Source organism: Geodermatophilus bullaregiensis (assembly GCF_016907675.1).
Classification (GTDB): Bacteria; Actinomycetota; Actinomycetes; order Mycobacteriales; family Geodermatophilaceae; genus Geodermatophilus; species Geodermatophilus bullaregiensis.
The window spans coordinates 3,598,972-3,711,263 of sequence record NZ_JAFBCJ010000001.1 but is presented as its reverse complement, the minus strand read 5'-3'; the positions used below and the strand labels follow the sequence as shown (position 1 = coordinate 3,711,263).

Genomic DNA, 112,292 nt, shown 5'->3' with positions numbered 1-112,292 from the left:
CACAGCGGAGTCGAAGGACCTCCCGCCCCCCGCCACTCGCAGGCTCGCGCCGGGGCCCTGCAGGGAGGCCACCACGGTCGGGGCTAGGCGGAGAGGTCCTTCGGACTGGGACTGGGAGGTTCGCTGCGCACGGCGCTCGCCCTCCCTCCCGTCAGCGGTGGCCGGCGTCGTCCCGCGGGCCGTCGTCCATCGTGACACGCGCGCGCCGACCCGGCCGGTCCGGAGGGATGACTTCCCTCTCCGTTCACCCCCCGGTCAGACGTCGAGGACGAGGCCGACCATCGCCGGGAGCAGCACGACGATCAGCAGCGCGCCGAGGACGTCGAAGGAGATGCCCGAGCGGATCATCTTGGTGATCGGCACGACGCCGGAGCCGTAGACGATCGCGTTCTGCGGCGTCGACACCGGCAGCATGAACCCGAAGGAGGCCGCGAAGGTCGCCGCGAGTGCCGGCACGAACGGGTTGATCCCCGCGGCCACCGCCACCGGGATGACGATCGGCACCACGACGGCGGCCGAGGCGGTGTTGCTCGTGGTCTCGGAGATGATGATCGCGAGGATCACCGCGAAGATCGTGATCGCGAAGGTGCTCGTCAGCCCGAGGGTGTCGGCCGAGGCGTTGCCGATGGTCTCGGCCAGGCCGGTGTCGGCCAGCAGCGAGCCGAAGATGATCCCGGTGCCGAACAGCAGGATCGTGCCCCAGTCGATCTTCGCGGCGTCCGACCAGTTGAGGGTGAACTCCCGGCGCTTCCAGTCGGTGGGCAGCAGGAACAGCAGCGAGGCCCCGAGGACGGCGACGATGCCCTCGTCGATCCGGTCGCTGATCGTCGTGTAGAGGTCGGACTCGGTCCCGGCGGTCAGCGCGATGACGCCGGGGAAGATCCACAGCGCCACGGTGACGCCGAAGGCGACCAGGGTGTTCTTCTCCGCCCGCGAGACGGGGCCCAACTCGGCGCGCTCGGCCCGCACGTACTCGTGCACGCCCTCGATGCGCTTGATCTCCGGCCGGTTGAGCAGCAGGAGGACGGCGGCCAGCGCCACGAACATCAGCGCGCAGATCGGCAGCGCCATCAGCATCCACTGGAGGAACCCGATCCGCTCCCCGGTCGCCTCCTCGATCAGCCCGCGGCCGATGAGGTTGGGCGGCGTGCCCACCGGGGTGATCAGCCCGCCCACGCTCGCGCCGTAGGCCAGCATCAGCATCAGCGCGACGCCCACCCGCAGCCGCAGCGGGTCGAAGTCCGGCGCGACCAGCTCCTTGTCCTGCAGCAGCTTGGCGATCACCGACAGGATGCCGATCGCGGTGGGCAGCAGCATCGCGACGGTGGCGGTGTTGGAGACGAACGCCGAGAGCAGGCAGGTGATCAGCCCGAACGCGATGACCACCCGCGCGGTCGAGCCGCCGACCCAGCGCAGCGACAGGATCGCCATGGCGAAGCGCCGGGCCACGCCGTGCTTGAGCATGGCCGCGGCCAGGATGAAGGCGCCGATGAAGGTGAACACCGTCGTCGAGCCGAGCGGGCCGACCGCGTCGTCGGCCGGCACGACGCCGAGCACGGCGATGGCGCCGACGCCGATCAGCCCGCCGATCGGGATCGGCACCGGCTCGGTGATCCACAGGACGATGACGCCCAGCAGGACCGCGGCCAGCAGGTGCTGGTCGCGCGGCAGGTCCAGCGGCAGCAGGGCGAAGACGATCGTCACGACGGGCGCGAGGAACAGCCCGACCGTGCGGCGTCCCTTCTCGAAGCGCTCCTCCGCGGGGCTGAGCTGCTGCTCGCCGAGGCTGCGGTAGGTGGCCGAGCCGCGGAACGCGGCGTCGACGTCGGTGCGCTGCCCGGATCCGGGCCGGCGGTCGGTCGTGGTCATGTCGCCTCCCCTGGACTGTGATCCAGACCATAAGGAGGAACGGGTCAGCCGGGAACCTCCCCGTCCGACGGCGGGACGTCGAGGGCGACGAGGAACCGGGACACCATCGCGTAGCCGCCGACCAGCACGGCGAGCTCCACGACCTGCCGCTCGTCGAGGTGCGGGCGCAGCGCGGCGAACACCGCGTCGGGGACGGCGACGCTGCGGGTCGAGGCGTCGGTGAAGGCGAGGACGGCGGCCCGCACCGGCGACCAGACCGGCTCGGCGAGGGCGTCGTCGCTCCGGAGCACCCGCAGGTGCAGGTCGGTGAGCCCGGCGCGGCGGGCGATCGGCGCGTGCGAGGTCCACTCGAACTCGGCCCGGTTGAGGACGGCGATCCGCAGCACCACCAGCTCGCGCAGGTCGGCCGGCAGCGTCGTGGCGCCGCGCAGGGCGCCGAGCAGCGCGTTCCAGCCCTCGGCCACCGGCGGGCTGTGCAGCAGCAGCCGGTCGAGCGTGGTCAGGACGCCGCCCCGGCGGGCGCGCAGCAGGTCGGCGGCCGGCCCGTCGTCGGGGGCCTCGGGCAGGCGGGCGCTCACCGGCCGGCGAAGACCCCGGCGGGGTAGGCGCCGGCCGCGACGACCGTGCCCGACAGCTGCTTGCCGAGCTCGACCACGCGCGCCGTCCGCTCGGGCCCGAGGTGCACCCAGGGCGCGGTGGACAGCGCGTCGGTCTCCGCCTCGAGGTCGGCCCGCAGCGTCTGCCCCGCCTCGGTGAGGGTGCGTTCGGCGACCAGGCCGCGCTCGGCCAGCCGCGCCCAGCCGGCGGCCCACTCCTCGTCGGTCCACCCGCGCAGCGTCTGCGCGACCGGCTCGAGAAAGGCCCGGCCGGTGGCGACGTGGGTCTGCAGCGCCTCCATCCCCGACAGCCCGTGCCGGACCAGGACGGCGACGTGCGCGTCACCGCGCCACTCCCGCAGCAGGGTGGCGCCGTGCCACAGCCGGCCGACCGGGTCCTCGGGCCAGGGCAGGTCGGCGTGCCCGGCGTAGAGCGGGCGGCCCTCGGCGGTCAGCACCGTGCACGCCTCGGCGAGCAGGCCGCCCAGCTCGGCGACCTCCGGCGCGGCCGCGGCCTCCTCGCCGCCGAGCAGCCGGGTGAGCGACGCGCGCGCGGCCGCGAGGCGCGCGGTCACCACCTGCTCGGGCGAGGCCAGGGTCCACGCCCGCGGGACGTGCCGGGCCACGACCGCCGGCGAGAAGTTGGCGAACGTCGCCGTCACCACGCCCGGGCCGACCGCGCCCATCGCGGCCGACCGGCCGGCGAAGTAGACCATCCGACCCGGCCGCAGCCCGGCCGCCGTGAGGTGCTGCTCGGTCTCCGGCACGAAGTACACGTGGTTGTGCAGCGGCTCGACGGCGCGGTGCGCGCGGCCGACGGCGGCGGGGTCCGGGGACGCGGGCTGATCGACGCTGACCATGCCCCGCACCCTAGCCAGCGGCCGCGTCAGCCGAGCGGCGCCAGCGGGTACGCCCACGCCGTCCGGGTGCGCACGGGCCGGAAGCCGACCCGCTCGTAGAGCCCGAGGGCCCCGGTGGTGTTGCCCGTGTCGACGTCGAGGGCGGCCCGCCCGCAGCCGGCCTCCGCCGCGGCGGACAGCGCTGCCGCGATGGCCGCCGTCGCCACGCCCCTCCCCCGGGCCGGCGGCAGCACGCCGATCTGGCCGAGGTGCGTGGTGGCGACGCCGGTGGCGCGGGTGTCGGCCTCGTAGACGTAGGCCAGCACGTAACCGGCGACGGCGCCGTCGACGAGGGCGAGCACCGACAGCTCGGGCCGGAACGACCGCTGGCCGGTGAACCAGCTGCGCCAGGCCACCTCGTCGCGCTCGGTGGAGCCGTGGTGGGCGGTGAACGAGGCGTTGTGCGCGCGCCGGACCTCGTCGTCGCGGTCCCAGGTGAACGGCACCAGCTCCACGCCGGGCGCCGGGCGCCCCTCCGGCACGTCGGCCAGGTCGCGCTCCATCGTGTGGTACCAGCGCTCGGCGGTGAACCCCGCACGCTCGAACACCCGCGCGGCCGAGGCCATCGCCGGGTACGCCGACGCGACGAGCCGGCCGGGCAACCCGGGCGGGGCGTGCTCGGCGTGCTGCTCGGTGCCGCGGCGCACCTGCCAGGCAACCAGCGCCCGGCCGATCCCGCGGCCGCGCGCCTCCGGGTGCACCCGACCCTCCGACCAGATGCGCAGGGCGTCGCGGCCGCCGCGCGGGGCGATCGACGTCGCCCAGGCCACGAGCCGGCCCTCGCCGGCCAGCACCGCCACGCCGTCGCGGGGCAGGTCGACCAGCTCGCGACCCCACCACTCGGTCAGGTCGGCGGCGTCCTCGTGCTCGCCGGTGTCGTCGACGGCCTCGGCGGCCGCGAGCAGCGCGGCGGCGGCGTCCGCGTCGGCGAGGGTGAGCCGGCGGGCGATTAGCCCGTCGGGGAGACCGGGGACGTCGAGAGCGAGCACGGACCGCAGGGTAGGGACGCCGGACCCGCAGGGCGACCGGGTTCCGGGACCGGGCCCGCGTCGTCAGCCGGGCCCGGCGACCGGGGTGCGGCTCGTGCTGGTCACCCGCTCGAGGAACGGGAGGACGGTCGCCTCCAGGCCGACGGGGTCGTCGAGCATCGGCCAGTGCCCGCTGCCGTCGAGCACGACCACCTCCGCCCGCGGGAACGTCTCGCGCTGCCGTTCGGCGTAGGCCACCGGCAGGTAGGGGTCGCGCCGTCCCCACACCGCGAGCACCGGCCGGTCGCTGCCCTGCAGCCGCTTGTGCAGGTCCTCGGCGACCGCGGCCATGTCGGTGGCCCGGTACAGCCGGAGGACGGCGCGCTGCGTGCCGGGGTCCCGGAAGCCCCGGCCCAGCCGCTCGACCGCGTCGTCCGGCAGGCCGGGCGGGCTGCCGCGCCGCGCCAGCCACCGCGGCGCCGGCAGGGAACTGGCGCGGAAGAACGCCTCGCCGACGCCCGAGGTGCGCCAGATCCGCGCCAGGGAGTGCCAGCGGTAACCGCGCAGCACGCCGATGCCCACGAGGGTGGCGCTGGCGAACCGGTCGGGGTGGTCGGCCGCCCACCACAGTCCCCAGGCCCCACCGAAGTCGTGCAGCACCAGGTGCGCGCGGCGGATGCCGAGCCCGTCGAGGACGCCGGCGAGGTGCCGGGCGTAGCCGTCGACCGTGTAGACGAACGAGTCGGGCTTGTCCGCGCCGCCGAAGCCGGGCATGTCCGGGGCGACGGCCCGCGCGAAGGCGCCGGTGCGGGCGAGGAGGCGCCGCCAGTCCTCGGCCGGGCCCGGGTTGCCGTGCACGAACACGACGGCCTCGTCGGCGTCGGCCGGGCCGGCGTGCAGGTACGGCGAGCGGACGCCGGCGACGGTGACCTCGCCCTCCTCGACGGCGACGAGCCGGTCGGGCCGGGTGTCGGCGGGTGTGTCGGTCATGTCCGGTCCTCCCCGGCGGGGCAGCGGGTCGGCTCGGAGCCCACACCGGGACGGGCCGCAGGACCAGGGACCTAGTGCCCCTGCGGCGGCCTGGCTGCAGGTGGGTCGGGCGTACCCGGGACGGCGGCGGTGAGCGTGCCGTGCGGCATCAGCCCTCGATCCCGAACAGGCGGGCGCCGTTGGCCCACAGCACCGACCGCAGCCACTCGTCGCCGAGGTCGAGCCGGGCCAGCGCGGCCAGCTGCTCGGCGTAGGGGTACGGGATCGACGGGAAGTCGCTGCCGAGCAGCACCTTCTCGCGCAGCGCGGCCAGCCGCGGCCGGTCGGCGGGGTCGAAGGGCATGAGCCGCTCGGTGAAGTCGGTGGCGAACATCGTGGTGTCCAGGTGCACCCGCTCGTACCGCCCGGCCAGGTCGAGGAAGGCCCGGTACTCCGGCATGCCGAGGTGGGCGATGACCAGCTGCAGCCGCGGGTGGCGCTCGAGCAGGCCGGTCATCGGGGCGGGGCCGGTGTGCTCACCGCGCAGCGGGCCCGACCCGCAGTGGATGACCACCGGCGTGCCGGTCTCCTCCAGCCGCGCCCACACCGGCTCGAGCAGCCGGTCGCGCGGGTCGAAGGCGCCCACCTGCACGTGCACCTTGAACACCCGCACGCCGCGGTCGAGCGCCTCGGCGACGTAGTGCGGCGCCTCCGGCTCGGGGAAGAACGTCGCCGAGGGCAGCACCTGCGGGTGCGCGGCGGCGAAGCCGGCCGACCAGTCGTTGAGCCAGCCGGCCATCCCGGCCTTGTGCGGGTACGGCAGCGTGGGGAACGCGCGGACGCCGAGCCGCTCCAGGACGGCCAGCCGCTCCTCCTCCGGCAGCGGGTAGTGCACCGGCCAGGCCGCGCCGTAGTGCGTCTGCGCCGCCTCGAAGTAGGCCCACACCTTGGCCTGCACCCGCTCGGGCAGGAAGTGCACGTGCACGTCGACCAGGCCCGGCAGACCCAGCTCCCGCCAGAACCGCGGGACGTCGTCGTCGTCGACCGGCGGGGGCGTGCTCACCGGACCGTGACCCTGCCCCCGGTCACGAGCGCAGCGTGACGACGACCTTGCCGCGGACGTGGCCCCCGCCGACCAGGTCCTGTGCCTCGGCGATCCGCTCCAGCGGGAACGCCCGGGCCACCGGCACCCGCAGCTGCCCGGCGTCGGCCATGCGGGCGAGCTCCTCGAGGTGCTCGTGCTCGGGCCGGACGAACACGTAGCGCCCGCCCGTCTCCCTCACCGACGGGTCGACGACGCTGGCGACGCGGGCGGGGTCGCGCACCTGCTTCGGCGCGTCGGCCAGGGTGTCGCCGCCGACGAGGTCGAGGACGGCGTCGACCGGCTCGGACAGCTGCCCGCTGATCGGGCCGGCGGAGTAGTCGAGCACCTCGGCGACCCCGGCGTCGGTGAGGAAGCCGTGGTTGCGCGGACCGGCGGTGCCGACGACGTGCGCGCCGAGCGCGACGGCGATCTGGACGGCGAAGAACCCGACGCCACCGGCCGCGCGGTGCACCAGCACCCGGTCGCCCTCGCCGACCTCGAGCGCCTCGGTCAGCGCCTGGTAGGCGGTGAGCCCGGCCAGCGGCACCCCGGCGGCCTCGGCGAACGACAGCGACGAGGGTTTGTGCGCCAGGCAGCGCTGGGGCGCGGGCACGAGCTCGGCCGCCGTACCCCACTGGACGTCGTCGCGGCGGACGTAGCCGTACACCTCGTCCCCGGCGGCGAAGCCGGCGACCGCCGGGCCGGCCGCCTCGACCACCCCGGAGACGTCCCAGCCCGGGACGATCGGGAAGTGGTGCGGGAAGGCGCCGGCCAGCCCGCCCTGCCGGATCAGCAGGTCGACCGGGTTGACCGCGCTGGCGTGCACCCGCACCAGCACGGTGTCGGGACCGACCGGTGGGTCGGGCAGGTCGTCGCGCAGGGTCAGGACCTCGGGGCCGCCGAACTCGTCGTAGGCGACTGCGCGCACTACCGCCGTCCCTTCACGTAGCGGCCGAAGGCCTTCTGGATCTCCCGGCGCGAGTCCCGCTCGGCGAGGTCGTGCCGCTTGTCGTAGGACTTCTTGCCCTTGGCCAGCGCGAGCGTGGCCTTGACCTTGCCGTCCTTGAAGTACATGTCGAGCGGCACGAGCGTCAGGCCGCCCTCGCGGGTCTTGCCGATCAGCTTGTCGATCTCCTCGCGGTGCATGAGCACCTTGCGCTTGCGGCGCGGGGCGTGGTTGGTCCAGGTGCCCTGCGTGTACTCCGGGATGTGCACGTGCTGCAGCCACACCTCGCCGTCGTCGACGGTGGCGAAGCCGTCGACCAGCGAGGCGCGCCCGGCGCGCAGGCTCTTCACCTCGGTGCCGGTGAGCACCAGGCCGACCTCGTAGGTGTCGAGGATCGAGTAGTCGTGCCGCGCCTTCTTGTTCTGGGCGATGAGCTTGCGCCCGGTCTCTCGCGGCATGCCGCCAGGTTACTGCCGGGTCAGGACGACGCGACCTCGCGCCGGAGCTGGGCGTAGGTGGGCGCCTGCACGGGGAGGAACGCCGCCTCGCGGACCCGGCGGGCGGTGGCGGTGCCGGCGCGGTACCCGCCCGCACCGGTGACCGCCGTCTCCAGCCGGACGGCGTCCGCGGCGACCTCCAGGCCGGCCAGCCGCAGCCGGGCCAGGCCCCCGGGGCCGACCCCCACCCGGTCGGCGGCGAGGTCGTCCATCCGGCGGCCGACGTCGTCGCGGGCGGCGGCCACGTCGTCGTACTCGGTGCGCAGGACGCCGCCGACGTGCCGCGCGGCGGCGGCCAGGGCGGCGTCGGCCAGCCCCACCGCGAGCGAGGTCTGCAGGAGCAGCTTGGTCGGCCGGCACATCGCGATGAACGACGTGAGGTCCTCGCTGAGCACCTGCTCGGGCGACACGCGGACGTCGTCGAGGTGCAGCCCGGCGGTGCCGGTGCCGTTGAGCCCGAACAGCCGGTGCGGCTCGGTGGGCGTGACGCCGTCGTCGGTGCGCCGGAACCGGACCACCAGCCGGCCCTCGTCGGGCGCCCGCGCGGGGACGACGACGACCGCGTCGTCGAAGAGGTTGGACGCCCAGCCGACCGTCCCGGACAGCCGCCAGCCGTCGCCGTCCGGCCGCGCGGACACGGGCAGCTCGCCGCGGCCGGTGGGGTCGGCCACCGCCGGGGCGAGCGCGGTCGCCCCGGTCACCTCCCCGGCCCGCAGCTGCCGCACCAGGGCGGCCGCCGACTCCGGCGGCGGGCAGAAGCGCAGGTACTCCAGCACCATCCGCTGCGACCAGATGGAGAAGGCCGTGGCCAGGGAGACCGCCGCCACCTGGCGGACCAGCCGCACCGAGGACACCAGCGCCCTGGTCGGGTCGTCGCCCTCGGCGCCGAGGGCCCCGACGGCGCCGAGCCGGCGCAGGGCCGGCCGGACGTCGGCGCGCCCGACGTCCACGTCCTCCGCACCGGCCGCCGCGTGCTCCTGCACCCCGCTGACGTCCACCGCGCTCATGCCCGACACTTACCCGCTCCCGGCCCCTGACGCGCGGGATCGCGTGCGGTCAGAGCCGGACGTAGAGGCGCAGCGTCACGTAGGCGGCGACGGCGGCCAGGCCCACGCCGGCCGCGGTGATGATCGGGCTGATCGTGGCGATCGCGCCCCAGTCGACCGGCGGGATGATCCCGGCCTTGATCGGCCCGGCCAGCGTCTTGTCCACGAACAGCACCTTGGTCAGCACCAGCCCGCCGACGGCCAGCAGCGCGCCGATCAGGCCGGCGAGCGCCGCCTCCAGGATGAACGGCAGCTGGGTGTACCAGCGGGAGGCGCCGACCAGCCGCATGATGTTGGTCTCGTTGCGCCGGTTGAACGCCGCCAGCTGGATGGTGTTGGAGATCAGCAGCAGGGCCGCCAGCGCCTGCACCACCGCGACGGCGATCGTCGCGTTGCGGGCGCCGTTGAGCAGGCTGAACAGGCGGTCGAGGAAGTCGCCCTCGTCGCGCACCTGGTCGACGCCGTTCTGCCCGTTGGGGAACTCCGCCGCGACGACCGCGTAGCGCTCGGGGTTGACCAGCTCGACCCGGAAGCTCTCCGGCAGCGCGTCCGGCGGGGTGTTCTCGACCAGCTCGGGCTGCTGGGAGAACTGCTGCCGGAAGCGCTCGTAGGCCTCCTCCTTGGACTCGTAGATGTAGTTGGCGACCTCGGGCGAGTCGGCCAGCTGGGTCTCGATCGCCGACCGCTGCTCGTCGGTGACGCCGTCGGCCAGGAAGATGGAGACCTGCACCTTGTCGTAGTAGATCTCCTTCATGTCGGAGATCATCCCGGCGATGAGCAGGCCGGTGCCCATGAGGCCGAGCGAGATGGCCGTGGTCAGGATCATCGCGACCGTCATGGTCAGGTTGCGACGCAGCCCGGTGGCCACCTCGGAGAGGACGAAGTTGACGCGCATGGGTTCCCTGTCGTGAGGCGCAGGTCGGGGAGGGGTGGCCGGGTCTAGCGGCCGACGCCGTAGACGCCGCGCGACTGGTCGCGGGTGATCTGGCCGCCGTTGAGCTCGATCACGCGGCGGCGCATGGAGTCGACGATGTGGTAGTCGTGCGTCGCCATGATCACCGTGGTGCCGGTGCGGTTGATCCGCTCCAGCAGCAGCATGATCCCCTCGCTGGTCTCCGGGTCGAGGTTGCCGGTGGGCTCGTCGGCGAGCAGGACCAGCGGCCGGTTGACGAACGCGCGGGCGATCGCGACCCGCTGCTGCTCACCACCGGAGAGCTCGTGCGGCAGGCGGTTGGCCTTGCCGTCGAGGCCGACCATCTCCAGCACCTCGGGGACGACCCGCTTGATGGTGCGGTGCGGCTTGTTGATGACCTCGAGGGCGAAGGCGACGTTCTCGGCCACGGTCCGGTTGCGCAGCAGCCGGAAGTCCTGGAAGACGCAGCCCATCGTGCGGCGGAGCTTGGGCACCTGCCACTTGCTCATGCCGTTGAGGGTCTTGCCGTTGACGGTGACCGTGCCGCGCGTGGGGTCGTCCTCCTTGAGCAGCAGCCGCAGGAAGGTCGACTTGCCCGAGCCGGAGGAGCCGATGAGGAAGACGAACTCGCCCTTGTCGATCTCGGTCGACACGTCATCGAGGGCCGGCCGGTTGCTGGCCGGGTAGAGCTTGGTGACGTGTTGCAGTTCGATCACGAGTGGCCACGGTACCTGCCCCGGGCGCCAGGATGACCGGTTCGGCCCGGAACGCGCGGGCCGGTTCCCGCGGGGAGTGACCGGCAGCCACTCCCACCCCAGGAGGACGGCCGGCCGACGCCGCCCGGCGCCGTCCTCCCTCAGCTCGCGGCGACCGACTCCTGCTGACGGCGCCAGCGGATGCCGGCCTCGATGAAGCCGTCGATGTCACCGTCGAGGACCGCGCCGGTGTTGCCGGTCTCCTGCTCGGTCCGCAGGTCCTTGACCATCTGGTACGGGTGCAGGACGTAGGAGCGCATCTGGTTGCCCCAGCTGCTGCCGCCCTCGCCCTTCAGCGCGTCCATCTCCGCGCGCTGCTCCTCCTGCCGCTTGGCCAGCAGCCGGGCCTGGAGCACGCGCATGGCGGCCGCCCGGTTCTGGATCTGGCTCTTCTCGTTCTGGCAGGAGACGACGATGCCGGTGGGCAGGTGGGTGATCCGGACGGCGGAGTCGGTGGTGTTCACGCTCTGCCCGCCCGGGCCGCTGGACCGGAAGACGTCGATGCGGATCTCGTTCTCCGGGATGTCGACGTGGTCGGTCTGCTCGACGACCGGCAGCACCTCGACCCCGGCGAAGGAGGTCTGCCGGCGGCCCTGGTTGTCGAACGGCGAGATGCGCACCAGCCGGTGGGTGCCCTGCTCGACCGAGAGCGTGCCGTAGGCGTAGGGCTGCTTGACCGCGAAGGTGGCCGACTTGATGCCGGCCTCCTCCGCGTAGGAGATGTCGTAGACCTCGACCGGGTAGCGGTGCCGCTCGGCGTAGCGCAGGTACATCCGCATGAGCATCTCGGCGAAGTCGGCGGCGTCGACCCCGCCGGCCTCCGACCGGATGGTCACCAGCGCCTCGCGGGAGTCGTACTCGCCGTTGAGGAGGGTGCGGACCTCGAGCTCGTCGATCGCCTTGCGCAGGCTCTCCAGCTCCCGCTCCGCCTCGGCGGTGACCGCGGCGTCGTCCTCCTCGGCGGCCATCTCGTGCAGCAGCCCGACGTCGTCGAGCCGGCTGCGCAGCTCCTCGACCCGGCGCAGGTCCCCCTGCAGGTAGGACAGCTTGGAGGTCAGGGCCTGGGCGGCCTCGACGTCGTTCCAGAGGTCGGGCGCGGCGGCCTGCTGCTCGAGGTCGGCCACCTCGCGGCGGAGGCGGTCCACGTCGAGGACGGCCTCGATGGACTTCAGGGTCGTGTCGAGCTCGTCCAGGACGACGGCGAAGTCTGCGGCCACGTCGATCCAGGGTAGTGCGCTGCGGCCCGGCGCCGGGCGGCGCGGTCGGCGGCCGTTCCCGTGGACCGCCGGGCCGGGTGACCGCGGCCCCGGCCGGGTACCGGGCGGGCATGAGCGAACCCCGGCGCAGGCCGACCCGTGACGAGTACGCCAGGGGTCTGCCCGACCACCACGACCCGACGGCGGGTCTCCTCGGCGCGCCCCCGGCGCAGTCGGCGCTGACGCTGCGGCTGGTGCTGGCCGGCTTCGGCCTCGTCGTCTGCGTCGTCTTCGGGGTCCTGTGGCTGCGCACCGAGCTGCCCACCTGGCCGGCGGTGCTGCTGTTCGTCTTCGGCGCGGTCGCGCTGGTCGACCTGGTCGTGGTGGCCAGGCGCAAGCTCCGCGGTGAGCCGGGCTGACGGGGCGACGCGGAGCGGGCCCGGCTGACGGCGGGAACGCGCGGACGGTGACCGCGGTTGCAGCGACCGTCGTCCCGTCGTCCCGCCGTCGCAGAGGAGCCGCAGGTGCGCGCCGTCGTCTACACGCAGTACGGGGAGCCCGACGTCCTGTCCGTCGGGGAGGTCGAGGAGCCGCACGCCGGGCGGGGGCAGGTCCGGATCGCCGTCCGGGCGGCCAGCGTCAACCCGCTGGACTGGAAGCAGGTCAGCGGGATGATGGCCGGCGGCCGGGCGCCGGACGGGCCGACCGTGCCCGGCTACGACGCCGCGGGGGTCGTCGACGAGGTCGGGGACGGCACGACCGGCGTGCAGGTCGGGGACCCGGTCTTCGGGCTCACCTCGGGTGCCGCGGCCGCCGAGTACGCCGTGCTCACCGCCTGGGCGCCCAAGCCGCCGAACGTCTCCTTCGAGGTGGCCGCCGGGCTGGGCGTGACCGGCGAGACCGCCGTCCGCGTGCTCGACCTGCTGGGGCTGGCGCCGGGGCGGACCGTCGTCGTCGACGGGGCCAGCGGCGGGGTGGGGACCGTCACCGTGCAGGTCGCGGTCAGCCGGGGTCTCGGCGTCATCGGGACCTCGAGCCCGGCCAACGCCGACTTCGTCCGCTCGCTCGGCGCGCTGCCGACCACCTACGGCGAGGGGCTGGTCGACCGGGTGCGGGAGATCGCACCCGACGGCGTGCACGGCGGGATCGACACCGCCGGCAAGGGCTCGGTGCGCGACCTGGTCGCACTCACCGGGGACCCGGGGAAGGTCGTGACCATCGCCGACTTCGGTGCCGCCGAGCTCGGCGTGCAGGTGACCACGAGCAACGCCGGCGCCGCCCCGCGGCTGGCGGAGGTGGCCGCCCTGGTCACGCAGGGCCGCCTCGAGCTCCCGGTCGCCGGCACGTACCCGTTCGAGCAGGCGGCCGAGGCGTACCGGGTCAGCCGGGAGGGGCACGTGCGCGGCAAGCTCGTGCTCACCCCCTAGGGAGCGCGGGTCTCGGCGACCACCCAGCGCAGGTAGTCGGGGCTGCCACCGGCCAGCGGCAGCGCGATGACGCAGGGGACGTCGTAGGGGTGCAGCTCGGCGGTGCGGGCCACGACCGCCGGCACCAGCGAGCGGCGGGTGTGCAGGGCGACGCGGGCCTCGGGGTCGTCGTGCACCCGCCCCTCCCACCGGTACACCGACCGGATCGCGGCGAGCTGGTGACCGCAGGCGGCCAGCCGCTCCCCGACCAGCGTCCGCGTGTACCCGGCCAGCCACTCGGCGTCCGGACCGGTGACGACCACCTCGACGACGTCCTCGCTGTCCACGCCGGCCATCCTGCGCGGCGCGTGCCGCGGTCCGCGCGGGGTAGGGCCTGCCCATGAGCGACGACCTGACACTCGACATCGACGGTGAGCACTACGTCATCCGCAAGGGCGACGCCGGCCTGCGGGTGGGCCGCCGCAACGGCGAGGACGTGGCCTGGCTCGACGAGGTCGACCCCGCGCTGCTGCCCGAGGACGCGCGCGCCGCGCTCGCCGAGGGCGACGGCTCCAGCGAGGCGCTGCGGCTGGCGGTCGGCGGCATCGTCCAGGCCGAGGTGAAGCGCGGCGGCTGACCCCGACGTCTCCCGGTCTCCAGGGTCGCGCCGTGGCCGAGGCCCGGGAGGACGAGACCCTGCGCGGCGAGGACCGGTACGCCGAGGACCTGTCCGGCCGGTCGTTCCTGCGCTGCACGTTCGTCGACGTGGACCTCAGCGAGACCGAGTCGGTGGGCGCCACGTTCGAGGACTGCACCTTCACCGACTGCCGCCTGTCCGCCGGCCGGCACGAGGCCTCGGCGTTCCGGAGCTGCCGCTTCACCGCCTGCTCGTTCACCACCGCCGAGTTCACCGACTGCACGTTCCTGGGCAGCGCCTTCGCCGACTGCTCGCTGCGGCCGCTGCGGGTGACCGGCGGGGACTGGTCGTTCACCACCCTGGTCGACGCCGACCTGCGCGGCGCCGTCTTCACCGGCGTGCGGCTGCGCGAGGTGGACCTGCGCGGCGCCGACCTCACCGGCGCCACGGTCACCGACGCCGACCTGTCGGCCGCGGCGCTGGAGGGCAGCCGCTGGGCAGGGGCCGACCTGCGCGGCAGCGACCTGACCGCCTTCGACCCGCGCGCCACCCCGCTGGACGGCGCCCGCATCCGCGCCGAGCAGGCCGTCGTGCTGGCCCAGCTGCTGGGGCTGCGGGTCGGCTGAGCGCCCTCAGAGCAGGGCGAACACGACGAGGAGCACGACGGCCACGGCGAGGACGACGGCCGCCACGGCCCACGGCCACGTCCGCCGCGGCGGCGTCGTCCCGGTCGCACCGGGGGACCACGCCGACGCACCGGGCGGCAGGGTCGGCGGGTCCAGCGGCCGGGGCGTCGCCGGCGGCGGCCGCCGGGACGGCGGGACCTGCGGCAGGACCACCGTCCCCCTCGGCTGCCACGGTGGTGGCGGCGGGTCCAGCGCGCGCTTCGCGGCCGCGGCCAGCTCCCCGCAGGTGCGGAACCGGTCGGCCGGGTCGGGGGCCATGGCCCGCCGGACGACCTCGGCCAGGCCGGGCGGCAGGTCGGGGCGGCGGGCACGCAGGTCGGGCACCTCGCCGCGGACCTTCGCCGCGTAGACGGCCTCGAGCGACAGGCCGGCGTACGGGCGCACACCGGTGAGCAGCTCGTGGAGGACGGCGCCGAGCGCGTACAGGTCGGTGCGCCCGTCGACCCCGCGGCTCTCCAGCTGCTCGAGCGGCGCGTAGGCCATCGTGGCGACGAAGGAGCCGGCCACGGTCAGCGTCGGGCCGCCGGTCACCGCGGCGATGCCGAAGTCGGTGAGCATGACGCGCTCGGGGCCGGTGGACGTGCGCGAGAGCAGGATGTTGTCGGGCTTGACGTCGCGGTGCACCAGGCCGTGGGTGTGCGCGTGGTCGAGGGCGTCGCCGACGGCGCCGACGACCGCGAGGGCGCGCCGCGGCGACAGCGGCCCGGTGCTGCGCAGCACGGCGCCGAGGTCGGTGCCCTGCACGTACTGCATGGCGATCCACAGCTGGCCGTCCTCCATCCCGCGGTCGTGCACGGCGACGACCGAGGGGTGGTCCAGCCGGCAGGCGACGTCGGCCTCGCGCTGGAAGCGGGTGACGTAGGCCGGGTGCCGGCTCAGGGCCCGGTGCAGCACCTTGAGCGCGTCCTGGCGCGGCAGCCGCGGGTGGGCGGCGAGGTAGACCGCGCCGGAGCCGCCCTCCCCGATGACGCCCTGGATGCGGTAGCCGGCGAAGACGTCGCCCGGCCTCAGCACGGCCGCCTCCTCCGCCCGCTGGTCATGACCGCGCCGGGTCCAGCGCCCGCACGGTGCCGATCCCGCCCGGGCCGGTCCCCGCACCGCTCCCCCGGCGCGCCGGCACGGGCGCACGGCGCGGCCACGGAGGGGCGGTGGCTCGGGTCAGGTGCACGGTGCCCCCCGGACGGTGCGGCGCGAGGAGGCGAAGGTAGCCCCGTCCGGCCGCGGGCGGCGGTCCCCAGGACCCGCGGTCGGGTCCGGGGACCGCCGGGGTCACCAGGGAGCGGCGTAGTACCAGGCCGCGTCGAGGTCGGCGATGGTGTGACCGGACCACTCGACGTAGATCTCCATCAGCCGCCGGTCGGGCTCGGTCAGGCCCCACGCCTCCCACGCCAGCCCCTCACCGGGCGGGCTCTGCCGGTACCACCCGCCCTGCTCCGTGCCCTGCGGCCCCGCGGGGTCGGCGATGGTGTCGAGCTGGGCGATCCGCTGGTCGACGGCGGCCTGGTCCGGGTACTGGATGTACTCGACGTAGATCCCCGACGGGAGGGTGCAGCCGATCCCCGCGACGGCCGGGGACGTGCGCACCGGGTCGAAGGCGGTGCACGTGGAGTCCCCCCACCCGCCGGGACCCGGCACGTCGGGCAGCAGGTCGTCGAAGGCCGCCGCGAGGTCGGCGGCCGCCAGCCACGGGCTGACCTCCAGGACGAACGACGCGGTGGACGAGGGAGCCCCGCCGTCCTCGTCGACGGCCGTGACCGAGTAGTCGTGGGTGCCCGCGGGCGGGGCCTCGTCGAGCAGGGACGAGCCGGCGGTCCGCGTCTCCAGCACCTCCTCGCCACGGCGGACCTCGTAGTGCTCGGCGTTGTCGACCGGGGTCCAGGACAGGGACACGCCGGACACGAGGACCTCGGCGGTGAGGTCGCCCGGGGGGCGCAGGGCGCTGACCACCGTCTCCGCCGTCGTCAGGTCCGAGCGCTCGCCGTCCCCGGCGACGGCGGCCACCGAGTACGTCGCGCGGACACCGCTGCCCACCTCGGCGTCGAGGTACGTCGTCGAGTCCGAGCGGCCGACGAGGACGCCGTCGCGGTGCACCTGGTACTCCGAGGCACCCTCCACCGGCTCCCAGCGGACCTCGACGCCCTCGGCCTGCGCGTCCACCTGCACCGCGGCCGGGCCCTGCAGCGCCCACGGACGCCAGAGCACGACGCCGGTCGCCGCCGCGGCGAGCAGCAGCAGGACGGCGAGCAGCCACGGCCAGCGACGGCGTGGCCGCGAGCCGGTCCCGACGGCGTGCGACCCGCCGGGAGGTGACCCACCGGGGTACGGACCACCCGGGTAGGTCCCGCCGGTGGGCGGACCGCCGGGGTACGTCCCGCCGGTGGGCGGACCGCCGGGGTACGTCCCGCCGGTGGGCGGACCGCCGGGGTACGTCCCGCCGGACCCGCCCCCCGGCCCGGCCGGCGCACCGGGGTACGGCGCACCGGCGTACGGCGCCTCGGGCGCCGCCCACTGCCCAGCGGGAGCGGCCGGGGGCTGGATGACGGTCTGCGGCGGCCACGAGGAGGGTCCCGCGGGCGGGGCCGGCCAGGAGCCGGGAGCGGACGGCTCCGAGAAGGCCGCGGCCCGGGCGGGGACCGGTGCGACGCTGGTGGCGGGCACCGGCGCGAGCGTGTCCCGGACGGCGGCGGCGAGGGCGTTGCAGGTGGGGTGGCGGTCGGCCGGGTCCGCCGCCAGGGCGCGCTGGAGCACCTCGCGCAGGGCCGTGCGGCCGGGCGGCAGCGCCTCCCACGTCTCCGGCCGCGGCCCGGCGAGGACGGCGCCCATCAGGACCAGCGGCGAGTCCTGGCCGAACACCCGGCGCCCGGTGAGCAGCTCGAACACCACGCAGCCCAGCGCGTAGACGTCGACGGCCCCGGTGATGGGGCGGTCGAGCAGCTGCTCGGGGGCCGCGTACGGGAGGCTGGCGAGCAGGGCGCCGGTGTCGGTCAGCCGCCGCGTCGACCCGCTGGTGTGGGCGATGCCGAAGTCGCCGAGGAAGGCCCGTTCCTCGTTCGTGCCGTCCTTCGACAGCAGGATGTTGGCGGGCTTGACGTCGCGGTGCACCAGGCCCGTCTCGTGCGCGTGGTCGAGCCCGTCGGCGACCGCCTCGAGGATGCGCACCACGCGGGGAGGCGCCATGGGACCGTCCCGGCGGAGCACCTGGTCGGCGTCGGAACCGTCGATGAACTGCATGGTCAGCCACAGCCGGCCCTCGTCGCAGCCGCGGTCGTGGACCCGCACGAGCGCCGGGTGGTCGAGCGTGCAGGCCAGCTCGGCCTCGCGCTCGAAGCGCTTGGCGAAGGCGGCGTCGGAGGACAGGTGCGGGTGGATGATCTTCATCGCGTCCTGCCGTGGCAGGCGCGGGTGCTGCACGAGGTAGACCGACCCCATGCCTCCGGTCCCGAGCTGCCGCACCACGCGGTAACCCGCGAAGACGGCTCCGGCCGTGAGCTCCATCCCCGCTCCCCGATGCTGCCTGTCCCCGATGCTGCCTGTCCCGGCCGCCGGCGTCCCCGCTCGGGGAGGCGGCCCCGTGCGGCGGCACCGTAGTTCGGCCCCGCGACCCGGCCGGGGTCGGTCGTCCTGCCCGGGTCCTGCCGGGCTGCCGTCCCTGCGCGGCGTGACCGTGCTCGCCGTCTCCGACGCGCTCCGTGACCGGGCGGCCGTGGGCGGGTCCGCACCGGGTGCCCCGCTCCTGCGCCGGGAGCGGGGGTGAGAGGGACTTCCGACCCCTCCGGCGGGCGCCCCGTCGCCCTAGCGTGGCGACCGGGCGCCGAGCCGCCGGCGCCCGGTCGCCGGTCCCCACGGCCGGCTTCCCCAGGGAGTCGTCATGAGCGTGCCCGTCGACCGACCGCCCCGTGCCGCCGAGGACTCCGCGCCGGCCCTCGAGGTGCCGGACTCCCCCGCCGCCCTCACGCCCGACGCAGCCGAGCCCCCGAAGCGCGGCCTCGAGGAGCGCGGCTGGCTGCTGTTCGCGGTCGTGGTGGCCTTCATCGTCCTGGCCTTCACCGGCATGGTCGTGCTGACCGCCCTCGGTGGCGGCTTCTCCTACGAGCCCTGACGGGTCCGGCGCTCCCGTCGCGGAGCCAGGTCCAGCGTGCCGCCGTCAGCTCGGTCTGCCGGAGGTCGTCCACACGTCGAGCGGGACCGGTCCGCGGCGAGGTCTCCGGGGCGTCCTGCACCGCGGTCGTCGGCCACGCCCCACGCAGCAGACCACCGATTCGACGCGCGTTCCGATCGAGTACCGGCCGCTGGTGCCGTTGTCCAGGGGACAGCTCTGCCGCACGGACGCGGCGGGGTCGCACACCGCGGAGGCACCGGATGGGACTGAGGGTCACCACGAACGTGGCGGCACTGAACACCCACCGCGTGCTGGCGAGGACCGACCAGGCCACGACCGCGTCGCTGCGGCGCCTGTCGTCGGGACTGCGCATCACCAGCGCGGCCGACGACGCGGCTGGGTTGGCGATCTCCGAGGGCCTGCGCGCGCAGGTCCGTGGGATGACCGTGGCCGTCCGCAACACCCAGGACGGCATCGGCGTCGTCCGGACCGCCGACGGTGCGCTCGGTGAGGTCTCGGCCGTCCTCCAGCGGATGCGCGACCTGTCGGTCCAGGCAGCCGGCACCGGAGTGGTGGACGCGCGCGCGACGGAGGCCGTCGGCACGGAGATCGAGCAGCTCAAGCGGGAGCTCGACCGCATCGCGCACACCACCGCCTTCAACGGCATCCCCCTGCTGGACGGCAGCTACGACCGTCTCTTCCAGGTGGGGGCGAACGTCGCCGAGACCGTCCGCGTGGTCATCCCCCCGACCGGTCGCGGCCTGGACACCGCCGGCCTCGGGCTCGCCGCGGTCGGCGTCGGCAGCGGGGGCAGCGTCCCGGCCACGGTGGTGCCGGCCGTCTCCGCCGCAGAGGGCACGCCGTCTCCGGGTCGCCTCTCGTTGGCCGGTGACTACGTCTCCGCGGGGACGGTCGCCGCCAGCTACCGGGCGCTGACCGGCACGGTGTCCTACGGCGGGCGGTCCTTCGACCTCGCGTCGGTCGACTACACCGGCGCCGTCACGGCGCAGGACCACATCGACCGGCTCGACTCCGCGGCCCTGGCCGCACTGCAGACCACCTTCATCCCGTTCGTCGCCACCGCCACCGAGCTCGTCTTCACCGGGCAGACCCCGGGTCCCGGCTCGACCGCCGCCGACGCGGCTGCGATGACCCCCACCTACAGCGGGCGGAGCGGGAGCGCCGACGCGATCCGCCTCCTCGACGAGGCCATCGGCCTCGTGTCGTCGGCGCGGGCGTACCTGGGCGCCGTCGAGAACCGCTTCGCGCACACCGTCGACCGGCTCACCACGTCGATCGAGAACACCGCGGCGTCGGAGTCGCGGATCCGCGACGCCGACGTGGCCGCGGAGACGGTCGTGCTGACCCGCAGCCAGATCCTCGGCCAGGCCGGGACGGCGATGCTGGCCCAGGCCACCCGTGCTCCGGAGCTCGTCCTCACCCTGCTGCGGTGACCACGACGCACCTCGCCGCAGGCGTCCCCGCAACCCCACGTGGCGGGCGTACGCGCCGGACGTGCGGGCCGGCTCGGCAGCACGACGGCTGGTGCAGGGGCGCGCCGGCCGCCGTCAGCGGTGTGCGCTCACGGCCTCCTCCGAGCGGGGAACGCGCCGCGGACGCACGTCACCCGGCGCGGCGGACGGTGAGGTGCGGTGGCCGGGCCAGCGTCTGGGCCACCACGCAGTACCGCTCGGTCAGCTGCCCGAGCCTGGCCAGGGTGTCGTCGTCGGCGTCGGTGTCCAGCTCGGCGTCCACGGTGACGGTCCCGAGCCCGACCGGCGTCTCCTTGGAGACGCCGAGCGTGCCGCGGGCATCCAGGTCCCCGCGGGCGGTCAGCCGGGCCGAGCGGATGTCGATCCCCATCGCCGTCGCCACGCTGCGCATGGGCACGCCGGCGCAGGCCAGCAGTGCCTGCAGCAGCATGTCGCCGGAGCAGGCGTCGCTGCCGTCACCGCCGGTGGAGGGGTGCAGCCCGGCGCGGACCGGCCCCGCCCAGGTCTGCACGGTCGCGGTGATGCCGGGGTCGGAGAAGTCCGCCTCGGCCGACATCTGCGCGCAGGCCGACGCCGGCTCCTCGCGGTAGCGCTGCTTGAGCGGTGCCTGCAGTCCACGCAGCTGGACGGCGTCCATCCCGGCCTCCTGGTCGTCGCGACACCCCCATGGTCACGACCGGCGTGCCCACTGCGCGACCGGGCGGGGCCGGGACGTGGGCGGGTCACACCGGCCGGGCCCCGCGTCAGCCGCCGACGTAGCGGTCGGTCTCGACGACGAACTGGCCGGTGGCGGTGTTGGTGTCGACGAACTCCGGCAGCAGCGGGACCCGCACGGTGACGGTGGCGCACACGGAGAACTCCTCGCCCGGCAGCAGGGCCGGGGTGTAGCCGCCGGCGGTGTCGCACCCGGCACCGGCCGGCGCGTAGGCCACCCGCACGTCGGTCGCGTCCACCGACTGGTCGGCCACGGCCAGCTGCGCGGCCCGCTCCGCCCGCGCCAGGCCGGTGCCGACGTCGGGTGCGGTGGCCAGCGCCCGGCCGGCCTCCCGTGCGGCCGCGGTCGAGGCGAACACCCCGCGCTGCACCGCGGAGAACCCGGCCACCACGTAGACCAGCGGCACGAACACCACCAGCGCCACGAACACGAACTCCACCATCGCCGACCCCCGCTCACCGCTGCCCAGGCGCTGCCGCAGCCAGCTCACGGCGCCTCCTCCACCGCCCGGCCGGTGACCGCCAGCGGCAGCAGGTCCCCCAGCCCGGCCAGCAGCGTGGGCACCGCCCCCGAGCAGCGCACCGTCACCAGCGTCAACCCGGTGCCGTCGACCTCCTCGCCCGCCGTGCACACCAGCCCCTGCGCCGTGTCCACCGACGTCGCCCGGGCGACCACGGCCAGCGTCCGCCCGGCGGCCGCGCTCGTGGGCACGTCGGCGTTGGCCGCGTACCGCGCGCCGGCCTGCGCGCCGGCGGTCACCACGTTGCGCAGGTGCACGTAGACGGCCACCTGCAGCACCGCCAGCAGCAGCACCACGATCAGCACCGACACCAGCACGAAGTCCACGACGGCACTCCCCCGCTCACTGGCGACCCGGTGGAACGGCCTCGCCGCACGGGCCCGCGCCGAGCGTGGGGGGCGGCGAGGTCCTTCACCCACCGGTGGTGACGGAGGCCAGCGCATTCGTCACCGCGGCGACGATCGCCTCGCGGAACGGGATGAGGATGGCCAGCACCAGCGCCGCCGTCATCACCGTGATCATCACCCAGCCGGGCACGTCGCCCCGCTCGGGATCGCTGCTCCGCAGCCGCGCGGCGAGCACCGCTCCGATCGCCACCAGCCAGGCCCAGGCCCGCATCCGTCGTCCTCCTCCGTGGTCCACGGCGCTCACCGCGCCAGCGAGACGATGCTGATCAGCCCCGGGAACAGGGCGAACAGGACGGTGACCGGCAGCACCAGGAACACGACCGGCACCATCATCTGGATCTCCTTGCGGCCGCCGGCCTCCAGCAGCCGGCGCTTGCCGGCCTCCCGGACGTCGGCGGCCTGCGCCCGCAGCACCTCGGCCAGCGGCGTGCCGCGCTCGATCGCCACGAGCAGGCCGTCGACGAAGCGGGCCAGCGCGTCGACCGACGTGCGGTCGGCCACCTGCTGCAGTGCCTCCGTCAACGGCACCCCGGCCCGCGCCCGACCCAGCGCGCTCCCCAGCTCGCGGGCCAGCTCACCGCCGGACAGACGGGTCACCCGGGCGATCGCCGCGGTCGGGCTCTCCCCCGCCGTCACGGCCAGCGCCAGCAGCTCGGCCACCACCGGGAACTCCGCGAGCAGCAGCTCCTCCCGGCGGTGCACCTGCCGGGTCAACCACCAGTCGCGGCCGAGCACACCGCCGAGCAGGCCGGCCACGCACAGCAGCACCACCGACAGCACGTTGACGCTCCCGGCCAGCAGCGACCCGGCCGTCGCGAGCAGCGCGGCGCCGAGCAGGCCGAGGCCGCCCCACACGACCTGCTCGACGCGCACGTCCTCCACCGTCTGGTCGGATCCGAGGGCGTCGAGCCGCCGGCGGACGGCGGAGCGGCCGCCGAGCACCCGGTCGACGAGGCGGGCGCCGTCGGCCACCACCGGGCCGAACACCCGCCGGGCGGCGGTGAGCAGCCCGGGCTCGGTCGCCGTCCCGAGCAGCCGGGACGGCGGCGGGGTGTCGTGCACGTAGGGCGCCAGCCGGTCGACCAGCCGCACCGCGCGGAACGGCGGCGCGAACGCGACCACGAGCAGCAGCCCGGCCGCCGCGGCCAGCCCCAGCAGCACGCCGGCCAGCGCGGCACTCACTGGAGCACCCGGACGTCCTGCGGCAGCCGCCCGATGCGCAGCATCAGCCGGTACGCGACCAGGCAGACCGCGCCGCCGCCGAGCAGCAGCGCCGTCCCGAGCGGGGAGTCGTAGGCGACCAGCGTGGTCGACTGGGTGGCCAGCAGCAGCAGGACGACCCACGGTGCCCCGACGGCCAGCCGCGCGGCCTGCACCACCCAGCCCTGGCGGGTCTCGAGCTCCGCGCGGGCGCGGGCGTCCTCGCGCAGGAAGCCGGCCAGCGTCCGCAGCACCCGGCCGAGGTCGCTGCCGCCGACCTCCCGGGCCACCCGCAGCGTCTCGACGATCCGGTCGCCCACCGGGTCGGCGAGGTCGGTCTTGAGCCGGTCGAGGCTCTCGCCGAACCGGCCGCTGGAGCGGTGGTCGGCGGCGAAGCGCAGGAAGGGGGGCCGCAACACCTCGGGACCGCGGGTGCCCAGCGCCGACAGCGCCTCGGGCAGCGACAGCCCGGCCCGGACGGCGGAGGCGAGGTTGTCGACCACCTCCGGCCACACCTCGCGCAGGTCGGCGCGGCGGCGGGTGGCCAGCCGGCGCACCTGCACGTGCGGCAGCACGAACCCGAAGACGCCGAAGGCCAGGCTCACGGTGACCGTGCCGGTGGTCAGCAGGACGACGACCAGCGCCAGCGCCCCGAGCCCGATCTGCAGCGCGGCGAGCTGGGCCGGGTTGGTACCGGTCAGGCCGGCCGCGGCGAGCAGCTGCGCGCGGCGTCCCGGTGGGCGCGGACCGGTCCTGCGCCGCGGCGCCCGCGGACCGCTGCGCCACACCAGCAGCAGTCCCGTCCCGAGCAGCAGCCCGAGCAGCGCCCCGGTCAGCTCCACGTCGGCACCTCGAGCAGCGCGGCCAGGTCGAACCCGGCCGCGGCGAAGCGCTCCGGGTGCGGCGGGAAGCCCTCCGCGCGGACCAGTCGCCCGTCCCGGGTGGTGAAGACGTCGGCCAGCTCCACGACGCCGTCCTCGGCGCGGCCCGGCACGGCCACGACCTCGCGCACCCGCCGCTGCCCCGAGGGCTCGGTGGCTACGTGCACGACCAGGTCGACGCTTGCCGCCACCGTCGGGACGACGAAGGCGTGGCCGATGTTGTCACCGGCCAGCAGCGGCAGCGTGCACATCTTCACCACGGCCTCGCGGGCGCTGTTGGCGTGCAGCGTGCACATGCCGGGCAGGCCGCTGTTGAGCGCGATGAGCAGGTCGAGGCACTCCTCCTGGCGCACCTCGCCGACGACGATCCGCGAGGGCCGCATCCGCAGCGCCTCCTTGACCAGCCGGCGCAGCGGGATCTCACCGGCGCCCTCGAGGTTGGGCTGGCGGGTCTGCATCGCGACGACGTCGGGGAGCGGCACCCGCAGCTCGAAGACCTCCTCGCAGGTGACCACCCGCTCCCGCGCCGGGATCGCCGCGCACAGGCAGTTCAGCAGGGTCGTCTTGCCCGCCTGGGTACGACCCGGTAGTTACCGGAAACGTTCGCTCCCGGCCAGGCCCTCCCTACTGCATGAGGTCAAGGATGCGCTCGGCGAAGCTCGCCAGTGCGTCCAGCTCCCCGATAACCGCGACAGCCACAACGGTTCCGGCAGCGAGCTTCTTGGCGTAACGCCGGAGCGCCGTCACGTGCTCTGGTGTCAGTGGCGGTGCCTGGCCAATGGCCGTGCCCGTGAAGCTCCACGTCCCAGATGCAGTAGCAATCGCAGTAGCAGTGCCAGCAGTGGTGTGGACCTCGCCAATCGCCGACGCCGCGCCGAGCGTCTTCGCCACGAGCTCGTTGACCAGGCCCTGAAGTGCGAGCAGCGCCTCGGCTACGTCCGGCGGCACTGTTCCTTCGGCTTCAGTCACAGCGGCGAGCCTGGCAGAAGCCCTGTCCTAGCGCCCGCTCTGCCGCAGTGCTCCACTTGATCCGCTCTTGTCGCAGCGTGGTGCCTACCCCCTAGCCCCCTCCGTGACCGTGGCTACTCTCTAACTACGCTAAGTTACAGGGCCCGCCGTACACAAGGAGGTTCTTCCCCGGATCACCCATCGGCATTGAGGCAGATTAAGGCTTGACAAGGCGCTGCAGACGGGCGGAACCTCTACACTCCCAGGGGGCGACGACCGCCGGACTCCTTCGATCTCCGAGGCGAGGACCATGAAGACGGCACAGATTACTCGCATTCTGATTGGCCTAGCCCTTGTTCTCGCAGTCTCAATGGTCATTCCAATGCCACCAGCGCATGCAGCCTCGCGCAATGGTGCGTGCGACTCTGGCGAGTTTTGCTACTACTACAATAGCAACAATGCCGGCTCAATCTCGGACTTCCCGGCCGAACTTCTGTCCCTCGCGAACTACGGTACTGACCCAGCCACATGCTATGTCTTCATGACCAAGGGCCGCAGCGGGTACAACCAGTGCATCAAAAATAGCGCTGCGTCCGTCTGGAACCGCACCAGCGAGACGGTCATCGTCTACTACAACTCGAATTACGATGCATCAGTCGCCTCTCAGGCAGTCGCACCGGGATTCAAGGGCAATTTAAGTAGCCAGTTGAAGAACAACAATGCTTCCCACCGCGCACAGTCGACGGGGGAGCCACCAGCGCACCCTGGGCCATACCCTCCGGTGGTTCGAACTCTGCATCAGGAATGGGCGGGGGAAGGGAAGTGCCTGGACAGCGATTACACCGGCGAGGTGTACATGATCGACTGCAACGGCGGGAACTACCAGAAGTGGATCATGTACAAGCGCGTGGGCGTCGGGGGCGAGGACCCGATGGTTATTCAAAATGTACAGACAGGCCTCTGCCTAGACGCCCGTGATCGTGATTGGAATACGACTGAGGACGTCTACACCCACCCATGCAACGGTGGGGAGCGCCAACTTTGGCATGACCTTGGTGCCGGTCTTGATCTCCGGGAGCCAGGCGTTCGTGCCCGGCTCATGAACGACTACTACAACAACTGCATGAACGCCCTATCAAGGGGGACGGACGGGGTCAAGTGGTGGCCGTACTTGGGGGACACCTGCGCACCCGACGGATGGGGACTTCAGTGGTGGAGCAGAAGAGTTTGAGTGCCAAACGCTAACTGGCGCGACGCCGCCTGGGCGGCCATCGAGGGCTGAGCCCCCAAACACACACAACCGCCCCTGTCGAGCAACAGTCGGTGGGGGCGGTGTGCGTCGAGGCGGGCCACCGCCCCCTGGATTGGAAGGAGGAACGGTCTAGGGGGCAGGGCCCTCGCGCCCGCCCCCGGTGCCAAGTCCACGGGGGCGGTGCCTTCGCCCCTCACCTGGTTCCGTCAGGTGGGGGGCGGAGTTGTGTTCACCCCGGCCGGAGCGAGTCGAACCCAGCTCAGTCAGGCCCGGTCGTGATCTTGACCAGGGCGGCCAGGTGGTTGAACCCGAAGCCGACCCGCATGACGGCCTTGACGGCCACGCGGTCCGAGGTGAAGAAGACCGACGAGTCCGTCTCGACGGTGGCGTCCTCGCGGACCACCACGACCGCCCGGTCCTGCGGGATGCCGTAGATGGTCCCCGCCGGGACGGAGGGCGACGTGAGCAGGGGCACGCCGTTGATGGAGCGCTGGCCGCCCAGCAGGGTCTGGTTCGAGCCGGTGCTGACCTTCAGGGTGGTGAGGGCCAGCGCGTCCACGGGGTTCGCCACGAAGGAGGTCAGCAGCGCGCCGACACCCTCCGCGAGCGACTGCGCCTCGGCGAAGGGGTCGAGGGAGGCGAAGGCGGCACCGGCGTCCACGGCCTGCACGTTGCCTGCACCGACGGCGAGGCTGCCCAGACCGGCCGGGGCCGGGGAGGCCAGATTGCCGAAGAACGCGGCGTCGACCTTGCGGGCGATGTCGCGGGCCAGGCCAGCGCCGACGGTGGCAGCGGCCTCCGGCGAGGAGTCCTCGGCCAGCTCCCTCGTCACGATCGTCAACCCGGCCACCTTGCTCGGGTGCACGTCCTCCTCGGACAGGACGGCGTCGCTCGGGGCAATTTCATCCCCCTCGGACACCCACGCCGCCTGCGGATCTGCGGTCACGAGGGGGATCCGGTAGACGCTGCTGCCGGTGTTCACGACGGTGGCCACCTGCATCGCGACCGACTCGGCGCCGACCGGCTGCACCAGCAGCTCGGCGACCTGGGCAGGGGTGAGGATGACGGCGCCGTTGGCGCGGGTCATGGTCATGGTGATGTGCTCCTTCAGGAGGGCGAGGGGATGTGGTGGAGGTCAGCGCCACGGGCGCTTCCTCGGTGCCCTCCTGGGGCAGTCGCCGGACCGGGGCTGCCACCTGGGCGAGCCGACCGGTCCGGCGACAAGGTTACCTCGGACCTCAGCGACCACCGATGACGTCAGCCCAGCTGGTGCCTCCGCCGACCGTCCCACCGCGCTGCCCCTGGCCCATGTCGCGGGGCACGCGGGGGCCCTGGGGCTTCCAGTGAGGCCGGGCCTCCAGGACCGTGTCCACGGCGGCGTCGACCTTCGCCGGGTCCACCGTGCCGTCGTCGGCCAGCAGGTCCTCCAGCTTGGCGCCAGCCACCCACAGGTCGGCGGGCGACAGCAGGCGGGAGCCGACCAGGGCCTCGGCGTCGCGCCGCTGGTAGGTGGTCACCGCCGAGGCCAGCCGGTCGCGCTCGGCCTCGGCGTCACGGAGCTTCCGCCGGTAGGCAGCGGCCTCTCGGTTCCCCTCTCCCGTCTCGACCGGCGGGTCGGTGCCCTCGGGCGCGTGGGTGCCCTTCGGGTCCGTCTCGGCCGTCTGAGCCGGCTCGACGGTGGTGTTCGGGGCGGGGTTGGTCACGGTGGTCTCCTTCGGGTTGGTGCTGGTGGTGGTCGGGGCGGTCACAGTGCGGTCCTCTCGGTGCGGCGGCGCTGGGCCTCGGCCCAGACCTGTCGGGAAGTCAGGTCGGGGGCGTGCTTGGCGAGCCAGCGGCGGCGCAGGTCGGCCGCTGCGCCGTCGTTGCTGATGCGGACCCACCACTCCTCGGGGAAGCAGAAGGCAGGGTCCATGGGCGGGATGGGCGGCATGAGCTCCTCCGGCGGAGGGGCGAGCCGGAGCACCCAGTCGGGGATCGAGGCCAGGGCCGTCTCGACGGCGACCTCCTTGCGCTTCACTTGACGGCTCCGCGGATGCCGTAGGAGCCGCGAGCCCCACCCCGCCGCTGCGGCCGGGCCCCGGTCTCCTCGTTGGGCAGGCGGAGTGCCGCGATCAGGCGGGCCAGCGTGATGCGCTGCTGACGGGCCTCCACCGCCGCCGGGTGGACCTTGGGCCCCTGGTCGGTGGACACCAGCGGGCCGTCCCGCCTCACCGCCGCGTCGAGCTGGGTCAGGAGGTCGACGGTGCGCGCGGCCTCCAGGAGGATGGCCGACTCGTGCTCGTCGAGGTCGTACTCGTCGGCGACGGACGCCCAGAGCCGCTTGCCGGCGGCCCTGAGATTCGTGGGGTTCGTGGTCATTTCGGGGTCCTTCCAGGGGGTTGAGGGTCGAAGCGGTTCAGGGGTCGCGTCTTGGAAAGACCAGACCGGCCCGCCAGAGACACAGCCCCCGGGGAGGGATGGCCCCCCACCCCTCCTGCCGGTGCGGAGGTCTCCACGGAAACCACGGCGCGTCCGGTCACGCCGCGTCGGGCGACACGGTGGCGTCCGTCGTCGTCGACTCGGGCGTCGGCTCCGTCGTCGTGACGGGCTCCGTCGTCGTGACGGGCTCCGTCGGCTCGGGCGAGGCCACCACCACCGTTGCGGCGGGCCACCGGCGACGGCGCACGGCGGTGGTCAGCCAGTCCACGACCGTCACCGCGTCAGCAGGCAGCTCGTAGCCCGCAGCCGCGAGCAGCGTCCGCTCCGTGTTCGTCGTCGGGCGCGCGAACGGCCAGCCGCGAACGCCTGCCAGCGACTGGTCCGCGATGACTCGCGAGTCCTCGGCGTCCTGCAGCGAGCAGCCGCGCACGGTGCAGTGCGCGAACACCAGCAGCCCTGCCGGATGGTTGAGCAACTGCGCCCCGCCGCACTCCGGGCAAATGGCTGCGCGCGTTGCCGGCTGCTGCTGCGTCGCGTCGGCCGCGTCGGTGAAGGCCACGGTCAGGTCGTCAGGCATGGGAGCTCCTTGGGGGTCCGCGGGTGGGGCGGTCTGTGGGGGTGGGGTGGCAGCGGGGGTGGGCCGTGAGCCTGGGAGGGGCCCTCTCCCAGCCCCGGGGCCGGCTGTGGCTGTAACGGGGTGGGGGCCCCATCCGCGACCGGGAGGGGGGACGCTCGTGAGTCGGCCACCAGGCAGGGGGTCACCACCACCCCGCTGCGAATGGAAGGGCCGCTCGGCCCCGCTCTGGGGCCACCACCACCACCCGCCCCGCTTCTGAAGCGGGGCAGCGGGGTGGGTGGGGTGAACCCCGCTGACCCAGCTGCCAGCGGGGGTCCAGCGGGGTCAGCGGGGTAGCCATCTACGCGGCCTCCTCGGCGAAGTCGGAGGCTCCGTTGTCGCCCAGGTAGTGCTTCTTGGCCCTGCCTGGACCGCCGTCCACCGCCCGCAGGAGCCGCGCCGCGATGAGGTTGGTGCGCGCCTGCCGGATGGCGTTGTTGTCGCCCTGGACGCCCCGCTCGATGTCCCCGCCGGAGCACCCCGGGTTGTCCTGCACGAAGGCGAACACCGCCGCCTCGACCGCACTACCTCGCGACTCGCGGCGGGAGCCTCCGCACAGCGACAGCCGCCTGGTGTCGGCGTCGTAGGCCAGCTGCGACTCCGGCTGGTTCACGTCACGCCCGTAGGCGCTGAAGAACCGGGCAGAGCTGTGGTCCTCGGCGTCGGCCTTGACCACCTTCCAGATGGCGTCCGGCCAGTCGAGGATGCGGCTGTCGCCCCGGGACCGCTCGTTGCTGTGCCCCATGTGGTGAACGACGAAGAGCTCGCCGATCCCGGCCTCGGCCACCAGCGCGTCGAGGGCCACCAGGAACCGTCCGGCGTCCTTGTCCTCGCTGAGCCCAAGGGCGTCGAGGGCAGGGCGCAGGCAGTCGAACACCATGAAGTCGGCCGGGCCGATACGGGCTGCCCACTCGGCCCGCACCACCGGATCGAGGATGTTGAAGCCGGACAGCTTGCCCCGCAGCGCCAGCACCTCGACAGCCTTGGTGCTCTCGATGGACTGGTCGCGCATCCAGGACCGGATCATGCGGCGGTCCAGCTCGTTGTCCAGCAGCACCACGCGCTGGGCGGGCTCCACCTTGAACCGGCCCAGGAAGTCGCCCCCGTCCACCAGGCAGCGCACGAGGTTGGCGATCATGGTGGTCTTGCCGGCCTTGTGAGGCGCGGCGAGCACCACCCGACCGCCAGTGGGCATCAGGCCGTCCACCCGGTAGCGGGCTTCCTCGTCCGGCTCCTCCAGGAGTTCGGCCAGGCTGGTGAGCTCCGGGAGCTCGACCTCCTCCCGCTCCTCCCGGGCGAGGAGCTCCTGCGCGGCCTTCCGGACACGCATGGCGTGCGCGTGCCTGGCGACCTCCTCCGCGAAGGTGTCCACCGGCTCCACCCGGGCCACCACGTCGAAGTCGTCGGCAGGGTCGCTGGCGCCGTACTCCTCCGCCCGAGCCAGGGTGGCGGCGGGGTCAGCCGCCTTGGCCTGAGCGACCGCCCACGACAGCAGCCCTTCCCACTCCTGGGCTGCCTTCTCGGAGCTGCGAGCCGCCCCCTGGCTGGGACCGTCACCATCGACGGCGACCGCCTTGGAGAAGGCGTCTCCGAGGGCTCGCACCGCCTCGTGCGCGGGGTACAGCCCGGCCGCAGCCTCCTTCATCGCGCCGGTCAGGTGGCCCGACATGGTGTCGTGCCTGGACTCCCCCGCCTCGACCTTGGCGAGCCAGCCGGCCACCAGCCGGTCGAGCAGACCAAGGCGGTCGCCGCTGTCGTGTTCGGCGATGAACGCCTCCACGTCGGCGCTCGTCGCGGCCTCGGCACTGTCTAGGTAGTCGGGCAGCTCCTGGGCGACGTAGTCGGGCAGCTCCGGCACTGGGCCGACGTGGCCCCAGGCGTACAGGCCGTCCGGGTCCGCATGCTCCGACGGGGCCACGACAATGACGCCGTTGCGGCCTCGCACCTCGCCCCAGGTGCCGCCGAGGGAGCCGGTGCTGTTGCCGAGCACACGACCCCCGGGCATCCGGAACAGGTAGTGCCTGCGGTCAGCCTGAGCGGGCCGCGTGTTCTGCCAGGGAGGGCTGCACTCCGTCACCGCGAGATCCAGCAGCTCGTGCAGGTTCTCCGGCTTGTCCACGTCGAGCACGACCAGACCCGACCGACCGCAGTGGAGGAAGACCCCCCGGTCCGTGCCCTCGGGGAACCACCTGCGGATGACGGCCGGGGCGCGGCTCGTCAGCGTGGGCCAGCCGTCGCCCAGGATCGACCCGGGGTGCTTGCTCCGGTGCTTCAGCGGGCCGACGTACAGGCCCGCCTCGGCGTAGGCGAGCGCCGCATCGAGCACGCTCATCCCAGCGACGTCAGGGACGCTGGGGGTATCGTTGATCTTGGTCTCCGCTCGCCTGGCAGCAGCACGGACCTCGGACGGGCTCTCCTTGTGGGGGCCCGTTTCCGTGTCACTCATGGGCCCGGCCCCGATGCAGCTCGACCAGGGCGTGACGGAGCTGGCACCGGCCGCCCGCGCCCTGAGCGTGCATCGTCCGCAGGGCTGCCCGCGCCTGCTCCTCGGTCGGGTGCAGCAGGACGGTGGTGGCGCCGCAGTTCCGCACGGTGGCGAATCGACCCTCACCGAGGACCCAGCTCGCGCCGGGCCAGACGTCGCGGGCGAGGTCGTTCCAGGTGCGCGTCAGGACGGCGTTCACCGGGCACCGCCCTGGAACACGTACGCAGTCCGGCCGTCGGCCCGCGACATGGACATGGCGCCCTTGGGAGCCGTGCCCCACCGCGAGATCGCCTCGGTGTCAGCCACCACGGCGATTGAGCGTGGCCGGGAGGCGCAGCAGCCGTCGGCGCAGATCAGCATCTCGTCCTGCGCGGTCTGGCCGACCAGCACGACCATGCTGTTGTTGTGCAGGGCCATCTGCGCCGCCATGAGGCAGCAGCGCTCCCGCAGCTCCAGCGGCAGGTCGAGCGTCGGCGTGACGACGGGGACCTTGCTGCACGCGGCGGTCACTTCGATCCACCGCCCACGATCAGCACCGCGAGGCGGGCCCGCTGCTCGGCGGTGAGGGGCGGGGCGACGTCGAGCGCCTTCTGGATGGCTCGCTCGGCGTTTGCGCAGTTCAGCTCGCGCTTGGCCTCGAGGATGGCAGCAGGGGTGGCGCCGGGGCGGCTCATCAGACCGGCGAGGCGGCCACGAGCGGACAGGACAGGATCGGCCACTGGGGGTACTCCCAAGTGCACCGGCCAGGCAACTAGCCCGGCCTCGTCTTGGTTTCCCTCGGGCGTCTGCCCCCAAGCCTCACGCGTAAGCCGCTCAGCGCTTTAGCCAACTACGAGCATACGCTACGTGTGTCTGAATCCCGCTTCTGACCAGCCGTTATACCCCATCGACCGGGCCGAGATCCTCGGGCACCTTCCAGTCGATCGTCAACCGGGCGAGCACCTGCGCGGGTGTGCGTCGGCCCGTGCCGCCACGCCGGACCCAGATGCGCTCCATGGCGTCGTCGAGCACCGCTCGCTGGGCCTCGACGTCCTCCCCCGCGCTCGCCCAGGCGTCCTCGAACCACCCGGCGTCCTCGTAGCGGAGCGATACGTTCGGGGCTTCCTCGCGCTTGGCGTCCCGCAGGTCCAGGAGGTCGGCCTGCTGCTGTTGAAGCTCGCGCCGCACCTCGCGGTCGGTGGCCTGCCGGATAAGCTGGTCGAGCTCGTCGAGCCGGTGCTCGATCTCGGGGAGAAGCGCCGCGCCGCCCTCGTGCACTTCCTCGACGCGCGTCCAGCGCACCCGCTCACCCTTCTGCCGCAGGAACTCCGCCACCACGAGGTGCTCGAAGTTCGAGATCACCTGCGAGCACTCGGGGCAGGTGTACCCGTGGCGACCGTTCACCGTGCACCGGTGCATCCGGATTCCATCGCCGCCATGCTCGCCGCACCACAGCAGGCCCGACAGGAGCGCGGAAGTCTTGGACCGGAGCGCGCGGGGCCTGGACTGCGCGCTGTCGTTGTCGTCCAACTTCGCCACGAGCGCGCGCCAGTCGGCCACCGGCAGGATCGCCACCGACTCGTCGACCACAGGCAGGCCGTCGCCGTCGCGCAGGACGTTGCTGCCGCGCTCCTTGGTCGTGCTGCCGGGGTTGAAGGGAGTCATGCCGGCGAGGATCGGGTGCCGCAGGATACGCTCCACGGTGCCGTAGACCCACGAGCCGCGCCCGGTCGGCGTCGGTGCGCCGACCTCGTCCAGCCACTGGACGACGCTGTAGATCGAGTTGCCGCGCAGCACCCGCTCGGCCATGCCCCGCACGTAGTCGATGCGGTCCGGGTCGTGGGCGAGCACCAGCCCTGGGCCGTCGGGGTTGGGGACGCTGCGCCAGCCGAAAGGCACCTTGCCGCCGACCACGCGCCTGTCCTTCAGGAGCTTGACGCGAGCGTCCGCCACTCGTGCACGGATCGAGTCCGCCTCCATCTGCCCGAACACCGCCAGGATTTGCGCGAAGGCGCGGCCCTGGGGAGTCGTCATGTCGATCGGGTCTTCGACGCCGACCAGGCCCGCCTTCCGCGCCTGCAACGACTCGTCGGCGTGGAGGAAGTCCAGCAGCTTGCGCGACAGCCGGTCGATCTTCCAGATGATGACGGCGTCGTACTTCTGGGGAGCTTCCAGCAGCTCTCGCCACCCGGCCCGATCCTCCGGCCTCTTCTCGCTGGCGGACACGCCGTCGTCCTTGAAGGTGCCGACCACCTGCCACCCCCGGGCAGAGGCGTACTGCTGCGCCGCCTCTACCTGGCGGTCGATGCTGACCGACGCCTCTTGAGCGACGCTGATACGGGCATAGATGGCTGCACGGCGGGTGGGCATGGATCTCTAACGTACCGGTTCCACCCCTGCCCGGGTGCCGCCGGAGACCAGCACGTTGAGCCCGGAGGCGACAGCGGCCTCCAGGAACCGCGCGGCCTGCACGGTCAGCGTGCCGGTGGCCACCAGCTCGTCGAGGCCGTGCGCCTGCAGCACGAACTTGCGGATGTTGACCGCCATGTGCCGCCGGGTGATGTCGGGGATCACCACGTGCAGCCGCGACCCGTCGGGCAGCACCGCGTCGACGAAGGGCTGGCTCATGTCGATCCGCCGCCCCGACGTGCGCAGCATCCGCTCGACCAGGTCGGCCAGCTGCCCGGCACCCAGGATCGTCGTGGTCAGCTCGCTGCGCCCACGGCGGGCGACGAACACCCGGCCGGGCTCGTTGACCCAGATCTCCTCGACCTCGGGGTCGTCCAGGTGCCGCTGCAGCGGCCCGAAGCCGGCCACCCGGTCGAGCACGTCGCGCACCACCGAGTCGGCATCGGGAATCGGCGGCAGCGCCGAGGTCAGCGATCGCTCGGCGTAGTCGGCGACCACGTCACGGACCAGCACCCGCACCGGCGCCGGGTCGGTGAACGGATCGAGCCCGCGGCGCCGGATCAGCTCGCGCACCTCGCCGTCGACGACGTCGAGCGCGCTCGTCGCAGTCGGCACCGCACCCCCGTCGACCAGCCGTTCCGGATCCAGGACGACGGGACTGTAGGTGCGCCCCGGCAGCCCACGGGGCCACCGTCAGCCGATCTGTGGACAGCACGCACCCCACCTCGCACGCCGTCCACCTGACCGGGTGACCGGCGAGGGTGGTATCAGCGGGGCCGCTCCGCCCTCTCCCTGACGGCAGCACGACTCCTCGTGGACGGCTGCCACCTCTCGAACCGCACCCAGGCGGAGGACACGGTGGCCGATCGAGACACCCAGTCGACCCCTCCCGGCACGACGGCGGAGTGCACCCCGCCACGCGCCTCGACGATGCTGCCGACCGCTCAGGAGGGAGGACGGATCCCGCGTACGGCCGCCGTCCTCCTCGCCGTCGTCGCGGTCGCCGTCGCGGGAGCCGGGTGGGCGACCTACCAGCACCTCGCTCCGCCGCTCCCCGGCCTCGTGCGCATCGAGCTGGGACTCGAGCGGCCCGACGACGCGGCGCTCCTGCGCGACACGCTCGGGCCGGACGCCTCGCTGGTCGTGGGCTACGGGTGCGCCCTCGTCGTCCTGGGCTGGCTCGCCCGGATGATGACCTGGAGCAGGACGTCCCGGCGGGTCGCCGGTCTCGGACTCCTCTGCGCCGCCGCCACTTTGGTCGCCGACGTCGCGGAGAACGTCTTCCTCCACTCCGCCGAGCGCGCCGAGTGGCTCTACACCGCCGCCGGGGCGGCCGCGACGGTGAAGTGGTCGGCCGCGGTCCCGGCCGCGGTCACCGCGCTCGTCGGTCTCGTGCTGACGTTCGCCCGGGCGATCGGCAACAACCGGCACCGGCTGGCGAGGATCGCCCGGACCGGCAACCGCGGCATGACGCCTCCGCCCCCGCGGGAACCGCCTCCGGCGGGCAACGTCCCCTGCGCGACGTCCCCTGAGATGCTCGACTCCACCCGGTGGCGGAACGCCTACCATGTGCCTCCGGACCCGCGGCCGATCGCGAGCCCGGCCGCGGACGGCGGACCGGTGGCGATCTGCCTCTCCGGCGGGGGCGTGCGCTCGGCCAGCGTCGCGCTCGGCGCCCTGCAGGCGCTGCGGCCGGTGGTCCGGGAGGCCGACTACGTCGTCTCCGTGTCCGGCGGCGGCTACACCGCCGGCGCGCTGGTGCAGGCCCTGACCCGTGGCGGCTCGGACGGACACGACGGCGTCGACCGGGACCCGGACAACGCCCTGGCACCGGGCGGTGTCGTCGAGGACCACCTCCGGCGGCACTCTAGCTACCTGGCCAGCACGGCGGGCAAGCTGGTCCTGGCCCTGGCGCTGCTCGCCCGCGGGCTGATCGGGAGCCTGTTCATCCTGTTCAGCGGGGCCGTCGTCGTCGGTGTGCTGGTCGGCGTCTTCTACGCCGCCGTCCCGCTCACGGAACTCGGCCAGGTCGCGGTCCCGCAGAACGGCTCGTCGGTCGAGTACCCGGCACCGCACGTCGCTGCCCTCTGGGGCCTGGGGGTCCTCGCAGGGGCGGCGTTCCTGTCCTGGACGGCCGGCATGGTCCTCGCCAGCTGGTGGGAGTGGGACGCGCTCGTCTGCCGGGGGCTCCGGCTCATCACGCAGGCGGCCGGTGCCCTCGCCGCGGTCGTGGCCACGTTCGTCCTGGTGATCCCTGCGGTCACCTTCGCCAGCTGCTGGCTCTACGCGCAGACCGGGCGGAGCGGCGCCGTCACCGTCGGCGGCCCGCTCGTCACCGTCCTGCTCAGCTACCTCGCCGCAGTCGCGGCCACCTGCGCGAAGAAGCCCGGCCGCATCCCGGCTCTCCTCAAGCGGGCCAGGCCCGCGGCGACGTCGACGCCCGCCTCGGTGCTGCGGCTGCTGCTCGTCGCGGTCGTGCTCGTCCTGCTGGGCGCCGTCTGGCTGCTGGTCCTCGGCGCCGCCGTCTCCACCCGGGCGGAACCGACGGCGCTGTGGACCGCCCTGGTCGTCGGCGTGCTCTGGCTGCTCGTCGGGGGCCTCGTCGACGAGACGGCCCTGAGCCTGCACCCCTTCTACCGTGCCCGACTCGCGGAGGCCTTCGCCGTCCGCGCGAAGAGGGGCGTGGCGGTGCCCTACGAGCCGACGGAGGCGACCACCCTGAGCAGCCACGGCCGCGTGGAGGACGACGACTGGGGATCGCCGGCACCCCGGTTCCTCTTCGCCGCCGCCGCCAACCTCGTCGACGACGACCGGACCGCGCCCGGGCTCCGGGCCGTCTCCTACGTGATGAGCAGCGACCACATCGGCGGACCGGACGTCGGCTGGGTCCCGACGTCCGTGGCGGTCGACGCCTGCCCGAGGCAGCTGGGGAGGGACCTGACCGTCCAGGCGGCCGTGGCCATCAGCGGTGCGGCCTTCGCCTCGGCGATGGGCCGGGCCTCGTCCTGGTACGGGAGCCTGCTGGCCGTCTCGGGCGCCCGGCTCGGGTCGTGGCTGCCGCACCCGGACTTCCTGCTGCTGCGCCAGGACCTCGCGGCGCGGGACCACTGGACCCTGCCGGGACTGCCGCGCGTGCGCCGCTTCCCCTACCTGCTGCGGGAGGTCCTGGGCGTCCACCCGTACTCCCAGCGACTGCTGCACGTCTCCGACGGCGGCCACTACGAGAACCTGGGCCTGGTCGAGGCGCTGCGGCGCGGCTGCCGCAGGATCTACGTCATCGACGCCAGCGGCGACGCGCCCCCGACCGCCGGCACGTTCGGTGCGGCCCTGCGCCTGGCGCACGACGAGCTCGGGGTACGGATCGAGCCGGAGAAGGGGTTCGACCTGTTCGACCTGGTCCCGGGCAGCGGGAAGCCGTTCGAGCCGAAGGACCCGTTGGCGGCGCTCAACGCCCGGCTGTGCGAGCGGGGCGTCGTCAGGGCGCGGATCACCTACCCGGAGGAGAGCGGGCTCCCCCTGGACCAGCGCACCGGCGTGCTCGTGCTCGCCAAGGCGGTGCTGTGGCCGGAGCTGCCCTACGAGGTCCTCGCGTACGCCGCGGCCAACCCCGTGTTCCCGCACGACAGCACCGCCGACCAGTGGTTCGACGAGGGGAAGTTCTCCTCGTACAAGCGGCTGGGGTACGAGCTCGGTCAGCGCTGCCTCTCCCCCGCCGAGGACGTCCGCGAACGGCCCGATGGCACGGACGGCGCCGCGGTGCGGGAGCCGACTCCTCCGCTGCCGCCGCACGGGGACGGAGGGGCCGCGGCGTCCGCGGTGTCCGTCGTGGCCCCGTCCGTCGCTGTCCGGGGCCGGCCGGCGCCGCACGCGGATCCCGCCGGCGTCGGCCGGCGCGGGAACGGGAGACGGCACGCCGGCCGGTCGAACGGGCGGTCGCGCTAGGGCCTGCGGGTCGCGACCTCCGGGTTGAGGAACAGGCCGGGTACCAGCATGTGGACCGCGCCGACCAGGACGTTGTCCCCGGACGACAGCGCCGCGGCCGACCCCGTCACCCGAGCGCGCAGCCGGGCTCCCTCCGCGGCGGCGTGGAAGACCTCCGCGACGTCGTGCCAGGTGTACTCCGGGCGCAGCTGCAGGCCGAACCGGCAGGCGAGCCGCTCGTAGGTGGCGGTCCAGTAGGCGATCCACTGCTCGTGCTGGGCCTTGAGGAAGGTCTGCACCAGCGGGTGGTTCGGCAGGGCGACCCATACGACCGTCCGGAGGCTCCACAGCTGGTCGTTCAGGGTCACGGTCATCACCCGGTCGACCAGCCGCCGGACGAGCTCCCCGAAGGGCAGGTCCTCGGGGAGTCCCCTCGCCGCCTCGGTCACGTCGTGGATGGCGTGCTCCACCAGGGCCGGTCGCATCAGGTAGGCGATGAGGTCCTCGGTGTAGCGGCTCTTGTACCGCCAGCGGTCCCGGAACATCCCGACGGTCAGCATCCGAGGGTGGTCCCGGTGGGCGTCCTCGTGCTCCGCGCGCTCGATCAACCGGGCCTGGGACAGCCCGGCGAACAGGCGGGTCCCGGCGTCGTGGTCGTCCATCAGGTCGGGACCCCGGTGGTCGAGCAGGTCGTCGCAGAGCAGCAGCAGCCCGACGTCGAGGAAGGCGCGGGTCTCCGTGCTGTTCGCGATCTTCGCCCGGGTCGCCGGGCGGGCGTCGGCCGCGACGTTCGTCAACACCACCGACAGGTCGTCCTCGGGCATCGGCTTCCCCCGGGTGCCACGTGAGCTGGACCTCCAGCGTAGGACCTCCAGCGCTGGAGGTGTCGCGGCCGTACCCCGGGAGGTGCGTGCCCGGTCCGGCGGCTGGGGGTGTGTCCGCGGTCACTGATGGGCTTGGACCTGCCGTGCCGGTCCGCTCGACAGTCGTCCCACCAGCGAACGGCCGCCACGGAGGACCACATGACCGCGCTCGACGCCAGCCGCGACGCGCTCCACCCGGACGACGCCGCCCCCGGCGCACGCCCGTGCACCCCCGGCCCGGACACGTGCAGCCAGCCCGATCTGGCGACGCTCGTCGACGCCGCCCGGCGCGGCGAGCCCGCCGCCTGGCAGGGGCTCGTGCAGCGGTTCGCCCCGCTCGTGCGCACGATCACCGGCAGGTACCGGCTCAGCGAGCACGACGCCGAGGACGTCGGCCAGGTGACCTGGCTGCGTCTGGTGGAGCACCTCTCCCGTCTCCGCGAGCCGCTGGCCCTGCCCGGCTGGATCGCGACGACGGCGCGCCACGAGAGCCTGCGTCTGGCCCGGGCCCACGGCCGGACCCTCCCGGTCGACCCGCTGGACGGCTCGGCTCCCGAGTTCACGGGCACCGACCCCGAGGTCGACGCCGACCTGCTGCACGCCGAGGAGGTCGAGGCCGTGCGCGAGGGCCTCGCCGCGCTGCCCCCGGCGCAGCGCGACCTGCTGCTCCTGCTCGCGGCCGACCCCCCGCTCAGCTACCGCGAGATCAGCACGAGGCTGGGGATGCCGATCGGCAGCATCGGCCCGACCCGGGCCCGCACCCTGGCCCGCCTGGGCGCGACGCCGGCCGTGAGCCGGTACCTGGGGTCGGGCCGGCGCAGGACCGCCCGTCGGACGTGTGCGGCGTGAGGCGTGCGGGATCGGCAGGTCAACCCCACGGGGCGAACGCGGCCTTGCCGGTCCCGACGACCCCGGCCAGCTGCGGGCAGTGCCTGCGCACCACCGCGGCCATGCTCCCGCGCTCGACCCAGTCCATCCCGAGTGGGGTGTACACCTCGGGCCGGAAGTCCACGGTGAGGAACCGGTCGCTCTGCAGCCGGCGGGAGGCCATCAGCAGGAAGACGCGGAACGCGGTGTCGCTGAACCCGAAGCCGGCGGGCGGCTCCTCGGCGAGCAGGCCGACCACGGTGTCGACCTCGTCGACCGACCGGTACAGCCGCTTCAGCGCGGCGAGGCTGTCGGGGTCGGTCGTGAGGTCCTCGAAGCGGCCGACCCGGGGCATGTGCAGCCCGGCCCGGAAGTCGTTGTAGCGCGGCACGCCCCGCCTGCGGGTGCGCACGACGTCGACGACCGCGAGGTCGACGATCTCGCCGTCCCGCTCGAAGTGCCGCAGTGCGTCCGGGAAGTTGTGCAGCGTGATCGCGCCCGGGTGGGCGATGCCCAGCGAGTACAGCGAGTTGGCCAGCCCGACGTCGCGGAACCTCGGCTCGGTCCTCTCCCCCGAGATCTCGTCGAAGTCGACCTTCTCCGCCTCGCCCGTGGCGAGGTCGACGAGGACGTAGTCGTCGGGGATGAGGGGGTGCATCCGGTACACCGTCACGAACTCCTCGGTGAGGGAGAACGGGACGCCGGCGTGGTCGGGCCGGGTGCGCGGGATGCCGCGGACGGCGTGCGGGTCCAGCAGCCGGAGGCCGAGGCGGGTGAGCCACTGGTCCGGCGCACCCCGCCAGTTGACCGACATCGCTGTGTCGAGGGTCTTCGTGCCGAGGATCGCCGGCGTCCACTCCACCGTGTGGATCTTCGCGATCAGCGCGGACACGACCAGCCGCGCGGTCTGGTACGTCCGCTCGTCGCCGAGGTCCGGGTACTCGCCCTGGAGTGCGTCGCACACCGCGTTGTGCTCCCGGGCGAACAGGGTCTGCAGCGCGCTGAGGCCCAGCCACCAGCTGTCGGAGAACCCGGTCATCGCCACCCCGTCCGCGAAGGGCAGGTGGCCGTCCTCGAGGCGGAGCCGCGCGCCGCGCCCGCCGTCCTCGCGCAGCGAGCGCGCCGTCTTCGCGTCGCTGCCGTAGACCTCCGAGCCGTCCCACCAGTGCGAGACCAGGTTGCGGTCGTCGCGGTCCTCGGCGATGCGCATGACCTGCTCGGGGCGGCCGTCGCTCGTGCTGCGCCACTCGCGTCCGTCGGGCAGCGGGAGGTCGATGCTGCGCTCCCTCACCGGGTGGCGGTCGTGCTGCACCCAGTCGTGCACCTGGAACTGGATCCAGGCCGCGGCGAGGACGTTGAGCGACGGGGCGGGGATGAACTCCTTCCGCGCCAGCAGCTCGTCGGCGACCCGGACCGGGTCGGGGAGGTCCGACGGGCAGGTGTCGACCGGCATGTTGCGGCCGAACCGGGCGTCGACGGCACCCATGCGGGGGGACGACAGGTCGTTCCAGGAGCCGTCGGCGGTCCGGTGCGCCACCGCCTCCGGAGGGGGCGTGGGCCCGGGGCGCCGCACCTCCACCCGCTCCGGCCGGTCGGGGTCGACCAGGTTGTGGCGGCGCAGCTGCCGGCGCAGGACGGCCAGGTTCAGCAGGGCCAGCCGGGACGGCAGGCGGTGCCACGGCCACCGCCGGTTGACGCGGGCGAACACCCGGCCGACCAGCCCGTTGAGCAGGACCGTCCGCCGGGGCTCCTCGGTCACGAAGCGCTGGTGCAGGCGGTGGGCGCTGCTGGCCTCGTAGGCCGCCCGCCGCGCCCGGTTCAGGTTGCCGAGCGGCCGGAACTCGTCGGTGGTGTTCCAGGGGTTGAAGGCCAGCCGGTCGACGCGGTGCTCGGCGAGACGGGCCCGTGCGGTGTCCAGGTCCTGGCGGGGCAGCACCAGGCGGGCCACGGACACGGAGCCGCCGCGCCACTTCCGGGACGTGTTCTCGACCGGCGTCCGCCGCTCCGAGACGTAGCGCTGCACCTGGAGGTCGAACTCGACGTCGCCGGCCGCCAGCCGGCGCGCGAGGTCGGCGCGCAGCCCGTCCGGACCGGTGCTCGGCGGGACGTCCGGTGCGGACACCGGGTGCAGGCGGTAGCGGACCGGGCCGGCCTGCCCCCACAGGATCGCCCCGCGGCTGTAGTAGCTCTCACGGGCGAGGCTGGCGGACCGACGGGTGGACCGGACGAGGTTGAGGATGATCCGGACGGCCGCCCGCGGCCCGACCCTGCGGGGCAGCCGCAGTGCCAGGGACAGCAGCTTCGACGGCGTCGACGTCCGTCCCGCCACAGCCGAGGCCATCGCGACGAACTCCCGGGCATCGGCCGCCGGGGACACCGGGTAGTTGGTCATCAGCAGGTCGTGCACGGTGTCCCCGCCGGCGTGGACCCGCAGGGCGACACCGCGCATGTCCTTGGCGGTGTCGGCGTGGGGCGTGCCGTTCGCGTTGGAGAAGCGGACGGTGACGGGGAGCTCGGCGCCGGGCCGGAAGCACCCCTGGCGCAGGTCCTCCGGCAGGTCCTGCCGCACCCGCAGGCAGGCGTCCTCCACGGCCAGCACGGTCTTCGCGTGGAAGGCGCGGTCCACGGCCGCCGCGCCGCTCGCCGCGCGGTTGCGCTCCTGGACGAGCATGAGCTCCCGGGCGAGCTCCTCGAAGACGAGCAGTTCGGCCTGCTCGCTGCCGCCCTCGTACGTCTCGTACTCCTGGTGTCCCACCGGCGTCGTCCCCTCCGTGGTCGGCGAGCCGTGACCCGCATCGGGCCACTCCTCCAGGAGGCGGACGGAGCCGGAGCTGATACGGCTCTCGCCCGGCGGTGTCCCGTCGTGCCGCACCGGGCCGATCCGCACCTCCTCGTCCCCGCAGCCGCCCCCGGGTGCACCATGTCGCGGCCGGTGGACGCCCACCAGGGTCGAAGGCTCGTGGCGGAACCCGTCCCCGCCGTGCCCGCGGGACGTCGAGGCCGCGGTCGGCGTCAGGGGTCGACGCAGCGGTCGGTCCCGACGACGAACTGGCCGGTGGCGGTGAGGGCGGGTCGACCCGAGTCAGACCTCGGTGGCGTGCGGGACCGCCGTCAGCCGGTCTCCGGACGGCGCGGCCACCACCTCGCGCGCCGTCGACCTGACCGGGTGACCCGCGAGGGTGGCTCAGGACGGGGCGGCCTCCCGGGCCGCGTCGGGCAGGAACGGGGTCGGCCGGGCCGGCAGGGGCACCGGCATCCCGTCGGCCACGTCCTTGCTGGGCAGGCCGTCGAGCAGGGTCTGGGCGCGCTGGTCGAGCAACCGGGTGAGCAGCTGCTGTGCGAAGCCGAAGACCAGCGCGTAGGCGAGGATCTGCACCTGGGAGTCGAGCGCGGACAGGCCCGGGACGAAGTCGCCACGGATCGCGATCAGCCCGAGGACCGCGGTGAGGGCGCCCAGCGGGACCTTGAGCGTCGCCACCGCCACCGGCACGTCGTAGGGCGACGTCGTCCCCTTGAGGTTGCGGATCGACGCGGCGGCGGCCAGCGCCCCGCCGAGCAGCCCCAGGAAGGCGACGACGAGGACGTCCGCGTTCTGCGGACCCGTGACCGCCGACCGCGTCGGGCAGTTGACGCCGGCCTCCCTGGCCACCGCCGCGCCGGTGCTCGTGTCCACCACCTCGCGCGGGAAGCACAGCGGCAGCACGGACGGGTACATGGCGACGACGGCGACGGTGACGGCCATGAGCACGGAGACGAGCAGCGCCGACATCAGCAGGATGTTGCGGAAGCTGCGCAGCTGGGCGTGCCGGCCGTCGAGCACGGCGAAGCTGTCGCGCATGGTGGCGCTCAGCCGCGGCCGGAGCTGGGCCACGGTCGCGTACTGGCGGAAGTCGTCCACCGTGCGCTGCCGGAGGTCCTCCCGGTTGAGGGCCGCGTTCGCCCGCGCGACCGCGGGGCGGATCTCCGCCCGCAGCTCCTCCAGGCCGGCGACCTCCACCAGCTGGACCTCGGCCGCGTGCATGTGCCGGTACGCCGTCTCCACCAGCGTCCCGCGCCACCAGTTGGTCAGCCGCCGCGGCAGCGGATCGCGGCGGTAGGCGGCGTTCCCGGCCTTGTCCAGGTGCCTGCGCACGCCCGCGAGCAGCGCCCGCCCCGCGTCGTCGAGCCCGCCGCGGGCCTCGGCCACGTCCGCGCGGACCCGCAGCGCCTCGACGTCGACCGCCACCTGCGGGACCCACACCCGCCGCACCGGCCCGCCGGCGTCCTCCGTGCGTCTCACCGTCCACCTCCTGCTCAGCGGGGGCCGACGCTAGGAGCCGCAACGTCACGGTGGCGTCACCGTCACCGGAGGCGACGGCGCGCACGGCCCCGGCACGACGGCGGCGCCCCTCAGACCGGGCGGGTCAGCACCCGCGGCGCCCGCGGCACCGGCACGGCCGCCGCGGCGGCGTCCCGCGCCACCTGCTCGAGCAGCACCGCCTCGGCGTCGGTGCGCTCCAGCGGCCGGGCGAACAGGTAGCCCTGCGCCGAGTCGCAGTTGCCCTCTGCCAGCAGCCGCGCCTGCTGCTCGTGCTCCACGCCCTCGGCGAGCACCTCCAGGCCCAGCGTGCGGCCCAGGTCGATGGTGCCGCGCACGATCGCCGGCATCGGCTCGCCCTCGGCCATCGTGCTGACGAACGAGCGGTCGATCTTGAGCACGTCCACGGTGAACTGCTGCAGGTGCGCCAGCGAGGAGTAGCCGGTGCCGAAGTCGTCCAGCGCCAGCCGGACGCCGAGCGCCCGCAGCGCCGCCAGGCAGGCCGCCGCGTGCTCCGGGTCGCCGACGAGCGCGGTCTCGGTCACCTCCACCACCAGCGATCCCGCGGGCAGGCCGCTCTCGGCCAGCGCGGCGGCGATGGAGCCGACCAGGTCCGGGGAGGCCAGCTGAGCGGCCGACACGTTGACCGCCATCGTCATGTCGCCGGCGCCCGGGTGGTCGCGCCGCCACGCGGCCGCGGTCGCGCACGCCTCCTGCAGCACCCACGCGCCGATCTCGTCGATCAGGCCCGCGGCCTCCGCGGCCGGCACGAACCGGTCCGGGCCCACCGGGCCCAGCCGCGGCGAGGTCCACCGCAGCAGCGCCTCGAAGCCGGTCACCCGGCGGTCGGCCAGGGTGACGACCGGCTGGTACACCAGCCGGAACTCCCCCGCGGCCAGCGCGCCGCGCAGCTCGTGCTCCAGCTCGCGGGCGGCCTGCACCGCCGCGCGCATCCCGGGGTCGTAGACCTCCACCCGGTTGCGGCCGCCCGTCCGGGCCGCCTGCAGCGCCAGGTCGGCGTCGGCGATGAGCGACCCGCTGGTCACGTTCCCGCGGCCCACGGCGACGCCGACGGCGGCGGTCACGGTCACCGGCCGGCCCTCGAGCTCGACCGGGCGGGCGAGCACCTCGAGCACGCGGGTCGCCGTCGCCAGCGCCGCGTCGTCGCCGTCACCGGCCTGCTCGACCAGCACGGCGAACTCGTCGCCACCCAGCCGGGCCACGGTGTCGTCGGCGCGGACGGCGGCGCTCAGCCGGCCCGCCACCTCGAACAGCAGCGCGTCGCCGGCGTCGTGCCCGAGGGTGTCGTTGACCGCCTTGAAGCCGTCGAGGTCGATCGTGACCACCGCGGCCGAGCCGCCGCCGCGCACGGTGCGCAGCAGCGCCTGGCCGACGCGGTCGGTGAACAGCGTGCGGTTGGCCAGGCCGGTGAGCCCGTCGTGCAGGGTCACGTGGGCCAGCGCGCGGTCGGCGCGGCGCCGGCTGGTCACGTCGGTCAGGTGGACGACGACGCCGCCGATGTCCGGGTCGTCGCCGAGGTCGACCAGCCGGACGCCGTACCAGCGGTCCTCGCCCATGCGCCGGGCCGGCACCTCGACGTCCACGACCTGCCCGCCGGCGGCCACGCCCTGCCCGAAGACGTCCAGGGCGACGTCGGGGTCGATCCCCGCCGCCCGGACGACGTCCTGCGTGCTCCCGAGCTCGGCCGGCGCGGTACCCAGCAGCCCGGCCAGCGGCGCCGGGTCGCTGAGCAGCCGGTGGTCGCGGCCGACCACCATCACCGCGTCGGCGGACCAGGCGGCCAGCTTGGTGGCGTACCGCTCCTGCGAGCGCAGCCGCGCCCGGGCCGCGGCCTCGCCCTTCAGCAGCAGCGAGGCGCGCAGGAAGACCAGCAGGGTGAGCACCAGCGTGCTGGCGAAGACGGTGCTGACGGCGTCCCCGTGGCCGGTGGCGTCGGTGACGAGCTCGACGCTCGGCGGGACCATGAGCGCGCCGAGGCAGACGGCGAGGCGGCCCAGGCCGGAGGCGGTGGCCACCCCGTCGCGCGCCGGGCGGGCCGGGGCGGCCAGCCGCCGCGAGGTCGCCGCGGTCAGCAGGAGGCTGCCCAGCAGCCAGCCGGAGTCCAGCCAGGAGCCGAAGCCCTCGATCCGGTCCTGCACCAGGAAGGCGACGTCCGAGACCAGCCAGCAGGCGCACGCGGCGGCCACGGCCAGACCCGCCCACTCGCCCCGCCGCCGGCTGGTGAGCAGGCGGCAGACCAGCCCCAGCAGCACGGCGTCCGCGACCGGGTAGGTGACCAGGACGGCCTGGGCGACCAGCGGGAGCGACCGGTCGGACACCGTGGCCTGGATCGACAGCTCCCACACGACCAGGAGCGCGGCCACCGTCACGCACAGCGCGTCGATCGCCCCGGCCACCCGCTGCCGGCGCGAGCGCTCGCCGGCACCGGCCATCAGCCACACCCCGGTGCCGACGGCCGCGTAGGAGCCCACGTACAGCACGTCGACGGCGGAGACGTCGGCCGCCGTGCCGGCGATGAGCGCCTGCGCCTGCCACAGCGCGTCGCCCAGGCCCGACAGCGTGACGCCCACGGCGAGGCAGTACGGCGCCGCACCGCGGGACGAGGCCAGGGCGCCGGCCCAGGCGCCGGCCACGGCGACCGCGACGACGGCGAAGTACAGGGCCGTGCCGGCCTCCGTGCCGGGGAGCATCCCCTGGGCCACGACCATCGCCAGCACGGGCAGCACCGACAACACGGTCCAGGGGGCACCGGAGAGCGGCCCCCGCACGGGCGTGCGGGAGCCGTCTCCTGTCGTCATCGGGGACACACCGACCACATCGGCCCCCGGCGCCGGACACTGGAACGGATCCGTCCGGCGTTCCCCCTGGGGGGTGAGGCGGTCAGCCGGCCGGGCGCAGCACCGCCTGCACCAGGTGCGGACCCGGCTCGGCCAGCGCGGTGCGGACCTGGTCGGCCAGCTCTTCGGCGGTCTCGGCCCGGGTGGCCGGCACGCCCATGCCGGTGGCCAGGGACACGAAGTCCAGCGCCGGCCCGCCGAGCTCGAGCAACTGGCCCGCGCGCTCCCCGCCGCGGGTGGCGCCGACCCGCGACAGCTCCCCCTGCAGGATCGCGTACGAGCCGTTGTCGTAGAGGACGACGGTGACGTCGAGCTGCTCGCGGGCCATCGTCCACAGCGCCTGCACCGTGTACATCGCGCTGCCGTCGGCCTGGAGGACCAGCACCGGCCGGTCGGGGCAGGCCACCGCCGCGCCGACCGCCATGGGCAGGCCGTCGCCGATCGCCCCGCCGGTGAGCGCCAGCCAGTCGTGCCGCGGCGCGCCCGAGGTCAGCTCGGCGATCCCGACGCCGGAGGTGATCGCCTCGTCGACGACGACCGCCCGCTCGGGCAGCAGGGCGCCGACCACCGCCGAGACTGCCCGCGGGGTCAGGCGCCCGGTGGGCAGCTCGGGGCGGGAGGCCTCCAGCAGCTGCGGCTCGGCGTCGGCGGCCACCGCGGTGGCGAGCGCCTCGAGCGCCGCGACGCCGTCCTCGCCCGGGCGGGAGAGCACGTGCACCGCGCAGTCCTCGGGCACCGGGGTGCCGGGGACGCCCGGGTAGCCGAAGAAGTGCACCGGCGAGGTCGCCCCCGCGAGCACCAGGTGCCGGGTGCCGGCCAGGGCCTTGATCGCCACCTCCGGCGGATAGGGCAGCTTGCCGACGTCGGGCAGCCCGGCGCCGCGCACCATCCGCGCGGGGAAGGTCTCGGCCAGCAGCCGGGCGCCGGTGCCGGCGGCCACCCGCGCGGCGGCGAGCAGCCCGGCCTCCGAGGCCACGACGTCCCCGCCGACGAACAGCACGGTCGGCTCGCCCGCGCCCACCACGGCGGCGACGTCGTCGACGACCGGCGGGGCCACGCGCGGCCGGGGCCGCACCGGGGGCGGGTCGGCCACCGCGGCGCCGTCCTCCCAGGAGACGTCGGCCGGGAGCACCAGCGTGGCGATCTGCCCCCGGGTGGCCGCGGCGACGGCGTCCGCGGCGTCGGCGGCGACGTCGGCCGGCGACAGCGACCGGCGCACCCAGCCCGAGACCGTGCCGGCGAGGGCGTCGATGTCGCTCTCCAGCGGCGCGTCGAGCCGCTTGTGCGAGCGGGCGTGGTCACCGACCACGTTGACCATCGGCGCGCGCCCGCGGCGGGCGTTGTGCAGGTTGGCCAGGCCGTTGCCCAGGCCCGGCCCCAGGTGCAGCAGCGTCGCGGCTGGCCGGCCGGTCATGCGCGCCCAGCCGTCGGCGGCGCCGGTCGCCACGCCCTCGAAGAGGGTCAGCACCCCGCGCATCCCCGGGACGTCGTCCAGCGCGGCGACGAAGTGCATCTCCGACGTGCCGGGGTTGGCGAAGCAGACGTCGACCCCGGCGTCGACGAGCGTGCGGATGAGTGCCTGGGCGCCGTTCACCGGGAGACGTGGACCTCGGTGACCTCGTGGTGCGTCATGGTCGCCCCGCCGGTGGCGAAGTTCGCGACGTCCCCGGCCGCGGCCTTCCCCTCCTCGGACGCGAACGCCGCGCCCATGGCCTGCTCGGAGTCGAAGTCGAGCTCGGCGACCAGGTAGGGCGCGGGCTGGGAGGGGTCCATGGCCTGCGGGTGACCGGTGGTCAGCCGGACCAGCCCGGGCATCCTCGTCGCCAGCGGGGTGTGCGTGTCGCGGTAGTACGCGTCGAACGCCCCCGGGTCCGCCGGCTGCCCGTAGCTGACGACGAGCCTGTGCACCATCTGCCGCACCTCCATCGCACGCCGGGCCCCGCTGCCCGGCACCGCCCCCACCCTGTCAGGCGGGCCGGGCCGTGCGCGACCGCACCTCAGAAGGTGACGACCAGGCGGCCGCGGACGCCGCCGGCGGCGAGCACGCGGTGGGCCTCGGGCGCCTCCTCCGGCGCGAACGTGCGCGCCACGCGGAGCGTCACCGCACCCTGCTCGACCTGCTCGCGCAACCGGTCGAGCGCCGCGGCGTTCTCCGCGTACCGGCGCACCAGCGTGGGCAGGACCTCGACCCGGCCGGAGCCGTCGCCGCGGTAGCCGCGCACGGTGGTCACCTTCCCGCCGTCGCGCACCGCGGGCAGCACGAGCGCGTCCTGCACCGACCCGTCGGCCAGCCCGTCGACGCCGTCGGGGTACTCGGCGCGGATCCGCTCGGCCACGTCGTCGCCCCGCCGCACGACGACGTCGGCACCGAGGTCGCGCACCAGCTGCTCGTCGGCCTCCGCCGCGTCGGCGACGACGGTGAGCCCGTCGGCCTTCGCCAGTTGTACGACGTAGCCGCCGAACGCCCCGGCCGCGCCGGTCACCGCGAGCACCGAGCCAGGGGGCAGGGCCATCCGGTCGAGCGCGAGGCGGGCGGTGAGGCCGTTCATCGGCAGGGTCGACGCGGCGACGGCGTCGGCCCCGGCCGGCACCCGGGCGACCGAGGCGGCCGGCAGCACGAGGTCCTCCCGGTAGCCGCCGTGCGCGCCGGTGGGGACGACGATCCCCATGACCGCGTCCCCGACCGCGACCCGGTCGACGCCCTCGCCCACCTCGACCACCTCACCGGCGGCGTCCATACCGGGCACCCACGGCGGCGTCGTCACGGGGTCCCGGCCGGCGTAGGCGCCGCTGCGCAGGTGGGTGTCGGTCGGGTTGACCGCCGCGGCCCGCACCCGGACCCGCACCCGCCCGGGCCCCAGGGGCTCGTCGGGCACGTCGACGACGGTGAGGGCCTCGGGCCCGCCGAACTCGATCACTCCCACGGCTCGCACGCCTCGACCCTAGGCCGAGACCCGGTGTGATCCCGATCACAGCCGAGTGCCAGCGAGCGCACGGGGTGACTCCAGGGTCGGCCGTCACCGTCCCGGTCATGCCACCGCTCCCGTTCGGCAGCGACCACCGCGCCGCTGTCACCGGCCGTGGACGCCCCCTCCTCGACGTCGTCGTCCCGGTGCACGACGAGGAGACCGACCTCGAGCCGTGCCTGCGCCGTCTGCACGCCCACCTGACCGAGTCGCTGCCCTACCCCTTCCGGATCACCGTCGCGGAGAACGGCAGCACCGACCGCACCCTGGAGGTGGCGCGCCGGGTGGCCGCCGAGCTGCCCGGCACCGAGGTGCTCACCCTGACCCGACCGGGCCGGGGGCGGGCGCTGCGCACCGCCTGGTTGCGCTCGGACGCGCCGGTCCTGGCCTACACCGACGTCGACCTGTCCACCGACCTCGCCGCTCTCCTGCCGCTGGTGGCCCCGCTGATCAGCGGTCACTCCGACCTGGCGGTCGGTACCCGGCTCGCGCCCTCGTCACGGGTCGCCCGCGGACTCGGGCGCGAGGTGGTCTCCCGCTGCTACAACCTGCTGCTGCGGCGCACGCTCGCGACCTCGCTGTCGGACGCGCAGTGCGGCTTCAAGGCCATCCGCGCCGACGTCGCCGCCGAGTTGCTGCCGCTGGTCGAGGACACCGGCTGGTTCTTCGACACCGAGCTGCTGGTGCTCGCCGAGCGGGCAGGACTGCGCATCCACGAGGTGCCCGTCGACTGGGTCGACGACCCCGACAGCCGTGTCGACCTGGTGCGGACGGCGAGGGCCGACGTCGCGGGCATCGTCCGGGTGCTCCGCGCGCTGTCGACCGGCCGGCTCCCGCTGGACCGGCTGCGGGCCACCATCGGACGTGGGCCGCTGCCGGACCCGCCGCCGGGTGTCCCGGGCTCCCTGGTCGGCCAGCTGCTGCGGTTCGCCGCGATCGGGGTCGTCTCGACCGTCGCCCACCTGGTGCTCTTCGTGCTGCTGCGCGGGGTCGCGGCCGCCCAGGTGGCCAACCTGGTGGCACTGCTGGTGACGGCGGTGGCCAACACCGCGGCCAACCGACGGGTGACCTTCGGCATCCGCGGGACGGACGGCGCCGGCCGGGACCACCTGCGGGGCCTGGCCGTCCTCGCGCTCACGCTGACCCTGACCAGTGGCTCGCTGGGCCTGCTCCACGCCGTGGTCGCCGCACCGTCGCGCGCTGCCGAGCTGACGCTCCTCGTGGCCGCCAACGCCGCCGCCGTGCTGCTGCGCTTCCTCCTGCTGCGCGGCTGGGTGTTCCGCCGGCACCGCCCGGCACCCGCCGGCGACCCGACCGGCCCTCCACGACCTCCCACCCGACCCGGACCGGAGGACGCCCGATGACCGCCACCGTGCCGCCACCCGCCGCGCCCACCCCGCCCCCGGCAGCGTCGCGGGCGAGGTGGCTCCCCCGCCTGCTGCGAGGCCGCGACACCGACCCCCGCTGGGTCCGGCCGGCCCTGCTCGGCCTGCTGGCGGCCACCGGCGTCCTGTACCTGTGGGACCTGTCGGCCTCCGGCTGGGCCAACGCCTACTACTCGGCCGCCGCCCAGGCCGGCTCGGAGAGCTGGAAGGCCTTCTTCTACGGCTCCTCGGACGCGGCCAACTCGATCACCGTGGACAAGCCGCCGGCCTCGCTGTGGGTCATGGCGCTGTCGGTGCGGCTGTTCGGTCTGTCGTCCTGGTCGCTCCTGGTGCCGCAGGCGCTCATGGGCGTGGGCACCGTGGGACTGCTGTACCTGGCCGTGCGGCGGGTGGCCGGCCCCGGTGCCGGGCTGCTGGCCGGGACCGCGATGGCGGTGACCCCGGTCGCCGTGCTGGTGTCCCGCTTCAACAACCCCGACGCCCTGCTCGTGCTCCTGCTGACCGCGGCGGCGTACGCGCTGACGCGTGCGGTCGAGCGGGCCAGCGGGAGGGCCCTGGCACTCGTCGGGGTGCTGGTCGGCCTGGCCTTCCTCACCAAGATGCTGCAGGCGCTGCTGGTCGTGCCGGCGTTCGCGCTGGCCTACCTGGTCGCCGCCCCGACGACCGTGGGCCGGCGCATCCGGCACCTGCTCGGCGCCGGACTGGCGCTCGTCGCGACCGCCGGGTGGTGGGTGGCGGTCGTCGGGCTGGTGCCGGAGTCGGCGCGGCCGTACGTCGGGGGCTCGCAGACGAACTCCGTGTGGGAGCTGATCTGGGGCTACAACGGCCTGGGCCGGCTGACCGGCGAGGAGATCGGCGGCGTCGGCGCCGCGCCGGGCTGGGGGGACGCCGGTCTCGGCCGGCTGTTCGGCCCCGCGGTCGGCGGCCAGGTGGCCTGGCTGCTGCCGGCCGCACTGCTGCTGCTCGTCACGGGCCTCACCATCAGCCGGGCGCCGCGCACCGACCCGACCCGGGCCGCGCTGCTGACCTGGGGGACCTGGCTGGGCGTCACCGCGCTGACCTTCGGCCTGATGGCCGGCATCTTCCACGAGTACTACACGGTGGCCCTCGCCCCGGCGATCGCCGCGCTGGTCGCGATCGGCGGCACGCTCCTGTGGCAGCGGCGGGGGTGGGCACGCGCGCGGCTGGTCCTGGCGGTCGCGCTGGCCGGCACCGCGCTGTGGGCCTGGGTCCTGCTGGGCCGCTCTGCGGAGTTCCTGCCCTGGCTGCGCTGGGCGGTGCCGGCCCTCGGCCTGGCCGCCGCGGTCGTACTGCTCGCCGTCCACCGGCTCGGCCGCGCCGTCGCGGCGACGGTGCTGGCCGCCGGCGTCCTCGCCGGGCTCGGTGGTCCGGCCGTCTACGCGGCACATACGGCCACGACACCCCACACCGGCGCCATCCCGACCGCGGGGCCGGCGGTGTCCGGTGACACCGGCTTCGGCCCGGGTGTCGTCGTCCAGCCGGGTACCGGGGGTCCGCCGTCCGGCGCGGCCGGGGACGAGCTGCCCGGTCCGGCGGAGACGCCCGGTGGGGGTGACGCGACCACGGTCGTCCCGCCCGGCGGCGGGGACGGCGGACAGGGCGACCGGGGACGTCCGCTCGACGCCGGCGAGGTCAGCGACGAGGTGGCCGACCTCCTCGCCGAGGACGCGGACTCCCACACCTGGGCGGCGGCCACGGTGGGCTCCTACCGCGCCGCCGTCCACCAGCTGGCGACGGGCCTGCCGGTCATGGCGATCGGCGGCTTCAGCGGCAGCGACCCCTCCCCCACGCTCGAGCAGTTCCAGCGGTACGTCGCCGAGGGCCGGGTCCACTGGTTCATCGGTGAAGGGCCGGGGGCGGACAGCACCACGGGCGGCGACGACGGGAGCACCGCGGCCTGGGTGGCGGAGCACTTCGAGGGGCGGACCGTGGACGGCGTCACCCTCTACGACCTGAGCCGGCCGGCGAGTTGATCCGTACGGCGGATCTCAGCGCCGGAGGCCGTACTCCTTGAGCAGGCCGCGGCTGATGATCGTCTTCTGGATCTCGCTAGTGCCCTCGCCGATGAGCAGGAACGGCGCCTCGCGCATGAGCCGCTCGATCTCGTACTCCTTGGAGTAGCCGTAGCCGCCGTGGATGCGGAAGGACTGGGTGGTCACCTCGGCGCAGTACTCGCTGGCCAGCAGCTTGGCCATGCCGGCCTCGACGTCGTTGCGCCTGCCGGCGTCCTTGAGGCGCGCGGCGTTGACCATCATCAGGTGCGCGGCCTCGACCTTGGTGGCCATCTCGGCGAGCTGGAAGGCGATCGCCTGGTGCTGCACGATCGGCTTGCCGAAGGTCTCCCGCTGCTGGGCGTACTCGACGGCCAGCTCGAAGGCGCGGATGGCGATGCCGCAGGCGCGGGCGGCGACGTTGACGCGGCCCACCTCGACGCCGTCCATCATCTGCGCGAAGCCCCGGCCGGGCTCCCCGCCCAGGACCATGTCCGCGCCGATGCGGTAGCCGTCGAACACCAGCTCGGTGGTGTCGACGCCCTTGTAGCCCATCTTGTCGATCTTGCCGGGGATGGTGAGACCGGGGGCGACGGTGCCGAAACCGGCCGGCTTCTCGACCAGGAACGTCGTGAGGTTCTGGTGGGCCTTGTCCGCGCCGAGGTCGGTGCGGACCAGCGCGGCGACGAGCGTGGAGGAGCCGCCGTTGGTCAGCCACATCTTCTGGCCGTCGACGACGTAGTCGTCGCCGTCCTTCACCGCCTTGGTGCGGATGCCGGCGACGTCGGAGCCCAGCCCCGGCTCGGACATGGAGAACGCCCCGCGCACCTCGCCGGTGGCCATGCGCGGCAGGAAGTGCTCCTTCTGCTCCTGCGTGCCGTGCTGGCGGATCATGTAGGCGACGATGAAGTGGGTGTTGATGACGCCCGAGACGCTCATCCAGCCGCGGGCGATCTCCTCGACCACCAGCGCGTAGGTCAGCAGCGACTCCCCGAGGCCGCCGTACTCCTCGGGGATCATCAGCCCGAAGATGCCGAGCTCCTTGAGCCCGTCGACGATCTCCTGCGGGTACTCGTCGGCGTGCTCGAGCTCCTGGGCGTGCGGGATGATCTCCTTGTCCACGAAGCTCCTGACCGTCGACAGGATCTCCTGCTGGACGTCGGTCAGGTCGGCGGTCTGCGCCAGTCGGGCCACGCTCACTCCTCGGGGACGCCGGTGTCCGGGTTACCGGCGAGTATGGGCCACCTCCCCCTGCCCGTCGCCGTGTCCTGGGTCACCGCCGCCCGCTCGGGGTGCCGGGCGCCTACGGTGCCGCGGACGGCATCGAGGAGGACGCGATGAGCAGCACCCCGGACCCGTACGGGCCGCCGCCGGGGTGGCCGCCCCTGCGCCGGCCGACCAACACCCTGGCGGTCCTGGCGCTGGTGCTGGCCTTCGTCCTCGCCCCCGCCGGGCTCGTCCTCGGCGTCGTCGCTCGCCGGCAGATCCGCGAGACGGGCGAGCAGGGCGACGGCCTGGCGCTCGCCGGGATCGTCGTCGGCGCGATCGGGACGGCCCTCGCCGTCCTCGGGATCCTGCTCGCGTTCCTGGCCCTCGCGACCGTCGCCGGCAGCTTCGCCCCCTGAGGGAGCCCCTCCCCGGCACCGGGAGGGGCTCCGCCCTCAGCCCTCCGGCGGGGTGAACGACGAGGTGCGGCTCATGCCGGCGGCGCGGCCCTTGCCCGCGATGACCAGGGCCATCTTGCGGCTGGCCTCGTCGATCATCTCGTCGCCGAGCATCGCCGAGCCCTTCTTCCCGCCGGCCTCGGAGGTCGCCCAGTCGTAGGCGTCGAGGATGAGCTCGGCGTGGTCGTAGTCCTCCTGCGACGGCGAGTAGATCTCGTTGGCCGCGTCCACCTGGCCGGGGTGCAGCACCCACTTGCCGTCGAAGCCGAGGACGGCCGAGCGCTTGGCGACCTCGCGGAACGCGTCGACGTCGCGCACCTGCAGGAACGGGCCGTCGATGGCCTGCACACCGCGGGCGCGGGCGGCCATGAGGATCTGCATGAGGATGTAGTGGAACGGGTCGCCGGCGTAGTCCGGGTGCAGGGCACCGACCACCAGCGACTTCATGTTGATGCTGGCCATGAAGTCGGCCGGGCCGAAGATGATCGTCTCGATCCGCGGGCTGGCGAACGCGATCTGGTTGACGTTGATCAGGCCCTGCGCGGTCTCGATCTGCGCCTCGATGCCGATCCGCCCGACCTGCAGGCCGTTGGCCTTCTCGACCTGGGTCAGCAGCATGTCCAGCGCCTGCACCTGACCGGCGTCGGCGACCTTCGGCAGCATGATGCAGTCGAGCTCGGCCCCCGCGCCGCCGACGACCTCGATCACGTCGGTGAACGTCCACTCCGTCGTCCAGTCGTTGACCCGGACGGTGCGGATCTTCTCCCCCCAGCCGCCCTCGTTGAGCGCCGCGACGATGTTCTTGCGCGCGCCGGGCTTGGCCAGCGGCGCGCAGGCGTCCTCCAGGTCCAGGAACACCTGGTCGGCCGGCAGACCCTTCGCCTTCTCGAGGAAGCGCGGGTTGCTGCCCGGCACGGCCAGGTTGGAACGGCGGGATCGGAGCTCGGCCACGGTGCCTCCGCTGGGGTGGTGGGTGGGCAGACGACGCTGCGCCGGGGGAAGGGCTACCGGAGGGTAACCGCGGCCCCGGGCGGCGCCCCCGGACGGGTGGCGGCGCCGGTCCGGGCCCCGTCGGACCCCGCCGGCCACCCCGCACCGGCGCGGACGACGCCGATCCGGACCGCCGCCGCGCGCAGGACCGCCAGCGCGCCAAGGGTCTCCCCCGCCTCCTCCGCGTGGTGGGCCAGCACGTACGCCGGGCCGGTCGAGGCGTCGGCCAGCAGCAGTCCCTGCACGAGCTCCCCGCCCAGACCCGAGAGCAGCAGGCCCAGGCCGGCGCCCATCCACCGCCGGGTCGAGCGGGGCGCCGAGCGCGGCAGGGCGCCCACGACGAGCAGCAGGAGCGCGCCGACCACGGCGCCGGGCACCAGCCGGAGGAAGGGGAGCCCGCCGTCGCCCTCGAGCCCGACCAGCCGGTGCAGCCGCTCGTGCAACCCGGCCACCACCGCGCAGCAGGCCGCCGCCAGCACGAGCACCGTCGTCGCCCACCACGTGGGCAGGTCGTCCTCCTCGATGACGTCGAGGTGGAGCCGCAGCTCACCGGTCCCCGTGGTCAGCCCCGACGACGTCACCGCGGGCAGCCCCGCGCTGACCGCGCCGAGGCCGAGCGTCAGGCCGCCCGCCGCCGGCAGCCACCGGTCGACGCCTCGTCGCACCCGCACGGCGGGCAGCGTGGACCACGCGGATGAGAGACCGGTGAGAACCGCTCAGGTGACCGGCTCGACCGGCGTCGGCGGTCGGCCCGCCCGCACCACGAGCGCCACCCCGGCGATGACGGCGACCATGCCGGGCAGCGCCAGCAGCGGCGGCGTCTGCCCCAGCAGGACGAGCGCGACAAGGAGGGCGCCGGGCACCTCGAGCAGCACGGCCAGCCCGACGACGGTCGGCCCGACGCTGGAGAGCACGAGGTTGAGCAGGGTGTGCCCGAACAGCTGCGCGCAGACGGTGATCGCCGCGATCAGCCACCAGTCGCGGGCGCTGAACCCGGCCAGCGCCGTCCCGGTGACCAGCGCGGCGAGGGCCAGCGCGACCGCGCAGGTCGAGTAGCAGACGACGGAGTAGGCCGACGTCGCCAGCCGGGTGCGCGCCCGCGCCCCCGCCAGCATGTAGCCGCCGGCGCAGACCGCGCCCAGCAGCGCCAGCCCGTCGCCGGCCAGCGCCTCCAGGCTGACCGTGACGTCGACCCCGGCGATCAGCGCGACCCCGACCACCGCCAGCGCCAGCCCCCACCAGACCTGCGCGGGCAGCCGCACGCCGGACACGCGGGCGGCCAGCGCCGTCCAGATCGGGGTGGTGGTGACCAGCGCGGTCGACGCGGCGACCGTGGTCATCGACAGGCTCGGCAGCCACGCGGCGAAGTGGGCGGCGAGGAACAGCCCGGCCACCACCGAGCTGCCCAGCTGCCGCGGCCGCAGCCCGGTCAGGGTGGCCCGCTCGCGGCCCAGCAGCACCGGCACGAGCAGGGCGGCGCCGGCGGCGGTGCGCCAGAAGGCGATGGCCAGGAACGACGTCGTCACCAGGGCGGTGAGCGGTCCGGAGAACGAGACGCCGACGACGGCGATGCCCATGAGGACGACGTCGCGGCCGCCCGGCCGGTGCACCGCCCACGGCGACCGCGCCGCGGTGACCCGGCCTCCCTGCAGGGTCCCGCCGCGAGCGTGCGAGCGGTGGGGGGCAGGGAGGTCCTTCACCATCCCGGGACCCGGATGCGGCCGGCCGCCACGGGCACCACCGCGCCGGCCACCGTGGCGCCGGTCGCCCGCCCCCCGGCCGCGGCGACCGTGCAGGACAGCACCGAGGGCCGGCCCATCGCCTCGCCCTGGCGCACCGTGTAGGACGACGTCGTCCCCGGCGCGAGCAGCCCGGTCGCGACCAGCCAGACGCCGGCGCCCAGCGCGGCCGACCCGGTGGCCGGGTCCTCGCCCCAGCGGATGTCCCGGGCGAACACGCGGGCGCGCGCGGTCGACGTCGCGGCGTCCCAGGACAGGATCGACACCCCCTCCCCCACGCCCAGCGTGTCGAGGGCCGCGGGGCCGGGCGCGGCGCGGTCGACGACGTCCGGGTGCACGGCGAGGAACGCGAACGGCAGGCCGCAGCCGGCCACGTGCGCGGGCAGCCCGACGACGTCGGCTCCGCCGAGGCCCACGGCCGCGGCCAGCGCCGCTGGGTCGGGACCGCCCTCGAGCGTCGGCCGCCCGCCGGTCAGGGTGGCGCCCTCCTCGGTGACCTCGATCGGCAGCACCCCGGCGCCGCACTCCTGGCGCAGCGTGCCGGCGGGCAGCCGGCCGGTGCGGACCAGCGTGTGCGCCGCCCCGACGCTCGGGTGCCCGGCGAAGGGCAGCTCGGCGTAGGGCGTGAAGATGCGCACCCGGTAGGAGGCGCCGGGCTCGGTGGGCGCGGAGAGGAACGACGTCTCCGACAGCGCGAACTCGTTGGCCAGCGCCTGGCACTGCTCCGTCGTCAGGTCGTCGGCGTCGAGGACGACGGCCAGCGGGTTGCCCGCGAAGGCCCGCGGCGCGAAGACGTCGACGACCTCGTACGCCACGGAGGCGGGGGCGGCCACGCACCGACGGTAGCCTCAGCGATCGTGACCACGGTGACCAGGGCGTACGTCTCCCGGCTCGCCGGACTGCCCGTCTTCGACCCCAACGGCGACCGCGTGGGCCGGGTGCGCGACGTCGTCGTGGCGCTGCGGGTGGGCACCGCCACCCCCCGCGTGCTGGGCCTGGTCGTGGAGGTCGTGGCCCGCCGCCGCATCTTCGTGCCGATGGGCCGGGTCACCTCCGTCGACCCGGGCGCGGTGGTGCTCGGGTCGGGCACGCTCAACCTCAAGCGCTTCGAGCAGCGGCGCGGCGAGACGCTCGTCCTCGGCGAGCTGCTCGACCGCACGGTCACCATCCGCGAGTCCGGCCGGCCGGGCACCGTCGTCGACGCCGGCATGGAGCAGACCCGCACCGGCGAGTGGCAGATCACCCGCCTCGCCGTCCAGGAGCCCGGCCGGATCGGCCGCCGGGGCCAGCTGCACCAGCTGGCCTGGGACGAGGTCTCCGGCCTGGCGCTGCCCGAGACCGGGCAGGGCGCCGAGACGCTGATCGCCACCTACCGCGAGCTCAACGCCGCCGACCTCGCCCACGCGCTGCAGGACCTGCCGATCAAGCGGCGGCACGAGGTGGCCGAGGCCCTCGACGACCAGCGGCTGGCCGACGTCCTCGGCGAGCTGCCGGAGGCCGAGCAGATCACCATCCTCGGCACGCTGGAGGAGGCGCGGGCCGCCGACGTCCTCGAGGAGATGGACCCCGACGACGCCGCGGACCTGCTCGCGGAGCTGTCCAACGTCGACCGCAACCGGCTGCTCGAGCTCATGGAGCCCGGCGAGGCCGAGCCGGTGCGCCAGCTGCTGCAGTACACCGAGGACACCGCCGGCGGTCTCATGACCAGCGAGCCGGTGATCCTCACCCCGGACGCCACCATCGCCGAGGCCCTGGCGCGGGTGCGCGAGCCCGAGCTGACCCCGGCGCTGGCCAGCCAGGTGTACGTGTGCCGGCCGCCGTCGGCCACGCCCACCGGGCGCTACCTGGGCCTGGCGCACATCCAGCGGCTGCTGCGCGAACCGCCGTCCACGCTGGTCAGCGGCATCCTCGACGACCTCGAGCCGCTGCGGCCGGGGACACCCCTGGCGGAGGTGACCCACTACTTCGCCACCTACAACCTGGTGGCCGCCCCGGTCGTCGACGAGCAGGGCCGGCTGGTGGGCGCGGTGAGCGTCGACGACGTCCTGGACCACCTGCTCCCCGAGGACTGGCGGGAGCGGGCCCGCCGTGGCTGACGGCCGGCGGCTCGACGTCCCGCGCGGCTCGCCGCGCGGCCTGGGCAGCTACCTGCGGCTGGACCCGGACGCGGTCGGCCGGTTCGCCGAGGGGATCGCGCGCTTCCTCGGCACCGGCCGCTTCCTCGCCGTCCAGACGCTCATCGTGATCGTCTGGATCGCGCTCAACGTCTTCGCCGTCCGGCTGCGCTGGGACCCCTACCCCTTCATCCTGCTCAACCTGGCCTTCTCCACCCAGGCCGCCTACGCCGCGCCGCTGATCCTCCTGGCGCAGAACCGCCAGGCCGACCGCGACCGCGTGCAGGCCGAGGAGGACCGCGCCCGGGCCGCCTCGACCCGCGCCGACACCGAGTACCTGGCCCGCGAGCTCGCCGCGCTGCGCGTGGCAGTGGGCGAGCTGGCCACCCGCGACTTCATCCGCGGCGAGCTGACCCGGCTGTCCGGGGAGGAGGGCGACGACGCCGAGAAGCGGGAGCGCAAGCGCCGCAAGCAGGCGGAGCGGGCCGAGCGGGAGCGGCGCGAGTCGGTCGGCTGACGGGCGTCAGCCGGGGTGGCGGTCACGTGGTGAGGAGGTGCACCAGCGCGCCGGTGGCGCCGGCGAGCACGAGCACCACGATGAACGGGGCGCGCAGGGCCAGCGCCAGCGCGGCGACGGCGAGCCCGGCCAGCCGGCCGTCGACCACGAGGCCCTGGCCGGAGGTCAGCGTCTGCACCGCGACCAGCGCCGCGAGCAGCGCGGCGGGGACGAAGGTGACCACGCGGGTGACCCACGGCCGCTCCACCCAGGCCGCCGGCACCGACAGCCCGGCCAGCTTGAGCAGGTAGCACCCCAGCGAGCCGACGACGACCACCGCCCACAGCGTCCCGCTGCTCACGCCGCCTCCCGCCGGTCCGGACGCGGCCGGCCGGCCAGCGCGACCGCGACGACGGCGGCCACCACCTGCACGCCCGCGGGCACGAACGGGGTCAGCGCGAGCGCCACGGCCGCGCCGCCGAGCGCGACCCGGCGGGCGACGGCCGGCTCCTCGGCGCCGGCCCGCAGCCGTGGCCACAGCAGGGCCAGGAAGGCGGCGGGGACGACGGCGTCCAGCGCGGCCTGCGCGGTCTCCCCCAGCGCCGCGGCACCGAGCGCGCCGACCAGCGTGGTGGCGTTCCAGACCGCGTAGATCGTCGCCCCGCCGGCGAGGAACCCCAGCCGGGCCAGCCCGCGGTCGGGCGCGGCCACGGCCAGCGCCGTCGTCTCGTCGATGACCCACTGCGCCAGGCCGAGCCGGCGCAGCAGGCCCCGCGGGGCGAGCAGCGGCGCCAGGCGGACCCCGTAGACGGTGTTGCGGGTGCCCAGCAGCAGCGCGCTGCCGATCGCGGCCGGTCCGCTGCCGCCGGCGCCGAGGACGCCGACCATCGCGAACTGCGAGGCGCCGGTGAACATCAGCAGCGAGGTCGCCAGCGCCTGCCAGGGGTCCAGGCCCGCCGCGTCGGCGGCCGCGCCGAAGGCGACGCCGTAGAGACCGACGGCCACCCCGAGCCCGATCGCGTCGCGCAGGACGACGGCACGGGCGGAGCGGGACACGGCGTCCGACGCTACCGACCGGTCCCGGGTGCGCCGCCGACCCGGGGAGGCGACGAGCACACCGCGGCACCGACCAGCACGGCAGCGCCGCCCGTCGTGCGCAACACGTCACCCCCGCGGCCGGCGGCACCCGGTGCCGATCGCCGTACAGTGGCAGGTGGCCCGGGTAGCAGGACGCCGCCGCGTGCGGCGGGTCGCAGGCCGGGTCCCCCCGTCGAAGGAGACACACGCACCCATGTCCGACACGCTGACCGGCTCGCCGGCGCTCGACGCCGTCAACGCCGCTCTGGCCACCGTCCAGGACCCGGAGATCAACCGTCCGCTGACCGACCTCGGCATGGTCAAGGACGTGCAGATCGGCGTCGAGGGCGACCCGGGCGCCGTGCGCGTCGAGGTCTACCTCACCGTGGCCGGCTGCCCCATGCGCGAGACGATCACCAACCGCGTCACCCAGGCGGTCTCGGCCGTCCCCGGCGTCACCTCGGTGCAGGTCGGCCTGGACGTGATGAGCGACGAGCAGCGCACCGAGCTGCGCAAGACCGTGCGCGGCAGCGACACCGCCGAGCCGGTCATCCCGTTCGCCCAGCCCGGCTCGCTGACCCGCGTGTACGCCGTCGCCTCCGGCAAGGGCGGCGTCGGCAAGTCCAGCGTGACGGTCAACCTGGCCGCCGCGCTGGCGAAGAAGGGCCTGTCGGTCGGTGTCGTGGACGCCGACATCTACGGCCACTCGGTGCCGCGCATGCTGGGCGTCGAGGACAAGCCGACCCAGGTCGACAACATGATCATGCCGCCGCAGTCGATGGGCGTGAAGGTCATCTCGATCGGGATGTTCACCCCGGGCAACACCCCGGTCGTGTGGCGCGGGCCGATGCTGCACCGCGCGCTGCAGCAGTTCCTCGCCGATGTGTGGTGGGGCGACCTCGACGTCCTGCTGCTGGACCTGCCGCCCGGCACCGGCGACGTGGCGATCTCGATCGCCCAGCTGCTGCCCAACGCCGAGATCCTCGTGGTGACCACGCCGCAGCTGGCCGCCGCCGAGGTGGCCGAGCGCGCCGGCGCGATCGCCACGCAGACCCACCAGCAGGTGGTCGGCGTCATCGAGAACATGTCGTGGATGGAGCTGCCCGACGGCAGCCGCATGGAGGTCTTCGGCTCCGGCGGCGGTCAGACGGTCTCCGACGCGCTGACCCGGACGCTGGGCGCGCGGGTGCCGCTGCTGGGCCAGATCCCGCTCGACACCCGGCTGCGCGAGGCCGGCGACGCCGGTGCGCCGATCGTGCTGGCCGAGCCGGAGTCCGCCGCGGCGAAGGCGCTGTCGGCGATCGCCGACTCCCTCGCCGTCCGCCAGCGCGGGCTGTCCGGGATGTCGCTGGGGCTCACCCCCGTCCGCCGCTGACGCACCGACGCACCGACGCACCGACGCACCGAGGCCCGGTCCCCGCGAGGGGGCCGGGCCTCGCTGCTGTCGCGGCCGGCTCCCCGGGGTGCTCCTCGCGCTCCCCGCTACGTCGCGTCGACGTCGAAGGGCGGTGGGGTCGCGCGGTCGCGCGGTCGGGCGACGTCGCGGCTCGGCTCGACCAGCCCTGCCGCGGTGGCCCCGGTCGCGGCCCCGGCGACCAGCCCCGGCGTGCCGGTGGCGCTGCCGCGGCGCACCGGCGGCGCGTCGTCGTCGGCGAGCAGCTGCTCGCGGATGAAGGTCCTCGGGTGGTACCGGCGCAGGTCGAGGTCGCGCAGCCCGGCCAGCTCGTCACCGAGGGACTCGTCGACCTGCGCCCGCACGCCGGTGATCGCCGCGCGGACCCGCTTGAGCCCGGCGGCGGCGTCCCTGGCGAGGGTCGGCAACCGCTCGGGGCCGAAGATGAACAGCGCGGCGAGCGCGAGGACGACGATCTCGCCCCAGCCGATCGAGTCGAACACGCGCTGCTCCCGCCCTCCTGCCGCCTGCGGCGGCCGCCGTCCCAGACTAGTTCGGCGGGAGCCGGCGACTAGGCCTGGTCGAGCGTGGCCTGCACCGTGGTGGACGCCCCGTCGCGGATCAGCTCGAGGGTGACGACGTCGCCGGGCCGGTGGGAGTCGACGGCGACGACGAGCTCCTCGGAGCTGCCGACGGGCAGGTCGTCGACGGCGATGACGACGTCGCGCTCCCGGATCCCCGCGGCGGCCGCGGCGCTGTCCGGCTCGACGTTGAGGACCAGCGCGCCGTCGCGGGTGCCGTCGGTGACCGACCGGGTGTTGACGCCGAGCGAGGCGTGCACCGCGGCGCCGGTGGCGATGAGCTGCTCGGCGACCTCGCGGGCGGTGTCGATCGGGATGGCGAAGCCGAGGCCGACGCTGCCGCCGCCGAGGGAGGCGATCGCGGTGTTGATGCCGATGACCGCCCCGGTGGCGTCGACCAGCGCACCGCCGGAGTTGCCCGGGTTGATCGGCGCGTCGGTCTGCACGGCGCTGATCACCGCGTTGGTGTCGCTGCCCTCGCCCGCCAGCCGGACCGGCCGGTCGAGGGCGCTGACGATGCCGCTGGTGACCGTGCCGGCCAGGCCGAGCGGCGAGCCGATGGCCACCACCGGGTCGCCGACGACGAGGTCGTCGACGCTGCCGAGCGAGGCGGTGACCAGGCCGGGCCGCTCCACCTTGACGACGGCGATGTCGCTGGCCGGGTCGCGGCCGACGATGCGGGCCTCCGAGCCGGTGCCGTCGCTGAAGACCGCGCGGATGCCGGCACCCTCGACGCCGTCGGCGCCGGACACCACGTGGTTGTTGGTGACGATGTAGCCGTTCTCGCCGTCGACGACGACGCCGGACCCGGTGGCCCCGACCTCGCCGACCCGGACCTCGATCGACACGACCGCCGGGGTGACCGCGCCGGCGATGTCGGACACCGACCCCGGCTCACGGGTGACGCCCTCGTCGGTCTGCGACAGCGTCGTCCCCGGGGCCAGCAGCGGTGTCTCCGCGGCCTCGCGGGTGAGCAGGTAACCCACCCCGCCGCCGAGGGCGCCGGCGAGCAGGACGGCGAGCACGACGAGCGCGGCCACCCGCACCGACAGGTCGCGCAGCCGCAGCTTCCTGCGGCCCCGGCGGTCGACGACGACCGGGCCCTCCTGCTCGGACTCCTCGGCGAACACCGCCGGTCCGGTGAGCCCGGCCGGGGCGTGCGGGTCGCGCCACGGGTCGCTGCGCGCGTCGGGCTTCCACCACGGGCCGGCCGAGGTGCGGCGGCGCCCGGGGCGCCCGCCGGGGGGCTCCTGCAGCCCGGCCTGCCCGGCCGGCGCGCGGAAGGCGCGCAGCACCGCCTCCGGCGGTGGGGGGAGCGCCGGGCGCGGCGGCGGGGTCGGGCGGTCGCCGGCGAAGCTGCCGGGGACGGCGGCCGGTCGGCCGAACGCGGCCTGCTGCGCCGGGCTGGGCGACGGCGGCGCCGGGACGGCGGGACCGGTGCGCCGGGGCGGGTCGAACGGGCCGGTGGCGCCCGCGGGACGGGCGAAGACCGCGCCGTCGACGTCGGCCGGGGTGTCGCCGGCGACGGCTTCGACGGTGCGCTCGCCGTCGGCGGCCCCGGGCTCCCGGGGGTCGGGTGACGTCACGGGTACAGCGTCCTCCACGGACCTGACGGGAGAGGGCGCGGCTCGCTGGTCAGGGCGTCGCGCCCGGCGCCACGGCACCGGTGCCCGCGCCGCCGGTCAGCGTCCGCACCACCGGGGGCACGACCTCGGTGCGCTCGTCCGGCGACGACGGCCCGGCCACCGACGCGGGCGGGACGCCCGGGGTGGTGGCGCCGCCGTCGGGCAGGTTGACCGCCAGGACGGCGACGCCGATGCCCAGGCCGGCCAGCGTCCCGGCCACGCCGCGGCGCAGCCAGCGGGCCTGGTGCGGCGCGGACGGGGTCTGCGGCGGGTCGTCGAGCGTGACGGTCCAGCGGCCGGAGGAGTCGGTGACGGTCAGCTGCCCCGGGCCCGCGGTCAGCGACCCGAGCCCGCCCCCGCCGGGGACGTCGGCGGTGAAGGGGATGGCGCACAGCCGGGAGAGCAGGTCCCCGGGGACGGCGACGTCGGCCGCGGCGTGCAGCGCGTCCTTCGCCTCCCGCTGCGCCTGCACGGCCATGCGGCACTCGAGGCAGCCGCCCAGGTGGCGGGCGGCGCGGGCGGCCGGGCCGCTGGCGAGCTCGCCGTCGACCAGCGCGGCGATCGCCTCCTGGGCCAGGTGGCTCTCCGGCAGGCTCATGCGCCGGCCCCCGGGTCCGTGGCTCCCGCCGACGTGGCCGCGCGCGGGGCCAGGTGGGCGAGGGCGGTGCGCAGCTGCACGCGGCCGCGGTGGATGCGGCTGCGCACGGTGCCGAGCTTGATGCCGAGGGTCGCCGCGATCTCCTCGTAGGTCAGGCCCTCGATGTCGCAGAGGACGACGGCGACGCGGAACTCCGGCGACAGCGCGTCGAGGGCGGCCTGCACCTGGGGGTCGAGGTGGGTGTCGGCGTAGACCTGCTCGGGGCTCGGCGCGGTGCCCGGCAACCGCTCGGTGTCCTCGGGCAGCGCATCGAAGCGGATCCGCTGGCGGCGGCGGACCATGTCGAGGAACAGGTTGGTGGTGATCCGGTGCAGCCAGCCCTCGAAGGTGCCCGGTGAGAAGTCGGCCAGCGAGCGGAACACCCGGACGAAGGTCTCCTGGGTGAGGTCCTCGGCGTCCTGGGCGTTGCCGGAGAGGCGGTAGGCCAGCCGGTAGACGCGGGCGGAGTGGTCGCGCACGACCTGCTCCCAGGTCGGGGCCACCCACACCTCTCCGGCGCCGGACGCGGCCGGCTGCTCGTCGGTGGGCGGGGGGGCGGCGGCCTCGGACACGGCTCCAGGATCGCAGACGCGCACGCTTCCGACCTCCCCCGGAGCAGTGGCGGGGGAGGCGGCGGCACGCTGGGGTGTCACGCCGGGTCCAACGGCCGGTGGACGGCCCGGTGTTCCCGTTCACAGGCTCCTCACAGGCTCGGCTCCCGGCTCCGGACGGTCACCCCCAGTAACCTCACCCGGTGACGATCGCCGGCGAACCGCGTACGGGCGGCACCGGCGGTGCCGCGTGGGCCGACCGCTACGCCGCCGAGGACCCCGTCCTGGCCGCCGCCCGCTCCCGGGCCACCGCGCTGGGCGGCCCGCCGCCGGTGGAGCCGGCGGTCGGGGCCACGCTGGCGGTCCTCGCCGCGGGTGCCGGGGCCCGGGCGGTCGTGTCGATCGGCAGCGGCGGCGGCGTGCACGGGCTCTGGCTGCTGCGCGGGATGCGGCCCGACGGCGTCCTCACCGTCCTCGACACCGACGCGGCCCAACTGCGGGCCGCCCGGCAGGCCCTCGCCGACGCCGGCGTCGCCCCGGGCCGGACCCGCCTGATCTTCGGCACGCCCGCCGAGGTCCTGCCACGGCTGTCCCCCGGCGCCTACGACCTGGTCGCCTGCGCGGGCCGCCCGGCCGAGTACGCCGCGCACCTGGCCGCGCTGGTCGGCCTGGTCCGCCCCGGCGGGACGCTCACCTGCCACGGCCTGCTGGCCGGCGACCGGATCGGTGACCGCGCGGCCCGCGACCCCGAGACGGTCACCTGGCGGGACCTCGCCCGTGCCGTCCGCGAGGACGAGGACCTCACCTCCGCCGTCCTGCCGATCGGCACCGGCCTGCTGGTGGCGACCCGCCGCGCCTGAGGAGAGGTCAGCGGAACGGGTGTTCGGCCAGCGGCTCCCACGGGCCGCCGAGGTAGCGCCACAGCCCCAGCCCCCGGGCCGGCACCGCGTGCGGGGTGAACCCGGCCTCGAGCCGGTCGCGCAGCGCGCGGGCCTGCGCCGGTGCCACCTTGTTCTGCACCGTGACGTGCGCCGACAGCCGCTGCCGGTCCTGCCGGGTGAGCCACGGGTCGAACTCCGCGGCCAGCCGGGCGTGCAGGGCGGAGAGCTCCGGCGCGGCCAGCCGGTAGGCCACGCCGCGGCCGAGCAGCTGCAGGCCGGCCACGGCGACGTCGAACGGCGGCCGCGCCGCGGCCCGCGCCAGCGCGGCGTCGACCGCGGGCCGCTCCTCCCCCGGCAGCGCGTGGAACAGCGTGACGTGCGCCGCCAGGTGGTTGCGCTCCGCCGGGAAGTGCTCGGCGCGCAGCCGGTCGAACCGCGCCTGCGCCTCCGCCTCGAGGAGCAGGGTGACGACCAGCGGCTCGCTCACACGTGCGCGCGGACGCCCTTGCCGAGGACCGCGACCCCGCCGGCGCTGACGTGGTAGTGCTCCTCGTCCGCGCTGGAGTCCACGCCGATGCGCGCCCACGACGGGACGACGACGTTCTTGTCGAGGATGGCGCGGCGGACGTAGGCGCCCTCACCGACGACGACGCCGTCCATGAGCACGCTGTCCTCGACCCGCGCGCCGCGGTCCACCCGCACGCCGGGCGAGATCACCGAGTTGTGCACCGACCCGCCGCCGATGATCGCGCCGGCGCTGACCATCGACTCCTCGGCCCGCCCGCCGAGCACGAACTTCGCCGGCGGCTGCTGCGGCGGCAGGGTGAGGATCGGCCAGCGGTCGTTGTAGAGGTTGAACACCGGCGTGACCGACACCAGGTCCATGTGCGCGTCGAAGTAGGAGTCGATCGTCCCCACGTCGCGCCAGTAGCCGTGGTCGCGCTCGCTGGCGCCGGGGACGACGTTGGTCGAGAAGTCGTAGACGTAGGCCGCCCCGGCATCGGCCAGCATCGGCATGATCGAGCCGCCCATGTCGTGCGCCGAGTCGGCGTCCTCGGCGTCGGTCCGTAGGGCCTCCAGCAGCGCGTCCGTGGTGAACACGTAGTTGCCCATGGAGGCGAAGGACTCCTCCGGGGAGTCCGGCAGCCCCGGCGGGTCGGCCGGCTTCTCGAGGAAGCCGCGCACCCTGCCCTCGGCGTCGGCGTCGATGACGCCGAACTCGGTGGCCTCGCGCCGGGACACCCGCAGGCCGGCGATGGTCACGCCGGCCCCGGTCTGCAGGTGCTGGTCGATCATCTGGCCCGGGTCCATCCGGTACACGTGGTCGGCGCCGAAGACGACCACGATGTCGGGCCGCGCGTCGTAGATGAGGTTGAGGCTCTGCAGGATGGCGTCGGCGCTGCCGGTGTACCAGCGCGGGCCGAGCCGCTGCTGCGCCGGCACCGGGGTGACGTAGTTGCCGAGCAGGTTCGACATCCGCCACGTCGTGGTGATGTGCCGGTCGAGGCTGTGGCTCTTGTACTGCGTCAGCACGGCGATCTGCCGGATCTCGGCGTTCACCAGGTTGGACAGCACGAAGTCGATGAGCCGGTAGTTGCCGCCGAAGGGCACCGCCGGTTTGGCCCGGTCCTGGGTCAGGGGGGCCAGTCGCTTGCCCTCTCCACCAGCCAGGACGATGCCGAGCACCCGAGGACCGCCACGCATGGAGCGAACGTAGCCGCTACGGGCTTCCCGCGTGACCTGACCCGTTCCCGTCGTGCCCCTAGGGTGACCGGCGTGCGCATCGGCATCGTCACCCGTGAGTGGCCACCAGACGTCTACGGCGGAGCCGGCGTGCACGTCGAACACCTCGTGGCGGCGCTGCGGTCGCTGCCCGCCGGGCCCGACCTCGACGTCCACTGCTTCGGCGCCCCGCGCCCCGACGCCGTCGGCTGGGCCGTGCCGCCCGGCCTGGCCTCCGCCAACGGCGCGCTGCAGGCGCTGGGCACCGACGTGGAGATCGCCGCGGCGCTCTCCGACGTCGACCTGGTGCACAGCCACACCTGGTACGCCAACGGCGCGGGGATGCTGGCCGCGCTGGTGCACGGGGTGCCGCACGTGGTGACCGCGCACTCGCTGGAGCCGCGGCGGCCGTGGAAGGCCGACCAGCTCGGCGGCGGCTACCGGCTCTCGTCGTGGGTGGAGCGCACCGCCTACCTGGCCGCGGACGGCGTGATCGCGGTGAGCAACGGCATGCGCGCCGACGTCCTCGACGCCTATCCCGACCTCGACCCGGCCCGGGTGCACGTCGTCGGCAACGGGGTGGACGCCGAGGCCTACCGGCCCACGCCCGCGCCCGACGTCGTCCGCTCGCTCGGTGTGGACCCCGACCGGCCCTACGCGCTGTTCGTCGGGCGGATCACCCGGCAGAAGGGCGTGGTCCACCTGCTGAGGGCCGCCGAGCAGCTGCCGGCCGACACCGGGCTGGTGCTGTGCGCCGGCGCCGCCGACACCCCGGCCGAGCGGCAGCAGGTCGCCGACGCCGTCGCCGCGCTGCAGGCCCGCCGCTCCGGCGTCGTCTGGATCGAGGCGATGGTGCCCCGCGAGCAGCTGGTGCCGCTGATCACCGGCGCGACGGTGTTCGTCGTCCCCTCGGTGTACGAGCCGCTCGGCATCGTCAACCTCGAGGCCGCCGCGTGCGGCACCGCGGTGGTCGCCAGCGCCGTCGGCGGCATCCCCGAGGTCGTCGCCGACGGGCAGACCGGCCTGCTGGTCCCCTACGACCCCGACGACGTCGCCGGCTTCGAGGCCGGTCTCGCCGAGCGCGTCACCGAGCTGCTCCGGGACCCCGACCGGGCCGCGCGCATGGGCGCCGCCGGCCGCGAGCGGGTGCTGTCGGAGTTCGGCTGGCCGGCCATCGCCCAGCAGACCGTGGCGGTCTACACCGAGGTGCTCGCCGCCCGCGGCTGAGCGGCGGCGGTGCCCGCCCGGGGCAGGGGTGCGAGGCTGTCCCGCCGTGGGCACTGCGACGCCGTCCTCCGAGGACCCGATCCGGGCGCTGCTGCGCGCGGCCCACCACCTGCCCGCGACCGGGCTGGGCGCCGTCGTCACCGGGCAGGCGCGGCGGCTGGGCGCCCGGGAGGCGGTCGTCTACCTGGCCGATTACGCGCAGCACGTCCTGGTGCCCGTCCCGGGCGAGGGCGTCCCCGGTCGCCAGGAGCTGACCATCGACGGCTCGGTGGCCGGTCGCGCCTTCCGCCGGGTCGACACGGTGCAGGCGCCCGCGCAGGACGGCCTGGTAACCCTGTGGGTGCCCCTGCTCGACGGCGCCGAGCGGGTGGGGGTCCTGGAGTTCGTCGTCCCGGGGGAGGTGCCACCGGAACTGGACGACGACGCGCGCACCTTCGCCTCGCTGGTCGCCGAGGTCGTGGTGACCCGCGACGCCTACAGCGACTTCTTCTCCCAGTTGCGCCGGCGGCGGACCCTATCGCTCGCGGCCGAGATCCAGTGGGACCTGCTGCCGCCGCTCACCTACGCCAGCGACCGCGTCGTCGTCACCGGGGCGCTGGAGCCGGCCTACGAGATCGGCGGCGACACCTTCGACTACGCCGTGAACGGCTCGCTGGTCGACCTGATGGTCCTCGACGCCGTGGGTCACGGCCTGCCCGCCGCCCTGCTCAGCAGCGCCGCCGTCGGCGGTTACCGGCACGCGCGGCGCAGGGGGCTGGACCTGCCCGGCATCGCGGCCGCGGTCGACGCCGTCGTCGCCGGTCAGTTCTCCGGCAGCCGGTTCGCCACCGCCGCGATCGCCCGCCTCGACCTCGACACCGGCGTGCTGCACTGGGTCAACTGCGGGCACCCCGACCCGCTGCTGGTGCGCGACGGCACGCTCGTCCGCCCGCCGGCGTGCCGCCCGGGCCGTCCCCTGGGGCTGCAGTCGGCCGAGCCCGACGTCTGCCAGGTGCAGCTGCGGCCCGGGGACCGTGTGCTCCTCTACACCGACGGGGTGGTCGAGGCCCGCTCCCCCGGCGGGGAGTTCTTCGGCGAGGAGCGGCTGGCCGACCTCGTCGTGCGCGCCGAGCTGGCCGGCGACCCGCCGCCGGAGACGATGCGCCGGCTCATGGGCAGCGTCATGAACCACCAGGCCGGGCAGCTCCAGGACGACGCCAGCATCGTCATGGTCGAGTGGCGGACCGGCCGCGAGGAGCAGTTGCAGCCGTGAGCGAGGCCCCCGCGGAGCGCGACGACGTGCCGGGCGCCTCCGCGGCCGCCCCCGACGTCGTCCTCGGACCGGTCGCCGCTCCCGGTGCGGCGGCCGAGGTGGCCGGCGACCTCGCCGCCGGCCTGGCGCCGGCGCTGCACGAGCAGCACCCCGACGTCGTGTGGGACGTGCGGTGGTGGGGGACGGGCTGGTGCGGCCGCCGGTCGGTGCGCTGCTGCTGGTGCCCTCCGGGCTGTTCGCCGAGGGCTCGGGCACCGCGCGACGCTGGCCGACCACCCGGAGCTGGCCTGGCTGACCGGTTCGCCGGCCACGGTCGGGGGGCGCGCTGGGAGCCGGCCTGGAGTCCGACGAGGCCGTGCGGGGGGCGGCGTACACGCACCGGCCCGACCGGGCGGCGTAAACCCGCCAACCCGCGGCCGCGGGGCTTAGGCGCGGGTATGGACCAGGCATGACCATCGCCACCCGGTTCGCCTCCGCGCTCGACCAGGAGTCCGCGCAGGGGCCCACCGAGGCCGAGTTCCTGCCGGTGCGGCTGGCGCGGGCCGCCGTCCGCACGCTCGGGGTGGACGGCGCCGGGTTGTCGGTGGTCGACGCAGCCGGGCGGCGGATCCCGCTGGGGGCGAGCAGCCCCGACGCGTCCTGCGCGGAGCGGTTGCAGTTCACCGTGGGGAGCGGCCCCTGCATGGCCGCGCAGGAGACCCGGCAGCCGGTGTTCGCCGTCCTCGCCGACCTGCGCCGCCGGTGGGCGCCCTACGCCGACCTGCTCACCGCGCAGACGCCGTTCCGCGCGGCGGTCGCCCTCCCCCTGCGGGAGGACCTCGCCGGCGCCGGCGCGCTGGACCTCTACTTCACCGACGAGGCGGCGGTCCTCGACCTCGACGTCTTCGCGGCCGTGGCGGTGGGCGAGATGGTGACCGCCGTCCTCACCGAGGCGGCCGTGTGGTCGGACTGGCCGGCTGAGAGCGGGCCCGACTGGCTGCACGGGCCGGAGGCGGTCCGCCGCGCCGCGGTGCTGCGCGCGGCCGGTCGCGCGAGCCTGGCGCTCAACACGGACGCGGCCACCGCGCTGGTCCTGCTGCGCGGCGCGGCCTACGCCGCCGGGCGCTCGGTCGAGGAGGTCGCCGAGGACCTCGAGGCCGGCCGGCTGGACCTCGACGACGTCGTGCCCCCCGGACGCGGCTGACGCCTCGCGTGTGACCGTCCCCGCAGGTCAGGGCGGGAATCGGCCGGTCGGCGGTGACGCTGGAACAGGACGTGGCAGCCGCTCCCCCGCCGTCCGCCGTCCCCACTGTGCCCGGATCCCCGCCGCCTCCCGCGCCGGCCCCGGTGCCCTCCCCCACCCGCCTGCTCGACGTGCGCACCGTGTTCGCCGAGCCGGCCGCCCTCGACTCCGCCCGTGGCCGCGACGTGCTCGCCCGGTTCCCCGGCGTCGAGATCGTCGAGGTGCCCTCGCACTGGCAGATCCCCGAGCTCAACGGCAACGAGGGCAACGTCGAGCGCTGGGTGCGGGTGAAGACCGAGACGCTGGTCCTCGGGGTCAAGAAGTCGCTGTCGGCCCGGCCCAACAGCCGCTCGTCGAACTGGATCGCGCCCTCGACCGCCAACGGCTGCGCGATGGCCTGCGCCTACTGCTACGTGCCGCGGCGCAAGGGCTTCGCCAACCCGATCACCGTCTTCACCAACATCGAGCAGATCACCGGCTACGTGCGCCGGCACGTCGCGCGGCAGGGCGTCAAGAGCGAGCCCGACCAGTGCGACCCGGTCAGCTGGGTGTACGACATCGGCGAGAACAGCGACTGCTCGGTCGACGCGCTGGTCAGCGACAACGTCGCCGACCTCGTCGCGACGTTCCGCCAGCTGCCCACGGCCAAGGCCTCCTTCGCCACCAAGTACGTCAACCGGCAGCTGCTCGACCTCGACCCGCAGGGCCGCACCCGCATCCGCTTCTCGCTCATGCCCGACGCCGACTCGAAGGTGATCGACGTGCGCACCAGCCGGATCGCCGAGCGGGTCGCCGCCGTCGACGACTTCGTCGAGGCCGGGTACGAGGTGCACCTGAACCTCTCTCCGGTCGTGCTGCGCGAGGGCTGGGAGGCCGACTGGGCGCAGCTGCTCGGCCAGCTCGACGACGTCCTCTCCCCCGCGGCGAAGGCCCAGGCGGCCGCCGAGGTGATCATGCTGACGCACAATCGGGACCTGCACGAGGTCAACCTCGGCTGGCACCCCAAGGCCGAGGACCTGCTGTGGCGGCCGGAGATCCAGCAGCCCAAGCGCAGCCAGAACGGCCAGTGGAACGTGCGCTACCGCAACGACGTGAAGCGGGCCGGGGTCGAGCGGCTGCAGGAGCTCATCGCCCACCACGCCCCCTGGCTGCGCGTCCGCTACGCGTTCTGACGGCCTCCCGGCGGGGGCCCGTCGCGAGCCTGCGAGCGGCAGGGGGCAGGGAGACCCCTCGACTACCGTGTGGTCGTGGCGCGGGTGGTGGTCGTCGGAGCGGGGCTCGGCGGCCTGGCCGCCGCCGCACGGCTGGCCGCCCTCGGGCACCGGGTCACCGTCCTCGAGCAGTCCGGCGGCATCGGCGGCAAGCTCGGCTGGTACGCCCGCGACGGGCACGCCTTCGACACCGGCCCGAGCCTGGTCACGCTGCCGCAGGTGCACCGCGACCTCTTCGACGCCACCGGCGGCCCGCTGGAGGACGCGGTCGACCTCGAGCGCCTCGACCCGGCCGTCGACTACCGGTTCGCCGACGGCACCCGGCTGGCGATGCCCGGGCACCTCGAGCAGGTGCCCGCCGCGCTCGACGGCGCGCTGGGCGACGGTGCCGGCGGGCAGTGGCGGGAGCTGCTCGACCGCGCCGAGGCGATGTGGGCGATCACCGAGCAGCCCTTCCTCCGCTCGCCGCTGCGCGGGGCGGCCACGCTGGCCCGGCTGGCCCGCGACCCGGCCGACGTCGGCACCGTGGCGCCCTGGCAGACGCTGCGCGGCCTGGGCGGGCGCTACCTGCGCGATCCCCGGCTGCAGGTGCTGCTCGACCGCTACGCCACCTACTCCGGCTCCGACCCGCGGCGCGCCCCGGCGGTGCTGGCCACCGTCCCCTACGTCGAGCAGGCCTTCGGCTCCTGGTACGTGCGCGGCGGGCTGCACCGGCTGGCGGAGGCGGTGGCCGAGCGGGCCCGCGACCGGGGCGCGGAGATCCGGACCGGCACCCCGGTGCGCCGGGTGCTGCGCGACGGCGGGCGGGTGTCGGGCGTGGAGCTGGCCGACGGCGGGGAGATGACCGCCGACGTGGTCGTCTCGGGCGCCGACGCGACCGCGCTGTACGCCGACCTGCTGCCCCCGGACCGCCGCACGCGGGCGGTGCGGCGCGGGCTGACCCGGGCCACGCCGTCGCTGTCGGGGTTCGTCCTGCTGCTCGCGCTGCGCGGGCGGACGCCGGGCCTGGCCCACCACACCGTGCTGTTCCCCGCGGACTACGACGCCGAGTTCGACGCCGTCTTCGGCACCGGCCGGCACCGCGGCGTGCCCTGCCCGGTGCCCGACCCGACCGTGTACGTCAGCGCGCCCGACGACCCGGCCACCCGGCCCGGCGACGACAGCGAGTCGTGGTTCGTGCTGGTCAACGCACCGCGGCACGACCCCGACAGCGGCGTCGACTGGGACGCGCCGGGCCTGGCCGACCGCTACGCCACCCGGGTCCTCGAGGTCATGGCCGCGCGCGGACTCGACGTCCGCGACCGGGTGCGCTGGTGCGTGGCCCGCAGCCCGGCCGACCTCGCCCGGGAGACCGGCAGCGTCGGCGGCTCCATCTACGGCACCTCCAGCAACGGCGCCCGCGCGGCGTTCCTCCGGCCGGGCAACGCCGCACCGGTGCGCGGGCTCTACCTGGTCGGCGGGTCCTCGCACCCCGGTGGCGGGTTGCCGCTGGTCGCCCTGTCGGCCGAGATCGTCGCCGGGCTGGTCGGCTCCGCCTGAGCGGCCGAGGGGACCGGCTTCGTCCGAGCGCGAGCGAGCCGACGCCCGTCCCGTCAGAAGGGTGGCGGGTCGTCGTCCGGCGGTACCGGCGGTCGGGCTGCGGCGGTGGTCCGGTGTCGACGGCGGGGGGTGGTCGCAGGCCCGGTGGTCTCGTGGTCCTCGTGATGCCCGAGGGTGTGGTGACGGTGAGGACGCCGTCGGCGTCCATCTGGAAGCGCCAGCCGCGGGCGAGGGTCTTGAGCCGGTGGTGGCTGCGGCACAGGCAGCACAGGTTGGCGCAGTCGGTGGCGCCGCCGCAGGCGTGCGGGACGACGTGGTCGGCGTCGGCCCACCCGACGCGTTGCCCGCAGGTGGGGAAGCGGCAGGTGCGGTCGCGGGTGTGCACGAAGGTCTGCTGGTCGTCGCTGGGGTCGTACCGGTCGATCTCGGCCGGGCGGTCGAGCACCGCGCACCCGCAGTCGCCCTCGCCGGGGTGGTCGGGGCAGCCGCGGCGGGCCAGCCGGCGCAGCCGGTCGAGGCTGGCCGCGGCCCGCAGGACGCCGGCCTCGTCGGCCAGCCCGAGCACCAGCTCGGCCTTGTACGCGGCCGTGCGCGCCTCCAGCGCAGCCACCTGCTGCAACTCCGCGGCCTTCTGCTCCCGCGACAGCAGCCCGACCGGCAGCCGGCGGAACGGCGCAGGCCGCTCGACCAGCCACCCGGCGAGCGCACGCTCCACCGACGACCGGTACTCCACGACCTCCTGCACGACCCGGACCTACGACCCGCCTTCGACACCTCCGGACCCCGAACCCGCCCCTGAGCACGCCCTTCGCGCGCGAGAGGCGGAACGGGGAGGGTCTCGGCAGCGCCGCGTGCGAGGGTCGGCGGGTGCGCACCGACCCGCCGGAGTCCGCCTCCGAGACCGCCCAGCTGACCGGCTTCCTCGACCACCAGCGCGAGACCCTGCTGCTGAAGACGGAGGGGCTGACCCGCGAGCAGCTGGCGCGGCAGCACGCGCCGTCGTCGATGACGCTCGCCGGGCTGCTGTACCACCTGGCCTACGTCGAGGAGTCCTGGTCGGTGGAGGACTTCTCGGGGCAGCCGCTGCCCGAGCCGTGGCCGGGCGTGGACTGGTCGGCCGACCGGGACTGGGAGTGGCACGTCGCCGTCGACCTCGAGCCCGACGAGCTGCGCCGCCGGTACGAGGAGGCCTGCCGGCGCACCGACGCGGTGGTCGCGGCCGCCGGCGACCTCGACGCGCTGTCGGCCGGCTCGCTGCGCAACGGCAACCGCTTCAGCCTCCGGTGGATGCTGCTGCACCTGCTCGAGGAGACCGCCCGGCACAACGGGCACGCCGACCTGCTGCGGGAGGCGGTCGACGGCGTCGTCGGGGAGTGACCCGGGGCCCCTCAGCCCCGCGCCGCCCCGAGGCCCAGCACCGCGGCCAGCCCCAGCGCGCTGCGCGGGGCGTAGGCCGTGCGCCACAGCCCGCCGTGCACGGCGGCGTGCGCCTCGTCCTGCCACGGGTGCTCGTGCCGCGGCCCGCCGCCCGTGTGCAGGTCGTGCACCATCAGCGCCGCCATGAGCACGTTCGACGTCGCCGGCTCGAACACCTCGACGCCGAAGCGGTGCGCCCCGGCGTACGCGGCGGCCAGCGCGCGGTTCTTCACCACCGACCGGGTGCGGGTCGGCGGCGCGACGTTCATCGACACCGTGGTCCCGGCCGCCCGCGCCACCGTGGCCCGCCACCGCTGCAGCCGCTTGGCCAGCGCGTAGTTCGGCCCCTGCTGGGCGACCAGGTCGTCGCTGATGCCGGGGTCGGCGCCGGGCACGTAGGCCCGCTGCAGCAGCCGCCCGGCCGAGAGGGTCCGCAGCGGACGGCCGACCAGCTTGCCGAACCGCGACCGGCCGGCGTAGTTGCGCACCGACTGCGCGACGGCCTCCCCCGGGACGGCGAAGACGTCGGTGGGGGTGGCGAGGAAGGCCAGCGCCGCCTCCGGCCGCGCGGCCTGCAGCCGCTGGGTGAGCGCGTCGACGGCGGCCGACACCCGCACGTTCGTGGCGCCGTCGGCGTAGACGTAGTTCCCGAGGACCAGCTCGCCGGGCAGCCCGGTCAGCCAGTCGCCGACGGCGGGCACCTCGCGCACCAGGTCGGCCCCCGCGGCGGCGGGCAGGTCCGCGTCGCCCGCGGTCGGCACCAGCAGCGTGCCGGCGCCGCGGCGGGCGGTGTCGAGGACCCGCCGCCACAGGTCCGGCCGCGGCAGGTCGACGCCGGCCACGGTGGCGCCCCACCGCAGCAGCGCGGTCAGCGGCCCCATCTCCGCGCCGGCACCGAGCACCGCCACCGTGCGCCCGGGCAGCGCCAGCCACTCCGGGTGCGCGACCACGGTGCGCACCGCCTCGGCCGCCGAGGGCTCCATGACGCCGCGCTCGACCCAGGTGTCCAGCCGTCGCAGCAGGTCGTCCCCGCGCAGCCGCCGGCCGGAGAAGGGCAGCGTGAACTCGCGCTCGGGCTCGGCCTGCCCGGTCACCTCGCGGGTCCCCAGCGAGCGCCCCGCGGGTGCGGTGAGCAGCGCGCGCAGGGGCTGCTCGCCGTCGTCGCCGGCCACCCGCATCCGGCCGGAGACGGCGTCGAGCCCGGTGCCGGCGACGGTCAGCGCCGCCTGCGGGGAGGCCAGCCCCGCCTCGACCAGCCGGCGGAAGTGCACCAGGTACCCGGCCCGCCAGTTGGTCTCCTGCTCGGCGGCGCGGGCGCCGACCGGGTCGACCGGGCGGAGCGCATCGGCGACCACCGCCCGCCCGACCGCCGCGGTGCTGCGCCGCCCGTCGGGACCGGCGGGGAAGACGACGCCGGTGTCGTCGGTGCTCACGGGGCTCCTCGGTCGATCGGTAGGTCAGTCGACGGTGGTGGGCGGCGGGTCGACCGGCGCGCCGGCCTCCAGCCAGCGCAGCAGCGTGCGGGCGCCGAAGCCGGTGCCGCCCTTGACCACCTCGGCGTCGTCGGAGCCGGCCCGCGCCGGACCGGCGACGTCGAGGTGCGCCCAGGGCAGGTCGCCGGCGAAGGGCCGCAGGAACAGCGCGGCGGTGGTGCCGCCGGGGTTGCCCGGGGCGTTGTTGGCGTCGGCGACCGCGCTGTCGAGCAGGTCGGCGTACTCCTCGGCCAGCGGCATCCGCCACACCCGCTCGCCGGCGTGCAGGGCGGCGGTGGACAGCGCGGTGGCCAGCCCGTCGGTGGTGGCGTACAGCCCCGCCGTCCGCGTGCCGAGCGCGACCTTCATCGCGCCGGTCAGCGTGGCGACGTCGACCAGCACCGTGGCGCCCAGCTCCAGCCGCCCCCACGCCAGGCCGTCGGCGAGCACCATGCGGCCCTCGGCGTCGGTGTTCTGCACCTCGGTGGTGCGCCCGCCGACGTGCCGGACGACGTCGGCCGGCCGGTAGGACGACCCCGACACCGCGTTCTCCGCGGCCGGGACGACGGCGGTCACCGCGACCGGCAGCTCCAGCCGCGCCGCGGCGTCGACGGCGGCGAGCACCGCGGCCCCGCCGGCCATGTCGGTCTTCATCTCGCGCATGCCGGCGTTGGGCTTGATCGAGAGGCCACCGGTGTCGAACGTGATGCCCTTGCCCACCAGCACCGGCCGGGCCGGGCCGGCACCGGGCGGCTCGTAGGCGACGACGACGACCCGCGGCGGGCACGCCGAGCCGCCGCCCACGGCGAGCACGCCGCCGAAGCCGCCGTCGGCGAGCTCCTCGGGGCCGAGCACGGTGACGGTGACGTGCGGCAGCGCGGCCAGCCGCTGCACGGCCTGCTCGGCCAGCCACGCCGGGTCCTTGGTGTTGCTCGGGGTGTTGACCAGGTCGCGCGCCCAGGCGACGGCCGCGCCGGTGACCTCGCCGGTTCGGGCGGCGGCGCCCACGGCCGGGTCGGCGGCGTCGGCGGCGACGACGGTGACCGTGGCCAGCCGCGCCGGGTGCGGCGTGGAGGTGTCGCGGAAGCGGTAGCCGGCCAGCAGCGCGGCCTCGACGGCGGCGCGCACCTCGTCGGCACCGGCGGGCGCGGCCGCGCCGTCGACGGGCAGCACCAGACCGGTGGCTCCCCACTCGGCGAGCGTCTGCGCCCGGCGGACGGCGGTGGCGACGTAGGACCGCAGGTGCGGCAGGGTCCCGTCACCCAGGCCGACGGCGACGACGCTGCGCGGGCGGCGGCCGGGGACGGGCAGGTCGGTGATCGCGCCGGCCTTGCCGGTGTTGCCGGTGTCGCGCAGCGCGGCGGCGAGCAGGTCGGCCGGCACCGGCGGGTCGGCGCCGGGCGCCGGGGAGGTCAGCCAGGCGGGGAGCGTGCCGCCGGTGCCGACCGGGACGGCGAGGACGTCGTCCTCCCCGAGCGGGGGCAGGGCGGTGAGCAGGTCGACCCGCGGCAAGGGGGCGGCCCCGGTCGCCGGCGTGCTGCCGGCGGCCGGGGCCGCGTCGTCCTGCGCGGGGCTGCCCGGGGGCAGGCTCGCGGAGGCGTTCAGCTGGTCGCGCCCTTCAGGGCCTCGGAGAGCGCCGCGGCCTCGTCGGGCGACAGCTCGACGACCAGGCGACCGCCGCCTTCGAGCGGCACCCGCATGACCAGGCCGCGCCCCTCCTTGGTGACCTCCAGGGGACCTTCACCCGTGCGCGGCTTCATGGCCGCCATGCGTGCCTCCTTCGCCGGCCACCCGCGACCCTCTGGAGGTGCGGTGTGGCTGTCCTTCGTGCAGTGAGCTCCGCGGCAATGATCCCGTATCCCCGCCGGGAGACCAACCTGGGCCCCCTACGGGGTGGCCCGGAAGCAGGTGCTCACGTGGTCGTCGACCATGCCCGTGGCCTGCATGAGCGCGTAGGCGGTGGTCGGTCCGACGAACACGAAGCCGCGCCGCTTGAGCTCCTTCGCCATCGCCGTCGACTCGGGGCTGGTGGCCGGGACGTCGGCCAGTGTGGCCGGCCGCGGACGCGGCCCGGACGGCGCGAAGGACCACAGCAGCTCCGACAGGCCCTCCGGGACCTGCTGGGCGGCGCGGGCGTTGCGGACGGCGGCGGCGATCTTCGCGCGGTTGCGGACGATGCCGGCGTCGGCCAGCAAGCGGGCCTCGTCGTCGGCGGTGAACTCCGCGACCGCGTCGATCGAGAAGCCGGCGAAGGCGGCGCGGAACGCCGGCCGCTTGCGCAGGATCGTGATCCACGACAGGCCCGACTGGAACGCCTCGAGGCAGAGCCGCTCGAACAGGGCGTCGTCGCCGTGCAGCGGGGTGCCCCACTCCTCGTCGTGGTAGCGGACGTACTCGGGGGCGCTGTCGCCCCACGCACAGCGCACGCGGTCCACGCGGCGGACGGTAGCGGCGGGCACCGACGGTCTCCCCCGCGACCTCGCCGTGCTGCCGACCGGGGGCCATCCGGACGGGTGGTGCACCGGCGGACGCGGGCGGGTGCCCTGCGCCGAGGGCTACGGTCCCCGGGTGCCCGACCCCGTCCTCCCCCGCCGCAGGCGCGCCGGCGCACGTCGGGTGCCCACCGCCACCGTGCGCGGCGTCCGCGTGGTGCGGGCACGGTGAGCGCCGCCCTGGCCGCCCAGGTGCTGGTGGTCCCCGCACCCGGGCGGGACGGGACCCGCTCGATCCCGCCGTGCACGCCCGGCCAGGCCGCGGCGATCACCGCGGCCGCGGTGTCCGACACCCTCGACGCGGTGCGCGCCACGCCGGTGGCCCGCCGGGTGGTGGCCCTCGACGGCGCCGCCGGTGACCTCGACCTGTCCGGTTGCCACGTCGTCCCGCAGGTCGACGGGGACCTCGGCACCCGCCTGGCGGTCGCCTTCGCCGACGCGGCGGGCTCCTCCGGGAGCGGCCTGCCCACCCTGCTCATCGGCACGGACACCCCGCAGGTGACGCCGGCGCTGCTGGCCGCGTGCCTGGACCGGCTGCTGTCGGCGGGGCACGGGACGGCGGTCCTCGGCACGGCCCCGGACGGCGGCTGGTGGGCGCTCGGCCTGTACTGCGCCGCCGCGGCAGGGGTGCTGCGGGGCGTGCCGACGGGCCGTGGCGACACCGGCGAGCACACCCGCGCCGCACTCGTGGACGCCGGGCTCACCGTGCTCGACCTGCCCGAGCTCGCCGGCATCCACGGCTTCCCCGACGCGCTGTCGGTGGCCGACGCCTGCGCCCCCGGGACCCGCACCGTCCGCGTGGTCGCCGAGGTCGCCGCCGCGCTGGGCGGTGGCGCCCGACCGGCGCCGGGTGTCAGCCGCGCGGCACCGACACCGTCCCGTCGGTGAGGTCCTTGGCGTAGAGGTCGCGCAGCCGGTTGGTGTCGGTCGCCGTCAGCGCCTGCGACGTCGTCACCAGCACGCGGTCGCCGTCCACGGCCGTCAGCCGGCCGTACTCGGCGGCCGAGACCGCACCGGTGGGGCCGGCCGTCGCCCGGCCGCCGGCGTCGGCGGTGACCAGGGTCAGCCCACCGCCGCCGAGGTCGCGGCGGTAGTGGTCGGTGTGGCCGTTGCCGTCTGCCGGCAGGGCCGCCGCGGCGGTGGCGTAGAAGCCGTGGCGGCCGGTCGGGTCGAGCTCGACCTGGTGCTCCCAGACCGTCGTCTGCCCGCTGCCCATCGCGACGACGGCGCCGGTGGCGGTGTCGACGCGGTAGGCCAGGCCGGTGGACCAGGCCGCGGTCGGCGTCGGCGTGGTCACCTTCGCGGCGGTCACGAGGGCGACGTGGCGGCCGTCGTCGCTGATCGCGACGTCACCGGCGTCGCGGTACACGCCGTACTCCGTCGTCCGGCCGCCCGCGACCACCGACGAGACGACGACGGCCTGCCCGGCGCCCGCCCCCGACAGCGTCTTGCGGTACAGCACGACGGGGCCGTTGGCCGCCGCCGCCGGGAAGAGCGCGAACCGGCCGTCCGGGGTGACCGCGAGCGCCGGGCCGGTGGCGGTGCGCCCGAGCTCCCCGCCGGCCGACGACGTCGAGACCCGGGTGACCGCGCCGGTCGACAGGCGCTTGGCGAACACGTCGACGGCGCCGTTGGTGTCGCCGGGCGCGAGGTCGGGCCGGGCCGAGTAGAAGAGCACCAGGTCGCCGTCGCCGGAGACGACCACCGTCGGGCTCGTGGCGTGCACGGCCGCGCCGCCCTGCAGGACGGTGCCCGCGACCGAGGCGTGCACCCGGCCGCCGGCCGGCACGCTGACCAGCTCCCAGGCGCCGGTGCGGGTGTCGAGCCGGTAGACGTCGGGGAGGCGGTTGGTGTCGCCGGGGAGCAGCGCCGCGGACGTGGCGAGGGCGACGAAGCGGCCGTCGTCGCTGACCGCCGGCGCCGCGGTGTTGGTCGGGTCGCTGCTGCCCGTGGCCGCCGCCGGCAGCGGCGCGATGCGCCGCGCGGTGCCGGCGGAGCGGTCGAGCAGGTACAGCTCGTAGGCGGTGTTCGTGTCGGCGGCCTCCCAGCGGGCCGACGTGCCGATGACGACGAACCGGCCGTCCGCGCCGGCGGCGACCCCGCCGCTCTGCCCGGCGCCCTCCGCGGGCACCCGCGCGGCCACCGGGGCGACGGCGGCCTCGGCGGAGGGCTCCGAGACCTGCCCGGCGGCGTCGACGGCCACCACCCGGAAGCGGCGCTCGGTGCCGTTGACCAGCCCGGACACGGTCGCCTGCGTGGCCGGTGCGGCGACCGCGGCGACGACGCCGCCGTCCTCGGCGAGCACGCGGTACCCCGTGACGTCGGGCTCCGGGACGGCGTCCCAGCGCACCGTGGCGCGGCCGTCCCCGGCGACCGCGGTGACGCCCGCGGGTGCGGCCGGGACAGGATCGGCGGTCGGGGTGGCCGGCACCGCGGGGTCCGTGGCGGCGGAGGCGTTGCCGTGCCCGTCCACGGCGACCAGCCGGTAGGCGTAGGTGGTGTCGTTGACGACGCCGGTGTCCGTCCAGGACGTGCCGGCGACCCGCGCCACCTCGACGCCGTCGCGCAGCACGACGTACCCGGCGAGGTCGGGCTCGCCGTTGGCGGTCCAGGAGAGGTGCACGCGCCCGTCACCTCTCACCGCTGCGAGCCCGCTCGGCGTCGCCGGGGCGGTCAGGTCGGTCGGGCGGGCGGTCACGGCCGGGTCGCTCGGCGGGGAGGCGTTGCCGTGGCCGTCGACCGCCACCAGCCGGTAGGCGTAGGTGGTGTCGTTGACCACCGCGGTGTCGGTCCACGTCGTGCCGGTCACCCGCGCGACCTCGACGCCGTCGCGCAGCACGGCGTAGCCGGCGACGTCCGACTCGGGGCCGGCCGTCCAGGACAGGACCACCCGCCCGTCCCCGGCCGCCGCGGCCAGGCCGGTCGGCGTCGCCGGCGGGGTCTGGTCGAACGGCCGCGCGGAGGCCACGGGGGCGGAGCTCGCCGACCAGTTGCCCGAGGTGTCGTGCGTCTGCACCGCGTAGCCGTAGGTCCGGTCGGCGACCACCGCGGTGTCGGTCCAGGAGGCGGTGACCCGTCCGGCGAGCAGGCCCGTCACCGGGACGCCGTCGCGCAGCACGCGGTGGCCGTCGGCGTCGTAGTCGGCCGCGTTCGGGGTCCACGTCACCGTCACCCGCAGGTCGCCGGCGGTCGCGACGACCCCGGTGGGCGCGGCGGGGGCGACGGAGTCGCGCGGGGTGCCCGTCGCCGGCGTGCTGCGGGTGGTGCCGACGCCCGAGGACCCGAGGAACGACGTCTTGGTCCGGACGGTGACCTGGTACGGCTGCCCGTTGACCAGGCCGGTGACGACCGCGCTGGTCCCCGTGGGACTGGCCCTCACGACCCCGTCGACGAAGACGTCGTAGCCGGAGACGAAGCCCTCGGTCGACGCGGTCCACGAGACCTGCAACGCGCGATCGGCCGGGGCGGCGACCACGTCGGTCGGCGGCACGGGGTCGGCGAAGCTCGCCGGCGCGAGGTCCGGGTCCGGCGCGACGGGACCGGAGCCGGTCAGCGCGACGACACCGAGCACCACCGCGGCCAGCAGGCGGGCAGCCCACGGACGCCGCCGTCGCCGTCCGCCGGTTCGGTCGTCCTGGTGCCGGGCCACCGTCGCCTCCGCTCGGCACCGGTCGGGCGGGGTGCCGCGAGAGGTGTCGGACGGCGGGGCGCGATGTTGAGTCCGGTCCCGTCCCGGAACGCTCCCGGCCCGCCCGGGAGGCGGGTCAGGGGACGGCGGTGTCCACGGCCGCCGGGGCGTTGCGCCGCGTCGCCAGCACGCAGCCGAGCAGCACCAGCGGCAGGCCCACGGCCAGGCCCAGGGTGAACGGCTCGTCGAGCAGCAGCACGCCCGCGAGCACCGCGACGGCGGGGTTGACGAAGGTGATGACCAGCGCCCGCTGGGGGCCGACCTCGCGGATGAGCGCGAAGAACAGCACCAGCGCCAGGGCGGTGCAGACGACGCCGAGGGCGGCCAGCGAGGCCTGCGCCCGCACCGGGGCCGCCGTCACCTGGCCGATCCGCGGCAGCGCGAACGGGGCGTACACCACCGCGGTGACCACCAGCGCGATCGCGCTGACCGCCACGCCGGGGACCTCGCCCAGCGCACGGCTGGCCACCAGCGGCGCGGTGCCGTAGCCGACGACGACGAGCACGACCGCCAGCACCGGGAGCAGCGCGACGCCCTCGACGTCGAACCCGAGCAGCGCCACGATGCCGGCCACACCCAGCCCCATGCCGGCCAGCCGCACCGGCGTCAGCCGCTCCTCGTCCCCCACCAGCCGGGCGGCCAGCGCGGCGACGAAGGGGACGGAGGCCACGAGCAGCCCGGTGAGCGAGCTGGACAGCGTGTCCTCGGCGTAGGAGAGCAGCATCCACGGCCCGGTCATCTCCAGCACGGTGAACAGCAGCAGCGCCCGCCAGTGCCGCAGCGCCGGGCGCACCTGGCCGCGGGCGAGCGTCCACGGCAGCAGCAGCGCCGCCCCGACGACGCAGCGGGTGAAGACGACGACCACCGGCGAGGTCTCCTCGACGGCGACCTTGATGAGCAGGTAGGGCACACCCCAGAGCACCGACATCGCCAGGAACAGCACCCATCCGCGACGGCTCACCGGCCGCCTCCGTCCCGCTCGCTCACCCGGCCATCCTGACGGCCGCGGCGTGCGGCCCGGCGGCCACCCCGGCACCGCGGTCGGGGTCCCGCCGCCACCGGGACGGCCCGCGCTAGCGTGACCGGCGTGGACGGGGCGGGGTACGGGACCTTCGTCGTCCTCGCCGTCGTGCTGGTGCTCGTCCCCGGACCGGACTTCGCGGTGGTCGTCCGCAACACCCTGGCCGGCGGCCGCGGCCGCGGTGCGTGGAGCGCCGTCGGCATCACCGTGTCGAACGTCGTGCAGGGCACGGCGGCCGCCACCGGGCTCGCGGCGGTGGTCGTCCGCGTCGAGCCGCTGTTCGCGGCCGTCCGCTGGCTGGGCGTCGGCTACCTGGCGCACCTGGCGGTGCAGGCGTTCCGGTCGGCGGCGCGCGGGCAGTACCCCGCCCTGGACGGCGGCGGGACGGTGTCGGGACCGCGTGCGCGGACCGGCCTGCGCCAGGGCTTCCTGTCCAACATCACCAACCCGAAGGTGCTGGCGTTCTACCTCGCCGTGCTGCCGCAGTTCCTCGGGCCGGGCACCGCCGTCCCCGTGCTCCTGGCGTACGCCTCCACGCACGCGGTGGTCGGGCTCGTGTACCTGCTCCTCCTCGTCGCCGTCCTGCACCGGGCGCGCCGGGTGCTCGCCCGCCGCCCGGTGCGCCGCGCCCTCGACGCGTTCACCGGCTGCGCCCTGCTGGCCTTCGGGGTGCGCCTCGCGGCCGACCGCTAGGGGGTCCGCACCGGTCAGGCGAGCGCGACGTGCGGGGCGTCGGGGTCGCCGGCGTCCCGGTCGGTCAGGTGGACCTCGGCCGGGCCGCCCGACCGCGCCAGGTGTCCGCCCACGCCCCGGGCCTGCGGCCCGCCCCAGGGGCGGGGTCACGGGGCGCCGGCGAGTCGAGCGGGGGTCTTGCGGACGGCGGGCTCCGCGCGCTGCACTCCCCCCATGACCGCCGACGACCGCCTCGCCGCCCTGGTCGACGCCCTCGCCGGCGAGCCGGGCGTGACGCCGCCGCAGCCCGGTGGACGACGGTTCGGCTCCGCGGCCCTGGAGGTCGACGGCGCGATCTTCGCGATGGCGGTCGACGGCGCGCTGGTGGTCAAGCTGCCCCGGGACCGGGTCGCCGCCCTGGTCGCCGACGGCGCGGGCAGCGCCTTCGCCAACGGCCGGGGGCAGCCGATGCGCGAGTGGGTCACTCTCGGGGACGACGCCGCGGCCGACCTGCCCCTGGCCCGCGAGGCGCTGGCCTTCGTCGCCGCCGGCCGCCGCTGACCCCTCGCCCGGCGTCCCCGGCCGTTTCCCGGCGGTCCGGTCCGGGCAGCGACCGGGGAAGCGACGACGGGAGGACCCCCGGTGGCCGACGCACACGCGCGCCCCCCGGCCCGGCGGCGGCTGCTGGTCTCCGGCCTGCTGCTGGGCCTGGGCACGGCGGGGGCGGTCGACGAGATCGTCTTCCACCAGCTGCTGCACTGGCACCACTTCTACGACCGGGCCAGCGGCGCGGCCGGGCTGGTCTCCGACGGCCTGCTGCACGCCGGCACCTTCTCCGCGGCCGTGGCGGGCATGGCCCTGCTGGCCGACGCGCGGCGCCGCGGCCGGTTCGTCCCCGCGCTGTGGTGGGGCGCCGTGCTGACGGGAGCGGGCGCCTTCCAGGTGTGGGACGGCCTCGTGCACCACAAGCTGCTGCGGCTGCACCAGGTCCGCTACGGCGTCGACCTCACCGGCTACGACGTCGGCTGGATCGTGCCCGGCGTGCTGCTGCTGGCCGCCGGGGTCGCGCTGCTCCTGCGCGCCCGGGCCCGGCCGGTCGCCGTGACGTGACGGCGGCCGCGCTCGGCGTCCTGCTGGCCGCGGGCGCCGGCCACGTCGCGGCCACCTGGCGCTGCCGCAGCCCCTGGCCGCTGGCCCGCACCGCGGCGTGGCTGCTCGGCCTGGCCGCCGCGGGGGTCGCCGTGGCGGGCCCGGCGCGCGCCCACCACGACCTGCACGCGCACATGGCCGGGCACCTGCTGCTGGGCATGGTCGCGCCACTGCTGCTGGTGCTCGCCGCCCCGGTCACCCTGGCGCTGCGCGCGCTCCCCCCGCGAGGCGCCCGCCGGCTGGCCCGGCTGCTGCGCACGCCACCCGCGCGGTGGCTGACCGACCCGCTGGTCGCCGTCCCGCTCAACGCCGCCGGGCTGTGGCTGCTCTACGGCACCGGCCTGCACACCGCCCTGGCCGGCCGTCCCGCGCTGACCACCCTGGTCTGGGCGCACCTGCTGGTCAGCGGGTACCTCGCCACCGCCTCCGTGCTGGCCGTCGACCCCGCGCCGCACCGCCGCCCGGTGGCGGTGCGCGCCGTCGCGCTGGCCGGCGGCGCCGCGGCGCACGACGTCCTGGCGAAGGTGCTCTACGCGCACCCGCCGGCCGGCACGGTCGGCGCGGAGGCCGGCGCGCGGCTGATGTACGACGGCGGCACCGTGCTGACCCTGGTCACCGCCGCGCTGCTGTGGCGCCGCTGGTACGTCAGCCGGGACGCGGTGCGGGCGGCGGCCCGGCCCGCGTAGGGCCGCGCGCTCAGTCCGGGACCGCCGGCCCGCCGGTCACCTGCTCGGCGCAGGCGGCGAGCACGGCGTCGTAGGCGGCGTGCGCGACCGCCACCTCCTCGTCGCCGGCCCCGCCCTCGACCACCGGGTAGCCGTACTCGTACCCGCCGTCGGCGCGGACGGTGAGGACGAAGCCCTGCGGCAGGAGGCAGGCGGCCAGGCGCTCGCGCACCTCCGGGTCGGTGGTGGCGAGGGCGTCGGCCACGGTGGCGCGGGGGTCCACCGGCGGAGGCGCCGAGGCGTCCGTCAGCGGCACGGGCCGCACCGTGGTCCGCGTCGCGCCGTCCCGGCGGACGTCGACCGCCTCCACCCCGAGGTACACCGGCGCGGGCACCTCGGCGACGAGGACGCCGTCGGCCTCGGTCAGGTCGGTCCACGCCCGCCCGACGCCCCCGCCGTCGACGGGCACCGAGCCCGGTGAGTACCGCGCGGTGTCGGCGGGCCGGCTGACGACCACCAGCACCGGGGCGGGACCGGCGGTGTCGAGCAGGGCCATCGGCTGGTCCTGCCCGCCCCGCTGCGGAGGCGCCAGCAGCGCGAGCTCGTCCGGCGCGGCGCCGGCCGGGCCGCCGAACCAGGCGTACACGAGCTGGCGCCGGTCCTCGCCCATGACCAGCGCCCACCGCCGTCCGCCGGGCAGGTCGCCGGCGAACAGCACCCGGCGGGTCGGCGCCGGCGGGCTGAGCACCGCGCCCTCGATGCCCAGCGGCGCCGACCACTCGAGCGCAGCCGCCCCGGCGACGAAGTCGTCGTCGCCGGCCAGCGAGCCGCGGACCGGGAGGTCGTACAGGCCCGGACCGGCGTCCTCCGCCTGCCCGGTCCCCCCGGTCGCGGCCCCGCCCGCCGCGGGCCCGGCGTCGGGCAGCAGCGCCGGCACGGCGCCGGCGAGCAGGGCGACGGCGACGGCGCCGCCCGCCAGGGCCAGTCGGGTGCGTCGCTGCCGCCGGGACAGCGCGACCGCGGCCGCGGCGGTGTCCTCCCCGCGCGGCCGGCCGGCTCCGGCGGCCAGCCGGTGCAGGGCGTCGCGGACGTCGAGGTCGGGGTCGGTCACGACGGCCTCCGGTCGGTCAGCGGGGTGGGCTCGGGATCCAGCGCCCGGCGGACGGCGGACAGGCCGCGGGCGGTGTGGGTGCGGACGGTGCTGGCCGAGCAGCCGAGCACGCGGGCGGTCTCGGTCTCGGTGAGGTCCTCGTAGAAGCGCAGGACGAGGACCGCGCGGGCCCGCGGGGACAGCAGGTCGAGGGCCCGGCGCAGCTCGTCGGCGAGGGCGTGGGCGTCCTGCCAGTCCCCGGCGGGCCGCTCGGGCAGCGTCTCGAGGACCTGCTCGCCGTGCCACAGCCGCCGTCGCCAGCTCAGGTGGCAGTTGACCAGCAGCCGGCGCACGTAGGCGACCGGCACGTCGGCCCGCTGGACGCGCGCCCAGTGCCGGTGCGCCCGGGCGAGCGCGGTCTGCACGAGGTCCTCGGCGTGCCCGCGGTCGCCGGTGAGCAGGTAGGCGGTCCGCAGCAGCGCCGCCTCGTGGGCGACCACGAACGCCGTGAACTCCCGGTCCGTGCTCATCGCCCTCCGCCCCGTCCGTCCCCCTGTTCAGGAGACCCGCCGGGACGCCCGGATCCGTGACGTCCCGACGTCACGGTCCGGTAACGGACGGCGGCCCTCAGCCGGCGTAGGTCGTGGCGAAGCGGGCGAACCGGCGCAGCGACAGCCGCACCCCGACGACGACGAACGGCTTCGCCAGCGGCCAGCCCAGCCTGCCGAGCAGCCCGAGGGGCAGGTACAGCCGCTCGGTCCAGACGAACTCGGTGCGCTCCCCCGAGGGCCGCACCTCGAAGATGCCGGGACCGCGCACGACCCGGCCGGTGTGCTGGACGACCACGCGCCGGGGCGGGTCCCACTCGGTGATGACCATGGTGTCGAGGACGCCGAGGTGCCGCCCGCGCCGCCACGGCAGCGGGACGCCGGTGCGCGCGGCCAGCCGCCCGCCGACGCCCTGCGCGGGCCCGCCCACGGTCTCGACGTCGGTGGCCAGCATCCAGGCCCCCTGGGACCGCCAGTCGGTCAGCGCCGCCCACACGCGTTCCGGCGGCGCCTCGACCGTGACCCGCTCGACCAGCTCAGGCATCGGCGCCCGCTCCGTTCCCGGCCGCGGGAGCGGCCTGCTCGTCCTGCGTGCGCCCGGCCGGCAGGGTCAGCCCCGGGTCGGTGTCGGCGTCGGCGGCCCGCGCCGGGCGGTCGTGCGCGGCGCGCAGCGCGGCGATGGTCTCGTCGCGCTCCTCGATCGTCTGGGCCAGCTGCTCGAGCAGCCAGTCCACCTCGGTCATGCGGTAGCCGCGCACGGCCACCGAGATCCGCAGCGCGCGCACGTCCTCGCCGGTGACCGGCCGGTCGTCGGGCAGCTCCACCGGGGAGCGGTCGAGGTCGGCCGGCGGCTGGGACTCCCCGCGGCCGAGCAGCACCGAGCCGCCGAGGAACAGCAGCGCCCCGACGACGGCGACCGCGGCCAGCCCGACGAGGAGGGACAGCACCGCGCCCCCTCAGCCCTCGACCGGCTCGACCGGCCCGGACAGTGGCGCCCGCATGCCCCCGCCGTTGTCGCCCGGCGACCCGGCCGCCTCGGCCGCCCGGATGTGGGCGAGCACCTCGGCGACGTCGTCGGTGACGGTGAACAGGTCCAGGTCGCCGGGGCTGATCGTGCCGGACTCGAGCAGCGCACCGCGGATCCACTCGACCAGGCCCGACCAGTACGCGGTGCCGAACAGGACGACCGGGAAGCGGGTGACCTTGCGGGTCTGCACCAGGGTCAGCGCCTCGAACAGCTCGTCGAGGGTGCCGAAGCCGCCGGGGAGGATGACGAAGGCCTGCGCGTACTTCACGAACATCGTCTTGCGGACGAAGAAGTAGCGGAAGCTGATGCCGACGTCGACCCACTCGTTGAGCTCCTGCTCGAACGGCAGCTCGATGCCCAGGCCCACCGACAGCCCGCCGGCCTCGTGGGCGCCGCGGTTGGCTGCCTCCATCGCACCCGGCCCGCCGCCGGTGATGACCGCGTAGCCGGCGCGGGCGAGCGCCCCGCCGATCCGCACGCCCGCCTCGTAGTAGGGGTGGTCGGGCTTCGTGCGGGCGCTGCCGAAGACGCTGACCGCCCGCGGCAGCTCGGCGAGCAGGCCGAAGCCCTCCACGAACTCCGACTGGATGCGCAGCACCCGCCACGGGTCGGTGTGCACCCAGTCGGTGGGCCCGCGGCGGTCGAGCAGCCGCTGGTCGGTCGTCGTCCCGACCGTCTGCGGGTCCGGCTCGCCGCCGCGCAGCACCACCGGACCGCGGTGGCGCGTCGGGCGCGGGTTCCGGCCGTCGGCGGGCGGGGGGATGGTCGTCATGCACGGCTCCTCAGGCGGCGGGCGTCGCCAGATAGGCGGTCAGGGCGTCCTCGGCCGGCTGCAGGCGCTCGACCAGGACGTGCTCCTCGCGGGTGTGGGCCAGCGTCGGGTCGCCGGGGCCGTAGTTGACCGCCGGGATGCCGAGCGCGGCGAAGCGGGCGACGTCGGTCCAGCCGAGCTTGGCCCGCGCGGGCTTGCCGACGGCGGCGACGAACGCCGCGGCGGCGGGCTCGGACAGGCCCGGCAGCGCGCCGCCGGCGTTGTCGGTGACGGTCAGGGTGGCACCGGCGGCGATCGCCCCGGCGAAGACCTCGCGGACGTGCGCCTCGGCGGCGTCCTCGTCCCGATCGGGGGCGTAGCGGAAGTTCACCGTCAGCGCGGCCTCGTCCGGGATCACGTTGCCGGCCACGCCGCCGGAGACGCCGACCGCGTTGAGGCCCTCGCGGTACAGGCAGCCGTCGATCTCCACCTCGCGCGCCTCGTAGGCGGCCAGCGCGGCCAGCGCCCCGGCCAGCCCGTGGACGGCGTTGACCCCGAGCCAGCTGCGCGCGCTGTGCGCCCGCCGGCCCCTCGTCTCCAGCCGGGCCCGCAGCGTGCCCTGGCAGCCGGCCTCGATCTCGCCGTCGGTGCCCTCGAGCAGGACGGCGAGGTCGCCGTAGAGCCACCCGCGCCGCTCGCGGGCCACCCGGCCGAGGCCGCTCTTGACCGCCTCGACCTCCTCGTTGTCGTAGAAGACGAAGGTCAGGTCGTGCGCGGGCTCGGCGCCGGGGACGCCGAAGCGCCCGGCCAGCCGCAGCATCACCGCGTCGCCGGACTTCATGTCGCTGGTGCCGCAGCCGTAGAGCCGTCCGTCCTCCAGCCGGCTGGGCACGTTGCCGGCGATCGGCACGGTGTCGAGGTGCCCGGCCAGGACGACGCGGGTGTCGCGGCCGAGGCCCGTGCGGGCGAGGACGGTGTCGCCGACCCGCTCGACCTCGAGCCCGCCGAGGGACCGCAGCGCCGTCTCCACCGCGTCGGCCAGCGCCCGCTCGTCCCCGGACACCGAGGGGGTGTCCACCAGGACCCGGGTCAACGTGAGGACGTCGGCAGAGAGGTCCAGTCGGGGCGGGGAGCTCACGGTGCCCGAGCCTACGGTGGGAGGACCTCGTCCTCCTCACCGTGGAGGGACGGGGCCGCCGGCCGTCCCGGCGCGCCGAGCTGGGTAGCGTCGGGCCGTGACCGCCCCCGCCGCCCGCTCCGCCGTCGCCACCGGTCTCGCGACCGTCACCGCCTCCGGGACCGTCCTCGACACCTGGTACCCCTCCCCCGCGCTCGGCGCGGACGGGCCGACCGGCACCCACCAGCTCGGCACCCTGGAACTCGGCGGCGAGCTCGGCCACGAGTTCTCCGGCCTGGTGCGCAGCGACGAGCTCCGCGGCGTGGAGGTCGTCGGCGTCCGCACGGTGATCGCCGACCTCGACGCCCCGCCGGTCGACACGCACGACGTCTACCTGCGGCTGCACCTGCTCTCCGCCCGGCTGGTCCGGCCGCACGGGGTGAACCTCGACGGCGTCTTCGGCCTGCTGGCCAACGTGGCCTGGACCAGCGCCGGGCCGGTCCTGGCCACCGAGCTGACCCCCACCCGGCGGGCGGCGCTGCGCGCCGCGCGGGGGCACCTGACGGTGCTGTCGGTGGACAAGTTCCCGCGGATGGTCGACTACGTGCTCCCCCCGGGCGTGCGCGTCGCCGACGCCGACCGGGTGCGGCTGGGCGCCCACCTGGCCGAGGGGACGACGGTCATGCACGAGGGCTTCGTCAACTACAACGCCGGCACGCTCGGCCCCTCGATGGTCGAGGGCCGGATCAGCGCGGGCGTCGTCGTCGGCGCCGACAGCGACGTCGGGGGGAGCGCGTCGATCATGGGCACGCTGTCGGGCGGCGGCAAGGAGGTCGTCTCCATCGGCACCGGCTGCCTGCTCGGCGCCAACTCGGGCATCGGCATCTCGCTCGGGGACGACTGCGTCGTCGAGGCCGGCTGCTACGTGACCGCCGGCTCGCGGATCACGCTGCCCGACGGCTCGGTGGTCAAGGGCCGCGAGCTGTCCGGGCGCGACGGGCTGCTGTTCCGCCGCAACAGCGTCTCCGGCGCGCTGGAGGCCCTGCCGCGCACCGGCACCTGGGGCGAGCTGAACGCCGCCCTGCACGCCAACTAGGTCAGGTTGGCGGGCTCCGCGGCGGGGGCGACGAGGTGCTCGAGCAGGGCGACGACGAACTCCTGCGGCCGCTCGACGTGCGGTGAGTGCCCGACCCCGGGCAGGACCACCTCGCGGTAGGCGCCGCCGGTCGCGGCGTAGCGGTCGAGCACCGCGCGGGTCTGGGTGACCATCGGCTGCGGCGGGCAGGTCTCCGCCCCCGGCCAGCCGGGCACCGCCCCGAGCTGCCCGAGGAACGCCAGGTCGAACGCCGAGGTGTCGGAGACGATCGCGTCGGCGTCGCCGCGGATCCACAGCACCGGCGGCTTGGCCGGCAGGTCCACGACCCCGGAGACGTCGAACACCGTCGGCGCCATGGTGTTGAGCACCCCGCGCGGCCCCGGCGCCGTCCCCGGCCACGTGTCGCTGGGCGCGCTGTCGCCGGGGTAGTGGTCCTCGCCGGTGCGCGTCGAGAGCATCGCGGCGACGAAGACGTCCTCCAGCGCCGGGTCCAGCGGCAGCGACCCCGGCGCCACGTAGAAGGCGCGCAGGATCGACCGCGGACTGGTGGGCGCCGCGTCGGTCGTGTCGCCGGCCGCCAGCGCCGCGACGAACTCCGGGTTGGCCGCGCCGCCGCCGGAGCCCGCGCCGTCCCCCGCCAGCCGGCGGCCCTCCGCGCCGGCGGTGCCGCCGAAGCCGTAGGGCGACACCGGGGCCACCAGCGTCACCGACGCCACCCGGGCGGGGTCGTCGAGCAGCCGCTGCAGGACGACGCCGGCGCCCATGCTCCAGCCGACCAGGTGCACCCGGTCTAGGCCGAGCGCGTCGAACAGCGCGCCGAGGTCGTCGGCCCAGTCGCGCACCCCGCGGCGGGCGTCGACCGGCACCGGATCGGTGTCGCCGTAGCCGCGCAGGTCGACGGCGAGCACCCGGCGCCCGGTCCCGTGCACCGCCAGCACCGTGGGCTGCCAGAACAGCGACGAGCTCACGTTGCCGTGCACGAACAGCACCGCCTCGCCGGGACCGGCCGGCTCGGTGCCCTCCGGGTGCAGCACGTTCTGGGTGAGCCGGGCGGTGGGCACCCGGGTGGCGGTGATCCCGGGGAGCAGGGCGTCGGGCACGGGGCCTCCTGGGCAGCGGCGGGGCGAGCGGGCACACGCTAGCGATCACGGTCCGCCGGCGACAGCGGGCCCGGCCGTCCCACCGGCCCCACCGGTCCACCGGACGTCCAGGGTCCTGGCAGGCGGCGCACCTACCCTCGGGGACGATGACCAGCGCCCGGACCGCCCCCCGCCCGGCGGCCCGGCGTGCGCCGGCCCGGCGACCGTCGGCCGGACGCCCGGCGAAGCGGCCCCCGGCCAGGCGGCCCGCCGGCAGCCGTCCGGCCGCGCGGAGGAGCCGTGGCCGTGCCCTGGCGCTGCGCTCGTGGGGCCCCTTCTTCCTCGTGTGCGTCGTCCTGCTCGTCGTCCTCGTCTGGCGCGCCGACGGGGCCGCGCCCACGCGCACGGCGGTGTGCACGGTGCCCGCCACCTCGGTGACCCTCTCGGCCGAGCAGGTGGCGAACGCCCGGACGATCGCGCAGGTCGCCCGGGACCGCGGCCTGCCCGAGCGGGCGACCGTCATCGCCCTCGCCACGGCGATGCAGGAGTCGACCCTGCGCAACCTCGACCACGGCGACCGCGACTCCCTCGGCCTGTTCCAGCAGCGCCCGTCGCAGGGCTGGGGCACGCCCGAGCAGGTGCAGGACCCGGTGTACGCGGCCGGCCAGTTCTACGACCGGCTGGTGCGCGTCCCCGGCTGGGAGACCGGCGAGCTCACCCTGGTCGCCGACAGCGTGCAGCGCTCGGCGTTCCCGCTCGCCTACGGACGCTGGGCCGACTTCGCCCAGTCCCTGACCGCCGCCCTGCGCTCCGACGACTTCGAGCGCAACTGCGCCTGACCCCGGCGTCCGGGGGTCGTCAGGCGGTGAGGCGCCCGGCCGCCGCGTCGATGCGCTCGTCGGTCGCGGTGAGCGCCAGGCGGACGTGCCGGGCACCGGCGGGTCCGTAGAACGAGCCGGGCGCGGCGACGACGCCCAGAGCGGCCAGCCAGTCGATCGTCGCCCAGCAGTCCTCGTCCCGGGTGACCCACAGGTACAGCCCGGCCTCGGAGTGGTCGATGCGGGCGCCGGTGGACCGCACCGCGGCGGCCAGCCGGTCGCGGCGGGACCGGTAGCGCTCGCGCTGCGCGTCGACGTGCGCGTCGTCGGCGAGCGCCGCGGCCATCGCCGCCTGCACCGGACCGGGCACCAGCAGGCCCACGTGCCGGCGCACCTCCCACACCCGCCGCACCAGCGCCGGGTCGCCGGAGAGCAGCCCGGCGCGGTAGCCGGCGGCCGTCGACTGCTTGGACAGCGAGTGCACCGCCAGCAGGCCGGTGTGGTCGGGCCCGGCGACGGCGGGGTGCAGCAGCGAGCGCGGCTCGACGTCCCAGCCCAGCGTCGCGTAGCACTCGTCGGCGACCACGGGGACGCCGTGCTCCCGGCCCCACGCCGCCCAGGTGCGCAGCTGGTCGTCGGAGAGCACCCGGCCGTGCGGGTTGCCCGGCGAGTTCAGCCACACGAGCACGATCCCGGCCGCGTCGTCGGGCGGGGTGTCGGTGCGGCGCACCGCCAGGCCGGACAGCACCGCGCCCACCTCGTAGGTCGGGTAGGCGACCTCGGGGATGACGACGGTGCCCTCGCGCAGGCCGAGCAGCGTGGGCAGCAGCGCGACGAGCTCCTTGGACCCCACGGTGGGGACCACCGACGGGTCGGCCCCCAACGGGTCGGCCACCGTCACGCCCAGGCGCCGCTGCAGCCAGCCGGCCGCCGCGGTGCGCAGGTCACGCGTGCCGAGCGCGGTCGGGTAGCCCGGGGAGTCGCCCGCCGCGGCCAGCGCGGTGCGCAGCACGTCGGGGGTGGGGTCGACCGGCGTGCCGATGGAGAGGTCGACCACGCCGCCGGGGTGCCGCGCCGCGCGGGCGCGGGCGGCCTCGAGGCTGTCCCAGGGGAAGTCCGGCAGCCGCCCGGCTGCCGTCCCCGGGGCCGTGGTCGTCAGTGACCCTCGCCCTGCGGCGGCAGGGCGGCGACGAGCGGGTGGTCCTTGGCGATCTTGCCGGTCTTGGCCGCGCCGCCGGGGCTGCCCAGGTCGGAGAAGAACTCCACGTTGGCGTTGTAGAAGTCCTTCCACTTGTCCGGGACGTCGTCCTCGTAGTAGATGGCCTCCACCGGGCACACCGGCTCGCAGGCGCCGCAGTCGACGCACTCGTCGGGGTGGATGTAGAGCATCCGCTCGCCCTCGTAGATGCAGTCCACCGGACACTCGTCGATGCACGCCTTGTCGAGGACGTCGACGCAGGCCTGGGTGATCACGTAGGTCACGGTGGGTCCTCCCGGGGGACGTGCGGGCAGCGATCCGGCGACCGGCCGGTCTCGCGCGTGTCGGACCTCAGTATGGCCCCGCAGGCCCGGGTGAAACGCGACGGGTGGACGCGCCTGCTCCGGTGGAGGGGCGCCGCGGCACACCGCAGGATCGGCGGGCGTGGGACAGAGCAGATCACCGCTGGGCGTCGCCGACCTCGAACGGCTGGCCGCCCGCGGCTGGCGGGCACCCGAGGAGGAGCCGCTGGGCGGGTGGCTGCTGCGCGCCGGCGGCGGCTTCACCGGCCGGGCCAACACCGCGCTCGTCGCCGGCGACCCGGGCTGCCCGCTGCCGGAGGCGGTCGAGGCGGTCGCGGCCTGGTACCGGGGGCGCGGCCTGCCCCCCGGGGCGCAGCTGCCCGGCGTGCAGGCCCGCCGCGCCGACGCGGCGTTCGCCGCCGCCGGGTGGGGCCGCGACGAGGACGTGCTGGTCCTCACCGCGCCGCTGGCGGCCGGGCCCGACGGCGGCGTGCCGGTCGAGCTCGCCGACACCCCGGACGACGGCTGGCTGAACACGTCCGGGTACCTCCGCCGCGCCGAGCCGGTCACGGCCCGCGCGGTGCTGACCAACGCGCCGGAGGTGGTCTTCGCGTCGGTGCGCGCCGACCCGCCCCCGGCGCCACCGGTCGCCGTCGCCCGCGGCGTGGTCACCGGCGACTGGCTCGGGGTGACCGCGGTGACCGTCGCGGAGGAGCACCGCCGCCGTGGCCTGGCGACGGCGGTCGTGGCGGCGGTGACCCGGTGGGGCGCGGCGCGCGGCGCCGGCTGGGTGTACCTGCAGGTCACGTCGTCCAACGCGCCGGCGCGGGCGCTGTACCGCCGCGCGGGCTTCGTGGAGCACCACCGCTACCACTACCGGTGGGCACCGTCCTGACACCCGGTTCCGGGCGGCTGGGGTCAGCCCGGGACGGGCGGGCGGGCGCCCAGCACGCGGCCGACGGCGAAGGCGGCGGCCACCCCGCCGAGGCCGAGGAAGGCGAGCGTCACCGCGCCGAGCCCGCCGCTGCCGACGGCGACGAGGTCACCCTCGGGCCGGCGCACCGTGGCGGCCACGGCGATCCCCAGCCAGGTCAGCGCCGGCAGCGCCGCGACCGCGCGGGAGCCGGTGAGCCGGTGCACGCCGGCCACCAGCAGCAGGTTGCCGACGACGGCGACGACGACCGACAGCGGGACGAGGACGCCGGCCACCCGCAGCGGCAGCCAGAAGACCTCGACCAGCGCCAGCCACCCGGCGACGGCCACGGCGAGCACGGCCGCGGACCCGAGCGCCACGACCCGGCGGGTCATCCGGGGAGACCGGCGAACAGGTCGTCCTCCCAGCCGTGGGGTGCGCGTCCGGCAGGACCGCGCTCGCCGCGCACCAGCCGGTAGTGCTCGACGCCGAGCACCTCCTGGCCGAGGTTGTTCGACAGGGCGAAGAAGGGCCCGTCGACGGTGATCTGGGTGGCGTGCGCCCGCATGGCGGCGTCCTTGCGGCCGGCGTGCGCCCGGCCGTCGACGGCGGCGGTGACCAGTTCGTCGGGGACGGCGAAGGGGATGTCGTCGATCTCGCCGAGCTGCTCGAACGGCGAGTCCTCCCCGAGCGCCGCCATGGCCTCGACGCCGGAGCGCAGCACCGAGCGCGGCACGCAGCACCAGTAGACCTTCGCGACGTCCCACGCCTCGCCGAGCTCGGGACGGTAGGCGGGGTCGGCGGCGGCGTCGACGGCGGCCATCGCGACCCGGTGGGCCTGGATGTGGTCGGGGTGCCCGTAGCCGCCCTTCTCGTCGTAGGTGACCACCACCTGCGGCCGGACCTCCCGGACGACGGCGACCGCGTGCCCGACCGCCTCGTCGAGGTCGGCGTTCCAGAACGCGCGCGGCCGCTCGTTCGCCGGCGTCCCGATCATCCCGGAGTCGCGGTAGCGGCCCGCACCGCCGAGGAACCGCCAGTCGGTCACGCCGAGCGCGTCCATCGCCGCCCGCAGCTCGGCGATCCGGTAGCCGCCGAGCTGGTCGGCGTGCTCCGGCCCGAGCAGCTCCAGCTCGGGGACGAGGACCTCGCCCTCCTCGCCCAGCGTGCAGGTCAGCAGCGTGACCTGCGCCCCCTCGGCGACGTAGCGCGCCATCGTCGCGCCGTTGTTGATCGTCTCGTCGTCGGGATGGGCGTGCACGAGCAGCAGCCGGCGGTCAGCAGTCACGGCCCGCATCCTCCCAGGGCGCTCACGGCGCGGGCGTCGGCGATCCGGTGACCCCGGAGGGAGCGGCGTCGGCGACGTCGGCCGGCCACACGACGCGGAACCGCTCGAAGACCACCTCGAGGTCGTCGGACCACGCATGGCCGCGGGCGGCCCCGGTGCGGCGGAAGAAGGCCAGGTGCCCGGCCAGCCAGCCGGCCCGGGTGCGGTCGCCCTCCCCCTCGTCCCAGGCGAAGGCGTCGTCCACGCTGGCCAGCGGTCCGAGGCGCAGCTCCACGGTGCGCAGCACGCAGCGCGGCACCCCGGCGCCGTCGCAGGCCACCCAGTGGCCCCCGATGCGGGGCAGCGGCTCGGCCTCGTCGACGTTGTCCCGCACCAGGCCCACGGTGGCCCGCTTGGTGCCGGCCAGGACGAGTGCCACCAGCTCGTCGGCCATGGCGGCGGAGTCGCCGAAGCGCCCCACCCAGGGGTCCTCCTCGGGGGGCAGCGTCCCCGGGACTGTGGCCCCGTAGGCGCGCCACATCGCCAGGGCGTCGTCCCGGCGGACCGGCGGCAGGGGTGTCACGTGCGCCATCCGACGATCACGGAGTGGCGACCACCCCAGGAGGCCCGGACGTGGTCACCACTCCGTGATCGTCGCCGGAACTACTCGGCGTCGACGGGGACGACCGTGCGGGCCTCGGCGAAGTGGCAGGCCGCGGGGTGGCCCTGGCCGCGGTCGACCAGCGCCGGCGGCTCCTGGGCACAGACGTCCTGCGCCTTCCAGCAGCGGGTGCGGAACCGGCAGCCCGAGGGCGGGTCGGCGGGGCTCGGGACGTCGCCCTGCAGCAGGATGCGGTCCTTCTGCCCGCGCAGCGCCGGCTCGTGCAGCGGCACCGACGACAGCAGCGCCTGCGTGTAGGGGTGCGACGGCGCGGAGTAGACCTCCTCCGCGGTGCCCTCCTCGACGATGCTGCCGAGGTACATGACCGCGACCCGGTCGGAGATGTGCCGCACCACCGACAGGTCGTGGGCGATGAACAGGTAGGACAGCCCGAGCTCGTCCTGCAGGTCCTCGAGCAGGTTGACCACCTGGGCCTGCACCGAGACGTCGAGCGCCGAGACCGGCTCGTCGCAGACGATGACCTCCGGCTGCAGCGCCAGCGCGCGGGCGATGCCGATGCGCTGCCGCTGGCCGCCGGAGAACTGGTGCGGGTAGCGGTTGACGTAGTCGGGGTTGAGACCGACGCGGTCGAGCAGCTCCTGGGTGCGCTTGAGCCGGCCCTTCTTCGGGGCGACGTCGGCGTGCACCGACCAGCCCTCGGCGACGATGTCGCCGACGGTCATGCGCGGGTTCAGCGACGCGTAGGGGTCCTGGAAGATGATCTGGACCTCGCGCCGGTACTCCTTGAGCGCACGCCCGCCCATGCGGGCGACGTCGCGGCCCTTGAAGAAGATCGACCCCGCGGTCGGCCTCTCCAGCGCCACGATCAGCTTGGACACCGTCGACTTGCCGCAGCCGGACTCGCCGACCAGGCCGACGGTCTCCCCGCGGCGCAGGGTGAGGTCGACGCCGTCGACCGCGCGCACGTGGCCCACGGTGCGCTTGAAGACAATGCCCTGGGTCAGCGGGAAGTGCTTCTGCAGCCCGCGGACCTCCAGCAGCGCCTCCCCCATCTCGCCCCGGGCGCCGGTCGCCGCCACCCCGGAGGTGAGCTTGGTCAGGGACGAGTGCTCGTGCTGACCCGGGACGGGCGCCGGCAGGGACGACGCCGCGGTGGCGCCGTGCTCACTGGGCTGGGACACCCAGCACCTCCTCGCTGTAGTGGCAGGCCGCCTCGCGCCCCGGGACGACCAGCCGCAGCGGCGGGACGTCGGTCGAGCACTCGCGGCCGGGCGCGGCCTCCGCGCCCAGCCGGCGCCGCGAGCAGCGGGGGTGGAACGGGCAGCCGCTCGGGATGTCCGCCAGGTTCGGCGGCTGGCCGACGATCGGTTGCAGCCGCCCGCCCTTGGCCTCCACCTGCGGCACCGAGCTCATGAGGCCGTCGGTGTAGGGGTGCGCCGGGCGGGTGAAGACGTCGTCGACGGTGCCGCGCTCGACGATCTCGCCGGCGTACATGACCGCGACGTTGTCGGCGACCTCGTTGACCACGCCGAGGTCGTGGGTGATGAGGATCAGCCCCATCCCCGTCTCCTCCTGCAGGTCCTTGAGCAGGTCCATGACCTGCGCCTGCACGGTGACGTCGAGGGCGGTGGTCGGCTCGTCGGCGATCAGGATCCGCGGGTCCAGCGCGATGGCCATGGCGATCATGACGCGCTGGCGCATGCCGCCGGAGAACTGGTGCGGGTAGTCGTCGACCCGGCGGGCGGCGGCCGGGATGCGCACGCGGTCCATCAGCTCGACGGCCCGTTTGCGGGCGTCCTTCTTGCTCATCCCCCGGTGCGCGCGGAACATCTCGCCGATCTGGAAGCCCACGCTGTAGACGGGGTTCAGCGACGACAGCGCGTCCTGGAAGATCATCGAGATGCCCGGACCGCGGATCTTGCGCTGGTCCTCGGCCGACATCTGCAGCATGTCGCGGCCCTGGAACACGATGCCGCCGCCGGTGATGACCGCGGGCGGGGTCTCGAGGATCCCCATGATCGCCTGCGCCGACACCGACTTGCCGGAGCCGGACTCGCCGAGGATGGCCAGGGTCTCCCCGGCGGCCAGGCTGTAGCTGATGCCGTTGACGGCGTGCACCGTGCCGGAGCGGGTGCGGAACTCCACGCGCAGGTCGTCGACCTCGAGCAGCGGCGTCCCCGGCGGGACGAACTCGGCGGTGGGCTTGGTCAGGTCGAGGTTGGTCACGCGCGCTGCCTCGGGTCGAGGGCGTCGCGCAGGGCGTCGCCCATCAGGATGAAGGCCATCACGGTCAGGGTCAGGATCAGGCTGGGGAACAGCACCAGGTGCGGAGCGGTGCGGATGGAGTCCTGCCCGGCCGCGATCTGCAGGCCCCAGGAGATGGCCGGCCGCTGCAGGCCGACGCCGAGGTAGGTCAGCGTGGCCTCCGCGGCGATGATCACGCCGATGGTGATGGTCGCGTAGACCAGCACCGGGGCGACGGCGTTGGGCAGGATGTGCCGCACCAGGATGCGGCGGCTCGAGGCTCCCATCGCCCGGGCCGCGGCGACGTAGTCGGAGCTCTTGACCGCGATGACCTGCGAGCGGACCAGCCGCATGGCCGTCATCCAGCCGAACAGCGCCAGCGCGATGGCCACCGCGCCGGGCCCACGGGAGTTGATGACCGGGATGTCGGTCGACGGGCCGACCCGCAGCAGTACCAGCGCGCCGAGGATCAGCGGCAGCGCGTAGAAGATGTCGGCGATGCGGGCGAGGATCCCGTCGGTGACCCCGCCGTAGTAGCCGGCGATCGCCCCGACGACAACGCCGAGCAGCAGGATGACCAGCACGGCGACCACGCCGATGATCAGCGAGTTGCGGGCGCCGTAGACCACGTTGGCCAGGTAGTCGCAGCCCTGCTGGTCGAAGCCGAACCAGTGCTGCGCCGAGGGCCGGTCCTGGGAAGTGGCCAGGTCGCACGAGCGCGGGTCGGCACCGCGGGCGAACAGCTGCGGGAAGAACGCCATGAGCACGAAGAACACGCCCAGGACGGCGCCGATCCAGAAGAACGGGTTGCGCCGCAGGTCGCCCCAGGCGTCGCTCCAGAGGCTGTTCTGCCGCTCCTTCGTGACGTCGACCGACGGGCTGGCGAGGCCGGTGGTGGTACCGGCCTCGACCGCGTCCTTGCGCAGGTCCAGCTGCTGCTGGTCAGTCATAGCGGATCCTCGGGTCGAGGACGGCGTAGAGCACGTCGACGACCAGGTTGAAGAAGATGAAGAAGAACACCATCAGGGTGACGATGCCGACGACGACCGCGCCCTCCTGGGACCGGATCGAGTTGAACACCTCCCGGCCGATGCCGGGCAGGTTGAACACCGTCTCGGTGACGATCGCCCCGCCCAGCAGCGTGCCGATGTCGGCACCGATGAACGTGACGACCGGGATGAGGCTGTTGCGCAGCGTGTGCCGGACGATGACCGTCCGGTTGGACAGGCCCTTGGCCCGCGCCGTCCGCACGTAGTCGGCCCGCAGGTTCTCGGCGAGACTGGTGCGGGTCAGCCGGGCGACGTAGGCCAGCGAGCCGGAGGCGAGGACCAGCCCCGGCAGCACGAAGCTGTACAGGCCGTCGTTGGTGCCGGCGATCGGGAACCAGTTGAGCTTGAGCCCGAAGAGCAGCTGCGCGAAGAAGGCGAGCACCAGGATCGGGATCGAGACGATCAGCGTCGTCGACACCAGCACGAGGTTGTCGAAGAAGCTGTTGCGCCGGATCCCGGCCAGCACGCCGGCGGCCAGGCCGATGACGGCCTCGAAGACGATGGCGACGAGGGCCAGCTGGACGGTGACCGGCAGCGTGCGCTCGATCGTGTCGAGGACCGGACGGCCGCGGAAGTCGGTGCCCAGGTCGCCCTGGAACAGACCCTTCAGGTACTCCCAGTACTGCACGTACAGGGGGTCGTTGAGGTGGAACCGCTCGCGCAGCTCGGCGATCACGGCGGGCGAGAGCGGGCGGTCACCACCCAGCGCGCGGATGGGGTCGCCGGGCAGGGCGTAGACCATCGCGAAGATCAGGAACGACGCGCCGAGCAGAACCGGGATGGTGAGCAGCAGGCGGCGCGCGACGTAGCGGCCCATGGTCCCCCTAGGGGTGTCTGCGCCGCCGGGGGTGTGCGGCGGCGCCGGTGTCCATCGTGCCCGCAGGCCGGCACACGCGCCGCCGGGGGCGACCGTCCTGGTCGGACAGGCGCCCCCGGCGGGTGGTGCGGGTCCTGCGGCGTGAGGTCAGCTGTTGACGGTGACCTCGGAGGTGACGATCCGCTGGAAGAGGTCCAGCCGGACGTCGGAGACGTTCTCGGAGGTCACCGACTGGATCTCGGTGAAGAACATCGGCGCCATCGGCATGTCCTCGGCGATGATGTCCTCGGCCGCCTGGTAGTCCTCGATGCCCGCCTCGACCGTCTCGGCCTGGTCACCCTGGGTGATCAGCGCGTCGACCTCGGGGTTGGTGTAGAAGGAGTAGTTCGAGCCGGCGGGCGCGAGCGAGGCCGCGGTGAACAGCGGCGTCAGGTAGCTGTCCGGAGCCGGGTAGTCGAAGCTCCACCCGTAGCGGAACGGCCCGGTGACGCCCTGCGACTCGAGCAGCGGCAGGTACTCGGCGAAGTCGAGGTTGCCCTGCAGCGTGTACTCGACGCCGAGGTTCTCGCGGAGCTGGTTGCCCACGGCCTCCATCCACGCGTCGTGGCCGGCGCCGGCGTTGAACCACAGGTCCACCGGCTGGCTGCGGTCGAACCCGGCCTCGTCGAGCAGCTGGTTGGCCTGGTCGGCGTCGAGGGTGCAGTAGGTGCAGCTGCCCTCGCGGTAACCGTCGATGACCGGCGGGATGAACGAGTCGGCCGGCGCGCGGGTGCCCTGGAAGATCGCCTCGGAGATGGCCTCCCGGTCGACGGCCATCGAGAACGCCTGGCGGACCCGCGGGTCGGCGAAGCGCTGGTCGTACGTCGGGAAGGAGAGGTAGGTGATCTGCGAGGACTCGGTCCGGATGAACCGGTCGCCGAACTCGCTCTCGGCCGACTCGATCACGTCCGGCGGGATGACGTCGACGATGTCGAGGTTGCCGGCCTGGACGTCGGTGTAGGCGGTGTTGACGTCGGCGTAGACGCTGTACTGGACGCTCTCGGCCTGGGCGGCGTCCTCGCCGCCGTAGTCCTCGAAGCGGGTCAGCGTGATGCCCTGGCCCGGGACGAACTCACCCTCGGCCTGGAACGGGCCGTTGCCGATCGGGCGGGTGCCGAAGCCCTCGGGGTCCTCGAAGAACGCGTCGGGCAGCGGGTGGAAGGAGTTGTAGCCGGTGATCGCCGCGAAGTTGGAGAACGGCGAGGACAGCGTCACCGTGAAGGTCTGGTCGTCGACGACGGCCAGACCGCTCATCTCGGTGGCGGCCGGCTCACCGGTGGCCTCACCGGTGGCCTCGTCGACCGGCGCCTGCAGCTCGTCGTAGCCCTGGATGCGCGAGAGGTAGGACGCGGCGCCCTGGGCGTTCGGGCTGTAGGCGGTGTAGTTCCAGGCGTCGACGAAGGACTGCGCGTCCACCGGCGTCCCGTCGTGGAAGGTCCAGCCGTCCTTGAGCGTGACGGTCCAGGTGGTGTTGTCCTCGGACTCGATCGACTCGGCGACGCCGGTGTACTCGACCTCGCCCTCCGCGGAGTACCTCACGAGGCCGGTCCACAGCGAGCTGATGACCTGGTCGCCCTCGGACTCGGTGGTGTTCCCCGGGACGAGCGGGTTCTCGGGCTCGCCGATGTAGACGCTGAAGGTGCCGCCGGTCGCGCCACCGCCACCACCGCCGCCCTCACCCGAGCCGCTGTCCTCGCCGCCGCCGCAGGCGGACAGCAGCAGGGCGGCCGACAGGCCGGCCGCGACGAGCGCCGACCGGCGCTTGCTCAACTTCACGTGCGATGCCTCCCTCGTCCCGCGTCTGCGGGGGGAACGGACTGGTCGGTGCCCCACCCGGGCTCGTGGCCGGGTGACGGCATCCGCCAGGTGAACACCCAGGAACGGCCCTGGAACGCCGTGGCGACCCTAGGCAAGCGTGCCGAGGAGCGTCCACGGCCGTCACCGATTTGTGACCGAGGCTCACGATCCGGCGGGGCACACCGCAATGTCCACGCCCCACCGCCCCGGCGACGACACGTGTTCCGGTCTGGCCGGGTCCGCGCCGGAGGACTTCCGCCGTCCGGGGGATCGGGTGTCCGGCACCGGCCCGGTGGGTAACCCCTCCTCAGCCGACGGAAGGAGCTCATCCATGAGCGGCATCGACAAGATGAAGAACAAGGCCCAGGAGCTGTCCGGCGAGGGCAAGGAGCGCGTGGGCGAGGCCACCGGCGACCGCGACCTGCAGGCCGAGGGCGCCAACGACAAGGCCGCCGGGAACCTCAAGCAGGCCGGCGAGAAGGTCAAGGACGTCTTCAAGTGACCGGCGGCCCCCGTCCGGAGGACGGGGGCCGATGGCCTGCGCCGCGGGCGTCGTCCCCTCCCGGGACGGCGCCCGCGGCGTGTCCGGCCCCGGTCAGGAGCGCGTGAGCAGCTCCCGGACGGCGGGGAGGAGCGGACGATCGGCGGCGATCCAGTCCAGCGCGTCGAGGTCGGCCGCCCCCACCCAGCGCAGGTCGCGGTGCTCGTGGGCCACCGGCTCCCCCCGGGCCAGACGCGCCGACCACACCCGCAGCGTCGAGGCCCCCGGCAGTCCCCCGCCGACGACGCCGTCGAGGACCACCTCGCCGAGGAAGACCTGCGGCGCGACGGTGATGCCGAGCTCCTCGGCGCACTCGCGCACCAGCGCGGCGAGGTGCTCCTCCCCCGGCTCCACCTTGCCGCCGGGGAACTCCCACCGGCCCGCGAGCGGGCCGGAGCCGCGCTGGGCCACGAGGACCAGGTCCCCGCGGACGATCGCGGCGCCCACCACCTGGACGACGTCGAGCGCCTGCTGGGCGGCCGCCGCGGCATAGCCGTCCAGGTGGCGGTGCATGGCGCGCAGCACCCGCCGGCGCAGGATCGTCCGGTCGACCAGCGCACCGAGCGGTCCGGGCAGGCCGGTGTCCCAGTCGACCTGCTCGTCGACGCGGGTCCCCTCGGCGGTGGCGGTGTAGCGGCGGGTGTGGGTCAGCGTCCGCCGGCCCCGGACGAGGGTGTAGACGTCGCGCACCGGGCGGAGCGACTCGACCTCCTGCAGCGGCACCGGCCACGGGCGGCCGAGGGCGCGGGCGACGTCGAACGCGACGGTCAGCGGCGCCGCCACGATGGTGGTGAAGCGCAGCCGGTGCACGCCGCCACCCTCGCAGACCAGGCAGGATGGGTCCCGCAGGACCCGGCGGAGAGGATCCCTGCAGGACTCGGCAGGAAGGACCATCGTGCGCATCACGGCCCGGGTCGACTACGCCGTCCGCGCGGCCGTGGAGCTGGCCGCGGCGGCGCCGGGCGCGCTGACCTGCGACAAGATCGCCACCGCCCAGGGCATCCCGTCGCGCTTCCTGCAGGGGATCCTCGGTGACCTGCAGCACGCCCGGCTGGTCACCAGTCAGCGGGGCCGCGAGGGCGGCTACCGGCTGGCGCTGCCGCCCTCGGAGATCTCCATCGCCCGGGTCATGCGGGTCGAGCAGGGCTTCCTCGCCGAGGTGCACGGCCAGCGTCCCGAGGACGTGAGCTACCCCGGGACCGCGCAGGAGCTGGCCAGCGTGTGGGTCGCCGCGCGGGCGGCCTACCGCCGGGTGCTGGAGGAGGTCACGCTCGCCGACGTCGTCGCCGGGGAGCTGCCGGCGCCGGTGGCCGAGCTGGCCGCCGTCGAGAGCGCCTGGCGCTCGTTCGGCGACGACCGCGCCCGCGACTGAGCCGCCGTCCACGGACGGCGGCAGGCGACGACGCCACGGAGGGCCGGGTGCCCGTCGCCGCGCGCGCCTGGGTGAGACTCGGGGGGTGAGCAGCGCGCAGCACGGTGGCGTCACCGTCTTCCTCACCGGCCTGTCGGGCGCGGGCAAGTCCACCGTGGCCGACGCGCTCGTCGCCGAGCTGGAGGCGGAGGGCCGGCCGGTGACCGTCCTGGACGGCGACGTCGTCCGCACGCACCTCTCCAGCGAGCTGTCGTTCTCCCGCGAGCACCGCGACCTCAACATCCGGCGGATCGGCTTCGTGGCCGGGGAGGTCGTCAGGCACGGCGGCACCGCCGTCGTCGCCGCGATCGCGCCCTACGACGGCGCGCGCGAGGAGGCCCGGGCGCTGGTCGAGCGGCACGGCCGGTTCGTCCTCGTGCACCTGGCCACGCCACTGGAGGTGTGCGAGGCCCGCGACGTCAAGGGCCTCTACGCCCGCGCCCGGGCCGGCGAGCTGACCGGCTTCACCGGCATCGACGACCCCTACGAGCTCCCCGCCCGCGCCGAGCTGGTCATCGACACCTCGGTCACCCCGCTGGCCGAGTCGGTGGCACGCATCCGCGCGGCCATGGACGGGGGCACGGACGGCGGGACGGCGCCGGTCGGCTGAGGTCACACCAGCTCCGGCCGGACGTGTGCGACCATGGTGGGCGTGACGGATCGCGGCAGCCTGCTCGTCGCGCGTCTGCACGTCGACCTCGCTCTGGTCAGCAGCGCCGCCTGTCGCGCCGCGCGCTGACTCCCAGTCCTCCCCGCGGCCCTCGCCGCGACCCCGACCTGGCAGCGCCCTCCGGCCCCGGGTGCGAGCCCGGCGCGGACGGCGCAGGAAGAAGTGCACCGTGTCCGCTCCTCCCCGTTCCAGCAGCCGCCCCCAGCGGGGCCAGGGCCAGTGGGCGCTCGGCTACCGGGAGCCGCTGAACCCCAACGAGCGGATGAAGAAGGACTCCGACGGGCTCGAGGTCCGTCAGCGGATCCTCGACATCTACTCGAAGACCGGCTTCGACGGCATCGACCCCGGCGACCTGCGCGGGCGCATGCGCTGGATGGGCCTCTACACCCAGCGCGCCCAGGGCATCCCCGGCGGCAAGACCGCCGTGCTGGAGCCCGAGGAGCTCGAGGACTCCTACTTCATGATGCGGGCCCGCATCGACGGCGGGCAGCTGACCAGCGAGGCGCTCCGGGTCCTCGGCGGCATCAGCACCGAGTTCGGCCGGGACGTCGCCGACGTCACCGACCGGCAGAACGTCCAGTACCACTGGATCCGCATCGAGGACGTGCCCGAGATCTGGCGGCGGCTGGAGTCGGTGGGCCTGAGCACGATGGAGGCCTGCGGTGACGTGCCGCGGGTGATGCTCGGCTGCCCGCTCGCCGGGATCCTCGAGGACGAGGTCCTCGACGCCACCGACGTCATCGCCGAGACCGTCGCGAAGTACGTCGGCAGCCCTGAGTTCAGCAACCTGCCGCGCAAGTGGAAGACGTCGATGTCGGGCTGCGTCGACCACTGCACCGAGCCGGAGATCGATGACGTCTCCTTCGTCGGCGTGCGCAACGAGGCCGGCCAGGCCGGCTACGACCTGTGGGTCGGCGGCGGCCTGTCGACCAACCCGATGTTCGCCCAGCGGATCGGCGTGTTCGTCCGGCCCGACCAGGTCACCGACGTCTGGGCCGCCTGCACCTCGATCTTCCGCGACTACGGCTACCGCCGGCAGCGCAACCGCGCCCGGATCAAGTTCCTGATCGCCGACTGGGGCCCGGAGAAGTTCCGTCAGGTGCTGCAGGACGAGTACCTGGGCGAGGCGCTGCCCGACGGCCCGGCGCCCGCCCCGGCAAAGCACGACCAGCGCGACCACGTCGGCGTCGCCAAGCAGAAGGACGGCCGCAACGCCGTCGGCTTCGCGCTGCGGACCGGCCGGATCAGCGGCTCGCTGCTGACGACGATCGCCGACCTCGCCGACGAGTACGGCGCCGGGCGCATCCGGACGACGACGCAGCAGAAGCTGGTCATCCTCGACGTGCCGGACGAGAAGGTCGAGGACCTCGTCGCGGCCCTGGCCGAGCACGACCTCCAGGTCCGCCCGAGCGCGTTCCGCCGCGGGACGATGGCCTGCACGGGCCTGGAGTTCTGCAAGCTCGCGATCGTCGAGACCAAGCAGCACGCCCAGGACCTCTACGCGGAGCTGGAGAAGCGGCTGCCGGAGTTCGACACCCCCATCGGCATCAACGTCAACGGCTGCCCGAACAGCTGCGCGCGGTTCCAGACCGCCGACATCGGGTTCAAGGGCTCCATGGTCCGCGACGACAACGGCGAGATGGTCGAGGGCTTCCAGGTGCACCTCGGCGGGCACCTGGGCGTGGAGGCCACCTTCGGCCGCAAGTTCCGCGGCCACAAGGTGACCAAGGCCGAGACCGCCGACTACTGCGAGCGGCTGCTGCGCGGGTTCCTCGAGCGGCGCACCCCGGGCGAGTCCTTCGCCCACTACGTCTCCCGCGCCGAGGAGAGCTGGCTGCTGTGAGCGAGGAGTCCGCGGGCAGCGGCGGAAGATCGCGCCAGCTGCCCGTGTTCTTCTGCCCGTACTGCGGGGACGAGGAGCTGACCCCGCACGGGGACGGAGGCGAGTGGCGCTGCGCCGCGTGCCTGCGGACCTTCACCGTCCGGCTCACCGGGACAGGAGTGCAGCACCCATGACCACCGCCGTCCGGCCCACGCCGGAGCTCGCCGCAGCGGCCGACGCCCGCTTCGAGGGCATCGCCGACCCCGTCGAGCAGGCCCTCGCCGTCCTGCGCTGGGCGGGCGAGACCTTCGGCGACGGCTTCGCGGTCACCTCCTCGATGGCCGACGGCCTGCTCGCGCACCTGGCCTCGCGCGCGGTCCCCGGGGTGAACGTGGTCTTCCTCGACACCGGCTACCACTTCGCCGAGACCATCGGCACCCGCGACTGGGTGGCCGGCGTCATGCCGATCACGCTGGTGAACGTGACGCCGCCGCAGACGGTGGCCGAGCAGGACGCCGAGCACGGCCCGGAGCTGCACCAGCGCGATCCCGACCTGTGCTGCTCGCTGCGCAAGGTGCAGCCGCTGGCGAAGGCGCTGGCCGGCTACGTCGCCTGGGGCTCGGGCGTGCGTCGCGACGAGGCCGCCACCCGCGCCGGCACGAAGGTCGTCGACTGGGACGCCAAGCGCGGCATGGTCAAGGTCAACCCGCTCGCGGCCTGGACCCAGGAGCACGTCGACGCCTACACCGCCGAGCACCAGGTCCCGGTGAACCCGCTGCAGGAGATCGGCTACGCCTCGATCGGCTGCGCGCCGTGCACCCGGCCGGTCGCCCCGGGCGAGGACCCGCGCGCCGGGCGCTGGGCCGGCCGCGGCAAGACCGAGTGCGGCCTGCACGTCTGAGGAGCCCGGCGGCAGACTGACCGCCGTGCCCCGACCTCCGCGCCTGTCCCCCGACGAGCTGGCCGCCGCCCTGTCCGAGCTGCCGCTGTGGTCGGGGGACGGCGAGGGCATCCGCCGCAGCGTCGAGCTCCCCGGCTTCCCGGACGCCGTCGCCGCGGTCGTGCGCATCGGCTTCGTCGCCGAGCAGATGGACCACCACCCCGACGTCGACCTGCGCTGGCGCACGCTGCACCTGACGCTGGCCACGCACTCCGCCGGCGGCGTCACCGAGCTCGACCTGGACCTCGCCCGCCGGATCGACGCCCTGCTGCCCGGCTGAGGACGGCCCCCCGGCCGCCAGCTCAGCGGACGGCGCGCACGGTGCCGGTGGCGCCGTCGACGGTGACCAGCTGGTCGTCGTGCAGGCGGGTGGTCCCCTCGACGGTGGCGACGACGGCGGGCAGCCCGTACTCGCGGGCGATGATCGCCGGGTGGGACAGCGCCCCGCCGGCGTCGGTCACGAGCGCGCCGGTGCTCGGGAACAGCACCGACCAGACCGGTGAGGTCACCGGGCACACCAGCACGTCCCCGGCCCGGACCCGGCCGAACTCGGCCTCGGAGCGGACCACCCGCACGGGACTGGTGTAGGAGCCCGCCGACGCCGGGATGCCGCGGAGCAGCACGCCGTCCCGGGTCGTGTCCTCCGGCGCCGGGGCGCCACCGGGGACGGCCTGGGGACCGATGATCTGCTCGACCGCCCACAGGAAGGCCCCGTTGGACGCCCGTGCCCCGGCCGGTAGCGCGGACAGCGGGGGAGGTGGTGGCGGGGGCCGTCCGTGGCTGGCCGGGCCGGGGTGGGCGAGGACCCACGCCTGCTCGCGCGCGCGGCGGCCGGCGAGCCCGCGGCGGTCCGTGCCCTCGCGCAGGGCGGCCAGCAGCTCCTCCGGCTCGAGCAGGAAGGCGTCGTCGGCGTCGGTCAGCAGGCCGCGCGCCGACAGCCGCCGCCCGGTCTCCCGCACCGCCCGGCGCAGCAGCGCGAACGGCGTGCTGACGGTCGACACCTCGTTGTCCTCGCGGACCGGGTAGGCCCGCAGCGCCCGCTCGAGCGCGCGGGTGAAGTGCTCGCGGTCGGCCGGCCCGCGGGTGGCCAGCCGTGCCTCGGCGTCCGCGCGCGCCGCCGTCCGCCGTTCGCGGAGGGCGTCCTCGACCGCGTGGGGGTCGAAGCCGTTGGCCAGCTGGTCGCGGAGCAGGGCCAGGACCAGGTCCGGCCGTTCCTCCAGGGACGGCTCGGCCATCTCGTAGCGGAGCACCCGGCAGCCGTACTCGCGCAGGTACGCGACGAACGCCCCGGCCACCGCGGGGTCGGCGGCGAGCACCTGCTCCACCGCGGCTCCCTCCTCGACCAGCCGGCGCACGTCGGGACGCTCCCGCACCAGCGCCGCGACGCCGGCCAGCGCCCGCGCCGGGGCGGTCGAGGTCCGCGAGGTCCCGGCGAGCAGGTCGAAGACCCGCCCGTCGTCCCAGCCGAGCAGGTCGCGGCTGACGGCCGCCAGCTCGCCGAGGACCATCGCGATCGCGCCGTGCAGCCGGAAGTGGACCGTCTGCCCGTCCCGGGTCAGCTCGAGCGCCGCCCGTGCGGT

Annotated in this window: 117 protein-coding genes and 1 pseudogene (1 of these 118 running past the window's edge); 39 read left to right on the top strand and 79 right to left on the bottom strand. The window is 75.2% G+C overall.

The window, feature by feature from the left end; translation table 11 throughout:
• Window positions 1-255 precede the first annotated feature (255 nt).
• The 12 genes from JOD57_RS17715 to prfB all read right to left on the bottom strand — a co-directional run bounded on the left by JOD57_RS17715 (window position 256) and on the right by prfB (window position 11,759).
• The gene (locus JOD57_RS17715; RefSeq protein ID WP_204693230.1) at window positions 256-1,869 is read right to left on the bottom strand and encodes an SLC13 family permease; all 1,614 of its coding nucleotides are present in this window, start codon (window positions 1,867-1,869) and stop codon (window positions 256-258) included.
• A 44-nt stretch (window positions 1,870-1,913) separates the two neighbouring features.
• Window positions 1,914-2,447, bottom strand: a complete 534-nt coding sequence (locus JOD57_RS17710; protein WP_204693229.1) for a carboxymuconolactone decarboxylase family protein — start codon at window positions 2,445-2,447, stop codon at window positions 1,914-1,916.
• A complete protein-coding gene (locus JOD57_RS17705) occupies window positions 2,444-3,325 on the bottom strand; it encodes an SCO6745 family protein (protein WP_204693228.1) in 882 nt (293 codons plus the stop codon). The genes JOD57_RS17710 and JOD57_RS17705 overlap by 4 nt, the downstream gene beginning before the upstream one ends.
• Before the next feature lie 26 nt (window positions 3,326-3,351).
• Complete coding sequence (locus tag JOD57_RS27005; RefSeq protein ID WP_204693227.1) at window positions 3,352-4,353, bottom strand: GNAT family N-acetyltransferase; 1,002 nt, start codon at window positions 4,351-4,353, stop codon at window positions 3,352-3,354.
• 63 nt (window positions 4,354-4,416) lie between these two features.
• The gene (locus JOD57_RS17695) at window positions 4,417-5,322 is read right to left on the bottom strand and encodes an alpha/beta fold hydrolase (protein ID WP_204693226.1); all 906 of its coding nucleotides are present in this window, start codon (window positions 5,320-5,322) and stop codon (window positions 4,417-4,419) included.
• A gap of 148 nt (window positions 5,323-5,470) precedes the next feature.
• The gene (locus tag JOD57_RS17690; protein WP_204693225.1) at window positions 5,471-6,364 is read right to left on the bottom strand and encodes an amidohydrolase family protein; all 894 of its coding nucleotides are present in this window, start codon (window positions 6,362-6,364) and stop codon (window positions 5,471-5,473) included.
• Between the two features lie 22 nt (window positions 6,365-6,386).
• Window positions 6,387-7,313: an NADP-dependent oxidoreductase gene (locus JOD57_RS17685; RefSeq protein ID WP_204693224.1), complete on the bottom strand. Its 927-nt coding sequence runs from the start codon at window positions 7,311-7,313 to the stop codon at window positions 6,387-6,389.
• Complete coding sequence (gene smpB / locus JOD57_RS17680; protein ID WP_204693223.1) at window positions 7,313-7,789, bottom strand: SsrA-binding protein SmpB; 477 nt, start codon at window positions 7,787-7,789, stop codon at window positions 7,313-7,315. Before smpB ends, JOD57_RS17685 begins: the two co-directional genes overlap by 1 nt.
• Window positions 7,790-7,809: 20 nt before the next feature.
• Window positions 7,810-8,835, bottom strand: coding sequence for an acyl-CoA dehydrogenase family protein (locus JOD57_RS17675; RefSeq protein WP_204693222.1), 1,026 nt, complete (start codon window positions 8,833-8,835; stop codon window positions 7,810-7,812).
• Window positions 8,836-8,884: 49 nt separating this feature from the next.
• Entirely contained in the window at window positions 8,885-9,769 is an 885-nt protein-coding gene (gene ftsX / locus JOD57_RS17670; protein ID WP_204693220.1) for a permease-like cell division protein FtsX, read from the bottom strand.
• Window positions 9,770-9,813: 44 nt separating this feature from the next.
• Entirely contained in the window at window positions 9,814-10,503 is a 690-nt protein-coding gene (gene ftsE / locus JOD57_RS17665) for a cell division ATP-binding protein FtsE (protein WP_204693218.1), read from the bottom strand.
• Between the two features lie 140 nt (window positions 10,504-10,643).
• Entirely contained in the window at window positions 10,644-11,759 is a 1,116-nt protein-coding gene (gene prfB, locus JOD57_RS17660) for a peptide chain release factor 2 (protein WP_204693216.1), read from the bottom strand.
• A 110-nt stretch (window positions 11,760-11,869) separates the two neighbouring features.
• Here prfB and JOD57_RS17655 point away from each other — a divergent pair, with 110 nt between their 5' ends.
• Both JOD57_RS17655 and JOD57_RS17650 read left to right on the top strand, forming a co-directional pair.
• Complete coding sequence (locus JOD57_RS17655; protein WP_204693215.1) at window positions 11,870-12,157, top strand: DUF6343 family protein; 288 nt, start codon at window positions 11,870-11,872, stop codon at window positions 12,155-12,157.
• Between the two features lie 105 nt (window positions 12,158-12,262).
• The gene (locus tag JOD57_RS17650) at window positions 12,263-13,165 is read left to right on the top strand and encodes an NADP-dependent oxidoreductase (RefSeq protein WP_204693213.1); all 903 of its coding nucleotides are present in this window, start codon (window positions 12,263-12,265) and stop codon (window positions 13,163-13,165) included.
• Here JOD57_RS17650 and cutA read toward each other — a convergent pair.
• A complete protein-coding gene (cutA, locus tag JOD57_RS17645; protein WP_307824766.1) occupies window positions 13,162-13,491 on the bottom strand; it encodes a divalent-cation tolerance protein CutA in 330 nt (109 codons plus the stop codon). The genes JOD57_RS17650 and cutA overlap by 4 nt on opposite strands.
• Window positions 13,492-13,544: 53 nt before the next feature.
• On the opposite strand from cutA, the gene JOD57_RS17640 reads away from it, so the two are divergent.
• On the top strand, window positions 13,545-13,781 hold the full coding sequence (locus JOD57_RS17640; protein WP_204693210.1) for a hypothetical protein: 237 nt from the start codon (window positions 13,545-13,547) through the stop codon (window positions 13,779-13,781).
• A 32-nt stretch (window positions 13,782-13,813) separates the two neighbouring features.
• Complete coding sequence (locus tag JOD57_RS17635) at window positions 13,814-14,407, top strand: pentapeptide repeat-containing protein (RefSeq protein ID WP_204693208.1); 594 nt, start codon at window positions 13,814-13,816, stop codon at window positions 14,405-14,407.
• A gap of 6 nt (window positions 14,408-14,413) precedes the next feature.
• Here JOD57_RS17635 and JOD57_RS17630 read toward each other — a convergent pair whose 3' ends face one another.
• On the bottom strand, window positions 14,414-15,481 hold the full coding sequence (locus tag JOD57_RS17630) for a serine/threonine-protein kinase (RefSeq protein ID WP_204693206.1): 1,068 nt from the start codon (window positions 15,479-15,481) through the stop codon (window positions 14,414-14,416).
• A 255-nt stretch (window positions 15,482-15,736) separates the two neighbouring features.
• The gene (locus tag JOD57_RS17625) at window positions 15,737-17,962 is read right to left on the bottom strand and encodes a serine/threonine-protein kinase (protein WP_204693204.1); all 2,226 of its coding nucleotides are present in this window, start codon (window positions 17,960-17,962) and stop codon (window positions 15,737-15,739) included.
• Between the two features lie 373 nt (window positions 17,963-18,335).
• Here JOD57_RS17625 and JOD57_RS17620 point away from each other — a divergent pair, with 373 nt between their 5' ends.
• Together JOD57_RS17620 and JOD57_RS25590 are read left to right on the top strand one after the other, a co-directional pair.
• A complete protein-coding gene (locus JOD57_RS17620) occupies window positions 18,336-18,566 on the top strand; it encodes a hypothetical protein (RefSeq protein ID WP_204693203.1) in 231 nt (76 codons plus the stop codon).
• A gap of 260 nt (window positions 18,567-18,826) precedes the next feature.
• Window positions 18,827-20,020, top strand: coding sequence for a flagellin N-terminal helical domain-containing protein (locus JOD57_RS25590; protein ID WP_239568602.1), 1,194 nt, complete (start codon window positions 18,827-18,829; stop codon window positions 20,018-20,020).
• A 169-nt stretch (window positions 20,021-20,189) separates the two neighbouring features.
• Here the strand turns inward: JOD57_RS25590 and JOD57_RS17605 are convergent, their stop codons facing one another.
• The 8 genes and pseudogenes from JOD57_RS17605 to JOD57_RS17570 form a co-directional block, all read right to left on the bottom strand.
• Complete coding sequence (locus JOD57_RS17605; protein ID WP_204693202.1) at window positions 20,190-20,696, bottom strand: OsmC family protein; 507 nt, start codon at window positions 20,694-20,696, stop codon at window positions 20,190-20,192.
• A 106-nt stretch (window positions 20,697-20,802) separates the two neighbouring features.
• On the bottom strand, window positions 20,803-21,264 hold the full coding sequence (locus JOD57_RS17600; RefSeq protein ID WP_204693201.1) for a hypothetical protein: 462 nt from the start codon (window positions 21,262-21,264) through the stop codon (window positions 20,803-20,805).
• On the bottom strand, window positions 21,261-21,620 hold the full coding sequence (locus JOD57_RS17595; protein WP_307824765.1) for a TadE/TadG family type IV pilus assembly protein: 360 nt from the start codon (window positions 21,618-21,620) through the stop codon (window positions 21,261-21,263). Before JOD57_RS17595 ends, JOD57_RS17600 begins: the two co-directional genes overlap by 4 nt.
• A gap of 85 nt (window positions 21,621-21,705) precedes the next feature.
• Window positions 21,706-21,912 carry a hypothetical protein gene (locus JOD57_RS17590; protein ID WP_204693199.1) on the bottom strand — a complete coding sequence of 69 codons (207 nt, stop codon included), beginning with the start codon at window positions 21,910-21,912 and terminating at the stop codon, window positions 21,706-21,708.
• A gap of 29 nt (window positions 21,913-21,941) precedes the next feature.
• Window positions 21,942-22,883 carry a type II secretion system F family protein gene (locus tag JOD57_RS17585; RefSeq protein ID WP_204693198.1) on the bottom strand — a complete coding sequence of 314 codons (942 nt, stop codon included), beginning with the start codon at window positions 22,881-22,883 and terminating at the stop codon, window positions 21,942-21,944.
• Window positions 22,880-23,743, bottom strand: a complete 864-nt coding sequence (locus tag JOD57_RS17580) for a type II secretion system F family protein (protein ID WP_204693197.1) — start codon at window positions 23,741-23,743, stop codon at window positions 22,880-22,882. The genes JOD57_RS17585 and JOD57_RS17580 overlap by 4 nt, the downstream gene beginning before the upstream one ends.
• Window positions 23,734-24,354 (bottom strand): annotated as a pseudogene (locus JOD57_RS17575) (TadA family conjugal transfer-associated ATPase); the annotation flags it as partial. The gene JOD57_RS17580 and the pseudogene JOD57_RS17575, both read right to left, overlap by 10 nt.
• A 52-nt stretch (window positions 24,355-24,406) precedes the next feature.
• Window positions 24,407-24,751: a hypothetical protein gene (locus tag JOD57_RS17570; RefSeq protein WP_204693195.1), complete on the bottom strand. Its 345-nt coding sequence runs from the start codon at window positions 24,749-24,751 to the stop codon at window positions 24,407-24,409.
• Between the two features lie 289 nt (window positions 24,752-25,040).
• Here JOD57_RS17570 and JOD57_RS17565 point away from each other — a divergent pair, with 289 nt between their 5' ends.
• Window positions 25,041-25,961, top strand: coding sequence for a peptidase inhibitor family I36 protein (locus JOD57_RS17565; RefSeq protein WP_204693194.1), 921 nt, complete (start codon window positions 25,041-25,043; stop codon window positions 25,959-25,961).
• A 280-nt stretch (window positions 25,962-26,241) separates the two neighbouring features.
• Here JOD57_RS17565 and JOD57_RS17560 read toward each other — a convergent pair whose 3' ends face one another.
• From JOD57_RS17560 to JOD57_RS27000, 11 genes are all read right to left on the bottom strand, one after another.
• The gene (locus tag JOD57_RS17560; protein ID WP_204693192.1) at window positions 26,242-27,075 is read right to left on the bottom strand and encodes a phage major capsid protein; all 834 of its coding nucleotides are present in this window, start codon (window positions 27,073-27,075) and stop codon (window positions 26,242-26,244) included.
• A gap of 145 nt (window positions 27,076-27,220) precedes the next feature.
• Window positions 27,221-27,730, bottom strand: coding sequence for a hypothetical protein (locus JOD57_RS17555; RefSeq protein ID WP_204693190.1), 510 nt, complete (start codon window positions 27,728-27,730; stop codon window positions 27,221-27,223).
• Entirely contained in the window at window positions 27,727-27,999 is a 273-nt protein-coding gene (locus tag JOD57_RS17550) for a hypothetical protein (protein WP_204693189.1), read from the bottom strand. The genes JOD57_RS17555 and JOD57_RS17550 overlap by 4 nt, the downstream gene beginning before the upstream one ends.
• Window positions 27,996-28,340, bottom strand: coding sequence for a hypothetical protein (locus JOD57_RS17545; RefSeq protein ID WP_204693187.1), 345 nt, complete (start codon window positions 28,338-28,340; stop codon window positions 27,996-27,998). Before JOD57_RS17545 ends, JOD57_RS17550 begins: the two co-directional genes overlap by 4 nt.
• 157 nt (window positions 28,341-28,497) lie before the next feature.
• Entirely contained in the window at window positions 28,498-28,977 is a 480-nt protein-coding gene (locus JOD57_RS17540; RefSeq protein ID WP_204693186.1) for a hypothetical protein, read from the bottom strand.
• A gap of 340 nt (window positions 28,978-29,317) precedes the next feature.
• Window positions 29,318-31,462, bottom strand: a complete 2,145-nt coding sequence (locus JOD57_RS17535; RefSeq protein ID WP_204693184.1) for a bifunctional DNA primase/polymerase — start codon at window positions 31,460-31,462, stop codon at window positions 29,318-29,320.
• Window positions 31,455-31,700, bottom strand: a complete 246-nt coding sequence (locus JOD57_RS17530) for a hypothetical protein (protein ID WP_204693182.1) — start codon at window positions 31,698-31,700, stop codon at window positions 31,455-31,457. The genes JOD57_RS17535 and JOD57_RS17530 overlap by 8 nt, the downstream gene beginning before the upstream one ends.
• The gene (locus JOD57_RS17525) at window positions 31,697-32,011 is read right to left on the bottom strand and encodes a hypothetical protein (RefSeq protein ID WP_204693180.1); all 315 of its coding nucleotides are present in this window, start codon (window positions 32,009-32,011) and stop codon (window positions 31,697-31,699) included. The genes JOD57_RS17530 and JOD57_RS17525 overlap by 4 nt, the downstream gene beginning before the upstream one ends.
• On the bottom strand, window positions 32,008-32,220 hold the full coding sequence (locus JOD57_RS17520) for a hypothetical protein (RefSeq protein ID WP_204693179.1): 213 nt from the start codon (window positions 32,218-32,220) through the stop codon (window positions 32,008-32,010). The genes JOD57_RS17525 and JOD57_RS17520 overlap by 4 nt, the downstream gene beginning before the upstream one ends.
• Before the next feature lie 157 nt (window positions 32,221-32,377).
• Window positions 32,378-33,850 carry a recombinase family protein gene (locus JOD57_RS17515; protein WP_204693178.1) on the bottom strand — a complete coding sequence of 491 codons (1,473 nt, stop codon included), beginning with the start codon at window positions 33,848-33,850 and terminating at the stop codon, window positions 32,378-32,380.
• Window positions 33,851-33,856: 6 nt separating this feature from the next.
• Window positions 33,857-34,504 carry an ATPase, T2SS/T4P/T4SS family gene (locus tag JOD57_RS27000; protein ID WP_307824764.1) on the bottom strand — a complete coding sequence of 216 codons (648 nt, stop codon included), beginning with the start codon at window positions 34,502-34,504 and terminating at the stop codon, window positions 33,857-33,859.
• Between the two features lie 243 nt (window positions 34,505-34,747).
• Between JOD57_RS27000 and JOD57_RS17505 the strand changes: the two genes are divergently transcribed.
• Window positions 34,748-37,831 carry a patatin-like phospholipase domain-containing protein gene (locus JOD57_RS17505; protein ID WP_204693177.1) on the top strand — a complete coding sequence of 1,028 codons (3,084 nt, stop codon included), beginning with the start codon at window positions 34,748-34,750 and terminating at the stop codon, window positions 37,829-37,831.
• Here JOD57_RS17505 and JOD57_RS17500 read toward each other — a convergent pair.
• Window positions 37,828-38,634 carry a hypothetical protein gene (locus tag JOD57_RS17500; RefSeq protein ID WP_204693176.1) on the bottom strand — a complete coding sequence of 269 codons (807 nt, stop codon included), beginning with the start codon at window positions 38,632-38,634 and terminating at the stop codon, window positions 37,828-37,830. The two genes, JOD57_RS17505 and JOD57_RS17500, sit on opposite strands and share 4 nt — an antisense overlap.
• A 198-nt stretch (window positions 38,635-38,832) precedes the next feature.
• Between JOD57_RS17500 and JOD57_RS17495 the strand changes: the two genes are divergently transcribed.
• Window positions 38,833-39,522 (top strand): RNA polymerase sigma factor, encoded by a 690-nt coding sequence (locus JOD57_RS17495; RefSeq protein WP_204693175.1) that lies wholly within the window; start codon window positions 38,833-38,835, stop codon window positions 39,520-39,522.
• Between the two features lie 19 nt (window positions 39,523-39,541).
• Here the strand turns inward: JOD57_RS17495 and JOD57_RS17490 are convergent, their stop codons facing one another.
• The 6 genes from JOD57_RS17490 to JOD57_RS17465 form a co-directional block, all read right to left on the bottom strand.
• The gene (locus JOD57_RS17490; protein ID WP_204693174.1) at window positions 39,542-42,295 is read right to left on the bottom strand and encodes a peroxidase family protein; all 2,754 of its coding nucleotides are present in this window, start codon (window positions 42,293-42,295) and stop codon (window positions 39,542-39,544) included.
• 429 nt (window positions 42,296-42,724) lie between these two features.
• On the bottom strand, window positions 42,725-43,819 hold the full coding sequence (locus tag JOD57_RS17485) for a hypothetical protein (RefSeq protein WP_204693173.1): 1,095 nt from the start codon (window positions 43,817-43,819) through the stop codon (window positions 42,725-42,727).
• Between the two features lie 110 nt (window positions 43,820-43,929).
• Complete coding sequence (locus JOD57_RS17480; RefSeq protein ID WP_204693172.1) at window positions 43,930-46,584, bottom strand: putative bifunctional diguanylate cyclase/phosphodiesterase; 2,655 nt, start codon at window positions 46,582-46,584, stop codon at window positions 43,930-43,932.
• A 154-nt stretch (window positions 46,585-46,738) separates the two neighbouring features.
• Window positions 46,739-48,289 (bottom strand): acetolactate synthase large subunit, encoded by a 1,551-nt coding sequence (locus JOD57_RS17475; RefSeq protein WP_204693170.1) that lies wholly within the window; start codon window positions 48,287-48,289, stop codon window positions 46,739-46,741.
• The gene (locus JOD57_RS17470) at window positions 48,286-48,606 is read right to left on the bottom strand and encodes an EthD family reductase (RefSeq protein WP_204693169.1); all 321 of its coding nucleotides are present in this window, start codon (window positions 48,604-48,606) and stop codon (window positions 48,286-48,288) included. Before JOD57_RS17470 ends, JOD57_RS17475 begins: the two co-directional genes overlap by 4 nt.
• An 86-nt stretch (window positions 48,607-48,692) precedes the next feature.
• Window positions 48,693-49,628: an NADP-dependent oxidoreductase gene (locus JOD57_RS17465; protein WP_204693168.1), complete on the bottom strand. Its 936-nt coding sequence runs from the start codon at window positions 49,626-49,628 to the stop codon at window positions 48,693-48,695.
• A gap of 98 nt (window positions 49,629-49,726) precedes the next feature.
• Here JOD57_RS17465 and JOD57_RS17460 point away from each other — a divergent pair, with 98 nt between their 5' ends.
• Together JOD57_RS17460 and JOD57_RS17455 are read left to right on the top strand one after the other, a co-directional pair.
• Entirely contained in the window at window positions 49,727-51,025 is a 1,299-nt protein-coding gene (locus JOD57_RS17460; RefSeq protein ID WP_204693167.1) for a bifunctional glycosyltransferase family 2/GtrA family protein, read from the top strand.
• Complete coding sequence (locus JOD57_RS17455; protein ID WP_204693166.1) at window positions 51,022-53,040, top strand: glycosyltransferase family 39 protein; 2,019 nt, start codon at window positions 51,022-51,024, stop codon at window positions 53,038-53,040. The genes JOD57_RS17460 and JOD57_RS17455 overlap by 4 nt, the downstream gene beginning before the upstream one ends.
• Before the next feature lie 15 nt (window positions 53,041-53,055).
• Here JOD57_RS17455 and JOD57_RS17450 read toward each other — a convergent pair whose 3' ends face one another.
• A complete protein-coding gene (locus JOD57_RS17450) occupies window positions 53,056-54,252 on the bottom strand; it encodes an acyl-CoA dehydrogenase family protein (RefSeq protein WP_204693165.1) in 1,197 nt (398 codons plus the stop codon).
• A 143-nt stretch (window positions 54,253-54,395) separates the two neighbouring features.
• Between JOD57_RS17450 and JOD57_RS17445 the strand changes: the two genes are divergently transcribed.
• Window positions 54,396-54,683 carry a DUF4190 domain-containing protein gene (locus tag JOD57_RS17445; RefSeq protein ID WP_204693164.1) on the top strand — a complete coding sequence of 96 codons (288 nt, stop codon included), beginning with the start codon at window positions 54,396-54,398 and terminating at the stop codon, window positions 54,681-54,683.
• Window positions 54,684-54,719: 36 nt separating this feature from the next.
• On the opposite strand, the gene JOD57_RS17440 is transcribed toward JOD57_RS17445, so the two are convergent.
• From JOD57_RS17440 to JOD57_RS17425, 4 genes are read right to left on the bottom strand one after another with little or no spacing between them, the layout of a single operon-like run.
• Complete coding sequence (locus tag JOD57_RS17440) at window positions 54,720-55,673, bottom strand: HpcH/HpaI aldolase/citrate lyase family protein (RefSeq protein WP_204693163.1); 954 nt, start codon at window positions 55,671-55,673, stop codon at window positions 54,720-54,722.
• 53 nt (window positions 55,674-55,726) lie between these two features.
• Window positions 55,727-56,383 (bottom strand): DUF8692 domain-containing protein, encoded by a 657-nt coding sequence (locus tag JOD57_RS17435; RefSeq protein WP_204693162.1) that lies wholly within the window; start codon window positions 56,381-56,383, stop codon window positions 55,727-55,729.
• 45 nt (window positions 56,384-56,428) lie between these two features.
• Entirely contained in the window at window positions 56,429-57,415 is a 987-nt protein-coding gene (locus tag JOD57_RS17430) for a DMT family transporter (protein ID WP_239568599.1), read from the bottom strand.
• Window positions 57,409-58,284 (bottom strand): PhzF family phenazine biosynthesis protein, encoded by an 876-nt coding sequence (locus JOD57_RS17425; protein WP_204693161.1) that lies wholly within the window; start codon window positions 58,282-58,284, stop codon window positions 57,409-57,411. Before JOD57_RS17425 ends, JOD57_RS17430 begins: the two co-directional genes overlap by 7 nt.
• Before the next feature lie 24 nt (window positions 58,285-58,308).
• Here JOD57_RS17425 and JOD57_RS17420 point away from each other — a divergent pair, with 24 nt between their 5' ends.
• Window positions 58,309-59,547 carry a magnesium transporter MgtE N-terminal domain-containing protein gene (locus tag JOD57_RS17420; protein ID WP_204693160.1) on the top strand — a complete coding sequence of 413 codons (1,239 nt, stop codon included), beginning with the start codon at window positions 58,309-58,311 and terminating at the stop codon, window positions 59,545-59,547.
• Complete coding sequence (locus tag JOD57_RS17415; protein WP_204693159.1) at window positions 59,540-60,082, top strand: DUF1003 domain-containing protein; 543 nt, start codon at window positions 59,540-59,542, stop codon at window positions 60,080-60,082. Before JOD57_RS17420 ends, JOD57_RS17415 begins: the two co-directional genes overlap by 8 nt.
• Window positions 60,083-60,104: 22 nt before the next feature.
• Here the strand turns inward: JOD57_RS17415 and JOD57_RS17410 are convergent, their stop codons facing one another.
• Both JOD57_RS17410 and JOD57_RS17405 read right to left on the bottom strand, forming a co-directional pair.
• Window positions 60,105-60,422 carry an AzlD domain-containing protein gene (locus tag JOD57_RS17410; protein WP_204693158.1) on the bottom strand — a complete coding sequence of 106 codons (318 nt, stop codon included), beginning with the start codon at window positions 60,420-60,422 and terminating at the stop codon, window positions 60,105-60,107.
• Window positions 60,419-61,117: an AzlC family ABC transporter permease gene (locus JOD57_RS17405; protein ID WP_204693157.1), complete on the bottom strand. Its 699-nt coding sequence runs from the start codon at window positions 61,115-61,117 to the stop codon at window positions 60,419-60,421. The genes JOD57_RS17410 and JOD57_RS17405 overlap by 4 nt, the downstream gene beginning before the upstream one ends.
• A 235-nt stretch (window positions 61,118-61,352) precedes the next feature.
• Here JOD57_RS17405 and JOD57_RS17400 point away from each other — a divergent pair, with 235 nt between their 5' ends.
• Entirely contained in the window at window positions 61,353-62,513 is a 1,161-nt protein-coding gene (locus JOD57_RS17400) for an Mrp/NBP35 family ATP-binding protein (RefSeq protein WP_204693156.1), read from the top strand.
• A gap of 107 nt (window positions 62,514-62,620) precedes the next feature.
• Here the strand turns inward: JOD57_RS17400 and JOD57_RS17395 are convergent, their stop codons facing one another.
• The 4 genes from JOD57_RS17395 to sigE form a co-directional block, all read right to left on the bottom strand.
• Entirely contained in the window at window positions 62,621-63,034 is a 414-nt protein-coding gene (locus JOD57_RS17395; RefSeq protein ID WP_204693155.1) for a twin-arginine translocase TatA/TatE family subunit, read from the bottom strand.
• A gap of 68 nt (window positions 63,035-63,102) precedes the next feature.
• Window positions 63,103-64,698, bottom strand: coding sequence for a S1C family serine protease (locus tag JOD57_RS26995; protein ID WP_204693154.1), 1,596 nt, complete (start codon window positions 64,696-64,698; stop codon window positions 63,103-63,105).
• 49 nt (window positions 64,699-64,747) lie between these two features.
• A complete protein-coding gene (locus JOD57_RS17385; protein ID WP_204693153.1) occupies window positions 64,748-65,335 on the bottom strand; it encodes an anti-sigma factor family protein in 588 nt (195 codons plus the stop codon).
• A complete protein-coding gene (gene sigE, locus JOD57_RS17380) occupies window positions 65,332-65,946 on the bottom strand; it encodes an RNA polymerase sigma factor SigE (RefSeq protein ID WP_307824763.1) in 615 nt (204 codons plus the stop codon). The genes JOD57_RS17385 and sigE overlap by 4 nt, the downstream gene beginning before the upstream one ends.
• A 182-nt stretch (window positions 65,947-66,128) precedes the next feature.
• On the opposite strand from sigE, the gene JOD57_RS17375 reads away from it, so the two are divergent.
• The gene (locus tag JOD57_RS17375; RefSeq protein ID WP_204693151.1) at window positions 66,129-66,785 is read left to right on the top strand and encodes an O-methyltransferase; all 657 of its coding nucleotides are present in this window, start codon (window positions 66,129-66,131) and stop codon (window positions 66,783-66,785) included.
• Window positions 66,786-66,792: 7 nt separating this feature from the next.
• Here JOD57_RS17375 and JOD57_RS17370 read toward each other — a convergent pair whose 3' ends face one another.
• Window positions 66,793-67,293, bottom strand: a complete 501-nt coding sequence (locus JOD57_RS17370) for a 2'-5' RNA ligase family protein (RefSeq protein WP_307824762.1) — start codon at window positions 67,291-67,293, stop codon at window positions 66,793-66,795.
• Window positions 67,290-68,510: a glucose-1-phosphate adenylyltransferase gene (gene glgC / locus JOD57_RS17365; protein WP_204693149.1), complete on the bottom strand. Its 1,221-nt coding sequence runs from the start codon at window positions 68,508-68,510 to the stop codon at window positions 67,290-67,292. Before glgC ends, JOD57_RS17370 begins: the two co-directional genes overlap by 4 nt.
• Before the next feature lie 72 nt (window positions 68,511-68,582).
• Between glgC and glgA the strand changes: the two genes are divergently transcribed.
• From glgA to JOD57_RS17330, 8 genes are all read left to right on the top strand, one after another.
• Window positions 68,583-69,755 carry a glycogen synthase gene (gene glgA / locus JOD57_RS17360; protein ID WP_204693148.1) on the top strand — a complete coding sequence of 391 codons (1,173 nt, stop codon included), beginning with the start codon at window positions 68,583-68,585 and terminating at the stop codon, window positions 69,753-69,755.
• Between the two features lie 46 nt (window positions 69,756-69,801).
• Window positions 69,802-71,007, top strand: coding sequence for a PP2C family protein-serine/threonine phosphatase (locus tag JOD57_RS17355; protein ID WP_307824761.1), 1,206 nt, complete (start codon window positions 69,802-69,804; stop codon window positions 71,005-71,007).
• Window positions 71,008-71,179: 172 nt separating this feature from the next.
• Window positions 71,180-71,302 (top strand): hypothetical protein, encoded by a 123-nt coding sequence (locus tag JOD57_RS26430; protein ID WP_275582098.1) that lies wholly within the window; start codon window positions 71,180-71,182, stop codon window positions 71,300-71,302.
• 153 nt (window positions 71,303-71,455) lie between these two features.
• Window positions 71,456-72,190, top strand: a complete 735-nt coding sequence (locus JOD57_RS17350; RefSeq protein WP_239568596.1) for a GAF domain-containing protein — start codon at window positions 71,456-71,458, stop codon at window positions 72,188-72,190.
• A gap of 143 nt (window positions 72,191-72,333) precedes the next feature.
• Window positions 72,334-73,401 (top strand): spore photoproduct lyase family protein, encoded by a 1,068-nt coding sequence (locus tag JOD57_RS17345; protein ID WP_307824760.1) that lies wholly within the window; start codon window positions 72,334-72,336, stop codon window positions 73,399-73,401.
• 75 nt (window positions 73,402-73,476) lie between these two features.
• Window positions 73,477-74,979: a phytoene desaturase family protein gene (locus tag JOD57_RS17340; RefSeq protein ID WP_204693146.1), complete on the top strand. Its 1,503-nt coding sequence runs from the start codon at window positions 73,477-73,479 to the stop codon at window positions 74,977-74,979.
• A 247-nt stretch (window positions 74,980-75,226) separates the two neighbouring features.
• A complete protein-coding gene (locus JOD57_RS26990; protein WP_204693145.1) occupies window positions 75,227-75,778 on the top strand; it encodes a hypothetical protein in 552 nt (183 codons plus the stop codon).
• A gap of 68 nt (window positions 75,779-75,846) precedes the next feature.
• Window positions 75,847-76,356: a DinB family protein gene (locus JOD57_RS17330; RefSeq protein ID WP_204693144.1), complete on the top strand. Its 510-nt coding sequence runs from the start codon at window positions 75,847-75,849 to the stop codon at window positions 76,354-76,356.
• A gap of 11 nt (window positions 76,357-76,367) precedes the next feature.
• On the opposite strand, the gene JOD57_RS17325 is transcribed toward JOD57_RS17330, so the two are convergent.
• The 4 genes from JOD57_RS17325 to JOD57_RS17310 all read right to left on the bottom strand — a co-directional run bounded on the left by JOD57_RS17325 (window position 76,368) and on the right by JOD57_RS17310 (window position 80,302).
• Window positions 76,368-77,828 (bottom strand): hypothetical protein, encoded by a 1,461-nt coding sequence (locus tag JOD57_RS17325; RefSeq protein ID WP_204693143.1) that lies wholly within the window; start codon window positions 77,826-77,828, stop codon window positions 76,368-76,370.
• A gap of 24 nt (window positions 77,829-77,852) precedes the next feature.
• Entirely contained in the window at window positions 77,853-79,379 is a 1,527-nt protein-coding gene (locus JOD57_RS17320) for a leucyl aminopeptidase family protein (protein ID WP_204693142.1), read from the bottom strand.
• Between the two features lie 89 nt (window positions 79,380-79,468).
• The gene (locus JOD57_RS17315; protein ID WP_012947303.1) at window positions 79,469-79,636 is read right to left on the bottom strand and encodes a DUF3117 domain-containing protein; all 168 of its coding nucleotides are present in this window, start codon (window positions 79,634-79,636) and stop codon (window positions 79,469-79,471) included.
• 117 nt (window positions 79,637-79,753) lie between these two features.
• Window positions 79,754-80,302 (bottom strand): DNA-3-methyladenine glycosylase I, encoded by a 549-nt coding sequence (locus tag JOD57_RS17310; RefSeq protein ID WP_204693141.1) that lies wholly within the window; start codon window positions 80,300-80,302, stop codon window positions 79,754-79,756.
• A 225-nt stretch (window positions 80,303-80,527) separates the two neighbouring features.
• On the opposite strand from JOD57_RS17310, the gene JOD57_RS17305 reads away from it, so the two are divergent.
• Window positions 80,528-81,247, top strand: coding sequence for a TIGR04282 family arsenosugar biosynthesis glycosyltransferase (locus JOD57_RS17305; RefSeq protein WP_307824759.1), 720 nt, complete (start codon window positions 80,528-80,530; stop codon window positions 81,245-81,247).
• Here JOD57_RS17305 and JOD57_RS17300 read toward each other — a convergent pair.
• The gene (locus JOD57_RS17300; protein WP_204693140.1) at window positions 81,213-84,008 is read right to left on the bottom strand and encodes a fibronectin type III domain-containing protein; all 2,796 of its coding nucleotides are present in this window, start codon (window positions 84,006-84,008) and stop codon (window positions 81,213-81,215) included. The two genes, JOD57_RS17305 and JOD57_RS17300, sit on opposite strands and share 35 nt — an antisense overlap.
• Before the next feature lie 115 nt (window positions 84,009-84,123).
• The gene (locus JOD57_RS17295) at window positions 84,124-85,008 is read right to left on the bottom strand and encodes a DMT family transporter (protein WP_204693139.1); all 885 of its coding nucleotides are present in this window, start codon (window positions 85,006-85,008) and stop codon (window positions 84,124-84,126) included.
• A 126-nt stretch (window positions 85,009-85,134) separates the two neighbouring features.
• On the opposite strand from JOD57_RS17295, the gene JOD57_RS17290 reads away from it, so the two are divergent.
• The 4 genes from JOD57_RS17290 to JOD57_RS17275 all read left to right on the top strand — a co-directional run bounded on the left by JOD57_RS17290 (window position 85,135) and on the right by JOD57_RS17275 (window position 87,575).
• Window positions 85,135-85,761, top strand: a complete 627-nt coding sequence (locus JOD57_RS17290; RefSeq protein WP_204693138.1) for a LysE family translocator — start codon at window positions 85,135-85,137, stop codon at window positions 85,759-85,761.
• Between the two features lie 213 nt (window positions 85,762-85,974).
• Window positions 85,975-86,301: a hypothetical protein gene (locus JOD57_RS17285; protein WP_204693137.1), complete on the top strand. Its 327-nt coding sequence runs from the start codon at window positions 85,975-85,977 to the stop codon at window positions 86,299-86,301.
• 81 nt (window positions 86,302-86,382) lie between these two features.
• Window positions 86,383-86,850: a DUF2243 domain-containing protein gene (locus tag JOD57_RS17280; protein WP_204693136.1), complete on the top strand. Its 468-nt coding sequence runs from the start codon at window positions 86,383-86,385 to the stop codon at window positions 86,848-86,850.
• Window positions 86,847-87,575 carry a cytochrome c oxidase assembly protein gene (locus JOD57_RS17275; RefSeq protein ID WP_204693135.1) on the top strand — a complete coding sequence of 243 codons (729 nt, stop codon included), beginning with the start codon at window positions 86,847-86,849 and terminating at the stop codon, window positions 87,573-87,575. Before JOD57_RS17280 ends, JOD57_RS17275 begins: the two co-directional genes overlap by 4 nt.
• A 10-nt stretch (window positions 87,576-87,585) precedes the next feature.
• Here JOD57_RS17275 and JOD57_RS17270 read toward each other — a convergent pair whose 3' ends face one another.
• The 6 genes from JOD57_RS17270 to dapE form a co-directional block, all read right to left on the bottom strand.
• Window positions 87,586-88,665 carry a hypothetical protein gene (locus JOD57_RS17270; protein WP_204693134.1) on the bottom strand — a complete coding sequence of 360 codons (1,080 nt, stop codon included), beginning with the start codon at window positions 88,663-88,665 and terminating at the stop codon, window positions 87,586-87,588.
• Window positions 88,662-89,174 carry a SigE family RNA polymerase sigma factor gene (locus JOD57_RS17265; RefSeq protein ID WP_204693133.1) on the bottom strand — a complete coding sequence of 171 codons (513 nt, stop codon included), beginning with the start codon at window positions 89,172-89,174 and terminating at the stop codon, window positions 88,662-88,664. The genes JOD57_RS17270 and JOD57_RS17265 overlap by 4 nt, the downstream gene beginning before the upstream one ends.
• 97 nt (window positions 89,175-89,271) lie before the next feature.
• Complete coding sequence (locus JOD57_RS17260) at window positions 89,272-89,736, bottom strand: SRPBCC family protein (RefSeq protein ID WP_204693132.1); 465 nt, start codon at window positions 89,734-89,736, stop codon at window positions 89,272-89,274.
• On the bottom strand, window positions 89,729-90,139 hold the full coding sequence (locus tag JOD57_RS17255; protein ID WP_204693131.1) for a DivIVA domain-containing protein: 411 nt from the start codon (window positions 90,137-90,139) through the stop codon (window positions 89,729-89,731). The genes JOD57_RS17260 and JOD57_RS17255 overlap by 8 nt, the downstream gene beginning before the upstream one ends.
• A gap of 9 nt (window positions 90,140-90,148) precedes the next feature.
• Window positions 90,149-90,991 carry an LOG family protein gene (locus JOD57_RS17250; protein ID WP_204693130.1) on the bottom strand — a complete coding sequence of 281 codons (843 nt, stop codon included), beginning with the start codon at window positions 90,989-90,991 and terminating at the stop codon, window positions 90,149-90,151.
• A gap of 10 nt (window positions 90,992-91,001) precedes the next feature.
• Entirely contained in the window at window positions 91,002-92,108 is a 1,107-nt protein-coding gene (gene dapE / locus JOD57_RS17245; RefSeq protein WP_204693129.1) for a succinyl-diaminopimelate desuccinylase, read from the bottom strand.
• Window positions 92,109-92,205: 97 nt separating this feature from the next.
• On the opposite strand from dapE, the gene dapD reads away from it, so the two are divergent.
• Window positions 92,206-93,183: a 2,3,4,5-tetrahydropyridine-2,6-dicarboxylate N-succinyltransferase gene (dapD, locus tag JOD57_RS17240; RefSeq protein WP_204693128.1), complete on the top strand. Its 978-nt coding sequence runs from the start codon at window positions 92,206-92,208 to the stop codon at window positions 93,181-93,183.
• On the opposite strand, the gene JOD57_RS17235 is transcribed toward dapD, so the two are convergent.
• Entirely contained in the window at window positions 93,180-94,283 is a 1,104-nt protein-coding gene (locus tag JOD57_RS17235) for an alpha/beta hydrolase (protein ID WP_204693127.1), read from the bottom strand. The two genes, dapD and JOD57_RS17235, sit on opposite strands and share 4 nt — an antisense overlap.
• A 146-nt stretch (window positions 94,284-94,429) precedes the next feature.
• Here JOD57_RS17235 and JOD57_RS17230 point away from each other — a divergent pair, with 146 nt between their 5' ends.
• Window positions 94,430-95,101 (top strand): hypothetical protein, encoded by a 672-nt coding sequence (locus JOD57_RS17230; RefSeq protein WP_204693126.1) that lies wholly within the window; start codon window positions 94,430-94,432, stop codon window positions 95,099-95,101.
• A 19-nt stretch (window positions 95,102-95,120) separates the two neighbouring features.
• Here the strand turns inward: JOD57_RS17230 and dapC are convergent, their stop codons facing one another.
• Window positions 95,121-96,203 carry a succinyldiaminopimelate transaminase gene (gene dapC, locus JOD57_RS17225; protein ID WP_275582491.1) on the bottom strand — a complete coding sequence of 361 codons (1,083 nt, stop codon included), beginning with the start codon at window positions 96,201-96,203 and terminating at the stop codon, window positions 95,121-95,123.
• 32 nt (window positions 96,204-96,235) lie between these two features.
• Window positions 96,236-96,562, bottom strand: a complete 327-nt coding sequence (gene fdxA / locus JOD57_RS17220) for a ferredoxin (RefSeq protein ID WP_075012384.1) — start codon at window positions 96,560-96,562, stop codon at window positions 96,236-96,238.
• A gap of 160 nt (window positions 96,563-96,722) precedes the next feature.
• On the opposite strand from fdxA, the gene JOD57_RS17215 reads away from it, so the two are divergent.
• Window positions 96,723-97,475, top strand: a complete 753-nt coding sequence (locus JOD57_RS17215; RefSeq protein ID WP_204693125.1) for a GNAT family N-acetyltransferase — start codon at window positions 96,723-96,725, stop codon at window positions 97,473-97,475.
• A 23-nt stretch (window positions 97,476-97,498) separates the two neighbouring features.
• Here JOD57_RS17215 and JOD57_RS17210 read toward each other — a convergent pair whose 3' ends face one another.
• The 8 genes from JOD57_RS17210 to JOD57_RS17175 form a co-directional block, all read right to left on the bottom strand.
• Complete coding sequence (locus JOD57_RS17210; RefSeq protein WP_204693124.1) at window positions 97,499-97,888, bottom strand: hypothetical protein; 390 nt, start codon at window positions 97,886-97,888, stop codon at window positions 97,499-97,501.
• On the bottom strand, window positions 97,885-98,790 hold the full coding sequence (mshB, locus tag JOD57_RS17205) for an N-acetyl-1-D-myo-inositol-2-amino-2-deoxy-alpha-D-glucopyranoside deacetylase (RefSeq protein WP_239568594.1): 906 nt from the start codon (window positions 98,788-98,790) through the stop codon (window positions 97,885-97,887). The genes JOD57_RS17210 and mshB overlap by 4 nt, the downstream gene beginning before the upstream one ends.
• 13 nt (window positions 98,791-98,803) lie before the next feature.
• Window positions 98,804-99,343: an ASCH domain-containing protein gene (locus tag JOD57_RS17200; protein WP_204693122.1), complete on the bottom strand. Its 540-nt coding sequence runs from the start codon at window positions 99,341-99,343 to the stop codon at window positions 98,804-98,806.
• A gap of 80 nt (window positions 99,344-99,423) precedes the next feature.
• The gene (locus tag JOD57_RS17195; protein WP_307824758.1) at window positions 99,424-100,563 is read right to left on the bottom strand and encodes an ABC transporter ATP-binding protein; all 1,140 of its coding nucleotides are present in this window, start codon (window positions 100,561-100,563) and stop codon (window positions 99,424-99,426) included.
• Complete coding sequence (locus JOD57_RS17190; RefSeq protein ID WP_307824757.1) at window positions 100,547-101,608, bottom strand: ABC transporter ATP-binding protein; 1,062 nt, start codon at window positions 101,606-101,608, stop codon at window positions 100,547-100,549. Before JOD57_RS17190 ends, JOD57_RS17195 begins: the two co-directional genes overlap by 17 nt.
• Entirely contained in the window at window positions 101,605-102,576 is a 972-nt protein-coding gene (locus JOD57_RS17185) for an ABC transporter permease (RefSeq protein ID WP_204693121.1), read from the bottom strand. Before JOD57_RS17185 ends, JOD57_RS17190 begins: the two co-directional genes overlap by 4 nt.
• Window positions 102,569-103,492, bottom strand: coding sequence for an ABC transporter permease (locus JOD57_RS17180; RefSeq protein WP_204693120.1), 924 nt, complete (start codon window positions 103,490-103,492; stop codon window positions 102,569-102,571). Before JOD57_RS17180 ends, JOD57_RS17185 begins: the two co-directional genes overlap by 8 nt.
• Window positions 103,493-103,639: 147 nt before the next feature.
• Window positions 103,640-105,307, bottom strand: coding sequence for a peptide ABC transporter substrate-binding protein (locus tag JOD57_RS17175; protein WP_204693119.1), 1,668 nt, complete (start codon window positions 105,305-105,307; stop codon window positions 103,640-103,642).
• A gap of 352 nt (window positions 105,308-105,659) precedes the next feature.
• Between JOD57_RS17175 and JOD57_RS17170 the strand changes: the two genes are divergently transcribed.
• A complete protein-coding gene (locus JOD57_RS17170; RefSeq protein WP_204693118.1) occupies window positions 105,660-105,830 on the top strand; it encodes a CsbD family protein in 171 nt (56 codons plus the stop codon).
• Window positions 105,831-105,923: 93 nt separating this feature from the next.
• Here the strand turns inward: JOD57_RS17170 and JOD57_RS17165 are convergent, their stop codons facing one another.
• On the bottom strand, window positions 105,924-106,679 hold the full coding sequence (locus JOD57_RS17165; protein WP_307824756.1) for a (deoxy)nucleoside triphosphate pyrophosphohydrolase: 756 nt from the start codon (window positions 106,677-106,679) through the stop codon (window positions 105,924-105,926).
• Between the two features lie 85 nt (window positions 106,680-106,764).
• Here JOD57_RS17165 and JOD57_RS17160 point away from each other — a divergent pair, with 85 nt between their 5' ends.
• From JOD57_RS17160 to JOD57_RS17135, 6 genes are all read left to right on the top strand, one after another.
• Window positions 106,765-107,241: an RrF2 family transcriptional regulator gene (locus JOD57_RS17160; RefSeq protein WP_204693116.1), complete on the top strand. Its 477-nt coding sequence runs from the start codon at window positions 106,765-106,767 to the stop codon at window positions 107,239-107,241.
• 85 nt (window positions 107,242-107,326) lie between these two features.
• Window positions 107,327-107,890: an adenylyl-sulfate kinase gene (gene cysC / locus JOD57_RS17155; RefSeq protein WP_204693115.1), complete on the top strand. Its 564-nt coding sequence runs from the start codon at window positions 107,327-107,329 to the stop codon at window positions 107,888-107,890.
• Between the two features lie 229 nt (window positions 107,891-108,119).
• Entirely contained in the window at window positions 108,120-109,793 is a 1,674-nt protein-coding gene (locus tag JOD57_RS17150) for a nitrite/sulfite reductase (RefSeq protein ID WP_204693114.1), read from the top strand.
• Window positions 109,790-109,966, top strand: coding sequence for a hypothetical protein (locus tag JOD57_RS17145; RefSeq protein ID WP_204695063.1), 177 nt, complete (start codon window positions 109,790-109,792; stop codon window positions 109,964-109,966). The genes JOD57_RS17150 and JOD57_RS17145 overlap by 4 nt, the downstream gene beginning before the upstream one ends.
• Window positions 109,963-110,673 (top strand): phosphoadenylyl-sulfate reductase, encoded by a 711-nt coding sequence (locus tag JOD57_RS17140; RefSeq protein ID WP_204693113.1) that lies wholly within the window; start codon window positions 109,963-109,965, stop codon window positions 110,671-110,673. The genes JOD57_RS17145 and JOD57_RS17140 overlap by 4 nt, the downstream gene beginning before the upstream one ends.
• Before the next feature lie 25 nt (window positions 110,674-110,698).
• Complete coding sequence (locus JOD57_RS17135) at window positions 110,699-110,992, top strand: 4a-hydroxytetrahydrobiopterin dehydratase (RefSeq protein WP_204693112.1); 294 nt, start codon at window positions 110,699-110,701, stop codon at window positions 110,990-110,992.
• Between the two features lie 22 nt (window positions 110,993-111,014).
• Here JOD57_RS17135 and JOD57_RS17130 read toward each other — a convergent pair whose 3' ends face one another.
• Window positions 111,015-112,292: the 3' portion of a PEP/pyruvate-binding domain-containing protein gene (locus JOD57_RS17130; protein ID WP_204693111.1), read on the bottom strand. Its footprint extends 1,239 nt past the window's final position; only the last 1,278 of its 2,517 coding nucleotides appear in the window; the start codon falls outside the window, past its right edge — the gene reads right to left on this strand; it ends in the stop codon at window positions 111,015-111,017.

Bases quoted from the DNA above. Each gene is read 5' to 3' on its own strand.
- JOD57_RS25590 (WP_239568602.1), top strand. From the start codon at position 18,827: ATGGGACTGAGGGTCACCACGAACGTGGCGGCACTGAACACCCACCGC.
- JOD57_RS17620 (WP_204693203.1), top strand. From the start codon at position 18,336: ATGAGCGTGCCCGTCGACCGACCGCCCCGTGCCGCCGAGGACTCCGCG.
- JOD57_RS17500 (WP_204693176.1), bottom strand. From the start codon at position 38,634: ATGCCCGAGGACGACCTGTCGGTGGTGTTGACGAACGTCGCGGCCGAC.
- smpB (WP_204693223.1), bottom strand. From the start codon at position 7,789: ATGCCGCGAGAGACCGGGCGCAAGCTCATCGCCCAGAACAAGAAGGCG.
- JOD57_RS17560 (WP_204693192.1), bottom strand. From the start codon at position 27,075: ATGACCATGACCCGCGCCAACGGCGCCGTCATCCTCACCCCTGCCCAG.
- JOD57_RS17315 (WP_012947303.1), bottom strand. From the start codon at position 79,636: ATGGCGGCCATGAAGCCGCGCACGGGTGAAGGTCCCCTGGAGGTCACC.
- JOD57_RS17625 (WP_204693204.1), bottom strand. From the start codon at position 17,962: ATGGAGCTCACGGCCGGAGCCGTCTTCGCGGGTTACCGCGTGGTGCGG.
- JOD57_RS17590 (WP_204693199.1), bottom strand. From the start codon at position 21,912: ATGCGGGCCTGGGCCTGGCTGGTGGCGATCGGAGCGGTGCTCGCCGCG.
- JOD57_RS17140 (WP_204693113.1), top strand. From the start codon at position 109,963: ATGACCACCGCCGTCCGGCCCACGCCGGAGCTCGCCGCAGCGGCCGAC.
- JOD57_RS17430 (WP_239568599.1), bottom strand. From the start codon at position 57,415: ATGGTGAAGGACCTCCCTGCCCCCCACCGCTCGCACGCTCGCGGCGGG.
- JOD57_RS17260 (WP_204693132.1), bottom strand. From the start codon at position 89,736: ATGCCTGAGCTGGTCGAGCGGGTCACGGTCGAGGCGCCGCCGGAACGC.
- JOD57_RS17385 (WP_204693153.1), bottom strand. From the start codon at position 65,335: ATGAGCCTGCCGGAGAGCCACCTGGCCCAGGAGGCGATCGCCGCGCTG.
- JOD57_RS17565 (WP_204693194.1), top strand. From the start codon at position 25,041: ATGAAGACGGCACAGATTACTCGCATTCTGATTGGCCTAGCCCTTGTT.
- JOD57_RS17265 (WP_204693133.1), bottom strand. From the start codon at position 89,174: ATGAGCACGGACCGGGAGTTCACGGCGTTCGTGGTCGCCCACGAGGCG.
- glgC (WP_204693149.1), bottom strand. From the start codon at position 68,510: ATGCGTGGCGGTCCTCGGGTGCTCGGCATCGTCCTGGCTGGTGGAGAG.
- JOD57_RS17170 (WP_204693118.1), top strand. From the start codon at position 105,660: ATGAGCGGCATCGACAAGATGAAGAACAAGGCCCAGGAGCTGTCCGGC.
- JOD57_RS17495 (WP_204693175.1), top strand. From the start codon at position 38,833: ATGACCGCGCTCGACGCCAGCCGCGACGCGCTCCACCCGGACGACGCC.
- JOD57_RS17655 (WP_204693215.1), top strand. From the start codon at position 11,870: ATGAGCGAACCCCGGCGCAGGCCGACCCGTGACGAGTACGCCAGGGGT.
- ftsX (WP_204693220.1), bottom strand. From the start codon at position 9,769: ATGCGCGTCAACTTCGTCCTCTCCGAGGTGGCCACCGGGCTGCGTCGC.
- JOD57_RS17640 (WP_204693210.1), top strand. From the start codon at position 13,545: ATGAGCGACGACCTGACACTCGACATCGACGGTGAGCACTACGTCATC.
- JOD57_RS17185 (WP_204693121.1), bottom strand. From the start codon at position 102,576: ATGACTGACCAGCAGCAGCTGGACCTGCGCAAGGACGCGGTCGAGGCC.
- JOD57_RS17460 (WP_204693167.1), top strand. From the start codon at position 49,727: ATGCCACCGCTCCCGTTCGGCAGCGACCACCGCGCCGCTGTCACCGGC.
- JOD57_RS17545 (WP_204693187.1), bottom strand. From the start codon at position 28,340: ATGACCACGAACCCCACGAATCTCAGGGCCGCCGGCAAGCGGCTCTGG.
- JOD57_RS17535 (WP_204693184.1), bottom strand. From the start codon at position 31,462: ATGAGTGACACGGAAACGGGCCCCCACAAGGAGAGCCCGTCCGAGGTC.
- JOD57_RS17705 (WP_204693228.1), bottom strand. From the start codon at position 3,325: ATGGTCAGCGTCGATCAGCCCGCGTCCCCGGACCCCGCCGCCGTCGGC.
- JOD57_RS17675 (WP_204693222.1), bottom strand. From the start codon at position 8,835: ATGAGCGCGGTGGACGTCAGCGGGGTGCAGGAGCACGCGGCGGCCGGT.
- JOD57_RS17715 (WP_204693230.1), bottom strand. From the start codon at position 1,869: ATGACCACGACCGACCGCCGGCCCGGATCCGGGCAGCGCACCGACGTC.
- JOD57_RS17285 (WP_204693137.1), top strand. From the start codon at position 85,975: ATGACCGCCGACGACCGCCTCGCCGCCCTGGTCGACGCCCTCGCCGGC.
- JOD57_RS17350 (WP_239568596.1), top strand. From the start codon at position 71,456: ATGACCATCGCCACCCGGTTCGCCTCCGCGCTCGACCAGGAGTCCGCG.
- JOD57_RS17230 (WP_204693126.1), top strand. From the start codon at position 94,430: ATGACCAGCGCCCGGACCGCCCCCCGCCCGGCGGCCCGGCGTGCGCCG.
- JOD57_RS17695 (WP_204693226.1), bottom strand. From the start codon at position 5,322: ATGACCGACACACCCGCCGACACCCGGCCCGACCGGCTCGTCGCCGTC.
- JOD57_RS17540 (WP_204693186.1), bottom strand. From the start codon at position 28,977: ATGCCTGACGACCTGACCGTGGCCTTCACCGACGCGGCCGACGCGACG.
- JOD57_RS17400 (WP_204693156.1), top strand. From the start codon at position 61,353: ATGTCCGACACGCTGACCGGCTCGCCGGCGCTCGACGCCGTCAACGCC.
- JOD57_RS17605 (WP_204693202.1), bottom strand. From the start codon at position 20,696: ATGGACGCCGTCCAGCTGCGTGGACTGCAGGCACCGCTCAAGCAGCGC.
- JOD57_RS17470 (WP_204693169.1), bottom strand. From the start codon at position 48,606: ATGGTGCACAGGCTCGTCGTCAGCTACGGGCAGCCGGCGGACCCGGGG.
- JOD57_RS17210 (WP_204693124.1), bottom strand. From the start codon at position 97,888: ATGACCCGCCGGGTCGTGGCGCTCGGGTCCGCGGCCGTGCTCGCCGTG.
- mshB (WP_239568594.1), bottom strand. From the start codon at position 98,790: ATGCGGGCCGTGACTGCTGACCGCCGGCTGCTGCTCGTGCACGCCCAT.
- JOD57_RS17250 (WP_204693130.1), bottom strand. From the start codon at position 90,991: ATGACGACCATCCCCCCGCCCGCCGACGGCCGGAACCCGCGCCCGACG.
- JOD57_RS17180 (WP_204693120.1), bottom strand. From the start codon at position 103,492: ATGGGCCGCTACGTCGCGCGCCGCCTGCTGCTCACCATCCCGGTTCTG.
- JOD57_RS17445 (WP_204693164.1), top strand. From the start codon at position 54,396: ATGAGCAGCACCCCGGACCCGTACGGGCCGCCGCCGGGGTGGCCGCCC.
- JOD57_RS17455 (WP_204693166.1), top strand. From the start codon at position 51,022: ATGACCGCCACCGTGCCGCCACCCGCCGCGCCCACCCCGCCCCCGGCA.
- JOD57_RS17515 (WP_204693178.1), bottom strand. From the start codon at position 33,850: ATGCCCACCCGCCGTGCAGCCATCTATGCCCGTATCAGCGTCGCTCAA.